The organism is Nitrospiraceae bacterium (assembly GCA_035623075.1).
Classification (GTDB): domain Bacteria; phylum Nitrospirota; class Nitrospiria; order Nitrospirales; family Nitrospiraceae; genus DASPUC01.
Window position 1 is genome coordinate 1 of record DASPUC010000057.1, and the last position, 113,505, is coordinate 113,505.

111 protein-coding genes, 1 tRNA gene and 1 pseudogene (1 of these 113 only partly in view) are annotated in these 113,505 nt (G+C 56.2%); 51 read left to right on the forward strand and 62 right to left on the reverse strand.

Annotated features, from left to right (window positions below):
• A partial coding sequence (locus VEI50_16470) for an integrase core domain-containing protein (GenBank protein HXX76726.1) occupies window positions 1-103 on the forward strand: 103 nt, incomplete at its 5' end.
• 204 nt (window positions 104-307) lie between these two features.
• Here the strand turns inward: VEI50_16470 and secG are convergent.
• The 4 genes from secG to gap form a co-directional block, all read right to left on the reverse strand.
• Window positions 308-667: a preprotein translocase subunit SecG gene (secG, locus tag VEI50_16475; protein ID HXX76727.1), complete on the reverse strand. Its 360-nt coding sequence runs from the start codon at window positions 665-667 to the stop codon at window positions 308-310.
• A gap of 15 nt (window positions 668-682) precedes the next feature.
• Window positions 683-1,453, reverse strand: a complete 771-nt coding sequence (gene tpiA / locus VEI50_16480; protein HXX76728.1) for a triose-phosphate isomerase — start codon at window positions 1,451-1,453, stop codon at window positions 683-685.
• Between the two features lie 43 nt (window positions 1,454-1,496).
• Window positions 1,497-2,696 (reverse strand): phosphoglycerate kinase, encoded by a 1,200-nt coding sequence (locus VEI50_16485; GenBank protein HXX76729.1) that lies wholly within the window; start codon window positions 2,694-2,696, stop codon window positions 1,497-1,499.
• Window positions 2,697-2,778: 82 nt separating this feature from the next.
• Window positions 2,779-3,792, reverse strand: coding sequence for a type I glyceraldehyde-3-phosphate dehydrogenase (gap, locus tag VEI50_16490; protein HXX76730.1), 1,014 nt, complete (start codon window positions 3,790-3,792; stop codon window positions 2,779-2,781).
• Between the two features lie 255 nt (window positions 3,793-4,047).
• On the opposite strand from gap, the gene VEI50_16495 reads away from it, so the two are divergent.
• The gene (locus VEI50_16495) at window positions 4,048-6,444 is read left to right on the forward strand and encodes an endonuclease MutS2 (protein ID HXX76731.1); all 2,397 of its coding nucleotides are present in this window, start codon (window positions 4,048-4,050) and stop codon (window positions 6,442-6,444) included.
• Window positions 6,445-6,525: 81 nt separating this feature from the next.
• Here the strand turns inward: VEI50_16495 and VEI50_16500 are convergent, their stop codons facing one another.
• From VEI50_16500 to VEI50_16510, 3 genes are all read right to left on the reverse strand, one after another.
• On the reverse strand, window positions 6,526-7,884 hold the full coding sequence (locus tag VEI50_16500; GenBank protein ID HXX76732.1) for a sigma-54 dependent transcriptional regulator: 1,359 nt from the start codon (window positions 7,882-7,884) through the stop codon (window positions 6,526-6,528).
• 121 nt (window positions 7,885-8,005) lie between these two features.
• The gene (gene queG, locus VEI50_16505) at window positions 8,006-8,992 is read right to left on the reverse strand and encodes a tRNA epoxyqueuosine(34) reductase QueG (GenBank protein HXX76733.1); all 987 of its coding nucleotides are present in this window, start codon (window positions 8,990-8,992) and stop codon (window positions 8,006-8,008) included.
• 10 nt (window positions 8,993-9,002) lie between these two features.
• Window positions 9,003-9,374, reverse strand: coding sequence for a hypothetical protein (locus VEI50_16510; GenBank protein HXX76734.1), 372 nt, complete (start codon window positions 9,372-9,374; stop codon window positions 9,003-9,005).
• A gap of 98 nt (window positions 9,375-9,472) precedes the next feature.
• Between VEI50_16510 and VEI50_16515 the strand changes: the two genes are divergently transcribed.
• Both VEI50_16515 and VEI50_16520 read left to right on the forward strand, forming a co-directional pair.
• On the forward strand, window positions 9,473-10,585 hold the full coding sequence (locus tag VEI50_16515; protein HXX76735.1) for a DGQHR domain-containing protein: 1,113 nt from the start codon (window positions 9,473-9,475) through the stop codon (window positions 10,583-10,585).
• Between the two features lie 16 nt (window positions 10,586-10,601).
• Window positions 10,602-11,174 carry an SRPBCC family protein gene (locus tag VEI50_16520; protein ID HXX76736.1) on the forward strand — a complete coding sequence of 191 codons (573 nt, stop codon included), beginning with the start codon at window positions 10,602-10,604 and terminating at the stop codon, window positions 11,172-11,174.
• Here the strand turns inward: VEI50_16520 and thiI are convergent.
• The 3 genes from thiI to coaE form a co-directional block, all read right to left on the reverse strand.
• Complete coding sequence (gene thiI / locus VEI50_16525) at window positions 11,158-12,327, reverse strand: tRNA uracil 4-sulfurtransferase ThiI (protein ID HXX76737.1); 1,170 nt, start codon at window positions 12,325-12,327, stop codon at window positions 11,158-11,160. The two genes, VEI50_16520 and thiI, sit on opposite strands and share 17 nt — an antisense overlap.
• An 80-nt stretch (window positions 12,328-12,407) precedes the next feature.
• Window positions 12,408-13,331, reverse strand: coding sequence for a thioredoxin-disulfide reductase (gene trxB / locus VEI50_16530; protein HXX76738.1), 924 nt, complete (start codon window positions 13,329-13,331; stop codon window positions 12,408-12,410).
• Between the two features lie 49 nt (window positions 13,332-13,380).
• Window positions 13,381-14,001, reverse strand: a complete 621-nt coding sequence (gene coaE, locus VEI50_16535) for a dephospho-CoA kinase (GenBank protein ID HXX76739.1) — start codon at window positions 13,999-14,001, stop codon at window positions 13,381-13,383.
• A gap of 66 nt (window positions 14,002-14,067) precedes the next feature.
• Here coaE and VEI50_16540 point away from each other — a divergent pair, with 66 nt between their 5' ends.
• The 4 genes from VEI50_16540 (at window position 14,068) to VEI50_16555 (ending at window position 16,540) form a co-directional block, all read left to right on the forward strand.
• Entirely contained in the window at window positions 14,068-15,093 is a 1,026-nt protein-coding gene (locus tag VEI50_16540; protein ID HXX76740.1) for a pectinesterase family protein, read from the forward strand.
• 153 nt (window positions 15,094-15,246) lie between these two features.
• On the forward strand, window positions 15,247-15,432 hold the full coding sequence (locus tag VEI50_16545; GenBank protein HXX76741.1) for a hypothetical protein: 186 nt from the start codon (window positions 15,247-15,249) through the stop codon (window positions 15,430-15,432).
• A 107-nt stretch (window positions 15,433-15,539) separates the two neighbouring features.
• The gene (locus VEI50_16550; GenBank protein HXX76742.1) at window positions 15,540-16,088 is read left to right on the forward strand and encodes a heme-binding protein; all 549 of its coding nucleotides are present in this window, start codon (window positions 15,540-15,542) and stop codon (window positions 16,086-16,088) included.
• A gap of 71 nt (window positions 16,089-16,159) precedes the next feature.
• Window positions 16,160-16,540 (forward strand): hypothetical protein, encoded by a 381-nt coding sequence (locus VEI50_16555; protein ID HXX76743.1) that lies wholly within the window; start codon window positions 16,160-16,162, stop codon window positions 16,538-16,540.
• Window positions 16,541-16,545: 5 nt separating this feature from the next.
• Here VEI50_16555 and VEI50_16560 read toward each other — a convergent pair whose 3' ends face one another.
• The gene (locus VEI50_16560; protein ID HXX76744.1) at window positions 16,546-16,920 is read right to left on the reverse strand and encodes a nuclear transport factor 2 family protein; all 375 of its coding nucleotides are present in this window, start codon (window positions 16,918-16,920) and stop codon (window positions 16,546-16,548) included.
• Between the two features lie 296 nt (window positions 16,921-17,216).
• Between VEI50_16560 and VEI50_16565 the strand changes: the two genes are divergently transcribed.
• Together VEI50_16565 and VEI50_16570 are read left to right on the forward strand one after the other, a co-directional pair.
• Window positions 17,217-17,408 carry a DUF3565 domain-containing protein gene (locus VEI50_16565; protein HXX76745.1) on the forward strand — a complete coding sequence of 64 codons (192 nt, stop codon included), beginning with the start codon at window positions 17,217-17,219 and terminating at the stop codon, window positions 17,406-17,408.
• Window positions 17,405-18,130 (forward strand): prepilin-type N-terminal cleavage/methylation domain-containing protein, encoded by a 726-nt coding sequence (locus tag VEI50_16570; GenBank protein HXX76746.1) that lies wholly within the window; start codon window positions 17,405-17,407, stop codon window positions 18,128-18,130. The genes VEI50_16565 and VEI50_16570 overlap by 4 nt, the downstream gene beginning before the upstream one ends.
• Here the strand turns inward: VEI50_16570 and VEI50_16575 are convergent.
• Both VEI50_16575 and VEI50_16580 read right to left on the reverse strand, forming a co-directional pair.
• Complete coding sequence (locus tag VEI50_16575; GenBank protein ID HXX76747.1) at window positions 18,106-19,212, reverse strand: dipeptide epimerase; 1,107 nt, start codon at window positions 19,210-19,212, stop codon at window positions 18,106-18,108. The two genes, VEI50_16570 and VEI50_16575, sit on opposite strands and share 25 nt — an antisense overlap.
• A gap of 45 nt (window positions 19,213-19,257) precedes the next feature.
• Window positions 19,258-19,902: a sulfite oxidase-like oxidoreductase gene (locus VEI50_16580; GenBank protein ID HXX76748.1), complete on the reverse strand. Its 645-nt coding sequence runs from the start codon at window positions 19,900-19,902 to the stop codon at window positions 19,258-19,260.
• A gap of 232 nt (window positions 19,903-20,134) precedes the next feature.
• Between VEI50_16580 and VEI50_16585 the strand changes: the two genes are divergently transcribed.
• The 4 genes from VEI50_16585 (at window position 20,135) to VEI50_16600 (ending at window position 24,042) form a co-directional block, all read left to right on the forward strand.
• The gene (locus VEI50_16585) at window positions 20,135-20,704 is read left to right on the forward strand and encodes an EF-hand domain-containing protein (GenBank protein ID HXX76749.1); all 570 of its coding nucleotides are present in this window, start codon (window positions 20,135-20,137) and stop codon (window positions 20,702-20,704) included.
• A 207-nt stretch (window positions 20,705-20,911) separates the two neighbouring features.
• Window positions 20,912-21,625 (forward strand): TVP38/TMEM64 family protein, encoded by a 714-nt coding sequence (locus VEI50_16590; protein HXX76750.1) that lies wholly within the window; start codon window positions 20,912-20,914, stop codon window positions 21,623-21,625.
• A gap of 48 nt (window positions 21,626-21,673) precedes the next feature.
• Entirely contained in the window at window positions 21,674-23,260 is a 1,587-nt protein-coding gene (locus VEI50_16595) for a mercuric reductase (protein HXX76751.1), read from the forward strand.
• The gene (locus VEI50_16600; protein HXX76752.1) at window positions 23,245-24,042 is read left to right on the forward strand and encodes a DUF3047 domain-containing protein; all 798 of its coding nucleotides are present in this window, start codon (window positions 23,245-23,247) and stop codon (window positions 24,040-24,042) included. The genes VEI50_16595 and VEI50_16600 overlap by 16 nt, the downstream gene beginning before the upstream one ends.
• Window positions 24,043-24,147: 105 nt before the next feature.
• Here the strand turns inward: VEI50_16600 and VEI50_16605 are convergent, their stop codons facing one another.
• A complete protein-coding gene (locus VEI50_16605; protein HXX76753.1) occupies window positions 24,148-24,537 on the reverse strand; it encodes a hypothetical protein in 390 nt (129 codons plus the stop codon).
• A gap of 302 nt (window positions 24,538-24,839) precedes the next feature.
• Here VEI50_16605 and VEI50_16610 point away from each other — a divergent pair, with 302 nt between their 5' ends.
• Both VEI50_16610 and VEI50_16615 read left to right on the forward strand, forming a co-directional pair.
• Window positions 24,840-25,448 (forward strand): hypothetical protein, encoded by a 609-nt coding sequence (locus VEI50_16610; GenBank protein HXX76754.1) that lies wholly within the window; start codon window positions 24,840-24,842, stop codon window positions 25,446-25,448.
• Window positions 25,449-25,477: 29 nt separating this feature from the next.
• Window positions 25,478-26,797 (forward strand): hypothetical protein, encoded by a 1,320-nt coding sequence (locus VEI50_16615; protein HXX76755.1) that lies wholly within the window; start codon window positions 25,478-25,480, stop codon window positions 26,795-26,797.
• On the opposite strand, the gene VEI50_16620 is transcribed toward VEI50_16615, so the two are convergent.
• The gene (locus tag VEI50_16620) at window positions 26,794-27,453 is read right to left on the reverse strand and encodes a DUF6573 family protein (protein ID HXX76756.1); all 660 of its coding nucleotides are present in this window, start codon (window positions 27,451-27,453) and stop codon (window positions 26,794-26,796) included. The genes VEI50_16615 and VEI50_16620 overlap by 4 nt on opposite strands.
• 63 nt (window positions 27,454-27,516) lie before the next feature.
• Entirely contained in the window at window positions 27,517-28,791 is a 1,275-nt protein-coding gene (locus VEI50_16625) for an MFS transporter (protein HXX76757.1), read from the reverse strand.
• Window positions 28,792-29,016: 225 nt separating this feature from the next.
• On the opposite strand from VEI50_16625, the gene VEI50_16630 reads away from it, so the two are divergent.
• Window positions 29,017-29,694: a DnaJ domain-containing protein gene (locus tag VEI50_16630; GenBank protein ID HXX76758.1), complete on the forward strand. Its 678-nt coding sequence runs from the start codon at window positions 29,017-29,019 to the stop codon at window positions 29,692-29,694.
• A gap of 44 nt (window positions 29,695-29,738) precedes the next feature.
• Here VEI50_16630 and VEI50_16635 read toward each other — a convergent pair whose 3' ends face one another.
• The 3 genes from VEI50_16635 to VEI50_16645 are packed head-to-tail and all read right to left on the reverse strand — an operon-like array spanning window position 29,739 to window position 32,743.
• Complete coding sequence (locus VEI50_16635) at window positions 29,739-30,947, reverse strand: amidohydrolase family protein (GenBank protein ID HXX76759.1); 1,209 nt, start codon at window positions 30,945-30,947, stop codon at window positions 29,739-29,741.
• Window positions 30,948-30,951: 4 nt separating this feature from the next.
• Entirely contained in the window at window positions 30,952-31,545 is a 594-nt protein-coding gene (locus tag VEI50_16640) for a DUF3365 domain-containing protein (GenBank protein ID HXX76760.1), read from the reverse strand.
• A gap of 19 nt (window positions 31,546-31,564) precedes the next feature.
• On the reverse strand, window positions 31,565-32,743 hold the full coding sequence (locus VEI50_16645) for an alanine--glyoxylate aminotransferase family protein (GenBank protein HXX76761.1): 1,179 nt from the start codon (window positions 32,741-32,743) through the stop codon (window positions 31,565-31,567).
• Window positions 32,744-32,888: 145 nt separating this feature from the next.
• On the opposite strand from VEI50_16645, the gene VEI50_16650 reads away from it, so the two are divergent.
• Window positions 32,889-34,391 carry a CPBP family intramembrane glutamic endopeptidase gene (locus tag VEI50_16650; protein ID HXX76762.1) on the forward strand — a complete coding sequence of 501 codons (1,503 nt, stop codon included), beginning with the start codon at window positions 32,889-32,891 and terminating at the stop codon, window positions 34,389-34,391.
• Between the two features lie 27 nt (window positions 34,392-34,418).
• Here the strand turns inward: VEI50_16650 and VEI50_16655 are convergent, their stop codons facing one another.
• A complete protein-coding gene (locus tag VEI50_16655; GenBank protein ID HXX76763.1) occupies window positions 34,419-35,225 on the reverse strand; it encodes a hypothetical protein in 807 nt (268 codons plus the stop codon).
• A 95-nt stretch (window positions 35,226-35,320) separates the two neighbouring features.
• Here VEI50_16655 and VEI50_16660 point away from each other — a divergent pair, with 95 nt between their 5' ends.
• Together VEI50_16660 and VEI50_16665 are read left to right on the forward strand one after the other, a co-directional pair.
• Window positions 35,321-36,964 (forward strand): putative Ig domain-containing protein, encoded by a 1,644-nt coding sequence (locus tag VEI50_16660; GenBank protein HXX76764.1) that lies wholly within the window; start codon window positions 35,321-35,323, stop codon window positions 36,962-36,964.
• A 44-nt stretch (window positions 36,965-37,008) separates the two neighbouring features.
• Complete coding sequence (locus tag VEI50_16665; protein ID HXX76765.1) at window positions 37,009-41,490, forward strand: DEAD/DEAH box helicase; 4,482 nt, start codon at window positions 37,009-37,011, stop codon at window positions 41,488-41,490.
• Window positions 41,491-41,567: 77 nt separating this feature from the next.
• Here VEI50_16665 and VEI50_16670 read toward each other — a convergent pair whose 3' ends face one another.
• Window positions 41,568-43,787 (reverse strand): DUF2330 domain-containing protein, encoded by a 2,220-nt coding sequence (locus VEI50_16670; protein HXX76766.1) that lies wholly within the window; start codon window positions 43,785-43,787, stop codon window positions 41,568-41,570.
• Window positions 43,788-44,123: 336 nt separating this feature from the next.
• Between VEI50_16670 and VEI50_16675 the strand changes: the two genes are divergently transcribed.
• The 3 genes from VEI50_16675 to VEI50_16685 all read left to right on the forward strand — a co-directional run bounded on the left by VEI50_16675 (window position 44,124) and on the right by VEI50_16685 (window position 45,732).
• Window positions 44,124-44,387 carry a hypothetical protein gene (locus VEI50_16675; protein HXX76767.1) on the forward strand — a complete coding sequence of 88 codons (264 nt, stop codon included), beginning with the start codon at window positions 44,124-44,126 and terminating at the stop codon, window positions 44,385-44,387.
• A 148-nt stretch (window positions 44,388-44,535) separates the two neighbouring features.
• Window positions 44,536-44,760, forward strand: a complete 225-nt coding sequence (locus VEI50_16680) for a hypothetical protein (protein HXX76768.1) — start codon at window positions 44,536-44,538, stop codon at window positions 44,758-44,760.
• A gap of 96 nt (window positions 44,761-44,856) precedes the next feature.
• The gene (locus tag VEI50_16685; GenBank protein HXX76769.1) at window positions 44,857-45,732 is read left to right on the forward strand and encodes a Kdo hydroxylase family protein; all 876 of its coding nucleotides are present in this window, start codon (window positions 44,857-44,859) and stop codon (window positions 45,730-45,732) included.
• A 3-nt stretch (window positions 45,733-45,735) separates the two neighbouring features.
• On the opposite strand, the gene VEI50_16690 is transcribed toward VEI50_16685, so the two are convergent.
• From VEI50_16690 to VEI50_16745, 12 genes and pseudogenes are all read right to left on the reverse strand, one after another.
• Complete coding sequence (locus tag VEI50_16690) at window positions 45,736-47,109, reverse strand: hypothetical protein (protein ID HXX76770.1); 1,374 nt, start codon at window positions 47,107-47,109, stop codon at window positions 45,736-45,738.
• A gap of 80 nt (window positions 47,110-47,189) precedes the next feature.
• Entirely contained in the window at window positions 47,190-47,687 is a 498-nt protein-coding gene (locus tag VEI50_16695; GenBank protein ID HXX76771.1) for a sigma-70 family RNA polymerase sigma factor, read from the reverse strand.
• Window positions 47,688-47,693: 6 nt separating this feature from the next.
• On the reverse strand, window positions 47,694-48,683 hold the full coding sequence (locus VEI50_16700; protein HXX76772.1) for an amidohydrolase family protein: 990 nt from the start codon (window positions 48,681-48,683) through the stop codon (window positions 47,694-47,696).
• Between the two features lie 84 nt (window positions 48,684-48,767).
• Complete coding sequence (locus tag VEI50_16705) at window positions 48,768-49,358, reverse strand: hypothetical protein (GenBank protein ID HXX76773.1); 591 nt, start codon at window positions 49,356-49,358, stop codon at window positions 48,768-48,770.
• Window positions 49,355-50,734, reverse strand: a complete 1,380-nt coding sequence (locus VEI50_16710; protein ID HXX76774.1) for a phosphatase PAP2/dual specificity phosphatase family protein — start codon at window positions 50,732-50,734, stop codon at window positions 49,355-49,357. Before VEI50_16710 ends, VEI50_16705 begins: the two co-directional genes overlap by 4 nt.
• Window positions 50,731-51,681: a class I SAM-dependent methyltransferase family protein gene (locus VEI50_16715; protein HXX76775.1), complete on the reverse strand. Its 951-nt coding sequence runs from the start codon at window positions 51,679-51,681 to the stop codon at window positions 50,731-50,733. Before VEI50_16715 ends, VEI50_16710 begins: the two co-directional genes overlap by 4 nt.
• 18 nt (window positions 51,682-51,699) lie before the next feature.
• Window positions 51,700-52,509 (reverse strand): annotated as a pseudogene (locus tag VEI50_16720) (alpha/beta hydrolase).
• Between the two features lie 61 nt (window positions 52,510-52,570).
• The gene (locus tag VEI50_16725; GenBank protein HXX76776.1) at window positions 52,571-53,203 is read right to left on the reverse strand and encodes a lysophospholipid acyltransferase family protein; all 633 of its coding nucleotides are present in this window, start codon (window positions 53,201-53,203) and stop codon (window positions 52,571-52,573) included.
• A gap of 9 nt (window positions 53,204-53,212) precedes the next feature.
• Window positions 53,213-54,151 carry a phosphatidate cytidylyltransferase gene (locus tag VEI50_16730; protein ID HXX76777.1) on the reverse strand — a complete coding sequence of 313 codons (939 nt, stop codon included), beginning with the start codon at window positions 54,149-54,151 and terminating at the stop codon, window positions 53,213-53,215.
• Complete coding sequence (locus VEI50_16735; protein ID HXX76778.1) at window positions 54,151-54,756, reverse strand: CDP-alcohol phosphatidyltransferase family protein; 606 nt, start codon at window positions 54,754-54,756, stop codon at window positions 54,151-54,153. Before VEI50_16735 ends, VEI50_16730 begins: the two co-directional genes overlap by 1 nt.
• Window positions 54,757-54,861: 105 nt before the next feature.
• Window positions 54,862-58,299, reverse strand: a complete 3,438-nt coding sequence (locus tag VEI50_16740; GenBank protein ID HXX76779.1) for an acyl-[ACP]--phospholipid O-acyltransferase — start codon at window positions 58,297-58,299, stop codon at window positions 54,862-54,864.
• Window positions 58,300-58,308: 9 nt separating this feature from the next.
• Entirely contained in the window at window positions 58,309-60,186 is a 1,878-nt protein-coding gene (locus VEI50_16745; GenBank protein ID HXX76780.1) for a hypothetical protein, read from the reverse strand.
• Window positions 60,187-60,234: 48 nt separating this feature from the next.
• Between VEI50_16745 and VEI50_16750 the strand changes: the two genes are divergently transcribed.
• From VEI50_16750 to VEI50_16765, 4 genes are all read left to right on the forward strand, one after another.
• Window positions 60,235-61,116: a 50S ribosomal protein L11 methyltransferase gene (locus VEI50_16750; GenBank protein HXX76781.1), complete on the forward strand. Its 882-nt coding sequence runs from the start codon at window positions 60,235-60,237 to the stop codon at window positions 61,114-61,116.
• A complete protein-coding gene (locus tag VEI50_16755) occupies window positions 61,113-61,607 on the forward strand; it encodes an MOSC domain-containing protein (GenBank protein ID HXX76782.1) in 495 nt (164 codons plus the stop codon). Before VEI50_16750 ends, VEI50_16755 begins: the two co-directional genes overlap by 4 nt.
• Window positions 61,608-61,700: 93 nt before the next feature.
• Entirely contained in the window at window positions 61,701-62,363 is a 663-nt protein-coding gene (locus VEI50_16760; GenBank protein HXX76783.1) for a class I SAM-dependent methyltransferase, read from the forward strand.
• A complete protein-coding gene (locus VEI50_16765) occupies window positions 62,363-63,184 on the forward strand; it encodes a formylglycine-generating enzyme family protein (GenBank protein ID HXX76784.1) in 822 nt (273 codons plus the stop codon). Before VEI50_16760 ends, VEI50_16765 begins: the two co-directional genes overlap by 1 nt.
• A gap of 299 nt (window positions 63,185-63,483) precedes the next feature.
• Here the strand turns inward: VEI50_16765 and VEI50_16770 are convergent, their stop codons facing one another.
• Entirely contained in the window at window positions 63,484-63,711 is a 228-nt protein-coding gene (locus tag VEI50_16770) for a hypothetical protein (GenBank protein HXX76785.1), read from the reverse strand.
• Between the two features lie 16 nt (window positions 63,712-63,727).
• Here VEI50_16770 and VEI50_16775 point away from each other — a divergent pair, with 16 nt between their 5' ends.
• Entirely contained in the window at window positions 63,728-63,868 is a 141-nt protein-coding gene (locus VEI50_16775; protein ID HXX76786.1) for a hypothetical protein, read from the forward strand.
• Window positions 63,869-63,910: 42 nt separating this feature from the next.
• Entirely contained in the window at window positions 63,911-64,135 is a 225-nt protein-coding gene (locus tag VEI50_16780) for a hypothetical protein (GenBank protein ID HXX76787.1), read from the forward strand.
• A 520-nt stretch (window positions 64,136-64,655) separates the two neighbouring features.
• Here the strand turns inward: VEI50_16780 and VEI50_16785 are convergent.
• The 15 genes from VEI50_16785 to VEI50_16855 form a co-directional block, all read right to left on the reverse strand.
• Window positions 64,656-65,105 carry a hypothetical protein gene (locus tag VEI50_16785; protein ID HXX76788.1) on the reverse strand — a complete coding sequence of 150 codons (450 nt, stop codon included), beginning with the start codon at window positions 65,103-65,105 and terminating at the stop codon, window positions 64,656-64,658.
• Window positions 65,106-65,135: 30 nt separating this feature from the next.
• Entirely contained in the window at window positions 65,136-65,900 is a 765-nt protein-coding gene (locus VEI50_16790) for an alpha/beta fold hydrolase (GenBank protein ID HXX76789.1), read from the reverse strand.
• Window positions 65,901-65,958: 58 nt separating this feature from the next.
• Complete coding sequence (locus VEI50_16795; GenBank protein HXX76790.1) at window positions 65,959-66,741, reverse strand: hypothetical protein; 783 nt, start codon at window positions 66,739-66,741, stop codon at window positions 65,959-65,961.
• Entirely contained in the window at window positions 66,738-67,976 is a 1,239-nt protein-coding gene (locus VEI50_16800; protein HXX76791.1) for a hypothetical protein, read from the reverse strand. Before VEI50_16800 ends, VEI50_16795 begins: the two co-directional genes overlap by 4 nt.
• Before the next feature lie 192 nt (window positions 67,977-68,168).
• Window positions 68,169-69,449: a cbb3-type cytochrome c oxidase subunit I gene (locus VEI50_16805; protein HXX76792.1), complete on the reverse strand. Its 1,281-nt coding sequence runs from the start codon at window positions 69,447-69,449 to the stop codon at window positions 68,169-68,171.
• A 10-nt stretch (window positions 69,450-69,459) separates the two neighbouring features.
• Window positions 69,460-70,260 (reverse strand): bifunctional hydroxymethylpyrimidine kinase/phosphomethylpyrimidine kinase, encoded by an 801-nt coding sequence (gene thiD / locus VEI50_16810; GenBank protein HXX76793.1) that lies wholly within the window; start codon window positions 70,258-70,260, stop codon window positions 69,460-69,462.
• A 241-nt stretch (window positions 70,261-70,501) separates the two neighbouring features.
• On the reverse strand, window positions 70,502-71,170 hold the full coding sequence (tenA, locus tag VEI50_16815; GenBank protein ID HXX76794.1) for a thiaminase II: 669 nt from the start codon (window positions 71,168-71,170) through the stop codon (window positions 70,502-70,504).
• Window positions 71,171-71,278: 108 nt separating this feature from the next.
• Window positions 71,279-72,682 (reverse strand): Si-specific NAD(P)(+) transhydrogenase, encoded by a 1,404-nt coding sequence (sthA, locus tag VEI50_16820; GenBank protein ID HXX76795.1) that lies wholly within the window; start codon window positions 72,680-72,682, stop codon window positions 71,279-71,281.
• 92 nt (window positions 72,683-72,774) lie between these two features.
• Window positions 72,775-73,428: a thiol peroxidase gene (tpx, locus tag VEI50_16825; protein ID HXX76796.1), complete on the reverse strand. Its 654-nt coding sequence runs from the start codon at window positions 73,426-73,428 to the stop codon at window positions 72,775-72,777.
• A gap of 72 nt (window positions 73,429-73,500) precedes the next feature.
• Window positions 73,501-74,394 (reverse strand): alpha/beta hydrolase, encoded by an 894-nt coding sequence (locus VEI50_16830; GenBank protein ID HXX76797.1) that lies wholly within the window; start codon window positions 74,392-74,394, stop codon window positions 73,501-73,503.
• A gap of 79 nt (window positions 74,395-74,473) precedes the next feature.
• Window positions 74,474-76,426 (reverse strand): sodium-extruding oxaloacetate decarboxylase subunit alpha, encoded by a 1,953-nt coding sequence (gene oadA / locus VEI50_16835; GenBank protein ID HXX76798.1) that lies wholly within the window; start codon window positions 76,424-76,426, stop codon window positions 74,474-74,476.
• A gap of 64 nt (window positions 76,427-76,490) precedes the next feature.
• Window positions 76,491-77,909, reverse strand: a complete 1,419-nt coding sequence (accC, locus tag VEI50_16840; GenBank protein HXX76799.1) for an acetyl-CoA carboxylase biotin carboxylase subunit — start codon at window positions 77,907-77,909, stop codon at window positions 76,491-76,493.
• Between the two features lie 185 nt (window positions 77,910-78,094).
• Window positions 78,095-78,553 (reverse strand): IPT/TIG domain-containing protein, encoded by a 459-nt coding sequence (locus VEI50_16845; protein HXX76800.1) that lies wholly within the window; start codon window positions 78,551-78,553, stop codon window positions 78,095-78,097.
• A 28-nt stretch (window positions 78,554-78,581) separates the two neighbouring features.
• Window positions 78,582-79,403, reverse strand: coding sequence for a substrate-binding domain-containing protein (locus tag VEI50_16850; protein ID HXX76801.1), 822 nt, complete (start codon window positions 79,401-79,403; stop codon window positions 78,582-78,584).
• Window positions 79,404-79,479: 76 nt separating this feature from the next.
• A complete protein-coding gene (locus tag VEI50_16855; GenBank protein ID HXX76802.1) occupies window positions 79,480-79,803 on the reverse strand; it encodes a zinc ribbon domain-containing protein in 324 nt (107 codons plus the stop codon).
• A 126-nt stretch (window positions 79,804-79,929) separates the two neighbouring features.
• Here VEI50_16855 and VEI50_16860 point away from each other — a divergent pair, with 126 nt between their 5' ends.
• The 3 genes from VEI50_16860 (at window position 79,930) to VEI50_16870 (ending at window position 81,859) form a co-directional block, all read left to right on the forward strand.
• Entirely contained in the window at window positions 79,930-80,106 is a 177-nt protein-coding gene (locus tag VEI50_16860) for a hypothetical protein (GenBank protein HXX76803.1), read from the forward strand.
• Window positions 80,107-80,491: 385 nt separating this feature from the next.
• Window positions 80,492-81,361, forward strand: a complete 870-nt coding sequence (locus VEI50_16865; GenBank protein ID HXX76804.1) for a DMT family transporter — start codon at window positions 80,492-80,494, stop codon at window positions 81,359-81,361.
• 30 nt (window positions 81,362-81,391) lie between these two features.
• On the forward strand, window positions 81,392-81,859 hold the full coding sequence (locus VEI50_16870; protein ID HXX76805.1) for a hypothetical protein: 468 nt from the start codon (window positions 81,392-81,394) through the stop codon (window positions 81,857-81,859).
• Window positions 81,860-81,874: 15 nt separating this feature from the next.
• Here the strand turns inward: VEI50_16870 and VEI50_16875 are convergent, their stop codons facing one another.
• The gene (locus VEI50_16875; GenBank protein HXX76806.1) at window positions 81,875-82,849 is read right to left on the reverse strand and encodes an acyl-CoA desaturase; all 975 of its coding nucleotides are present in this window, start codon (window positions 82,847-82,849) and stop codon (window positions 81,875-81,877) included.
• Between the two features lie 324 nt (window positions 82,850-83,173).
• On the opposite strand from VEI50_16875, the gene hemE reads away from it, so the two are divergent.
• The 4 genes from hemE to VEI50_16895 all read left to right on the forward strand — a co-directional run bounded on the left by hemE (window position 83,174) and on the right by VEI50_16895 (window position 87,141).
• Window positions 83,174-84,199: a uroporphyrinogen decarboxylase gene (gene hemE / locus VEI50_16880; GenBank protein ID HXX76807.1), complete on the forward strand. Its 1,026-nt coding sequence runs from the start codon at window positions 83,174-83,176 to the stop codon at window positions 84,197-84,199.
• A 92-nt stretch (window positions 84,200-84,291) separates the two neighbouring features.
• The gene (gene hemH / locus VEI50_16885; GenBank protein HXX76808.1) at window positions 84,292-85,236 is read left to right on the forward strand and encodes a ferrochelatase; all 945 of its coding nucleotides are present in this window, start codon (window positions 84,292-84,294) and stop codon (window positions 85,234-85,236) included.
• Between the two features lie 3 nt (window positions 85,237-85,239).
• Complete coding sequence (gene hemG / locus VEI50_16890; GenBank protein ID HXX76809.1) at window positions 85,240-86,706, forward strand: protoporphyrinogen oxidase; 1,467 nt, start codon at window positions 85,240-85,242, stop codon at window positions 86,704-86,706.
• 24 nt (window positions 86,707-86,730) lie between these two features.
• Entirely contained in the window at window positions 86,731-87,141 is a 411-nt protein-coding gene (locus VEI50_16895) for a hypothetical protein (GenBank protein ID HXX76810.1), read from the forward strand.
• Window positions 87,142-87,454: 313 nt separating this feature from the next.
• Here VEI50_16895 and VEI50_16900 read toward each other — a convergent pair whose 3' ends face one another.
• Together VEI50_16900 and mazG are read right to left on the reverse strand one after the other, a co-directional pair.
• Window positions 87,455-88,072 (reverse strand): hypothetical protein, encoded by a 618-nt coding sequence (locus VEI50_16900; protein ID HXX76811.1) that lies wholly within the window; start codon window positions 88,070-88,072, stop codon window positions 87,455-87,457.
• A 4-nt stretch (window positions 88,073-88,076) separates the two neighbouring features.
• Complete coding sequence (mazG, locus tag VEI50_16905) at window positions 88,077-89,024, reverse strand: nucleoside triphosphate pyrophosphohydrolase (protein ID HXX76812.1); 948 nt, start codon at window positions 89,022-89,024, stop codon at window positions 88,077-88,079.
• 102 nt (window positions 89,025-89,126) lie between these two features.
• Between mazG and VEI50_16910 the strand changes: the two genes are divergently transcribed.
• From VEI50_16910 to VEI50_16945, 8 genes are all read left to right on the forward strand, one after another.
• On the forward strand, window positions 89,127-89,531 hold the full coding sequence (locus tag VEI50_16910) for a DUF1844 domain-containing protein (GenBank protein ID HXX76813.1): 405 nt from the start codon (window positions 89,127-89,129) through the stop codon (window positions 89,529-89,531).
• A 142-nt stretch (window positions 89,532-89,673) separates the two neighbouring features.
• Window positions 89,674-91,971 carry an ATP-binding protein gene (locus VEI50_16915; GenBank protein ID HXX76814.1) on the forward strand — a complete coding sequence of 766 codons (2,298 nt, stop codon included), beginning with the start codon at window positions 89,674-89,676 and terminating at the stop codon, window positions 91,969-91,971.
• 32 nt (window positions 91,972-92,003) lie between these two features.
• Window positions 92,004-93,398, forward strand: a complete 1,395-nt coding sequence (locus VEI50_16920) for a sigma-54 dependent transcriptional regulator (GenBank protein ID HXX76815.1) — start codon at window positions 92,004-92,006, stop codon at window positions 93,396-93,398.
• Window positions 93,399-93,567: 169 nt separating this feature from the next.
• On the forward strand, window positions 93,568-94,605 hold the full coding sequence (purM, locus tag VEI50_16925) for a phosphoribosylformylglycinamidine cyclo-ligase (protein ID HXX76816.1): 1,038 nt from the start codon (window positions 93,568-93,570) through the stop codon (window positions 94,603-94,605).
• The gene (purN, locus tag VEI50_16930; GenBank protein ID HXX76817.1) at window positions 94,595-95,269 is read left to right on the forward strand and encodes a phosphoribosylglycinamide formyltransferase; all 675 of its coding nucleotides are present in this window, start codon (window positions 94,595-94,597) and stop codon (window positions 95,267-95,269) included. The genes purM and purN overlap by 11 nt, the downstream gene beginning before the upstream one ends.
• A gap of 14 nt (window positions 95,270-95,283) precedes the next feature.
• Window positions 95,284-95,547 carry a hypothetical protein gene (locus VEI50_16935; protein HXX76818.1) on the forward strand — a complete coding sequence of 88 codons (264 nt, stop codon included), beginning with the start codon at window positions 95,284-95,286 and terminating at the stop codon, window positions 95,545-95,547.
• A 233-nt stretch (window positions 95,548-95,780) separates the two neighbouring features.
• Window positions 95,781-95,856: transfer RNA gene (locus VEI50_16940), tRNA-Ala, on the forward strand.
• 258 nt (window positions 95,857-96,114) lie between these two features.
• The gene (locus VEI50_16945; protein HXX76819.1) at window positions 96,115-96,909 is read left to right on the forward strand and encodes a sulfite exporter TauE/SafE family protein; all 795 of its coding nucleotides are present in this window, start codon (window positions 96,115-96,117) and stop codon (window positions 96,907-96,909) included.
• 182 nt (window positions 96,910-97,091) lie between these two features.
• Here VEI50_16945 and VEI50_16950 read toward each other — a convergent pair whose 3' ends face one another.
• From VEI50_16950 to VEI50_16965, 4 genes are all read right to left on the reverse strand, one after another.
• Window positions 97,092-97,565: an ArsI/CadI family heavy metal resistance metalloenzyme gene (locus tag VEI50_16950; protein HXX76820.1), complete on the reverse strand. Its 474-nt coding sequence runs from the start codon at window positions 97,563-97,565 to the stop codon at window positions 97,092-97,094.
• 74 nt (window positions 97,566-97,639) lie between these two features.
• Window positions 97,640-98,059, reverse strand: a complete 420-nt coding sequence (locus tag VEI50_16955; GenBank protein ID HXX76821.1) for an arsenate reductase ArsC — start codon at window positions 98,057-98,059, stop codon at window positions 97,640-97,642.
• Complete coding sequence (gene arsB, locus VEI50_16960; protein ID HXX76822.1) at window positions 98,056-99,150, reverse strand: ACR3 family arsenite efflux transporter; 1,095 nt, start codon at window positions 99,148-99,150, stop codon at window positions 98,056-98,058. Before arsB ends, VEI50_16955 begins: the two co-directional genes overlap by 4 nt.
• Before the next feature lie 51 nt (window positions 99,151-99,201).
• On the reverse strand, window positions 99,202-99,525 hold the full coding sequence (locus VEI50_16965; GenBank protein ID HXX76823.1) for a metalloregulator ArsR/SmtB family transcription factor: 324 nt from the start codon (window positions 99,523-99,525) through the stop codon (window positions 99,202-99,204).
• A 946-nt stretch (window positions 99,526-100,471) separates the two neighbouring features.
• On the opposite strand from VEI50_16965, the gene VEI50_16970 reads away from it, so the two are divergent.
• From VEI50_16970 to VEI50_16990, 5 genes are all read left to right on the forward strand, one after another.
• On the forward strand, window positions 100,472-101,620 hold the full coding sequence (locus tag VEI50_16970) for an ABC transporter permease (GenBank protein HXX76824.1): 1,149 nt from the start codon (window positions 100,472-100,474) through the stop codon (window positions 101,618-101,620).
• The gene (locus VEI50_16975) at window positions 101,604-102,347 is read left to right on the forward strand and encodes an ABC transporter ATP-binding protein (protein HXX76825.1); all 744 of its coding nucleotides are present in this window, start codon (window positions 101,604-101,606) and stop codon (window positions 102,345-102,347) included. Before VEI50_16970 ends, VEI50_16975 begins: the two co-directional genes overlap by 17 nt.
• A gap of 23 nt (window positions 102,348-102,370) precedes the next feature.
• Window positions 102,371-103,384, forward strand: coding sequence for a biotin/lipoyl-binding protein (locus VEI50_16980; GenBank protein HXX76826.1), 1,014 nt, complete (start codon window positions 102,371-102,373; stop codon window positions 103,382-103,384).
• Window positions 103,371-104,942: an efflux transporter outer membrane subunit gene (locus VEI50_16985; GenBank protein ID HXX76827.1), complete on the forward strand. Its 1,572-nt coding sequence runs from the start codon at window positions 103,371-103,373 to the stop codon at window positions 104,940-104,942. The genes VEI50_16980 and VEI50_16985 overlap by 14 nt, the downstream gene beginning before the upstream one ends.
• 387 nt (window positions 104,943-105,329) lie before the next feature.
• Window positions 105,330-105,686 carry a cytochrome c gene (locus tag VEI50_16990; GenBank protein ID HXX76828.1) on the forward strand — a complete coding sequence of 119 codons (357 nt, stop codon included), beginning with the start codon at window positions 105,330-105,332 and terminating at the stop codon, window positions 105,684-105,686.
• 148 nt (window positions 105,687-105,834) lie between these two features.
• Here the strand turns inward: VEI50_16990 and VEI50_16995 are convergent, their stop codons facing one another.
• From VEI50_16995 to VEI50_17015, 5 genes are all read right to left on the reverse strand, one after another.
• Window positions 105,835-106,164: an Hpt domain-containing protein gene (locus VEI50_16995; GenBank protein HXX76829.1), complete on the reverse strand. Its 330-nt coding sequence runs from the start codon at window positions 106,162-106,164 to the stop codon at window positions 105,835-105,837.
• Window positions 106,161-109,589, reverse strand: a complete 3,429-nt coding sequence (locus VEI50_17000) for a PAS domain S-box protein (GenBank protein HXX76830.1) — start codon at window positions 109,587-109,589, stop codon at window positions 106,161-106,163. Before VEI50_17000 ends, VEI50_16995 begins: the two co-directional genes overlap by 4 nt.
• Before the next feature lie 76 nt (window positions 109,590-109,665).
• Entirely contained in the window at window positions 109,666-110,670 is a 1,005-nt protein-coding gene (locus VEI50_17005; GenBank protein HXX76831.1) for a diguanylate cyclase, read from the reverse strand.
• A gap of 49 nt (window positions 110,671-110,719) precedes the next feature.
• Entirely contained in the window at window positions 110,720-111,358 is a 639-nt protein-coding gene (locus VEI50_17010; GenBank protein HXX76832.1) for a response regulator, read from the reverse strand.
• A 114-nt stretch (window positions 111,359-111,472) separates the two neighbouring features.
• Complete coding sequence (locus VEI50_17015) at window positions 111,473-111,919, reverse strand: GatB/YqeY domain-containing protein (protein HXX76833.1); 447 nt, start codon at window positions 111,917-111,919, stop codon at window positions 111,473-111,475.
• Window positions 111,920-112,115: 196 nt separating this feature from the next.
• Here VEI50_17015 and VEI50_17020 point away from each other — a divergent pair, with 196 nt between their 5' ends.
• Together VEI50_17020 and VEI50_17025 are read left to right on the forward strand one after the other, a co-directional pair.
• Window positions 112,116-112,760, forward strand: coding sequence for a hypothetical protein (locus VEI50_17020; protein ID HXX76834.1), 645 nt, complete (start codon window positions 112,116-112,118; stop codon window positions 112,758-112,760).
• 35 nt (window positions 112,761-112,795) lie between these two features.
• Window positions 112,796-113,008 carry a hypothetical protein gene (locus VEI50_17025; protein ID HXX76835.1) on the forward strand — a complete coding sequence of 71 codons (213 nt, stop codon included), beginning with the start codon at window positions 112,796-112,798 and terminating at the stop codon, window positions 113,006-113,008.
• 92 nt (window positions 113,009-113,100) lie between these two features.
• Here VEI50_17025 and VEI50_17030 read toward each other — a convergent pair whose 3' ends face one another.
• A protein-coding gene (locus tag VEI50_17030; GenBank protein ID HXX76836.1) for an MFS transporter crosses the window boundary here: on the reverse strand, window positions 113,101-113,505 show its 3' portion. The gene runs 990 nt beyond the window's last position; 405 of the gene's 1,395 nt are visible here — the last part of the coding sequence; the start codon falls outside the window, past its right edge — the gene reads right to left on this strand; the stop codon is at window positions 113,101-113,103.

The window sequence follows — 113,505 nt, forward strand, 5'->3', positions numbered from 1 at the left end:
GCTCGTGGAGCGCTGGCGGCAGACCTACAACCGGATTCGGCCCCACAGCGCCCTGGGCTATCGTCCGCCGGCACCGGAAGCCATCGCGCCACGGTGCGCGTGAGTCACATTGCAAGTGGTACAACTACAGGGGGCAGGTCACTTCTCTCCTCACTTGATGCAGCCTCACCCTCAGCCGTCTGTGATGTGGGAAAATCCTGATGGGCCTCATCATGCTAGTTTCCCTTTGATCCAAGCCGAGGCACACAGTCCGGTAGCGGACATTCTCGAGAACCGCTCATTCGATTAACCGAGTCCTCTCAATCTGTTAGTGGCCGCCAGGAGAGTCGCTGGATGAATGCGAATCTCCAGCAGGCGCCGCAGGTGTGCCAACCGGGGCTGTTGGGGTGGGTTGCGAGGCTTCCTTTTTCTTTAAATCGATGACGGTGGAGGCAAAATTACGCTCTTTTGCGAGGATCGCGAGACTAAACGAAGTCAGCATGAATACGGATGCGACAATGACAGTAAATTTGCTGAGGAAATTAGCAGGGCCACGGCTACCGAATACTGTTTGACTCGATCCGCCAAATGCTGCGCCGATCTCCGCCCCTTTGCCTGATTGCAGCAAAATCGCTCCAATCATGAGGAAACATACAAACACGTGAACGATGACGAGCAACGTATACATACTCCATCCGATCGATTAAGAACGTTTCTTGTGCCCAGCCAGCGCGATTCTAGCAAACGAATCCGGATCGAGACAAGCCCCACCGACAAGCGCGCCGTCGATGTCGTCAGCCGCCAACAGCGAGTCGATGTTCTGTGGCGTCACACTTCCTCCGTAGAGAACTCTCATGGTTGAGGCCAATTCCTTCTTCCACCCTGTCGCGATGAAACTGCGAATCGATCGATGGACGGCTGCCGCTTGTTCGACAGTTGCCGCTCGCCCTGTGCCTATGGCCCAGATCGGCTCATAGGCAATCGCGATCCGTGACAGTTCTTGGTCAGATCGGTCTGCCAGAGCGCGCTTCAATTGAGTGGTCACGACCGATTCCGTCTGGCCAGTCTCCCGCTCAGTGAGAGACTCTCCGACACAGAGAATCGGCCGCAGTTCATGAATAAGTGCGGCCCTTATTTTCTTTTGAACCTCTTCGTCACGCTCTCCAAAGAGCGTGCGACGTTCCGAATGTCCCACGAGCACATAGCGGCATCCAAGATCGCGCAACATGGGGCCAGACACTTCACCGGTGAAGGGGCCGTGGCCCTCCCAATGGAGATTTTGAGCTGCGAGACCGATCTCAGGGGAAGAGCGTAGAGCGGTACGAACCGATTCCAAGGCTGTAAAGGGAGGCGCGAGAACCAGTTCGCAGTTCAAGGGCCTCGGCAGTCGATTGAGGAGTTGAGGGACGAACGCAGACGCCTCCGACGACGTCTTGTTCATCTTCCAGTTCCCGATGATAAGTGGTGTACGCACAGCGCTTCAGCGTATCGGCGTGGGCTGTGTGAGGCCAGTGGTGTTAGTCTTGGCGTTCCGGCAAGGCGGTCAACCCCGGGAGTGGCTTGCCTTCCAAGAGTTCCAGCGCCGCGCCGCCGCCGGTTGATATGAACGAGATGTTTTCCGATTCTCCGGCGCGATGGACAGCCATCGCCGTTTCACCGCCGCCGACGATCGTCAGGGCATAGGCATCCGCGATCGCGTGAGCGATGGAGAGCGTCCCGCGAGCGTAGGCGTCAGTCTCAAATACGCCCATGGGGCCGTTCCAGAGGATCGTCTTGGCGTTCTGCACCGCTTCGGTGAACAGCTTCACAGAGGCTGGGCCGATGTCGAGCGCATACCAGTCCTTGGGAATCTCCTGCACGGGGACGATCTTCGATTCCGCGCCAGGCTCGCGGCTGGCTGCCACGACGCAGTCTACCGGCAAATAGAACTTCACACCGCGGGAGAAGGCATGCTCCTCGATGCCTTTGGCAAAATCCAGCATGTCGTTTTCAACCAGTGAGTTGCCGATCTCAAGTCCTTTGGCTTTCAAAAAAGTAAACGCCATGCCCCCGCCGATAATGACTTTATCGACCCGCTTGCCCAGGTTCTCAATGACGCCGATCTTCCCGGACACTTTCGCACCGCCGAGGATGGCGACGAATGGGCGCACGGGGTTTTCGACGGCTCCTTCAAGATATTCAATTTCTTTCTTGAGGAGAAATCCCGCGACCGAGGTTTTGATGAATTTCGTAATCCCGACGGTCGAAGCATGGGCCCGGTGTGCAGCGCCAAAGGCATCGTTAATGTACACGTCGCCCAGAGCCGCCAGAGATTTCGAAAAGGCGTCGTCGTTTTTCTCTTCCCCCGGATGGAAGCGAAGGTTTTCGAGCAGCATCACATCGCCCGGCTTCATTTTGGCCACGAGCGTTTCGACAGCATGGCCGATACAGTCCGGGGCGAAGATAACCTCCTTGCCGAGCAATCGCCCCAAACGTTTTGCGATCGGGGCCAAACTATACTTCGGATCGAATTTGCCTTTGGGACGGCCGAGGTGAGAGCAGAGGATGACTTTTCCTCCGTCGTCGACGACATGATTAATGGTCGGCAGAGTTGAGCGAATTCGTGTGTCGTCCGTAATCTGGAGGGAATCGTCTAACGGAACGTTGAAATCGGCACGGATGATCACCCGCTGGTTTCGTAGCTGTACGTCGTTGATCGTGAGCTTATGAAGATTCATGCACGCACCCTGTGCCGGCCCTCTCGGATCAAAGAATCAACGTCGGAAATTACCGGGGTGAAACCGGAGTGCTTGGAACAACTCAGCACCCTTTTGATTTGGCGGCGATTACCTTGATCAAATCCCGCACTCGGCACGAATAGCCCCATTCATTGTCGTACCAGGCGGTTACTTTCACCAGCCGCTTGTCGATCACACTGGTGAGGGGAGCATCCACAGTGGCGGAATGGTCGTCGCCCTTCTGGTCGATCGAGACGATGGGAGCTTCGGAGTATTGGAGTATGCCTTTCATAGGGCCATTGGCTGCTTTGCGAAACGCTTCATTGACTGACGCGACATCGCAATCCTTTTCGGTTTCCACCGTCAGATCCACGAGCGAGACGTTCGGAGTTGGGACACGGATGGCGAGACCATCCATCTTTCCTTTGAGCTGAGGGATGACGAGGTGGAGGGCCTTTGCTGCTCCCGTGCTGGTGGGGATCATCGACATCCCGGCTGCTCGGGCGCGACGCAAGTCCTTATGGGGCAAATCGAGCAGTTGCTGATCGTTCGTGTACGAATGGATTGTCGTCATCACACCGTGCTTGATGCCGAAGGTCTCCATCAAGACTTTGGCCACGGGAGCCAGGCAGTTCGTCGTGCAGGATGCGTTCGAGACGATGTGATGAGATTTCGGATCGTAGGTATTCTCGTTGACGCCCAGGACGATCGTGACGTCCGGGTCTTTCGCCGGCGCGGATATGATGACGGACTTGGCGCCGGCAGACAGGTGTTTCCCCGCGCCCTCCCGGTCGGTGAATCGGCCGGTCGATTCAATCACAACGTCGACATTGAGGTCTTTCCAAGGCAGTTCCTTCGGGTCCTTGACGGCCAGGACTTTGATGGCTTTTCCATCGATAAGGATGTGATCGTCCTTGGCTTCGACCGTTCCTTTCAGCGTTCCGTGGACCGAGTCGTACTTCAACAAATAGGCCAGTGTTTTTGCGTCGGTGAGGTCATTGATCGCGACAAAGTGAAGGTCAGAGTCGCCTAAGGAGGCCCGCAAGACGTTTCGCCCGATGCGCCCGAAGCCATTGATCCCGATCCTGATAGCCATAAGGTTTTGTTCCTCAGAGTAGAAAGTGCAAGGTGATTTCGTGCACGAGACCGACCGCGATAGTATCGGTGGCTCCGTACCTTGTCAAGCTATACGGAAGGAGTAACTCCGCGTCGAACTTGGGGAGTTTTCGTCTGACATGTAGGGAGCATGGACGATGGTTGATCTCTACCCGATTGGCGTTTGCCTTGCGTCCATGGCGCGCGTTTCGCTAGAGTCCATGCTCACGTAACGTCTCAATCCGATGAGGGAGTTGTGAATCTATTTGAGAAGGCCACGCAGGTGTTGGAGTGGCCCAGACTCCTTGAAGCTCTAGCCTATCATGCACGGTCGACCCTCGGCATGGAACGTTGCCGTGTTCTTGGCCTCAGCGCCGACGTGGTTGGTGCGCAACGGCTCCAACGGGAAACTTCGGAGATGCGACGGCTTCAAGACGGCAGCGATCCGCTTCCCACCCTCTCGTTCTCGGATGTCCGGGAACTATTGGGGCGGGCGCAGAAGGGAGCCACACTTGAAGCTCATGAACTCCGGGATTGTGCGGTTGCGCTGAAATTGAGCGAGGCCGTGGACAGTGTGTTGAGACGGCACCGGCTGGAAGCTCCTATGCTGGCGGAGGTGGCGGCTCCGCTTCGGGCTGACGCGGAACGTATCAGATTAAGGAACTCGCTCGAGGCTGCGATTGACGCCGACGGATCGATCAAGGAATCAGCCACGCCGGACCTGAAACGACTGTCTCATCATGCTCAGGTTCTTAAACAGCAGATGCGACATCACCTTGAGCAGATTCTCCTTTCTCGTCGCTACGCGGAAGTCTTGCAAGAACAGTACTTCGCTCAGCGCGAAGGACGATACGTTGTGCCGATCAAGACGGATATGCGCGGACGCGTCCCGGGAATCGTCCATGACATATCGGCCAGCGGTGCGACGGTGTTTCTCGAACCGCGTGAGTTGGTTGAGCTGAACAACTCCATCAAAGTCGCCGATCTCGAAGTTGAGCGGGAAGTGCGGCGGATTCTCCGAGAGCTCACCGAATGTGTTGCTGAACAGGCCGGGGTCATTCGTGCTGCGCTCGATGCGTTGGCAGAACTCGACTGCATTACTGCTAAGGCTTCACTCGGCCGGCAGCTCAAGGCCCATCCCGTCGGTCTAAACGATGCAGGGCGGGTGCTGCTGAAAAAGGCCATGCATCCATTGCTGCTGCTTTCGAAGAACGACGTGGTGGCCAATGAGATTCTCATGAAAGAAACCGTACGCGTGCTGATCATTTCGGGACCGAATACCGGCGGGAAGACTGTGACGCTCAAGATCGTCGGGCTTTTCGCGCTGATGGTAAGGGCTGGCTTGCATCTGCCCTGTGACCCGGAGTCCGACATGGCGATATTCCCCGATATCTATGCCGACATCGGGGATGCCCAAGATCTAACCAGAGACTTGTCGAGTTTTTCGGCCCATATGACACAGATGATTCAACTTCTTGCCGAAACCAACCGAGCGCCGGCGATCGGGCAGGCATTGGTCTTACTGGATGAGCCGGTCACCTCCACGGATCCGGCTGAAGGGGCAGCGCTGGCAGAAGCCTTGCTGTGCCGATTGGCTGCGCTCAACATGAAAGTTGTGGCGACAACGCACTACGGCTCACTGAAAGCATTGGCTCAAACAACGGCCGGATTTGCGAATGCGGCGGTCGAATTCGATGTGACGACCTTGGCTCCGACGTATCGGCTGTTCATGGGTATCCCAGGCAGCTCGTCCGCACTGGAGATCGCTGCACGCCTGGGAATGGATCAGTTGCTCCTTGACGATGCCAGACTCCGCCTGAAGAAAGACGCCACCGCGCTGGAAGACTTGCTGGGCGATTTACACCGCAAGCAGCGGCGTCTGATGGACGATATTGAGCAAGTGGCTGAAGCGAAAGTTGAGGCCGAACGGGCGGTTCGCGAAGCGCGCGAGCGATTGGCACAGCTCGAAGTCACCGAGCGTGAAGAACGAAAGGGAATCAAGAAGAAACTGAGCGAGCAGTTCAACCGTGTGCGCACTGAAGTGCAAGCAACAGTCGATGCCCTGAAACGCGAGCAAAAGCTGATCAAGGCCAAAGAAACCAAGCAGCGGCTGATTGAATTGGAAGAGCAGACGAGCGCGGAGCTTGGTCCGACGGTTACACCGATTCCACTGGATCAGTTAACCGTTGGAGATCAAGTCGAAATCAGCGGGCTCGGTATGACCGGGACGCTGCTCGAAGTCCCGCAGGGCAAGAAGCGGGTTCGCCTCCGAGTAGGGGAGGGCGAACTCCTCGCGACCGTTTCGAGCCTCGTGGGAATTGGGCGAGGAAACGCGGTGTTGACCGAACGAGTTGCTGCGGCCAGACCTCCTCAGCCTGTCGAACAGGCAAATCCCGTTGGAGACCACCACGCTCTGGTGGATGTGAGGGGTCAGGCGGCGGATGAAGCCCTGGACCATGTCATTGCTGCGCTCGACCGTGCGACCCTGGCGGGTTCGCCGTCCCTCCGCATTATTCATGGGCACGGGACCGGCAAGCTAAAGGCCGCGCTCAGGCAATATTTGAAAGACTCACCCTACGTCGTCAAAAGCCGCCCTGGTGACCGTAGTGAGGGAGGGGATGGCGTTACCGTGGCGGATTTGAGGCGAGAATAAATCCGGTTCTTTATTGGTGATCCCACCTTGGATTCCGCTGCGTAGAGGATCCTCCCGTAGCAGGGTGAGCGGAAGCCTGCCTTATTGGATGTGGTATTTGGCCATTCGGTAACGGAGGGTGTTGCGGGTCATTTTGAGAAGCCGGCTTGCCTCGGAGACATTCCCACTCGATTTCCGTAATGCTTCCTCCAACATCTTCTTTTCCATCTCTTGAAATGACAGGCCGAACGCCAATAGCGAGGGTTTCTCGTTCGGCGTTTCCGTGCGAAGTGGTCGTTCACCCCGCACGGATAGTGGCAGATCCTCCGGTCGGATCGTCTCGTTGCGGCATGTGATCGTGAGCCATTCGACCACATTGTGCAGCTCTCGTACGTTCCCTGGCCAGTCGTGCAGTTGAAGCAGCTTTAGCGCGTCTGGCAACACAGCTCGGATCCGGATTCCACGTTCAAGTCGGGCTCGATCGAGGAAGGCTAGAAGAATCGGCTCAATGTCTTCCGGCCGTTCGCGCAGGGGCGGGATCCGAAGTTGGTACACGTTCAGTCGGTAGTAGAGGTCCAACCGGAATCGTCCCGACTTGATATGAGCCGGCAAGTCTTCATTCGTTGCGGCAATAACGCGGATGTTAACTTTGTAACTTTGCGTGTCACCAAGCGGATCGACGTGACGGTCTTCCAAGACGCGGAGCAATTTCGCCTGTGCAGCCGGACTCATCTCACCGACCTCATCCAGGAATAAAGTGCCGCCCTCGGCCAATTGGAATTTGCCGGGTTTCGCTTGCTTCGCATCGGTGAAGGCTCCGCGTTGATAGCCAAACAACTCGGATTCCAGTAGGTTTTCAGGAATTCCCGCACAATTGAGCGCCACGAGGGGCCCCTCAGCTCTCGGGCTGGCCGCGTGAATGGCCCGTGCGAAGAGTTCTTTGCCCGTTCCGCTCTCGCCCGTGATGAGCACGGTGGCATCGGTGCGCGCGACTTCGCTGGCGAGCTGCTTAATCAACTTCATCTGAGGCGAGACACTGATGACCTGCTCGAATCTGTCGAGACGATCAGAATGGGAGTGGATTGGCTGGCAGCGGCTTTCTTGCGTCTTGAGGATGGCAGTTCTTATGTCATCGACCATGACCGGCTGGACGAGATAGTTGTCGGCCCCCTCATGCAAAGCTTCAACTGCGGCCTTGGCCGTGCGGTCTTCTCCCAAGACTATGACGGGGACCGGTGGTCGGACCAGGCGAGTCTGGGTCAGAACCATATGTCTCATCTCTCTCCCGGTGCTGTCGTCATAGAAGACTGCGCGAATGTCTGGCTGATCCGTGACGACACGAATTGCGTCACGTGTTGACGTGACAGTCAAGGCCGTCGCATCAACAGAAGCCAGAGCTTGGTCGAAAAGGGAGCGTAAGGACGGGTTGGCTGATATGAGCAAAATGACCGGGGGGTGCATAGGACCACTCCTGCTTCCTACCTCTTCGCGGACAACCCACTAACAGTTGTTTAGCCTACTCTTCTTTGCGGTGAGAAGAAAGGGGGACCAGGCCAGCAAGTGGGGGGGGGTAGGGGGAACCCTAGGACTGGTGCTGGTGCGAAAGATTAGCCCGTGCAATAGCGACGTTACGTGCGAAGCCTTGCTGTTTGGCTCGTCGTATTGGGCTTTCACGAAATGTTTCCTCAAAGGCCTGCTCTTGCAGGTCTCCCAATTCGTCAAGCTGAGGGGCCAGGGTAACGCGGCTCGGGGTGAACGCCGGCTCTCTGGTTACCCCTCCCCTGAGATTAAACGGACAGACATCGAGACAATCGTCACACCCGAAGATACGGTTGCCCATCTTTGATGCCAAATCGTTGGGAATAGCCTCCTGGGGTCCACGGAACTCAATAGTGAGGTACGACACGCAGCGGTTTGCGTCAACCACATAGGGCTCAACGATTGCGCCGGTCGGGCAGGCTTGGATACACAGGGAGCAGCTTCCGCAGAGGTCGGACGCCGGCTCGTCCGGGTCGAGTTCTAAGGTGGTAAGGATTTCACCGAGGAGGAGCCAGGACCCAAACTGCGCCGAGACGAGGTTCGAGTGTTTGCCAATCCATCCCAGACCTGCCTGTTGAGCCCAGGCCTTCTCCATGATCGGGCCAGTGTCAACATAGGATCGTGTCACGGCGGTGGGGGCTAGGGTGGCAATGCGCGCCTCGAGCTGCATCAATTTTTTGCCGAGGGTCTGGTGGTAATCCTTACCCCAGGCATAGCGAGCGATGCGTCCGAACCCCGGCTGCTCATGGGCCCGATGGTTCGTCAGATAGTTCATTCCGACAGAAATGAGGGAACGGCAGCCGGGGAGCACACGTTGTGGGTCGGCGCGTCTTTCCGGATCTCGTTCCATCCAAGCCATCGTGCCGTGGAAGTTACGTGAGAGCCAATCTCGTAGTCTTGCCAAGAAGAGTGCTGGCAGGTCGTGGGTCTGTGTTGTCTGTCGGTCAGATTGTCTTGAAAGACGGCTGATGCCGACTGCATCGAACCCGAGTGATCGGGCTTCGGCTCTGATGGTCTCTGACAGAGACATGGGGGAGAGATTACCGCCCGGAACAATTAAATCGGACGTGGAACTGAGCCGAGCACTGAGGAGAGGTACAGCGGCCACAGACTCCGGTGATGCGGGTCTTCCAATCAGTGGCTTTCTCGTCGAATTTACAGCGGGTCGCCCCGCCTTTGGAAATGGTCGTCCACGGTTTGTTTGTACCAGGGATGTGTGCGACGAGACATCCTTGCGGAAATGGCACCTGACATGTTTGCCCAGACTCCCCTTTCGCCATACCAAAACTGCACGACAGTTCAGTCGTTGCGCCAGGATCGTCCATCGGCTGTGCGTTGACCTCCGGAGGAGCCACACCACATAGTGCCAAAAGAGCCAGCAAAGCCGTGAGCGTCATCCACTGTGCGGTCATCACGAAAGCGATGGTAGCATAGTCTCGCGTCTTGCGACCACCGGAGGGTCCGCGTAGAATCTGTCCGCCGGCATTCCACTCGAAACGACGGAGGTTCCATGCTCGCGACTCGTATTCGTCAGAAAGAAGGCACCTTCTACTTTATTGCGTACAAGGCGGTCGATTTGCTGGAGAAGGTTCGTTTTACGAGCCGCTATTATTTTGAAGGCGAAGAGATCGCGCAAGGCAAGATTTCCGAGCACGACGAAGTCGCGCAGTTCATTGCCGGCATCGAACGAAGCGAGAAGGGTTTTCAACGAGTCCTGAATCGACAGAAGATCAAACAGATCGTGAATTTCTATGAAACAGTCGTCGCGCAGCCGATGATTCCCGGAACAATCCTGTTGTTTACCGATGAAACGCTTCGTTTTCAAAAAGCCGGTGATTCCGAGTCTGTCGGACATCTGAGCGAGCCGAAGGGGAAGTATCTGGTGATCGACGGTCAGCACCGGTTGGCGGGACTGCATTTCTTTCGGGCGAAACACCAGGATCAAATCGAGAACGTCGAAGTGCCTTGTGTCTTGTTCGACGGACGCAGCGGCGATTTTGCGACGGAGATGTTCGTGATCATCAACAGCACCCATACGAGGATCAATCGCTCCCATCTCGTCGATCTGTACGAGAAGGTGTCTTGGGAGAGTCCGGAAAAGAAATTCGCCGCGAAAGTAGTGAATCTCTTGTATGCAGAAGCGGATTCGCCGTTGCAATATAAGATCAATCGACTCGGTGGCCGCAGCAAGCAGGAGAAATGGATTCTCCAATCGGAAGTCTTTAACGAGCTACTCAAAGTCGTCAACGCCCATAGGCGATGGATGGAGTCGCATTTGGGGATGAGGGCGGATCGTTGTTACGCGCTGGTGCGCGACTACCTGAAGGGTGTGAAAGACGTGATGGAAGAGGTGTGGGGAAACAATGAGCGGTACATGTTTACTCGCGACGTCACATTGAAAGCGTTGATCCGTGTGTTGGATGACCTAGTCATCGATCGCAAGTTGATGAGCGACTGGGATGAACAACGGTCACACCAGCCGTTCGCAGAACTTCTGAAACCCTGGGCGTCACTCGTCAAGGAATTTCGAGCCGAGGGCTTTTATGAACGGTTCCCCGCCAAGGGTCAGCTGGAACGCGTCCGACGAGTTCATCAGCGGTTACTCGATGCGATTGTGGGATAGACGAGTTGTTTGGCTCATGCCATGTGCGGTCGCCTGCCTTCTGTGGTCGCTCTCCCTCGCCCTGAGCACGACAACTCCGGTGTTCGCCGACAATCTTTCCGAATCTGACAGCTTAACCGTAAATGTCGAGTCCGGGGGCGGTATCCGAGCTGTGGCGCAGGTGTTCTTTCCCGCCAAGCCGGAGATTATCCAGGCTATTCTGACCGATTATGGCCATTGGCCTGAGCTTTTCGATGTTCGGATGAAAATTGCCAGCCTCGCGATTGAGCACGGGGTCGCCACGATGGATCTTCGAATCCAGCATGCCCTGTTGCCGGGAGAGCGCCGACTTGTCAGTGAGTCGAGGGCGTTGCCGGGCGGGGGACTGATGACCGACCTGAAGGCCGGCGATTTTAAACGGTACCACCGAGTGTGGAAGTTGGGCCCGGGGGGTGACGGGAGTCGAACGAAAGCCGAATTCGAGCTGGTCGTCGAGATCGACTTCCTCGTTCCAGATTGGCTGGTGGCGATGGCGATGCGGCGGGAGCTGGAGGCGCATTTCAGGATCGTGAAAGAAAGGGCCCTCGCGCGGGCTACCGAGGGTAGGTAAAATCGGACAACTCGGCCCTGTCGAGTCCTTGTTTGACGAGCGCGCCGATGTCAAACATCCGTTCGATCTTGCGGATGTCGTCGATGCGGGTTTTCGTACTGGGGTGCGGGGGGGTAAAGAGTGAACAACAATCCTGATCCGGCTCGATGGAAATCGAGAACGTACCGATCCGTTGGGCCTGGTCTGTGATTTCAGCCTTGTCCATGCCGATCAGGGGCCGCAAGATTGGCAGTTCCGCCGCCTCCTGAACGACCGAGAGGTTTTCCGGTGTTTGCGAGGCGACTTGGCCAAGGCTGTCGCCGGTCACTAATCCCCAGCACTGTTCTCGTTGCGCGAGCTCCTCGGCAATCCGGAGCATCAGGCGACGGTACAGCACCACGCGGAACGGCGCGGGCGCCTGAGCCACTATCTCGCGTTGAATTTCCCCGAAAGGAACCACGTAGAGTCGAGACTGGTACTGATGGGCTGTTAATGCCTGCACGAGGTCGTGGACCTTTTCTTCTGAAGCCCGGCCGACCAACGGGCGGCCTGAGAAATGGACGAACAATGCACGGCATCCGCGCTTCATCATCCGATAGGCGGCAACCGGTGAATCGATACCTCCCGAAATCAAACAGGCCACCTTACCGCTGACACCCACCGGCATCCCGCCAGGCCCAACCACTTTGTCGACCGAGTAGTAGACATCCTTCGAGAGCAGTTCGACATACACGGTGAGATCCGGGTTCGTCAAACTCACTTTTTTCCCAGTGATGGTGCACAGGTGCTTGCCGACAGCTCGCTCTACATCCATCGAGGTGAGAGGGAGCCGTTTATCGGCACGCTTGGCTGTGACGCGGAAGGTTGTGAAGCTTCGTTGCTGAAGGTCCTGACCGATCGCATTGTTTAGCTCGCCCAGGTCTGGGTGAGCCAAATCAAGCGGCATCATACAGGCCATTAAGAAGTTGGCGATCCCAAACACCCGAACGAGCCGGTCTTTGACGATGTCATCTGAAACGCCGTTAGGGAGGATGACGCGGATCCGACTCCGCAGATTTTCGACGCGTTTCACGCCGAGGCCCTTGAGGGCCCACCGGATATTCCGTACGAGACGCTGCTCGAAATGTTCGCGGTTGCGGCCCTTGAGAGCAAGCTCGTGATAATGGATGATCACGCAGCGCATTCTTAGCTTTCAGACATCAGCTTTCAGCACCAGCTGACACTTCCGGATGATGGCTGAGAGCTGGCAGCGCTTCAATGTTGGCCTTCTCCTTCCAGAAACCGTTCCGCGTCGATGGCTGCCATGCAACCAGAACCGGCGGCGGTTACAGCCTGGCGGTATTTCGAGTCCTGTACGTCACCGGCGGCGAACACTCCGGGAACGCTGGTTGCTGTTCCTGCATGTGTTTTGATGTACCCCTTTTCATCCATGTCGAGTTGCCCGGCGAACAATGTCGTGTTCGGCCAATGGCCGATCGCGACAAACACGCCGGCGCAGGCGAGATCAGCCGTCTTGCCCGTGACGAGGTTCTTGAGATGGACACCTGTGACCACATCGGTCCCGAGAATATCCTCCACGACCGAGTTCCAGATAAACGTAATTTTCTCGTTCTTCATGGCGCGGTCTTGCATGATTTTGGATGCGCGAAGCTTGTCGCGCCGGTGGACGACGGAGACTCTGGTGGCGAATTTGGTGAGAAAGATCGCTTCTTCCATCGCACTGTCGCCGCCCCCGACGACGATGAGTTCTTTGCCTCGAAAAAAGAATCCATCACATGTCGCACATGTCGAAACGCCGTGCCCAGTTAAGCGCGATTCATTTTTGAGCCCGATCTGAAGGGCTGACGCACCAGTCGCGATAATCAGTGTTTTGGCTTGAAGAGTCTGTTCGCCGTCGACGGTCACGATGAAGGGACGTGTTTGTATATCAACGGCGGTGATGTCGCCGGTCATATACTCGGTTCCGAATCGTTCGGCCTGAGCTCTCATCTCTTTCATCAGTTCAGGGCCCAGGATTCCCTTTGCGAAGCCGGGGTAGTTCTCCACTTCGGTGGTCGTTGTCAGTTGACCGCCCGATTGCCAGCCCTCAATCAGCAAAGGGGACAAGTTCGCTCGTGCGCTATAGACTGCTGCGGTGAGACCTGCTGGCCCGGAGCCGATGATGACGACTTGGCGCATGTCTGCAATCTAGCACAGGCTGAGAGGGGAATGTATAGGGAATGAACGGCTAGGCGAGAGTCTGAAGGGTTTTATAGAGCTGTCGGACGTTCCGTTGCAGCACGCTCCTCGAGAGGGCACCATCGAGCACAAAGTCAGCTTTCTGGACCTTTTTGGAAAGAGGCATCTGGCTTCGAATTCGTTGAAGTGCCAACGTGCGGGTCAAGCCGTTCCGTGCCTTCAGGCGGGCAACCTGCTTGTTGCGATCCGCGACGACGACAATGATCTTGTCGAATCGTCTGTCGATGCCAACTTCAAATAGGAGCGGAACATCATAGATAATGACCGCATCGGGGGCTTTTCTAGCGGCCTGCCTCGTCAGGTGTGCCTGAAGCCGGGCGACGCGGGGATGGATGATTCGTTCCAGCAGTCGAAGCTTGGTTCGATTTCTGAATACGATGTGGCCGAGTACATGACGGTTGATCGTCTGATCCGGATTCAGCACGTTCCCGCCGAATGTTTTGACGATCGCGCGCCACGCCGGCTTTCCGGGTCGGACTACTTCTCGTGCGAGCACATCCGCGTCGATCACGACTGCGCCGCATCGCTTGAACATGTTCGCGACCGTGGTTTTGCCGGTGGCGATCCCCCCCGTCAGTCCCACGAGAATCATGGCAACGGAGCATAACATGCGACTTCCTCTGTCACAACAAACCTGGATTGACTTCCGAAGGGGCACGCCTGTATGAGCTTTTGCATGAAACGGATGGTAGTCCTCGGTCTCATGGCGTTGTGCGGGTTCTGGGGGGCGGGAGGCGTACGTGCCGATGGAGGAGTGTCGCCTAGTCCACGGACGATCGTTGTGGCGCTCGATGGAAGCGGGGATTTCACATCAATCCAGGAAGCGGTTGATGTGGCCAAGAAGGGTGATATCGTCTTTATCAAGCCCGGCCAATATCCTCAGGACGTGACGATTCATAGTAAGGAAAAGGTCAAGCTTGTGGGCGCTGGACGGGACCAGGTCACGCTGTTGGGGCGTGAAGAAATTGTTGGCGCACTTCATGTTGGAAAGTGGCCCTATGGGGCGACGGATATCGAAATCAGCGAAATGACGATCAATGATCATGGCGGACATGCCGTCGGTCTCTTCAATGGACAGGGGATAATTCTTCGGCATCTCAAAGTGAACGGCATGCTCTTTAGCCAACAGGTGCAGAATGTGCGCATTGAAGACTGCACCATCGGGGGAAGCGAAACGACCGGCGTGCAGTTTGCTGATTCCCAGGCTGTATTGATCGGCAACTTCATCCATGACAACGATCACGGCGTCAATGTTGCTGGAAAATCTGAAGTCCGGCTGGAGCGCAATGTGATTACGCGCAGTCTGTTCGAAGCGGTGGTCGTCAACGATCGGGCTAAAGCCGTCTTAATAAGCAATACTCTCGTGAAAAATGGCGGCGGTGTCGCTTTTCTTGGAACCTCACAAAGCGAAGTGTCTGGAAATGTCGTCGGACTGAACAAGGTTGGGTTTCTCTTTTCGTCATCGAGCCACGCCACGACGTCGTTTAATGCGCTCTATAACAGCGATGGCGATTATGTTCGGAGTGGTTCCCCTCACCGGTTGGCGCCCGAGCTCAAAAGCACATCCGACATCACAGGCGATCCCGGGTTTGTCGATGCCGGCCACGACGATTTTCGTCTCCGTGCAGATACGCCGCTCATCAAGATCGGCGAATTTCCTTACCTCGGAGCGCTTGCCCCTGCTTCGAACTTACCTCAGTAGACGGCAGAATAGTTAAAATAATCAATGAGATACGGATCGTTACCAAGGAGGGTGAACTCCGTATGCTATGCTAACAGTAGGTACCGAACGCGATGACTCAGCGAGCCTGGCGAAGTGAAGTATGGAATCGAAAGCTAGGCATGAAAGGCACCCGTGGCGAGCTACCGACAAGACCGCGAGAAGCGATTCAGCAACGGCATTCCGTCGCTTGATGACGTGGAACCGGGCAAAATTGTCGGGGCTGTCCTGCCGATGTCTGAACAGGCCCAGACGCAAATGCGCGAAAGCATCGAAGTAATCGATTATCTTCTAAATCAAGAACGCGTCGTCTGGAGCTAGCCTCCGAATTCTCGTCCAATTCCTCTCCGCTACGTACCCTCCTCTTGACAGAGTGCTAGCACCTTCGTACGCTGCTGCCCATTAGTTTATTTTCTGGAGGTAAGACAATGGCGTGGTGGATTTCCTGCATGGACTGGCTGGGCAATTCCAGCCGGGCATTCATATTCGTTTCTGCAACGGTCTCTCTGCTGATCCCAGCGGAGGTCTTGGCCGATGAACTTCCCAAGGAATCCGTGCTCCCGCTCAATCTGGCGGGAAGAGCGGTTCAAGCGTCGCTAGATGCCTGCAAGAAGGATGGATATCGGGTGAGTGTGTCTGTTGTCGATCGGGCAGGTGTTCTTCGTGCCATGGCTCGTGCTGATGGAGCAGGTCCACATACAGTCGATAGTAGCCGGAAAAAAGCTTACACCGCGGCCAGCCTTCGTCGTCCGACCACAGAGTTGGCCGAACTCATGAATAAGATGCCGACGCTTCAAGCTCTGCGAGACATGAACAACGACATCCTGATGCTGGGAGGCGGATTGCCGATCGAAATCGGCGGCGATGTTGTCGGTGGGATTGGAGTCGGAGGAGCACCCGGTGCACACCTCGATGATGCCTGTGCGCAAGCAGGGCTCGATGCGATCAGTGCCGCGCCAAAAGTACCGGCCAAGTGAAACGGCCTCACGGAACGAAAGGTATTCTGTACCTTCTTCTCTCCCTGTTTGCCTGTAATAGTGATGTGCCCGTGTCGGCCTCAGTTGATCTACCGGCGGTCCAGATGCGTCTGACGATCACGCGAGTGGCGACTCACCCGTTTCTTTCCAGATACAACCTCCGACTGACAGTGAAAGGTCCCCGGAACTGTCTGGCCGAGGCCACACTCTTTCCGGACACGGGATACGTGAGCCGGCGGAACGTCTATATGACTCCTGCAGGCCTGGTCTATGTCGTGGGTCAGTTCGATGCTCGTGTGGTCGATGGTACGCGATGCGCGATTACGCTGGCCGAGTTTCGCCATCTTGAACGAGACGTCGTGTTTCTCGGCAGTTTCGATGAACAGGAACAAGGACGGTGGGCATTCCTGCCAGCGGCCCGCCGGCGGGAGTTACCATTTGAAAAGCTCTGAGTGCCTCAGTCGGCACCGAAGGGGTGATCAATCGCGAGGAGCCAGTCACCGGTCGGTTGTTGGCGTGCGACCTCCACACTCTGGCCAACCATTCTGACAGGGTTTCCGTCTGGGCCGGTTCCCGTGAGTGTCCACTGTCCCCTGAGCAATGCCACGCCGGTGCCGTGGATCACGAACACGGTTCGAACGTGCATCGTTCCTTTCAGCGCCAGGAATTGTGCGAGGGCATGGCGGATAGCGGTATGCCCTCGTGTGACTTGACCGGGCTGCGGGATCAGCGCGCCTTCCGGCTCATAGAGTGCGATGATCGCATCCACGTTTCCGTCGTTGAAGGCTGATGAAAAGAGATGATGGATATCTTCCGGCCTCTGTATACCCATCGGAGGCTCCTCTCGTTACATGATCGGTTGCACTGATGGTCCGCCGCAGCCCATGAGGTCCGTACGGACACCTGCCGAAACTGAGCACAGCAGAAGGCATGTGGCGACGAGCTTTCTTCTGCGCCCGATGGACGATACCATGCTCCTGGCCGATGGGAAGAGTCAATCAACGGTGTGTAATGGTTCGTCGCCACGATAAAAGACAATCTCAAAAGCACCTTGCAGTGCGAGATCTGATCTAACCCGGATGGTCACAAGCAGTCAGCAGTTGTCAGCCTGGATGATTTGAAACAGTCATGAAACAGGCGATTATCGGGTTTCACCAAGATGAGCAAGGCGATTGGGTAGCCGACCTGGCCTGTGGCCATGGGCAGCACGTGCGTCACCAGCCGCCTCTCACCAGCCGTCCATGGGTACTCACCGAAGCGGGCAGGAGAAGCCATCTTGGCCAACAACTCAACTGCTTGAAGTGTGAAGAGAATTCATGAGTACAGATGAAACAGAACAGAGAGAGTCGGCGTTCACGCTCGTGGGAATGATGATTGTCGTGGCGATCCTCGGAATGTTGGCCGCCGTCGCTATGCTTTCATACGCCCATTTCACCAAAAAGTCTCAGAGCGTTGGAGCAGAGATAGCAGTGGCTGAAGTGGCTCGTCCGGAGGAGGTATCCTTTTCTTGGACGGGCACGTATTCATCCGATCTTGATGCCATCGGATTCAAACCAAACCCGCCACGACAGTACGATCGATTCTCAGTCCAAGCAGGTTACGGTCCGGATAGGTCAATGTGTGAAGTCGCTGCTGATCATCTCTCAGGCGTTGGCACTGGTCAATCACCATCTCTTACCAACTATGCGAGCAATCAAGCGGATGGGAATAAGTCTGGTGGCGGTGGAGTTCATGCGGGACAAGGCAAGATATCCACCGTCATGTCGGTCGGAAATACCGGCAGCGGTCAATTAGTCGGTGGAGGAGTACAAGATGAACTCAGTGAACAAATGGGGCGAACTTTCGGTCAATCCTTTTCAGTTGGTCTGACCGTCGATTCTGGAAAACCAAACAGCCTGGGTACGGTGAACAAGTGGATCTATCAATCGTTGTGCGGGGGTTCGCCAGATGACGCCGAGCCCATATTCAGAGAGGGCTTGCAATCACGCTGGAGCTCAGTCGAGAAGGAAAGCCGATTTCATTCGCATATCATCATGCGGTGAGTTGGAGTGGAACTCATGCCGAGACCCGAAGCCTGCCACGGCACGAGTTGAGGTCCGCGGTACTGATAACCTCCTTCGACAGGATCTCTTGCCAACAGCAATGGCGTGTCCAGGTCGAGGATCTCAAAGCCTCCCAAACCCAGGACCAGGCTGAACGAGCATCCCATGGCTATCCTCGATTCAACCATTCCGCCGATCATGAGTTTAAGCCCTGCCTGTTTCGTGAACGACACGATCTCTTTGGCCTGCGCGACACCGGTCTTCATGGTCTTGATATTGATATAGTCGACGGCCTTTCGGGCGACTACCTCTTGAGCATCGATCAGCGAACGCACGGACTCATCCGCAGCGACGGGAATCCCTGTCTCACTCCGAATCGCGGCCATGCTATCGAGATCATCTCGTAGGACCGGCTGCTCAAGCAGGATCATCGTCCCTCCAAACTTCTTAATGCCATTCACAAAGCGGAGGCAGCCCTCGCGTGAAAAGCCTTGATTACCGTCACCGATGAAGGTGACGCCAGGGGATGTTTTGTGAACAGCTTCTAACCGTCGAATATCCTCCCCCACATCGTTCCCGACCTTCATTTTGAAAAGCCGAAAACCGTTCGCATACCACTTCTGAGCCAACCTCAGGGTTGTGTCGATGTCACAGATGGGAATGGTAATGTCAGTTTCGTATTCACGGACATCGGCACTTCCCCAGAGTTGCCACATTGGTATATTGGAGGCCCGACAATAGGCGTCGATACAGGCTGTTTCCAGCCCGCAACGTGCGGCGGGATGGGTCGGTGCCTGTTCAGATAGCACACGTCCGATGGCTTCATAGTCGAAGGCCGACCGGCCCAGAATGGTCTTGCTGAGCTGCTGGAGCACTGCAAGGCAACTCTCGCGATTTTCTCCACCTACCTCCGGGAATGGCGCCGCTTCACCATACCCTTGTGCGCCGCCCGAAAGCGTGATCCGAACGAAAACATTCTCTGCGATCAGGCGTGCACCGGTAGCCACAACAAACGGGTCCGTGATGGGGATGTCGACGGGCCAGTATTCCACTCTGGAGATTTCGAGTAAAGTGGGCGGCATTGCCGTATTGTGTGAAGGAGCGATAGATAAGAAAATAGTTCGTCCTTATGCGTAGCGATCATTGTTCCACGGCAGGGCCGTGTTGGAATAGCCACGGACTTCCCAGAATCCTTTCTCATCCTTGTCCGCAAACGTGATCTCCTTGACCCACTTCGCTCCTTTCCACGCGTAGCGTTTTGGGACAATCACACGCACCGGCCCGCCGTGCTCTTTCGTCAGTGGTTTGCCGTTCCATTGATGGGCGAGTAGCACGTCGCTGTCGTCGCAGGCTTCGAGCGGAAGATTCGTCGTATAGTCATCGTATGACTTGAAGAGTACAAACTTCGCCAGAGAGAGAGGCCCTACGACGGAGAGAATGTGTTTGAAACTGACGCCCTCCCATGCATTGTCGTATCGGCTCCAACTCGTGACGCAGTGAAAGTCTGAGATATCCGTGAATTGCGGTCGAGCGAGGAATTGGTCCCATGTCCATGTGAGAGGATGGGCCACGAATCCTCCGATGGTCAATTTCCATTCTGAAAGGGGAATGTCCGGCTTGAACCCAAGGTCCAGGACGGGCCACGTTTCTACCAGGTGTTGCCCCGGTGGTAGCCGGTCGTCGCCTTCAGAGAAGACTTCGCGTTCTTCGCCGCCACGTCGTGCCTTCGCCCACTGCTCTTTCGTCTTAATCAGGCGCTCGTTTTGATCCATCGATATAGTCTCCTGTAAGAGGAGAGTAGGGCAAACGGGGGCAACCTTACAAGCTAGACGAGAGACCATGGCATTTTGAGTCGGATCATAATGAACCAAGAAGAACCAGACATTCCCCTGTTGGTCGAGAAGATGCTCTTGATCGAATCAGTTTGTAAATCAATGTGTTACGATGCCTCCATTACCCCTCCCACCTGATACACTTACTGGAGATTCTTGAAGTGGAGAGGAAATGCGCGCACGTCGTGCTGGATTCATCCTGTTGAGCGTATGCCTGTCAGCGATTAGCTGTGAGATCCTGCTCGTGGATGCACCAGCAGGAACTCGGCAGCAGAACGATCAGGCTCCTACAGAATCATCGGGTCAACTGAAGAAACCCCTACCATCCGCAACTCTCAAAAAGCCGACGAAGCAAAAGATAGGGCAGGCTTCTCCCGGTACCAGGGCTCAAGAACACCTGTCTAACACGCTCCAGCATCCAGCAAAGGAAGACGCCACTGAGGGTCAGAAGAAGGCTCGGCCGTTGCATCGGAAGGGCAAAGGAAGCAAGAAAGCCAAGACTCAGGCAGTGATTACGTCACGCACAGACCTGACCTACCACGGTATTCTCCAAGATCCATCACGTTACGACCCGCGCCATAATCGTCACACGGCCGGCACGCCGGATCCTCAAACTCCTGAACTCACCCACGATCATTTCCAAGAATTGGACCGCAACGGCGACGGGAAGATCGACCCTGTTGAGAAGGCGTTCGGAAGGCTTGATATGGATCGCGATCTTTCTGCTCGTCATTGGCAGTAGGTTCTGAGCCGTCTCATTTACCTCTCGGCGCCCATTCCCCGCCTCCACTCCATGTCCTCGGTCGTAGAATAGAACCGCTCCACTCGGAGTACGCTTCAATCAGCCTCTTCATAGCCCCGTAAGGATCCCGGGGGAATAAATCGACTGATCAGATGGTAAGCCTCGTTGACAGTTGGGACAGGAGCCCCCATGATTAGGAGCCAAACGATGATAACAACATCACTGCAAACGTCCGGGGCAAGCAAGTTTCGCCATGGGAAGCTTGTTGTTGCCCTGGTCCTTATGGGGATCGCATTCGGTGCGGTCTTCTTCTTCGACCCACAGAACGTGTTTGTGATGGTCAAGGCGAACCGCGACCGGCTCCTTGAATTCACGGAAGCCAACTATGGCGCGGCAGCAGCACTCTTCATAGTCATGTACTGTGTAGGCGTTGGTTTCTCACTTCCTATAGGCGCTGTAATGACGGTGGTCGGCGGTTTTCTGTTTGGTGCTGTCTTCGCTACCGTCTTTGTGAACGTAGGAGCGACGACTGGCGCAACGCTGGCGTTCCTCGTCGCGCGGTATCTGCTGCGGGATGCGGTGGAACAAAAATTTGGGAAGTGGATCGGTCCTTTCCAGGAAGGGTTTTCGAAGAATGCCTTTAGCTACCTCATGACGTTGCGGCTGATCCCGTTGTTCCCCTTTTTCGTCGTTAACCTGGTCTCCGGTCTCACGCGGGTGAATGTCGGCACCTACATTGCCGCTACCGCACTCGGAATCATCCCCGGCTCGTTCGTCTATGCATACGCAGGGCGACAATTCGGGAGCATCAATTCACTGAACGAAATCGCTTCCCCCAACGTGATTATGGCCCTCGTGCTTTTGGGGCTGTTGGCGCTGGTACCGAGTTTTTATGGGCGGTTGAAAAGGAAACCGGCATGACAGGTTTGCTCGTGTCATCCGGTCTTTTGAATCAAAAAGGCGGGCGCTATGATCACTCAACCGACCGAGAGGATCGTTACGATGGGCCAGTCTGACTCTCCGCTGATTTTACCCGATGACGAATATAACAGGCAGTTAGTCGGGAACGTTCATCCGTCTAATTGGGTCAATCCAGAGCCATCCGGCCGCTACAATATCGTTGTGATTGGAGCGGGAACTGCGGGATTGGTTACTGCTGTGATTGCGGCGGGCGTCGGTGCAAAAGTTGCCTTAGTTGAGCGACATCTGATGGGTGGCGACTGTCTTAACGTTGGCTGCGTGCCGTCGAAAGGGATGATTCGAGCCGCACGGGCGTGGTCGGACCTCAAACACGCGGAGGAATTCGGTCTGCACATTCCTCCAGGAGTGAAATACGACTTTGGCCAGGTCATGGCTCGCATGAGGCGGCTGCGGGCCCGAATCAGCCACAACGATTCCACGCACCGGTATAAGTCGCTGGGGGTGGATGTCTTCATCGGGAATGCGCGGTTTGCGGGAGCGGATACCGTCGCAGTCGAAGGTCCAGCCGGCACCCGGACTCTGACCTTCGCCAAAGCTGCAATCTGCACTGGTGCGCGGTCATCTGATCCTCCTATACCGGGATTACGAGAAGTCCGCTATCTGACGAATGAAACAATTTTCTCGCTGACTGAATTGCCACCGCGCCTGGGTGTGATCGGTGCGGGACCGATCGGTTGTGAACTCGCGCAAGCGTTTGCCCGGTTCGGTAGCCAGGTCTATCTCATCGAAGCTCTGCACGGCATCATGCCGAACGAAGACCGCGACGCGGCTGAGACTGTGGAGCGTTCGATGAAACGGGATGGCGTCACCCTGCTTTGTTGCGGCAAAGAATTGAAGGCGTCCAAAAGGGAGGGCGGCAAACAATTGACGGTCGATTCGCACGGCCGACAGTATGATGTCACGGTTGATGAAATTGTAGTCGGCGTGGGACGCACGCCAAACCTAGAGGGTCTTGGACTGGAGATTGTCGGCGTTGAGTTCGACAAAAGCGGTGTTAAGGTGAATGACCGATTACAGACCACGAATCGACGAATCTTCGCTGCCGGCGACATCTGTTCACGGTACAAGTTTACGCATGCCGCGGATGCGATGGCACAGATCGTCATTCAGAACGCCTTATTTCCGCACCCCCTCGGGCTCGGGTACGGGAGTGCGGACTCATTGATAATGCCCTGGTGTACGTTTACGGACCCAGAGGTTGCGCACGTCGGCATGTATGAAGCGGACGCGAAGAAGGAAGGGATCGAAGTCGAAACCTATACGTTCAAACTGGACGAGGTTGATCGGGCTATTCTGGACGGCGAAGAGGAAGGCTTCGCGCGGGTTCATATTCGAAAGGGCACAGACAAGATCCTCGGTGCGACGATTGTGGCCGCTCATGCGGGCGATATGATCAACGAATTCTCCGTTTTGATGAGAGCCGGCTTGGGTGCCAAAACGATCGCAGGGACGATCCATCCCTATCCGACGCAAGCTGAAGTGAACAAGAAGGTCATCAACCTTTGGCGAAAAGCACACTTTACCCCTCGCATGAAGAGCGTTCTAATCAAGCTCTTTGCATGGATGCGGCGATAATCGATCCAATTTCAATGACCACAAGATGGGAGCTGAAACAGGTGGTGCTGCTAGCGGGACTGGTGGTGATCGGTCCCGCTCTGGTAGGGGCACAGAGCGGACCCTTACTCGAAGTGGCAAAATTCTCAGCGGGTCCGGAAGGCCCGGGACTGCCTGACGGCTGGAGGCCATTGACCTTTAAGAAGGTGTCGAAACTAACTTCCTATGAGCTGGTCAAGGATGGTCAAGGGGTGGTGGTAAAGGCCGTGAGCGAAGCCTCGGCGTCAGGGCTCATCAAAGAGGTCAGGATCGACCCGAGAGAATTCCCTATCGTGCAGTGGAGGTGGAAGGTGGAGAATCTCCTCAAAAACAGCGACGTGAGTCGTAAGGACGGCGACGACTATCCGGCCCGTCTCTATATCACCTTCGAATACGATCCCGAGAAGGTCGGTTTTGGGAAGAAACTCAAATTCAAAGCCGGCCGGGCGATCTTCGGGGATATCCCGATCGGGGCGCTGAACTACATTTGGGACTCCAAAGCGCCGGTCGGAACGATTGTTGACAACGTCTATACGGATTTCGCGAAGATGGTGGTTGTGGAAAGCGGGCCGCAGAAGGTCGGCGTGTGGGTCGATGAATCACGAAACCTTTACGACGATTACAAGAAAGCGTTTGGCGAAGATCCGCCGCTGATCAATGGCGTGGCAATCATGTCAGACACCGACAATACGAAGGAACGCGTCACGGCCTACTATGGCGACATTGTATTTCTCCGGCGATCGATAGGTTCGGCGACGAGGTAGGGGGGAAGGGTAGCTGCTGAAAATGAGAGGGCCGGCCTGTACGGGGCCGGCCCTCGAGAGGACACCAGCGCGCCCAAGGTGGGTGCGCGGATTCAGGGTAGGGGGTTACTGAATGGAATTCGCGAAGCCGCCTCGCGTGATTTCGGCGCGAACGGTGTCCCCGACCTTCTTCTTGTTAATCTGTTTTGTACCTTGGCCGACGTAGAGCTTGACCTGGTTCCCTTCATAATCTTCGACCAAGTAGGCGTCACCATTGATCTGCTTGACCGTGCCGCCAACAGTCTTCCAAGCAGGACCCGGTTTGCTGTCGTGTTGGCCGGCCTTAGGGGCTGCTTGAGTCTGCGCAGTTGCTCCCATTGAGGCAGCTGCGGCGGCAGCCGAGGAATAGGATCCCTGTTTCTTCGAACTCTTCGCAGCTGCCGGGGCGCCGACTAGCGCAACTACAGCGAGAGCCGTAATCATGATGGGAAGAATTTTCTTTTGAGCCTTCTTCATCTGAGTGCCTCCTTGCTGAATTCGTTGCGACCCGATAGGCCTCAGCAAGGCATGTGCCGAGGGACGTGTGCGGCAAGACAAAGGAATATCAAAGACTTAGCAGGTCGCCCATAATCAGTTTGCGGAATCCCTGGAAAAATGGAAAAAAAACGGCATGTAGTTGTCCAAATCTGCTCAGGATCAAAGAGTTTTTTGATTTGAAAGATGGAGAGTTGCCCCCGATCTCTGCCTCGTGTTCATATTGATCGGCAGCTGGTTAGAGAGACCGGCCGGATTTCATCCAGACTGGTGCAATCGCCGTGATGTTGGATCAAGTTGTTAAGACCGAAGTGATGAGTCTGTCTCCTCTCCTGTGGGTAGGGGGATGGTTGGTTATCGGATGGGGAAGCGCGATCGCACAATTATTGCCTCCTGCTTCTGACGATGTGAAGTTGCGTGTTGTCCAGCAGGAGTTGGACGAAGATGCGGCTGGTCGGATGCCGAAAGCACACGGAGAAGCGTTAGCCAAGCAGTTGAAGGTCGATCCATCGCTCGTCGAGAGTCTGCGGGCTTCTAAGCAGGGGTGGGGTGAGATTGCCATTCGTTTGGCTATGGCACAGGAGCTAACGAAGGCTGACTCGAAAAACTATCCAACGGTAGTTGAAGCCACACGGAGAGTCAGTGATCTGCGAGCACAGAAAATGGGATGGGGCGTGGTCGGGAAGCAGCTCGGACTAGAACTCGGACCCGTAGTCAGTGAGGTACAACGGGCACGCCAGGAAATGCGAGCTGAAGCCAAGAGAGCGGCGACAGAGGGTGTAGTCACGCCAGGACAAGCTCTCGATCGGTCGCAGACGGAGAGGACATCACAATCAGATCGCACCGACAAAACTCAGCGGCCGAGAGGAACTGAAAAATCCCAGCGTCCATAAGAGACCCTCCCTCCTCATGTCGTGATTGGATGATGGCCAGACCATTTCAGTCAACGAGTGTCTTGCACCGCCTGCCGGCTCGCTTGGCCTCTGTGCTCCGCACGATCGGACGGTTGGGCGATACGCAGGGGGCAAAAGTCTATCTTGTCGGCGGTGTCGTTCGCGACTTACTGCTGCATCAGCCCATTTTCGATCTTGATCTTGCAGTCGAAGGGGATGGTATCGCGTTGGCTCGAGGAATCTCGGGCCGGTTTCATACGAGCCTGACAGTCTTCGAAAGATTTGCCACTGCGCGCTTGAAGTTCCCCAGCGGCCTCCGGGTCGATATTGCAACAACGAGAAAGGAATCCTATGCCCTGCCGGCGGAATTGCCCCGAGTAGCACCGGCAAGTCTGGCCGAGGATTTATATCGCCGGGACTTTACGATTAATGCCATGGCGATCCAGTTGAATGCAGGTCAGGTTGGACGGCTAATCGATTGCTACGGGGGCCGGAAAGATCTGCGAGCCCGAACCATCCGGGTATTGCACCCGAAGAGCTTTGAAGACGATCCCACGCGCATCTTTCGGGCGATCCGATTCGAGCAACGATTCGAAGGCACCCTAGAGGCCAATACTCAACGACTGATGCGGACTGCGGCGACAACCGATCTCATAGATCGCCTGTCCGGCCCTCGGTTGTGTAACGAGTGGTTCCTCCTGTTCGGCGAACGAGACCCTTCGCGTGTCATGAATCGGTTGAGTCAGCTGAAGCTGTTTCGGTTTCTTCACCCTCAGCTACGATATCACGTTCGTGCCAGGCGGATGATTCTTGCTCTGCCCAGAGTACTCTCCTGGTGGACGAAACGGTTTCCAACCAGTTGTCTCGATCGACCAGTCGTTTCCTTGATGACGTTGCTTGAGGGGGTAAGCGAATCCATTCTCGAAGAAGTCATCGCGCGACTCATGTTATCGAAAGAGCAGGCGAAGAAGGTTCGAATGAGTGGAAAGAAGCCCGCTCGTATCTTCCGAGTCCTAGGAGGGTCACACAGCTTACGGCCGTCTGAGGTATATCGTCTGTTGACCGAAGTCTCCGATGAAGCACTTGTCTTGCTGCTGGTTAAGGCAGCGTCGGGACAAGGAGTCTTGCGTAATAGTCGAACACAGCGACGGGTGCTCCGTTTCATGACGCAGCTCCGTGGCAGCCAGACAACGCTGCGGGGAAACGATCTCGTGCAAATGGGAATGGAGCCAGGACCGCAGATGAAGGAGGTGCTTACTCGGTTGCTCGATGCACGACTGGATGGCATCGTCAGGACGAAGGCTCAGGAGCGAGCCTTCGTCCAGGCTTGCTCCATGCGCGCCTCTTAGTTCATCGGCATAATTGTGAGGGCGACTTCGTTCGGCAGGAGCAACGTGACAGTAGCCTGGTGCTCCTTGTTAGGCTGAATCAGCGCGAACAGCGGAATCGGCTGTGGAACCGTGCCGGGAGGAACGGGCAATAGAGCTGGGAAATCGATCAACGGGGACACGGTAACCGAATTGGACAGTCTTAGCCGAAATGCCATCAACACGTCCCGCAAGCGACCTGCCGCCTCCTCTTCGTTCAAAGTCTGATGAACGGTAATGCCCCCCTCCCACAGTGGCTTGGTGATCATCATGGGAAAGGTAATCCCAAGTTTTTGCGCCGTCGGGCTGACATCAATCAAGACACCCGCATCGATGGCCTGCTTGATGTCCGTGATCACCGCAGGTGAGTCAGACCGGTCGGTCTGTCGTATTCCGTCTTGAACCGTCGCAGGATCGGCTGGATGTTGAGCGGTCGACGTCGGCTCAGTTGGAATAGAGGCTGCCGTCTCGTGTGTCACGGAGCCAACCGGAGGAGCCGGCAAGGCCTTCAGGATTCCGTCGTAGACGAGTCGAGCACCCGCAGACCAGGTAGCATGAAAAGGCCGGCCTGAAAATGCCGCCTCAGCTGCCTTCTTCTCGTCGTGAGATAATGGCTTGGGCGTTGGATGATCCGTCATAGGAAGTCAGATAAGCCGGACATGCAGGAAGTCAAGGTCAAGGGATCTTGCGAGTAACGGTGACTAATCCGGCAGGGGTTTCCCCCTTGTTTCAGGGGCGAACAGTAAGACGATCAGACCCATAATGTAGATCATAGCGACGGTGCTGGCCGCACGACCGAACGAGCCGAGTGTTGTCACAAGCCAGCCTGTGAGAAAGGGTGAGGTTGAAGCAAGGACGCGTCCGGCGTTAAAGCAGAAGCCGGAACCGGTCGCGCGCAGCCGCGTTGGGTAGAGCTCGGGTAGGTAGATGGGGAAGCCACTGAAAATACCGTTATTGAAGAATCCGAGAACTGGCAGCAACATCAACACACCGATGTAGCTTGTCGGTAGTAGATATGTCATCGGCAGCATCACGAGGCTGCCAAGGCACATGAAGCCGAAAACCACGCGGCGTCCAAACCGATCAGCCAACGGGCCGAAACCCAAGTATCCAAAGAGGGCTCCGCCGTTCAACGCCATGATGGCATAGCTGACGTACGCTGATAATGCCGTGCCGTCATATCCCTTCAACTCCGGCAACTCGCGAATCAGTGTCGGCGCCCAATTCGTGGACCCCCACAGACCGAAGACAGCGACGAATGCCAACAGGGAACCGACGACGGTCGATCGTCTGAGTGAGGGAGCAAAGATTTCTGTCAAACGTTCGAGGTCGGTTTCCCTGTCCTGTTTGTGGACTGTTACCCAGCGATCCGGTTCTTTGACGTGCCAACGGACGAGCAGCGACACGAAGGCCGGCAAGATTCCGATGACGAACAGTACACGCCAACCGTAACCCTTCAGCAGCAGATTGAACGAAGCAGCCAGAAAAAAACCAGCCGCCCAGGCTGATTGCAGAATTCCCGCTGCCTTGGCCCGTTTCTCCTCGGGCCATGTCTCCGCCACCAGCGCGGCGCCGGCTGCCCATTCGCCGCCGATGCCCAATGCCGTCAGGAAGCGATAAATCGCGAGATGCCACCATTCTTGCGAGAGCGCCGCCAATCCCGTAAAGACCGCATAGATCAGGATCGTCGCGATCAATGTTTTCGTGCGGCCGACGTGATCCGCGATGACGCCGAAGAAAATCCCGCCCAAGGCCCAGCCGATTAAAAATACGGAGAATATAATGCCACCGTACCACCCGATCATTTCAGACGTGACGGGCTGACCGGAAGGTTCGAGCAGGTCATGCAGAGCCGGATGAAGCACGATGGCATAGATCGTCGCGTCCATCGCGTCGAAGACCCACCCAAGCCAGGCAATGAGGAGAACAAGCCATTGATAGGGTGTCACGCCATCGCGCCAGGATCTGATTGTCACCGCACAGGCCTTTCTCGGTTGGAGGCCAGAGGTACGAAACAAGCGGACGAATCCATTCGCCCGTCTGTTGCCTCAAGCCGTGAAACCCATTTGAGTCGCGCAAGGCTAAGTGGGTTCGTTCACGGAGTCAATCCTTCGACCGCCCACGCCCTTCCGGCCGAGACCTGCTCAGGATTGACGATAAGTTGGTCAGACCGCCGAACTAGGCGCCATCAAAGCGTCAAGGTGAAGCGCGGCGAAGACGCATGGTATAGTTTCGCGGCCATGCTGCGGATGGATTGCTACCGAGTGCTGGGTGTCGCGCGAGAGGCGTCTGATGACGATATCAAGAAGGCCTACCGGAAGCTGGTCTTTCAGCACCATCCCGACCGCAATCCCAGTAGCAAGGACGCCGAAGCCAAGATCCGGGAGATCAATGCGGCCTATGAGGTGCTGGGAGACTTCGAGCAACGGCGCACCTACGACCGGCTTCAATGGGGTGATGAGCCGCGTGAGGTCGGGCCCAGCCCGACCGAGATTCTCGAGGAGATGGAGACTCAACTGTTCGACGAAGGGCGAAAGGAACTCTTTGCCCTCGTCATCAAGCAGGTCCACCGCATCAAAGCGGAGTTGGCGATCATTCGCGATCGTACCGTCGCATTTCAAGGGTACGACACGTTCAATAAATTCATCGTCGACGAGCGGGCGGCGGAGATCATGGAAGAGTTCGTGACGCCTGAGATGGACGCCCGGAAGAAAAAACTGGTCGACGTTGCCGCTGAGATGTTGATTACGCGAGGAGTTGTGAAACGAGGAGATGAAGGATCGCTCCGGTCGCTACGCAGGCAGTTGGAAGATATCTTCCGCCGCGGCCGACAAATCGGGTTCACTGCCGCGCTGGAGCTGTTCTATGAACGACGTTAGGCGTGACGCGTAAGAGGTGAAAAGACCGACCGATCGCGGGCGCATCACGTCCTCGAAAGCGGGCCTGCCACGAACTTGCCCGCCTGCATGACGCCGGCGATTCTGTTGCGGTCGCGTAAGAGTTCGATGCGTCGTAACGGATCGCCGTCGAACACGACGAGATCAGCCGTCTTCCCTTTCGTAATCGTGCCCACGTGGTCCTGAATCCCAATCAATCGTGCCGCGGCTGAGGTCGACGCCATGATTGCCTCCATCGGGCTCATGCCGAAGGCGACCATCCGATCCAGTTCTTGTGCATTCTCCCCATGGTAATTAAACGGTGTGCCGGCATCCGTGCCCATCGCAATCAGGATGCCACTGCGGTGGGCCTTCTTGAAGCTCGCGGCATGGCGCTGTGTCATCGCCTTGGCTTTCTCGAGGGCGTTTTCTGGTATGCCACAGCCGGGTCGGCAAGCTGCGGTGGTCGCGAGAGCGGAAAGCGTCGGGACCATAAACACACCGTGTTGTTTCATCAGGACCGCCGCGTCCTCGTCCATAAGCGTGGCATGCTCGATCGAATGTGCTCCGGCATTGATTGCGTTTTTCATTCCCGAGGCTCCATGTGCATGGGCTGCCACTTTTCGCCCTGCCCGCTGAGCCTCTTCCACAGCTGCCCGCAACTCCTCTGGGGTCATCTGCGCCTGGTCCGGTAACGTGCCGGCCGTCAATACGCCGCCTGAGGCAATGACTTTGATGACCTCTGCTCCCGCGGCTATCTGCGCACGTACCACCGTACGGACCTGATCGGTCCCCGCCACCTCCTGCCCGATAAAGCGGGCATGGCCGCCGACCATGCAAATCGCGAGGCCCGCCCCCACAATGCGAGGACCTGGCACGAGCCCGGTGTCGACAGCGTGTTTTAACGCAAAAATGGAGTGATCGCGTGCTCCAACGTCACGCACGGTGGTGAAACCCGCTTCCAAGGTCTGTCGTGCCGCGCAGCTCGATTTGAGCAAAGTGAGGGCAGGTGCCTCTCGGGTGATCGTCTCGACCACGTCCGCTTCGCCTCCAAGACAGAGATGGACATGGCAGTCGATGAGCCCCGGCAACAGGGTGAAGCCGCGTCCGTCGACGCGTGTGGCCCCACGCGGTACGGCCACGTCCTTGATCGTGCCGACGGTGGCAATCGTGGTGTCTCGAATGATCACGGTGGCATGCTCGATCACCGCACCGGCCCCGTCGATCAGGCGCGTGTTGTGGATCGCGATGGTCACGACACTACTCGCCGACGGGGAAGGTAATCACGATGCCGCCCATGACGTCGTTCAGTTTGAAATCGCGACGAGGACTGTTGGGATGATTGTTGTGGCATTCAACGCATGCGGCGGACACAGCCCGATCGGCATAGATGGCCTGAAAATACCGCGTGCCGCTCTTGGTGATGAATCCGTAGTACGGATGGTCAGGATTTTGTTGTACCGCCATAAGGCCCTGTCGCTCGAGATCGCTGTTGGGGCCATTCCAGACATAAACCGGGGTCAGACTGGCGAGCCGGAACGAGAAGTTCAGATCCTTGAGCGCGACAAGACGGCCTGTTTCCATCAGGAACTGTGCCGGCAGCGGCACGCCCCGTTCGTCCCTCCAATGCTCATGGGCTTCGATCCCGTCGCGCTGAAGCTTGCTAACGACGTTCTCGGTATAGTTGTTCCGGTTGGCCTCAAGCACGGCATGGATGAAGGCCGCCACCTTCTGCGCTGAAACCATATCGCTCTTCATGGAGTCGGCCAACGTGAGCTTGAAAATCCAAAAGGCAACCACGGCAATAAATGCGAAGGTTGCCGCGCCCAACACCACTGTCAACGGACGATTCATGATTCTGTCCTTCTCCGGACTAATGTGCCCGGCTATAGGCCCGCGCCGCTGCTTGCAATGCAACACCTGGAGTCGAGAGGCCACCGGACCGGAATAAAATATCTTCGAGTGCGTTCAGTAAGGTCAACACATTGGCTTCAGTGCAGGATTCTCCCATGAGGCCGATGCGCCAGACTTTTCCCTTCAACGGCCCCAAACCGCCCCCTATTTCGATGCCAAAGGTCTGCAGCAGCTGTGTCCGGACTGCCGCCTCGTCAATGTGACCGGGAAGCTTGACGCAGGTCAGCATCGGCAACCGATGTTCAGCAGGCGGCAGCGGAGTGAGGCCCAATTCTATCAGACCGGCGACCAATGCTTCGCTATTGAGCCGGTGGCGTGTGAAGCGAGCGGGCAATCCTTCTTCTTCGACCAGCCGCAACGCTTCCCGTAAGGCATAGAGCATCGAAACAGGGGCTGTGTGATGGTAGATACGTGCGCCCTCAGCCCAATAGTCCGCCACCAGTGCCATGTCCAAGTACCAACTCTGACAAGGCGTGCGACGTCCTTTGATGGCGGCCATGGCTCGGTCGCTCACCGTCAAGGGGGCCAGTCCGGGGGGGCAACTGAGACACTTCTGGGTACCGCTGTAGCAGACGTCGATGCCCCATCGATCGACCTCCACCGGCACGCCGCCGAGCGAAGTCACCGCATCGACAATCAGCAGAGCGCCATGGTCGCGACAGAGGCGAGAGATCGGTTCGATGGGTTGCCACGCTCCGGTTGAGGTTTCGGCATGGACGACAGCTACAGCCTTCACCGGCCCTGCGCGGCGCAAGGCCTGCTCGATCATCGCCGGTTCGATAATATCTCCCCAAGGGGCTTCCACGCGAATAGCTTTTCCGCCGCACCGTTCGACAACCGTCGCGAGCCTGGTGCCGAAGGCTCCGTTGACGCCGACGATCACGGAGTCGCCTGGCTCGACCAGATTGACCACGGAAGCTTCCATCCCGGCGGAACCGGTTCCTGAAACGGCGATCGTAAAGCGGTTCGTAGTCTGAAAGACGGTGCGGAGCAACGTCTGGATATCGTTCATCACTGTGAGGAATGCCGGCTCGAGGTGGCCCAATAGCGGGGTGGCTAACGCCCGTAAGACTCGGGGATGAACCAGGCTAGGACCTGGACCAAGCAGGATCCGTTTTGGAGGCAGAAACTCATGCATGTTCACGGGCTCCGCTCAGGATTTTGGCGCAGTATAGCGAAATCCGGTCGTCTTCAGCCATGAGATTCTTGAAGCTCGTCCTCACAGGGCAAGCATTTCGAGGGGTTTCGGGGCTAAAAACCGCCATGTTATAGTTCATGCACGTATGGAAACTGAAGCGGCGGCCTCCACCATCTCCTTGCCAACCTCTTCGTGGTGGTTTGAGAACAATCCTCCACCGGCAGTCGGCGAATATTCCAACCGATTTTCTCCGATCGTGAGTGTGCTGACCGCACTGGTTCTTGTGGTCGCCTTGAGTTCCGTGGTCTGGTTGTCGGCATCCATTCCAAAACTTGAACGAGTGGAAGCTCCGGAGCGGGCGCTCGCCCTCATGGTGAGCCGAATCATGGATGTGCAGGAAGGCTTGAAACGGGCGCCAGCGTGGCAACAAACCCTGTTCAGCTGGATTTCAGGCGACAACGAAGTGGAACGGGCACAGGCTATCGCCTGGTTCCAGGAACTCGCAGACCTGTCAGACGAGGCGCTGGTACCTCTGCAATTGGCGGTGTTGCAAGCCGAGTCTGGACACACATCTCAGGCGCTTCTCTTGGCCCATGAGTGGCGTCAGGCGGGTGAACCCCTCTCGCGATTGGCTGCGCTTGTGATCGGGGCCTATGGGGAGGGGCCGCTCCCCGGCGGTGAAACATTTGAGACCTTGCAGGCCGAGTTGGCCGACTCAGTGCCGGCCGGCTGGTTTTACGACAGGCTGGCAGAGCGCCTCGCCCAACGAGCCAACGATCAGCCGCTGTTGTACACGATTCGCGAGGCCTATGCCGCCCGTGTCGATCGACAGTTTGCACGTGCGCGAGTGATCACCGCCGTCGAGTTCGCGGCGATGATCGTGGGGACAGTCGTTCTCATCATCTTCTGGGTCACGAGAGCACGTGTGCCGAATGTGGTGAGGCTTCACGAGCCAGGCGTCCCCCCTCCGTGGCCGGGCGGAATCGGGGCCGCCGTTCTCCTGCGTGGTGGAGCAATCGGGGCGATGCTCACCGTGTTGTTTCTGCTTTACATGCCGCAAGAAAACGCCTCGTTGCGAGCCTTGGCGATTCCATTGACGAACTTGCCGCTGCTGCTGCTGGCCTACCAATACCTCTTCAGGCCGGCTCGGATGACGTTCGATCAGGGATTCGGATTGGAGATCGGATGGGCCCGCAGCGGGCGACTGATCACGGCGGTACTCGCCGTGATAGCTGCTGGGTTGTGGGGCGAATGGGTCATGGATCGGATGGCGGAACCGCTGCATCTGACAAACCACTGGACGGAATGGTTTGACGCTGATTTAGTCTGGGGCCCATCCTCGTTGACCGCCATCAGCCTGGTGGAATATGTTGCCTTCGCCCCGGTTTTTGAAGAACTCGCATTTCGCGGGCTGCTCTTCGCCATTCTCCGAAGAAAGTTCCGCTTTCTTCCAGCCGCTCTCATGAGTGCGAGCGTCTTCGCCATTGCTCACGGCTACGGACTGGTCGGATTCATTAGTGTGCTGTGGAGCGGCCTCCTGTGGGCCTGGATCTATGAAAAAACCGGGAGTCTGCTTCCTGCCATCCTCGCGCATGCCATGAACAATCTACTGGTGTGTCTGAGCGTCATGGCTCTCCTGCGCTGGTAGCAAGTTTCCCCGTCCGCACGAGAAGCCTCAACGCCTCATGCCTTCCAACTTTTCTAATTCGGCCTGAAGATCTGGGTGCCGAATAACGGCGCCCAACCTTTCCCGGAGCGCGATCGTCGTGATGCGCTTGCCCATTTGGCTGTCGTTTCCGCCCTTGTGAGCCGTCACGCCCCAGTGTGTCTGTGCCATTCGACAGATGTCCGCCCATGTGCGCGGCGTTCCATCGCTGACGTTGTAAACCTCACCGGATTCGCCTCTTGCCAATGCAGCCAGGCAAATCGCCGCCAGATCTTCCACGTGAATGAGGTTCACATACCTCCGGGAGGGGCCGACGCGTCCGCTTCTGATCCAGTCCAGCGGATTGCGTCCCGGCCCGTAGATACCGGCGACTCGAAGCACGATCGCTCCGTGTTCTTTGCGGAGATATTCTTCTCCCTTCACCCGCGGTTTCCGCAGATCGATCGCGGCTGATTCGTCGATCCAAGGCGGCGGATATTCATGTGAGTCACCGATGTCGTAGGCCGATGTGCTGCCTAAGACGAGAAGACGACGGGGTGGTGCGCCGAGCGTCTTTGCAAAGACCTGAACCAGTTCAAGTGGCGTGGCAGGGAAACACCAAATGAGATCGGCGCCTGGGGGAGTGTTCGTCCATGTGTCAGGCTGCGCAAGGTCGAACCTGAGTCGTTGCGATGGAGCGAGATGCGTCAGCTGTCGATCGGGATCGCGGCTAGTACACAGGACAGCTCTGCCTTGGTTGGAGGCTACGGCTGCAAGACAGCGGCCGGTGTAGCCCGATCCCAGCACAGTGAGCGGTAATCTCAACTGAGGCAGCATAGCGATAATTTTTCTTCCAGACAGGCATTTTTTCATATTTGCGAGAGATCACACAATTCTTGCCTTCGAGGAGAGACCATAAGAGAATGCGCGATATGAAGCCCATCGCGTCCTTTTTGGTGATCGCCGTTCTCACGGTGGCGCTTTCCGGCTGTTCCAGCTCGGGCGGGGGCGGAGGCGGAAATGGGTCGAGCCTCGCTATCACCACGACCTCAGCCAATTTCGCTGTGGCGGGCAATCCCTATGCGTCAACACTCGTTGCGATGGGGGGAACACCGCCGTATACCTGGGCAGTCGTGAGTGGATTGCCTGCTTGGGCCTCGCTCAACACTGCCACGGGGGTTCTGACCGGAACTCCGGCAACCTTAGATGTCGGCAACTTCAATCCGACCTTTCGCGTGACCGATACAGCCGGAGCAATGAGGCAGGGAACAGTTCTCCTGGCCGTGCACAATCGAACCGATATAGTGTCCGTCGACAACAGTACGCCTCCAGTACCTGGGACGGCGGCCAGCAATAAGCCGGCTATCAGCAACGACGGTCGCTTCGTCGCCTTTGTCTCAATGGCCAGTAACCTTGTCCCGGGTGTCGGCGGCTCGCAGATTTATCTCCATGACTGGCAGACGAACCAAACAAGCTTGGTGTCGAAAAACAATGCTGGAAATCCAGCGGATCCTGCAGCGACAACGACTTCGCCGAGCATAAGCAGTGATGGCCGCTTTGTGGCCTATGTCTCAAATGCGACGAATCTTGTGACTGGGACATCGGGTCAACAGATCTATTTATACGATACCCAAACCAGTCAAACGTTTCCCAATGGTCAAACGACACTAATCTCAAAGGACAATAGCCCCATACCACTTGCGGGAAATGGGGCCAGCAGTGCGCCGTCCATCAGTCGGGATGGTTGCTTCGTAGCATTCGCCTCCCTATCGACCAATTTCGGCATCCCAGGCGGCAATCAGCAGATCTATGTTCGTGGTCCTCTGCCAGGCCCAGGGACTTGCGTGGGTGTGGAACAAATCAGTCTAGTCTCACAGGACAACAGCGCCTTACCTGGAATTGGCGCCAGCAGCAGCCCCTCCATTAGTTCAAACGGTTTCATTGTGGCGTTCATATCGAATGCAACGTTGTTGACCGGTGTCACCGGTCAACAAATTTATCTGCGCAATGTTCAAACCGGTGTGACGAGCCTGGTGTCACAAGACAACACCGGCAATCCGGCCAGCGCTGGATCGAGCAATACAGCTCCGTCCGTCAGTGGCGACGGACGCTTTGTAGCGTTTGTATCGAATGCGACGAATTTTGGGGCGTCTGGTCAGCAGATCTATCTCCATGATAGCCAGGCCAGTGTTCCCTTCCCGAATGGCCAAACTATTTTATTATCGAAAGACAACACCAATCCAGTTCCGATACCTGGCAACTTTCCGAGCGATTCCCCGTCCATTAGTATTGACGGATGCGTCGTAGCCTTTACTTCCCAATCGACAAATTTAGGAGCACCTGCCAATCAGATATTCATTCGAGGTCCCCTTGCCATTGGCGGATGTGCCGGAATCGAACAGACCTCTTTGGTATCGAAAGATAACGCAAACAATCCCGCGAATAGTGTTGCCGGGGGTACCATTGATCCATCTGCCAATGGGAACGGCCAGTTCATTGCCTTCTCATCCACGGCGACCAATCTTGTTTCTCCTGCACCAGGGAACCGACAGATTTACGTCCGCGCCATGCCGTAACACCGGTAGAGCTTCCTATCGCAGCGTGGTACGATCACGCTGCGATGCCGCTCACCCGCTTTCATCCCCTTATTGCCGACTGGTTCCAATCGTCTATCGGAGTTCCGACGGACGTGCAGCAAGCTGCTTGGCCTGCCATCCAGTCAGGTCAAGACGCGCTGATCGCCGCGCCGACCGGATCGGGGAAAACCTTCGCGGCGTTCCTCTCCTGTATCGACCACCTGTTCAAGCAAGCTCTCGATCGGGCCCTCGATGACCACACGCAGGGGCTCTACGTTTCACCGCTCAAGGCCCTCAGCAACGACGTTCAGAAAAACCTACAACAGCCGTTAAACGACATCGGGCAAGCCGCCTTGCAGGTTGGTTTACTGATGCCAGAACTGCGCGTGCTGGTGCGTACCGGTGATACGCCGATGGTGGAGCGCCAGCAGATGTTGAAACGTCCCCCGCACATTCTCGTGACGACGCCGGAATCACTCTTCATCCTGCTCACGGCCGAGAAGAGCCGCCGAATGCTCCAGACGGTCAAGACAGTCATCGTGGACGAAATTCACGCTGTCGCTCCCAACAAGCGAGGTGCTCACCTAGCTCTGTCGCTCGAGCGCCTGGAGGCGTTGACTTTGGTCAAGCCGCAACGGATTGGCCTGTCTGCGACCCAGCAGCCGATCGAAACCGTCGCGCAATTCCTCGTGGGTGATCGGCCCATGCCGACCATCATCGACGTAGGCCACAGGCGCGACATGGATCTAGCCGTCGAAGTGCCGAAAGATGAACTCAGCGCAGTTGCGACGAATGCCATTTGGGCCGAGGTCTACGATCGATTGGCCGACCTGGTCAGGCAGCATCGTTCGACGCTCGTGTTTGTGAATACCAGACGGCTGGCGGAACGGGTCTCACACCATCTCGAAGAGCGATTGCAGGACCTTGGTCCTGATGCTGTAGCAGCCCACCACGGCAGTTTGTCTCGCCAGATCAGATTATCGGCGGAAGAGCGGTTGAAAACAGGCAAGACGCGAGTCGTCGTGGCAACTGCGTCGTTGGAGTTGGGCATCGACATTGGAACAGTTGATTTGGTCTGCCAACTCGGCTCGCCTCGTGCGATTGCCACTGGTCTCCAACGAGTCGGACGCGCCGGTCACTGGATCAAGGCGATTCCCAAAGGCCGATTGTTTGCGCTCACGAGAGACGAACTGCTCGAATGCGCCGCCCTGGTACGAGCAATCCGCCGCAACATCCTCGATCGCATCAGCGTGCCACTAGCGCCGCTCGATGTGTTGGCGCAACAAGTGGTGGCGGCCAGCGCATCCGAGACCTGGCAGGTCGACGACCTCTTCGCGCTCTGCCGGCGGGCCCATCCTTATCGTGAGCTGGCTCGCAGAGAGTTTGAGGAAGTGCTGCGCATGTTGGCCGACGGAATCGCCACGCATCGAGGCCGTGGACAGGCGCACCTGTACTACGACCGCATCAATCACCGGATTAAAGGGCGTCGAGGGGCACGACTGGCGGCGATTACCTCCGGTGGGGCAATTCCCGACACGGCGAACTATGCGGTCATAGCCGAGCCGGACGGTACGGTGGTGGGATCGGTGGACGAAGACTTTGCTGTGGAGAGTCTCGCTGGCGACATCATGTTGCTCGGGAATACGTCCTGGCGAATCAAGGGGATCGAGGCAGGGAAAGTCCGGGTCGAAGACGCGCAGGGAGCACCGCCCAACATTCCCTTTTGGCGCGGCGAAGCGCCGTCGCGCACGATCGAGTTATCAACCGAACTGTCGCTGCTTCGGCAGGAGATTGCGCAACGGGCTAGTGGCGCGGGGCATGTGGCGAGCGGTGGCCAAGATCTTTCGAACGCGCCTCTCGCCTCTCGCCTCTCGCCTCTTGCCTGGCTTCGCCAAGAATGTGCGCTCGATCAACGAGGCGCAGAACAGGCGGTGTGCTACGTCCTGGCCGGCCAGGCGGTACTCGGGACGGTGCCGACCCAGGAGACCATTGTCGCTGAACGATTCTTCGACGAAAGCGGCGGCATGCAGCTCGTGATCCATGCGCCCTTCGGCGGTCGGATCAACCGGGCTTGGGGCCTGGCGCTCAGAAAACGGTTCTGTGTGACATTCGATTTCGAACTGCAGGCGGCCGCGACGGACAACGGCATCGTGATTTCTTTGGGGGAGCGACATAGTTTCCGGTTAGAGTCAGTCTTTGGCTATCTCCACAGTCACTCAGTTCGTGAGGTTTTGGTCCAAGCGCTGTTGCAAGCGCCGATGTTCATGACTCGCTGGCGGTGGAATGCGAGCCGGGCGTTGGTGTTGCTTAGGTTTGCCGGGGGGAAGAAAGTCCCGCCTCAGATTCAGCGGATGAAAGCCGAGGATCTTCTGGCAGCCGTGTTCCCCGATGCCATAGCCTGTCAGGACAATATAGTCGGCGAACGAACGAGACAAATTCCCGACCATCCGCTCGTCAACGAGACAGTGCGGGACTGTTTGACCGAGGCAATGGATGTCGAAGGGCTCACGCATCTGCTCAAACGGATCGAGGCTGGTGCGATCCGTTGCGTGGCCGTGGATACGCCAGCACCCTCACCCTTCTCCCATGAAATTCTGAACGCGAATCCCTACGCCTTTCTCGACGATGCACCGCTGGAGGAACGCCGGGCCCGGGCAGTGGAGATGCGGAGAACACTCCCGGCAACCTTGGCCGATGAGGTCGGTGCGCTCGACCCTGCTGCGATCGAAGAAGTGGCGCGTGAATCTTGGCCGGTAGTCCGCGATGCCGATGAATGCCACGATGCCTTACTCACATTGCTGTGGGTGCCTGAATCGATGGCCACTGGTTGGGGGCCGTTTCTCTGCACGCTTGTTGAGTCCTGCCGTGCTGAGATCGTTACTGCCAGTGGTGAGAGGCAAGGGGCTAGAGAAATATCCTCCCCCTCGCCTCACGGCTCACGCCTCACGCCTAACTTTGTGAGGGGATGGGTTGCGACGGAAAATCGGGATCGGGTTGAAAAGTTGTTAGCGGGAAGCGGGGATGAGACGACGCTCGATGCCATCGTTCTCGGTTGGATGGAAAGCATCGGCCCCACGACTGCGACAGAATTGGCTGCTCGGCTGCGTTTTCCGACGGAGTCAGTGGATCAATCATTCATACGCCTCGAAGCCTCGGGTCAGGTCCTGCGCGGCCGATTCCGGGCCGCACAGGTACGAGGCGAGAGGCGAGTGGCGAGTAGTACGGAAGAAATCTCGACCCTCTCGCCCCTTGCCCCTGGCCCCTTGCCTGCTTCGGAAGAGTGGTGCCATCGTCGCTTGTTGGCACGCATCCATCGGCTGACGATCGGGAAACTGCGAAAAGAAGTAGAGCCGGTGACTGCAGCCGAGTTCATGCGATTTCTGCTGCAATGGCAGCGTGTCGCGCCAGGATCGCGTCAACATGCAGAAGCGGGGCTTTTGGAAGTGGTGAAGCTGCTTGCGGGATTCGAAGCCGCAGCATCCGCCTGGGAACCGCAGCTGTTGCGCGTTCGTCTCGCGAAATATGAGCCGGAGCTCCTGGACCGACTCTGCTTGAGTGGAGCGGTCAGTTGGGGCCGGTTATCTCCTCATCCACGCCTAACTCAAAGTGCTGAACTTGATCGGGCACGCCGGATCGTTCCAACCAGTCTGGCTCCGATCAGCCTGTTCCCACGCGAGGAGAGTGAGTGGTTGATGGAGGCGTTCCATGCTGACGCTGCATCGGCTGGGCCTGAACCGTTTGCTCACTTGACCGCCGTAGCACAGGACCTGCGACGTGCCTTGCAGGAACGAGGTGCAAGCTTCTTCGCCGATCTGGTGCGGATGACCAACCATCTTCCGACAGAAGTGGAAGATGGGCTCTGGGAACTTGTAGCCGCCGGCTTAGTCACAGCCGACGGGTTCGACAATCTCCGTGCCCTCATGGACCCTCGCCGCCGCCGGGCGGAAGGACGTGAACGGTCCCGTCGGCCTCGGCATGCAGCCGGTCGGTGGTCTCTCTTACGACAGGCAAGTGGTACGAGGCTAGAGGCTAGAGGTGAATCAAACAGTAACCCCTCGCCTCTTGCCCCGCGCCTCTCGCCAAACTCGTCATCGGAACGAGTCGCTCACCAACTGCTCCGCCGCTACGGCGTCGTGTTCCGAGATCTCCTCGCGCGTGAGTCAGTGGTCCAATCGTGGCGCGATCTGCTGGTGGCCTATCGACGAATGGAGCTGAAAGGAGAAATCCGCGGCGGACGCTTTGTCTCGGGGTTCGTCGGTGAGCAGTTCGCCTTACCCGAAGCCGTCGAAGCACTTCGTGCGATCAGGAAGGGTCACGGGTCGGCTGGCGCGATAGAAATGAAACTCTCCGCCTGCGATCCGCTGAATCTTGTCGGTGTGATTCTGCCAGGCCCCCGGGTTGCAGCCGTTCCAACCAACTTCATTGTCTTCCGCGACGGCCTTCCTGTTCGGACCGTGACGGCCAGAGGAGGAGGTGAGGATCGAGGTCAGGTCGCGCAACTCTCTCACGGCACTCCTGCTGGATAACAGCCTTCTCGTGCCAGTTGAAAGGTATGAAATGGCGCGGGAAGCCTCGTATTGCTCCCCGCGCCGGCTGACAGGATTCAATTATTCCATAACCGCTGATACCACTTCGTGTCGTCGCTCGTCGGCAACGCAGCGATGTTCATCGCCTTCCGGATGTCACCAATGTTCCAACCGGTCAGCGTCGCCAGTGTCTGCGCCTCCCGCTCATAACGCTCGCGCAGTTGTTGCCGATAGGTCGCAGCGGCGGGACACTCATCCGTTCCGGTCCAGGCATGGCGCAGAATGTAGCGGGCTTGGAAGTTGGAGCGATCCGACGTTTCCTGGAAGATCAGATCTTCGGGAAAATGTATTGCGTCATAGCGAACATGCAGCCTGGTGAGGAAGACGTTCTGAGCCTGCCCCCTCAACATCTTCCCGCCATTGTCCTGCCAAAACACGCCAAGGCCACGCAGCTCCTCAGCAGAGAGCGGGTTGGCGGCGCAGGGGTCGCACCAGTTCATGTCCCAGGCATATTCCAGGAACACGCCGCGTTCATTCTCGCGTTTCACTTGCTGCGTAAACAGGTCACGATAAAAGTCGCCGAACTTGTCTTTCACGTACAAGGGAATCTCCTGCGCTTCCGGCAGGCGCACAGTCCGATAGTTCGTCGTTTCCACGCGCCCTTGCTTTGTCAGGAAGTACACGAAGAGTTCCTGCGTACCATCCGCATTCACTGTGCCGAGACGGATCGGTAGCACGAACTTCGGCGACTCGAAGGCGATCTGGAGCGGCCGGAGGTGGGTAAAGCCGAGCTTCGCTTGCTCTGTGAGATTGACCTTTGCCACAAAGAACTTCAGGCCTTGTTTGAGATAACTGTGCAACACGGAGGAGGCGCCGGTCGGAATGCGGTAGCCGTTTTCCGTCAGCCAGGTTTCGAGCCCGGCGCTCTCTTTGGCCGAGAGGATCAGGATGTCGTACTCCCCAACAGTGTACTGTGCCTCGACGGTCACACCCAAGGCCCTGTCCCGTTCCAGCTTTCCGGCGGCAGCCTGAGGCATACTCTTCAGCGCGTCCATCTTGCGCTCCATCAGGCCATAGCGGAGGCAGGGATTCTCATCGAAGTATTCAACCAATCGGGGCGCGGAATAATCGGCGAGATGTTTCAAGACAGCCGTGTCGCCGACATGAATTTGGTCTTTCTCCAGCACCGTCGGCACCGGCACCACCAATGCGAATTCCTTCACGTCGCCTTTGAAGTCATTGGCCATCGTGATAACGGTCTTGTCGTCATGACGGGCGATAGCGACCTCCGACGCTTTGTTGAAGAGTTTCGTGTCGGCCTTGCCGACATAGAAGCCGCAGAAAGCAGAAGCGGATCCACTCCAAAAGAACAGACCGATGAAAAACGTCAGCGCAAGGACGAGCGGGCGTGTCATAACAACCTCCTTTGGTAATGAAGGAACAGGGACGATGAGTGGTGTTGAGGGATGGCCGACCGAAGGACGGGACCAATCGTATTGGGAACCGGGAAACATGCGATCGATCAGCGGGACCAGCGGCGAGCACACGATCAACCCCCAGAGCGGCCCGTTGGGACGCCACAACACGAACTGCACGAAGAGAGCAGCCACCGCGACCAGAAAGGTGAAGAAAATGCGGCCAGCCCGAGCATTCGGCGTGGTCTTCGGGTCCGAGATCATGAAGAAGGAAAAGATGAGCAGCGTGACGCTTTCGATTTGATGCAACGGGATGGTCAAGGGATCGCCGAGCCACAGCGCCCGTGTGACCAGCAGGCCAAGATAGAAGGCAAGGAATGACAGCGTGACGTCCGCCCGAGCCGCCCGAGTGACGACGAGGCTACCCATGCAGGCAATGAGAAAACCGAGCCAGGCGACCTGTCCCCATTGTCCCGGCGAGATCCAGCCAAGGCCGCTCACGATGACGACGACGAGCGCGAGGTTCGTCGGGTTGAAGATGTGTTTCTTGTTCCAGCGGATGACGAATTTGCTACCGATCGCGATGAGCGCAGCCAGGGCGACGACGAAAAGAACGTTAGTCCGGAGGAAGATACAGAGACCCACGGCTGAAACGAACGCGCTGAGAGGGTCGAACGACGGCAGCTTATAGAGGCGTGTGCCGGCATATTGTGTGAGTAGCGTCACGCCAAATGTGATAGCGATCTGTGCAAGCGAAACATCGAAGTGCAGCCAGAGCAGCCCGTAAGTCAGGAGCGTACCTAGGCTGGCGATCTGGTAGAGGCGGGGGTCGCGCCAACTGGCGGTCTTGCCCGATCGACTTTTCTCGTTGTCCTGTCCCATGAAGTCCTCCCTTCACAGGAGGATATGGGGCGAGGTTCTATTTCCTTTCACGAGACATCAAGGAAAGTCGGAAGCCTTGTCGTACGCGGAATTAGAGGACGGCACCCATGTTGGTTCCTTGCTCGCTGAGCGCGCACGCAGGGTCAATTAGATAGCCAAATTACGGGCGGTGCTCGCTCAATGCGCGCAGTCGAACCACTCATGGGTGCCGCCCAGGAGAAGCCCTCGGGAGCGTTGACAATTGGTTGGACACGAGCAAGAATCACGCGTTAATTCGGAGTCTTTCGGTACGTACTATGCTGGTCAGTATCATAAACAGTTAGATACCTCACGCTCATGAATCGCGTCGCCGTTCTTTTCCATCTGAGAGAAGCCAAGGAAGAACTTGATCGCACGATTGCGGAGATTGCCAACGACTCGACATATGACTTCGAAGTGTTCCAGATTGCCATGAGTCACCTTTACCACCACCTCAACACTGCGTGGAATGGAAGAGACGCTTCTGCCGAGCAACACAGAGAATGTGCTCAGAGCGATTTTGATGCTTGGCGGAAATTCCCACGAAATGCAGACCGTTTACTCGATGACGATGATACCTAACACCCCTATAGAGCTAACAGCCAGCCCACTTCTCCGTTGCCGAACGACTGAGTAATTCATTGGTGCGCCGTATCGGTGGGCGTCACGCACAGGTGTGGGGGTAGAAAACGCTGTCTGGTACCGTTTCATGTCTGATTGATCACTGGCGATGAAGGAGTATCGCAAGAATCGGCTCGTGCAGATCGGCTTCTGGCTGCTGGTGATCGGTTCAGGGCCGCTTTGGGGTATCATTCTGCTTGCCGAAATTGGCCTCTGGCCTGATCCCAACCCGAATCCCATCGGTCCGGGCTTGTTGTTCTTCTTTACATTCTGGCCGGCGGTGATCTGTCTTGCCATCGGCGTCTCTCAAGTCCGGCGTAAGCAGCGGGGTTGAGAAGAGAACCTTCGGCGGACCGAGGAAGTTTCGTCTGCATTCAGGTACAATGCCAGCGAGTATGCTTACACGTCGCCGTAGGCTGGAGGAACCGTTATGACCCCCATCGTCACCATTCCTTTACAAGAGTGGAATGAACAATGTCCTGTCTCGGTCCAAGAAAACGCACTGTGCGCGCTCGAAGAAGGGAGTGTCTTGTTCTTTCCACAACTCCGCTTCGTCATGGAAGAGACGGAACGGTATCTGCTGTCCCCGGCAACTGCGGCAAAAAGCAAGAATGTCAGCTGGGACGTAGCCACCGGAACGTTGAGCGGGAGCAGCCTTGATGAGACGGCAACGAGAACCTTACGGGCCATGATGCAACGCTTCGCCAGTTCCAGCAAGAATTTGGTCCTGAACCTGTTTCCCCGCTATGCATCAAGCATCAGTCAGGCTCGAACCAGCTTCCGTCCCGTCGAAATCCTTGGACGGACGAGGTCCTGGCGAAAAGACGATACGCGGTTGCATGTCGATAGCTTTCCGTCGTCACCCGTCCAGGACAAGAGGATCCTTCGCATCTTCTGTAACATCAATCCAGACGGACGAGGTCGTTTTTGGAGGCTTGGCGAATCGTTTCCTTCCGTCCCGGGTCGGTATGTTTCGTCTCTATCCGCCCCTCTGTGGGGTAGTAGCCAGCTACTTCGTTTGTTGCGGATTACAAAAAGCCGACGAACCGCGTATGACCATTTCATGTTGCAGTTACACGACCGTATGAAAACAGACTTGGATTACCAGTCCGGGGCAAAGCAGATCTCGTATGATTTCCCGCCGGGCAGCACCTGGATGGCATTCACCGATCAAGTCTCGCACGCGGCTATGAGCGGGCAGCATCTTTTTGAGCAGACTTTTTACGTGCTGGTTGTTTCTATGAAGGACCCGTCGAGGTCGCCATTGCGAGTACTTGAGCGGCTGACAGGTCAAACGCTGACGTGAAGGTTACCGCCCGAAGAGAATGTCGGTTGTGATCTGAGCGTCGAGGGAAGGGTCAGTAGTGACGACGTAGGTAGCCTGTTCCTGCACACCGGTTGGTCCGCCGGGTGTGATGGATTCAACGAGTTGATTCGAAGAAAATCTGCCTGCTGAATCTGCTTCCTCGGTTCGAGCCTCCTGCACTGATTTCCGAGATAACCGAATCGTGAGTGTGGTGGTTTCGCCTTGCGTGAGCGCAGGAAGGGGAATCTCATGTCGTGTGCCGGCTGTGATTCGCAAGGAAGACTCGCCGCCGCTGTGCGGATAGAAGACTTGAGCGGGGGCACTGCCGACGGTCTTGAGGATCTGAAGATAGGCGTCCTGGTTGGGTTCGACAGTGAGACGCGTTGACTCCGTCCCTTTCGACGCAATTGCCGTATCGACCTCTCGATCTTGTCCATCGGTTCCACGGACGACGAAACTGTAACGTAATCCAAGCGGCATGAATTGTGCGATCTTGCCCACGGCCGCGAACCGGTCTCGCTTCCGTTCCGGTCGATTGGCTTGGGGCGCTGACTCTGAAAAGGCTTTCAGGTTTTGATTCTTTTCAGAAGTGCCAGCCCTCTGATCCAAACGTGCCGCTTGACCAGCGTAGAAGAGTGCGCGGGCGCTGGTTGTCGAGGCACCAGCTGCAGGAGGGGCGATGCCTGCTGGGGCTTCCATTTTCGCCGGTTCCGGAGATTCGGCTGCTGGCGCAGAACTCTGCCTGGACAGCTTCTGGTCGGCCGAGGCTGGCACTTCCTCTGTTGCCTTGCCTGGCGATACCGTCGGGGCTTCAGATGAGTTGGGCGCTTCCTGTTGTTTGGACCGTTGTGTGACCTGGTACCGCGCCAGGCCTGAAGCCTGCCGTTCTTGGAGCGGAGGTAGCGTGGCCGCACGCTCTCTCTTGGCAGTGTGTTCAGGCTGTGCATCTTTCTTCGCCTTGAGCTCGATCTTGTCATCGGCCGGTTGCGACGGTGGAGCAATGGGCTTCTCCTTTTCGGTCACAACCGAGTTCGCTGATTGCTTAAGGCTGTCCTGATAGATCTTGGTACCAAGGACGACGGCGAAGACAGCAGCGACAAGGCCTCCTGCGAAGGCAAGGCCGGCCGGTCGCTTGAACCAATCGAACCAAGAGAATGCCTCGCCTGCGGCCGAAGGGATGGGTTGCTTCAACGATTGCAACAGTTTGCGGCGCACGGTTGGATCGGCCAGCAATTCCTTCAGGGTCTGTTCGTCGGCCAGGGCGTTGAACAATTGTTGGTCTTGCAAGGCAGCGGAATAGAGCAGCTGACGTTCCTCAGCCGTCAGCGTATCTGCCGCGAAGCCGCCCAACAGTTTTTCCAGTTTGTGTTCAGACATTCTCTTTGTCGCTCGTCGTTCGTGAAACGTATCTCGTGAAGCGCTGACTACTCAGCAGTCAGCACTCAGATCTTCCCATCTCACTCCCATGAGCCACCCATCAGACTGAGCAGCTGCCTTCTGCATCGCAGATCCCAGGTATATATCGTATTCACGGAGCTCTGGCCCATCAGCTTCTGAATCTCCGGGAAACTTCTGCCTTCCAGCTTCCATTTGAACAGTTCACGACAGCGTTCGCCGAGCTGACTCATCGTCTGAAGCAACCGCTCGACCGTCTGCTTACGTTCCAGTTGCCGGGCCGGATCGTCGCCGGGATCGGCCAATGGGATCGCCTCAACTGATTCCTGATTATACTCGCCTCGGCGGAGTGACTTGCGGTGAGCGTCCAGCATTTTGAACCGGAGGACCTGGAAAGCGAGAGGAACCAGATCGGTCAGTTCGACCACATGGGAGTATTTCTCATGCAGAACCGCGAGCACCTCTTGCGTGACATCTTCCGCGTGGTCCCTTGATACTCGTGATGTCGCGAACGCCAGAATCCTTTCGCGCAAGCTGGCGAGAATCTGGTCACGATCCATTTTCACCTATCCTCGCTGTGTCCTGGATTGCGCGACAATGTCGCCAAGCGACCGGAAGCCGAGCCCCAAGCCTCGGCAGACTGCCACTTGACGGTCAAACCGGTTCTTTGTACGAGCCATGTCACGAAGCGTGCCGAGCGGCACACGCCCCCAGGCGGGCAGATGAAACACTGAGAGAGGATAATCCGTGCCGAAGAGAAGCCGGTCGTGCACTTCCGGATGCCGGCGGAGATGAAGCAGCGTTTTGAAACGGTTCGGCAGCGTGAGCGCTGAGATGTCGGCATAGAAATGCGGATAGCGTTTTGCGAAATCATGAAACGTCGGGAGAAATTTCTCGTACAGCATCAACCCGTAGCTGCAAGCATGGGCTGCGATGACCGTTACACCCTCGTCCAGAGCCAATTGCAACCGATCCGGATCACCCATGGATTGGTCCTTGCCGATCAGGCTGAATTCATAACCGACATGACTGAGGAACGGGAGCTTCCGTTCGACCAACGTGCGATAGAACGGTTTGTATCGTGGATCAGCCGGATTGAACTGTTGGGCATTCGGCAGGACTTTCACGAGAACCGCTCCGGCATCGGCACAGCGATGGACCTCGTCGATCGCATCGTGTCGCTGCGGATTGATCGAGACGCCAGCCAGGAATTCCTTCGGGTAGGTCTTGGCAGTGTTGAGGACGTAATCGTTGCTGATGAGAAAGTCCGTGTGCGTCTGATCGAGCTGGCCCTTCTGATCGTATACTCCATCCATGCCGAGCAGAACGGCTTTCTGAATGTGGCGAGATGCGCGCAGTTCGATGAGGAGATCATCGAGATATTTCTGATTGGCCTCCCGGGGGCGATCCGGGGCCAGCTCGTGTTTCCACAAAAGAAATCGAAACAACAGGCTCTGCAGCATCTTTGGCGAGATGTAACAACCGTTATCTCCATCCGGCAGGGCGGCGAGATGCACGTGGCAGTCGATCAAGATTTTCTGAGCCACGTTTTCCATTCCCCATCTTTCCGCACAAGTGAGTGAATGTGCAGGTTGCTGCTACTGGATACTGGATGTATTAACGGATTCCCCGTCTTCAGACTAACTCGGGAGTATTAAACAGACCAAGTACAACCAATAGGTGACCAGTTGGCATATGGCGTAAGTCGCCTGCTTGTAATAAAGCCGAGCCGTCCGTCGATACGGATCGAGGTAATTGTTCGTCTTGGCAGTCTGTTCAGACCGTTGCATCAGCACTGAGGGGGTGGCGTCTTTGATAGCATGAATAGCTTCGGCAAGGATCTCTTCCGGCACACTATTTTCCCAGCTTCCAGGTTCTCCTCGGTCTGCCTCTGCCTTCCATTGCAATGACTGCGCGTGCAGATTACGAAAGATATGTAAGTCGATCCCAACACGAAGTGCAAGGTATTGTTGCAGGATCGCAAAGAGGAAAGAAGCGGACATGAATCCTATTGTCGGCAACCAAAAGGAGGGCGGATGTGGAGAGTTAGGATTCATCGGTTTGAAGATGACTGTCGCGACAGCAGTCACGGCCGTTAAGGCTAAGGTGCCGGTGCTGAGGCGATTAATGTGGATTCCGCTTTCAAATAGCGCCAAGAACGAACCTCTTGCTATCTCCCCACAGGTGTATTCTCGAGTCCGTTGGACCGAGGGAATAGAGGCTGGACTCATGACGCCATCCGCCTTATATCCGGTGAAGGGCTGACGATGTGTCGATACTGTTCAAGCGCCATCCGTTGTTGGCTCGATAAAACGATCTGGGGACGCGCTCGGCGAATTATGTGTTCGGCGGCGGGAATGCTATGCGCATGTCCCTCGGCCAAAAGGTAGGCGGCGATCACCGCCGCGCTGCGGGAGTAGCCAAGAGCACAGTGTACTAATACAGGGCCTTTGCGAATCTGCTCGCGGATGAAGGTGACTGCGTGATCCAAATCATTTGCAGAGACTGGCGTCAAGTCCATAATCTGAATATTGCAGTATGGTAGCTTCAGAAAAGGCGTTGCTTCATCAAATTCCGCGGTCAGATCGACAACTGCGCTCACACTTGCCCTGACGGCGAGCTTGGCCTCGGAATCAGTCAACTTCCTTCCGATCCAAAGCCCGGGAATCACCTGATCGTAGGGACTAGTGTTTTTGGTATAGAGCCGATACGACAGGTACGAGCCCAGAAGAAATGGCGCGAGCGCAAGGCGACTGCAGAGGCTGAGATGTCCCTCGAATTTCAGGAAAACTGCGGTGCCAGTCGCAGTATAAGCGACAGCAATCAGTCCGAGAGCAGCTGCGGGCCAGAGGAGAAAATGAAGAGGTTGCCAGTAGAGCCAAGCGAGTCCGAATAGCGCGGCGAACCCGCTCGCATAGTACAGTATCAGATCGTGCCTGAAGACGGAGGGAGTCGTCACGATTGTCGTGAGACGGCTTCTCATGAAGGTTCCCCTAGCCTGATCCGGAAACATATAGTACGTAAACATGGCAACTGTGACGCCGGTGTAGAGATCAATGATGTGATGTTGGAATGTCAGAACTGTTGAGACTCCGATGAGTGCGCACCAAATATGTATAAGTCGCCTGAGCCAGCCTCTTGTATGTTTTGCATAGACCATCCATTGGATGATTAACAAGCTGATATGGAGCGAAGGGGCTTGGTTGAACGGTTGATCGAATGACGTCAGAAATTTGAATATAGAGCCGAGGAGACCGTCTACTGGAGGGCGAGGAAAGGCGAAGCGCAAGGGAAACAGGAGAAACCCGGCAGTCGATATGCATATGGCGAGGGTAAATCGGAACGCTAGCGTGCGTAGTTCCTCGCGTGTCCGGCACAGGAATAATGCTCCCGCCAACATCATGTCGGTGGACATGTATGGGATGATCATCAAGGGAACAAACGGAATGTACTGTTCCCACTCAAAGTAGTAGCTGCCCACCTCCGGGCGGAGCGATGTGAACCAATTTGATGTGCCATACATCAGGAAAAAGAACGGTCCGAGAAACAGCAGCCAGAGAAAGGCTGTGTGAAGCGGACGCGTTTCCGTCGAACTGTTCTCCGTCATGTGCCAGAACACTTCCGTGCCAGTGAGACGGTAAAAATCCCGAAATCGTCGATTTCCATGGATAGCTTCTCGAATCCCGCCGCTCGGACCAGATCATCCATTTCTTCCTGTGTGCGCCGTCGCATAACCCATGGCTGCTTGTCTCGGTTGACCAGCACCCGCGCGATCATTTCGACCTGGGGGTGCCATGGTTGGTTCGTGTAGATCAAGTAACCGCCCGGTTCAATAACGCTGGACAGGCCCTTAAGCGATTTCATGATCAAATTGTTGTCAGAAAATAATTTATACAAACCGGACACGATGGCGATATGGGGGCGTGGCGACAACGTCGCCAAGGAGTGCTGGTCAAACGCGTCTCCTTCCTCATATCGGACGGTACAAATGCCCAGTTGTTCAGCCAGTTGACGTCCGACGGCGAGACCATTGGCCGATCGATCTCGCAGCAAGGCAGTGAAGTGGATGTCAGCATGTGCCCGTATTGTATCGAGCAAGTAGCGGCCGGGCCCCGAAGCAATGTCCACAATGTGGATCGCTTTGCCGGATTGAGCCAACTTCTGGATCGCTACATGCAGAGTGTGCTCAAGATGTACCTTGCGCTGGCGAATTCCTCTCCATCCGATGCTATCCAAATAAAGGCGATCGAAGAGGCGGCCGAGAGGAGTCAGTCCATGGGCTTGATTCTGGTAGACATAGTTCAGAGACTCTCCAGAGTCAAAACCTGTCTGCCACCCGATGCGGACTCCTTCGCTCAGCCGGCCTATTGTCTGCATGACAAGCTTCTGAACGACAAAATTCCAATGGCGCGGCGAGAGGATAGACAAAGGCTTGGAGAGCTCCTCATATTCTGTCCGCGTGTAAGAACTGCGGTGAGCGGCAACCAGTGGTTCACGGTGACGACGTGTTTCAAAAGCTTTCTCGAGGAATTCTCGAGTTTTCGAGAATGGGATGTGGCGGTCCGTTTCATGGAAGACATCATGGTAGAAGCCAGGGAGAGGACAAATTTCCTTCACCGCTGAAGAAAGGCGACCGAAGAATTGTCTTTGCACGCCTTGCTCAACGACCCAATCGGAACCGGCGACGAATACCAGCGTAGGAGTACGAATGGCTCCGGCATCAGCCACGATCCGTGTCGACGCGTCTCGGAGGCCAAGGAGAATATTTACGGCGATGCCCCGCTCGATAAGAGGATCCTCGGCGTATCGACGGGCCTGCTCCTCGTCGTGCGTCAAAAGCCTGGCTTTAACATAGCTTTTAACGAAGCACTTCCCGCGCACCCACTGCAAAAGACGAGGCGCGGGGATGGCAAAAGGTATGTACAGCTTGACTCGGAAGGCGGGGACCGCCAGGACCATGGCTCGGATAGGTGGGGCATAATCATGGACCCATGCAGCGACTATCACACTCCCCACGCTTTGGGCTACAACACCGATGTTTTCGATAGGAACTCGATAGGATTCGCTAATGTGTCCTACAAAACTATCGGCATCTTTAACGAGGCAGGAAAAGTCCGGCGCGTAACCTCGTTCGCCTGGTGAACGGCCGTGACCTCGGGCGTCCTATGCAAAGATTGCAGTGTTGGCCAGAGCAAGATGTTCCGCTAATTCTTGAAAACGGCCGGAGTGTTCGTGGCCGCGGTGAAAGAGGACCACTGCCTGTTTGGGCGGGGTACCAGGTAGCCAAGCACGATAGAACAACTTCGTCCCATCCCACGTGGTCATCCAATGGTCAGTGGGTTCGAACGTATGAGGCGTCTGCTCTGCCAGGTTGGACTTCATTCTCGATACCTCCTTTGGTGCGTGTTAAGTCTCATGCTCAGCGGCTCGCGTGAGGTCAGTTCTACTCCCACGCAGGGATATGGCCTTCGTTCGCTAGGGCTTTGATCGACTGTTCGAGCTCCGACATGAAGCCTTGGCGATCACCAGTCCATCGTAGCGGTGGCGCGACGAAAACGTCGCAAAAGAATGGAACGAGAACAGCCTCTCCTTTAGGTAGTACCTTTCCGAGGCCATGAAGGAAGATCGGCGTAATCGGAATATCTGGATGGCGTTTAGCCAGGTGGGCAACGCCGGTCTTGAATGAGCCCATTTGTTCAGGTGTTCCTCGCGACCCTTCAGGAAAAAGGATCAAGATTTCCCCGTTTCGAAGGGCATCGGAAGAGGAGGTCAATGGGTCCACATGCTTGTCTGTACTTTGCCGCTCTAATGGGATGATGTGCATGATCTTCACGGCAAACCAAGCAAGCAGCGGATCGCTGAAAAAGTAATCTCTTGCTGCGACCGGGCGGATTGAGCCCAGCATACCCCATGGCAAAAGAGTCATGAGGACAAGCGTATCCAGGTGGCTGTTGTGGTTGGAGACAATGATAGCCGGTCCTTCTTGCGGGAGCCGTTCACGGTGGCGCACGTTCAAACCGAGCACGATAAGTACCAATGGGCGAACGAATAAGAGAAAAAAGAGTTGTTGAAGCACAAAGACTCCTCAGTAATGCAGGTAGTAGACATAATGAAAGAATAACGGCGCGGTGTACGTTAAGCTGTCGATTCGGTCAAGAATCCCGCCGTGTCCGGGGAGAAGGCTTCCGCTATCCTTCACGCCAAGATCTCGTTTGAGAGCTGAGATTGTCACGTCGCCGATGAAACCGCTGCAACCGATGAGCAGTCCGGCAAGTGCTGACTCCACGAGACTCAGTGGCGTCAGGTACGAGGCCAGGAGCGAGGCCAGGGAGACAGTAGTCGCCAGGCCGCCGATGAATCCTTCCCACGTCTTGTTTGGGCTGACCTTGGGAATGATTTTATGGCGTCCCGTGAGCTTCCCCCACACGTACTGAGCCACATCATTAAACTGCGTGAGAAAGACGAGGAAGAGAACGAGCCCTGCGCCACCGGCCGTCGGGTTTCGATCCTCGGGAAGAACCAGGAGAAACGCGGCATGACTCACGCTGAACACCGTCGTCATGAGCCCCCAATGTACGGTGCCGGCGGCGCGCAGAAACTCCTTTGTTTCACCGATGATCACCATACGCATCGGCAGCAGTAAGAACAGATATACCGGAATGAAGATAATAAACATGCCATACCAATCCATATGCACCCATAGATACTGAATTGGGATGGCGGCATAGGCCCAGAACAGCACGCGGCGGTCCGCTCGACGTGTCGGAATCAGCGAGAGATATTCTTTCAGTGCGAGGAAACTCACAAAGGCAAAAAAGATGATGGATGTGCTGCGGCTCAGGAGGATTGCTGCCGCAAAGATTCCGATCATGACCCACCAGGAATAAACCCGCTGCGTCAACTCAAGATAGGCGTTTTCAGGATGGAGTCGTTTCAGAATGACAGTGATCGTTGAAGCGACTATCAGGATGCCGATGATGCCACTGAGCGCCCACATGACCGGAGGTTGAAGGTGTGCGAACATCAAGACACCTCCCCGAGAGCCTGACGAGCGCGATTGACGATCGTGACAATAGAAAGCAGCGCTCCCAGGCCCAACAGAACTGTGCACCAGAAGCCAGGTTCGACACCAAGACCCAGCAGCAGCGCGATGAGCCCGAACAGAAAGGCCCGGTCGCTTTTCCCAATCGGACCGGCATAATTACGCGAGGCACCGATCTGGACAGCAACCACGCCGGTCATTTCCACGATGATGCCCAGCACGACAACGCCTACGACCAGCCAGGGATCGAGGCCTGTACCCAGGGCCAAGGGAAGATAGAGGACCGCATCAGAAATCACGTCGCCCAACTCGTTGAGGATGGCACCAAGGCGGCTCTTCATACCGTGCTCACGCGCCAGCATCCCGTCGATCGCGTTCAACGCCATTCTGACAAACAATGTGAGTGGAACAAGCAGGAGTAGCGTATGGCGATGCGGAGACCAGACAATGATTCCCCCCACGAGACAGGACAGCGCTAGCGCGGCCAGAGTGACTTGGTTCGCCGTGACGTGCCCCGCGGCGAGTCCGCGGGTCAACGGACGCAGAACATTCTGGAAAGCTGGTTTGAGCTGGTAGATGCTCGGCATGGGTATATGAGCATTCCTATATTTGTGAATGAACCTAACATGTTGCGCCATGATTCCAAGCCAAAAGTACATTTTGTCGAACGGTCGCTAGGCGGTCAGGAGCGGTCAGTGATTTGCGAGACGTTCCATCGCAATCTGCTTGAGCTTGCGCAAATCCATCTTGCCGGTGCCGAGTATCGGCAAGGCGTCTACTCTAAGGAAGTTTCCACGGGGAGGGATGAAGAGGTTGGGAAGTCCGTTTAGGGCGAGTTTGCCGAGGATATCTGGAATGCGTGCTTCGTCGAGGGTGTGGAGGACGGCAAGTTGTTCCCCTTTTCGTTCGTCTGGAACACCGGTGACGGCAAAGGCCTGCATGTCGGCCCCGGCGGCTTGCTGCAGGGCTTCCTCGACGGTGCCGTGGGGAACCATTTCGCCGCCGATTTTGGAAAAGCGAGATAGCCGATCGGTGATGCTGAGAAAGCCGTCGTCGTCCAGCATGGCAATGTCGCCGGTGATGTACCAGCCATCGTGCATGGCCTTGGCTGTGAGATCCTCGCGCCCCAGGTAGCCGTTCATGACATTGGGACCTCGGACGAGCAACATACCGGGCGAGCCGGGCGGCAACGGGGTGAAGCTGTCCGGATCGACGATCTGGACCGAGACGCCGGGGAGCGGCTGTCCCACGGTGCCGCGCCGCGACGCCGGTTGATAGTATCCGGCTGCGCGATAGTCCGGGCAGTTGACGGCAATCACGGGAGCGCATTCGGTCACCCCGTAGCCCTCAACCGGCTCGATTCCAAACTGGTCTTGAAACCCCTGAGCGACTCTCGCCGGAAGCTTCTCCGCACCTGTGATGACGATGCGAAGCGAACTAAATTGTTCCGGTGTACATCGGCGCTGATAGAGTTGGAGAAAGGTCGGTGTGGTCACAAGAAAAGTGACCTGATAACGGCGCACCAGTTCGCCGATTGCGGCGACGTCGAGCGGCGACGGATGGAAAACGATGCCGACCCGGTGACTGCACACGAGCCAAAAGACCAGATAGCCGAAAGAATGAAAGAATGGAAGGATGCCGAGGACACGATCCGTGCAAAACAGATGAAGCACCTGCGATGCAGCCCGCTGATTCGAGTCGACGCTGAAGTGAGACAGCATGACACCCTTCGGTTCCCCGGTGCTGCCGCTGCTAAAGATGATCGTCGCGAGATCATCCATTGTCAGTGGGGTCGTTTGGCCACAGGCCCATTCGATGATTCGTGCCGGAGCACAGAGTGCCAATAGGGCGGCGACAAACTTCTGTCCCGCACCGATGGTCTTGCCCAGATCTTCAAGCCAAATAATCGCTGGTCCATCCGGCAGTTCCAGCTTGGCCTTTTCCACAAACGTCCGGCTCGTCACGATGGTGCGGAGGCTGGCGAGCCGCACGGCCGCCTCGAGACCGGATTTCCCGACCGTGTAGTTCAGATTGACGCTGGTTCTCCCGCAGAGTGGAGCGGCCACGTTTACCAATGCTCCTGCAACGGTGGGAGGGAGGAGGAGGCCGACGTGACGTTGGTCCAGCCAATAGGGCCGAAGAGCTCTTGCGAGGGCGATGGACCCGATGAGGGCTTGCAGTGAAGACACCTGTGGGCGAGTGTGGTCCGCCATGGCGAATCGAAATGGCTGCCGTCGCATTGAACGGATGAACTGCCGGTGCAGGGGCCTGCAGTCTCGTTTTCGTAGAGCCCATGCTGCCTCGCCGAGCGCACGAATCGCCTGTCGCAGTTCGGCCGCTGAAGTTTCCGGCGGAAGGGGTGCGCCGAAGGACACGGTCACGGGATAGGGAATCTGCTCAGGCCACTTCCAGAGAAATCGGCCTCGCTCGAAGCTAAAGAGGCTTCCCCAGAGACGATCCAAATGAACGGGGATGACCGGCGCCGACTTGCCTTTCATGATGCGCTCGAACCCGCGCCGGAATGGCAATAAAGTTCCCGTTCGGGTGATCTGCCCTTCCGGGAAGATGCAAACGACCTCACCTTTGTCAATCGCGGTTCCGGCGTCACGGAGTGCGCGCAAGATCACGCGCAGTCCCTCATGCGAGGATATCGAGATCACTCGGAGCATCTTCATGAAGGGTTTGAGCAGGGGATGCTCGGCATATTGGGCGTCGACCACGAATCGCACCGGGCGATCCAGGCTTGCGATCAACAGAAAACCATCGATGAATGAGACGTGATTCGGCACCAGCAGCGCGCCACCGGACTTCGGAATATGTTCCTCTCCCACGATCCGCAAGCGATAGACCGAGTTCGTTGCGAGCACCAAGAGCACTCGCAGGAGGGCATCCGGCAGCAGTCGAAGGGCCCAGGCGGTCCCGGCCAGAGTGACGAGTGCCGTCGTGGCAAAAATACCGGTGGTCGACAGGCCCGCACTTGCCAGGGCGCCGGCGCTTAAGGAGCCAAAGAGAATTCCGGTAAAGACGCAGATGTTTTCAAAGGCGATGACGGAGCCTCGCCGCTCGACCGGTGCCCGCCACTGGATAAGCGCGTTCAGCGGGACGAAGATCAGGGCACTCGCCATGCCCAACACGACCATGAGGATCAGGGTCCCGGTCAACTGGGGTGACCCCAAACCGAGGGAAAGCAACATGGCTGCCACGCCGATGGCGCCCAACGGGATCAGGCCGTACTCGACTCGCGATTGTGAGAGCCAGCCGACGAGTCGTGCGCCGATGCCGATCCCGATCGACAGCAGCATGAGCGGCAAACCTGATTGCCAGTCGGAGACATTCAACACGGCCTTGGCATAGACAAGGATGTTTTGCGCGAAGAGGCTGGCGATGGTCCAGAAGAAGACCGCGCCTATGACGGCCAGGCGCAGCAGGCGATCCGCGGCGAGCGCTGACCATGCTCCATGCAACGTATCGAGAAGGCCGCCTTCGGTTCGTGCCGGGGGAACATGCGGAATTGTCCAGGCGGCGGTGAAGCCCACGAACGAAAGAATGACGAGCGTCAACGGAGCGAGCCACAATGAGGAACCCGTGACGGAGAGCAAGACGCCTGGCGCGGCGGTCCCCGTCAGGATTGCGAGAAAAGTCCACATCTCCAAGCGACCATTGCCTTCAGCCAATCGTTCATGTGTGAGTAGCTCGGCGAGAATCCCATACTTAGCGGGACTGAAGAGTGCGCTGTGGACACCCATACCCCCAAGGACAATCAACGGCAAGACACCGCCGGCTGGATTGATCCAGAGCGCGATGGTAGCCGCGATCATCAAGAGAACTTCTACCGACTTCATCATGATGATGACGGTGCGTTTGCTGACGCGATCGGCCAGCACGCCGGCCACGATGGAAACCAATGCGAGAGGAAGTGTAAAGACGACGAAGGCCAAGGTTGTGTGGGTCTGTGAGGCCGTCTCGAAGTCAGAACCGGGAGCCATGGTGGCAGCCAATTGTCTGATGCCCAGCAAAGCCACCATCAACTTCCACGCGTTGTCGTTAAACGCGCCGCAAAACTGGGCGATCAACAGGCCACGAAGAGGATGCGAGTTGGAGCGAGCTTGGGGATCAGTTGAAGCTGTCATGCGTAGGTCTTAGTGTGCCTCATTTGGGGATGTCGAGGGAATAGGCAGACCTTCCAGTGCCATAATCCGGAGCGCATTCGTCGTCGGGCAAGGGCCGGGGCGTAGCTTGTAATCGAACTCGAGCGCGCCGGCGACGACCGTTTCCCTGAAGTGGCTGTTGGTCAGGTGCGGTACCGTCTTGTCCAGGTCGGTGAGTTCGAGGTCGTGGGTCGTGACGAGACCTAGCCCGTTCCCTGTCGCAAGAGACTGGATAAACGCGCGGCTCCCGATCAAGCGCTCGCGGTTGTTCGTCCCTTTGAAAATTTCATCGATGAGGAACAGGAGTGGAGGCGCCGCGCCGTTGTGTGTTGCGTCGAGAATCGACTTGAGCCGTTTGACCTCCGCATAGAAGAACGAGAGTCCTGCCTCCAGCGAATCGTCCACCCGGATGCAACAGGCTACGCGACTCCAGGTCCACTCAAAGCGGCTCGCACACACGGGTCCGCCGGCCTGGGCCAGGCAGAGGTTAATTCCCAGCGTTCTGAGGAACGTGCTCTTCCCAGACATGTTCGAGCCGGTGATGAGCTGCATATGGCCGATGCCACGGAGCGCAAACTCATTCGTCACCCTTCGCCCAGCAGGAATGAGAGGATGGCCGAGGGCCTCTGCGGTCATTGTTGCTTCTGCTCCATTTCCGGCCGATGCAATTGCTTGCGGAGTCGGCCAGGCATAGGTCGGATGGAGGTCGGCAAAGGTAGCAAGTGCTGCAGCTGCCTCGACTTCGGCCAGTCGATCCAGCCAAGTCGGAAGGAGTGAGCTGACTCGTTTTTGAATCTGTTGCAATTGTTTCATCCACCACAGATCCCAAGGACAGAGTGCGTTGACCAGCAGGTGCACAAGAGGATGAGCTTTGACACTGACCGCGTGGAGGGTTCGCGCCGCACGCCGAACAAGCTTCGGTGGATTCGCTGTGTCGGAGAGTAAAGGCATCCAGACACTTGCGAGTGCCGAGCCGTGACGATGCGCATACCGTTCCACATACGCCAGCACAGTACCGAATTTCTCAAGTTCGTGGTGTAACCCGACCGCGTGCTCCAACAGTTCCTCTCCTTGATCGGTCTGCAGATAGATGAGGGCATAAATGGCAAAGGACCAGAGCGAGTACCCCGGGAGCCATCCAAGCAAGGCACTGAGACCAAGAGTGATGGTGGTGGCGGCCAGAAGAGTTTGGACCGCCAAGATCGCAGTCAGGTGAGGGATTCCTATATGGTGCTGGAGCACGGCTTCGAGACGGCGTCCGTTGATTTCCTCTTCACCGACAAGCCGGGCCTCGAGCACCAGTCGATCTCGGAGTAAGGACTGGGCCGTGAGCTCTCGAATCAATCGGCGCCGAGGAGTCCACTGGTCGAGCGAGGGTGGCTGGTTCAGCAACCAGCTTTCAAGTCTGGCCTGTCCATTGGATGAGACCGTGGTGTCGATCAAATGCAGCAACGAGTGGTTTCCGACCAGATCCAAATCCTTGGCATATAGGTGGTGTGCTGGCGCAACCGAGGTTCGTGCCGGGATGTCGTCCCAGTTCAAAAGCAGACGCGCGCGGTGCTGAAGCTTGATCTGTTTCCACAGGCGGAGCCGATGAATCCGCTGTTCGAGCCTGTTATGATACGACGCGACGATCACAAAGAGACCGACAAACGCGATGAACGATCCATTGCCGGTTCGATACCAATCCATCTTGTACAGAGTGATGGTACAGAGCAGTCCTGCGACGAAGAGGATGAAACGCCAGCGTGTGAAAATAGCGCTCGCCGCAGTACCGCGGGTTAGCAGACGGTCGATTCGTCCAATCCCGCGAGTCAGTGAGCGCTCTCTCGTCGATGGGATGTTGTCGGATTGCTCGTGGGCGGGCATGGCACGAACCTTACTGGAAGGCCGACGAGCCGTCAACCGAGGTAGACCATGACCGGGCAGGAATGGGTGGACGTCAGGATTCGCACCTCGATCGACGCTGCCGAGTTGCTGGCAATGTTGGATGATCCGTCCGTGCAGGGGAGTTGGGAAGACAATGACACAGTGCATGTCTACTGGCCCAGACACAGCTGGGGGAGCGAGGTCTTCGGTCGGTTGCGACAGGTCTTGTTCGCACTCGATCCGGACAGTCGATCCGAGCAGGCCGTACAGGTCGAGCCGTTACAGACTCAAGACTGGAACCGTCGGTGGACGGAGCTGGTCAAGCCGATTCGAGTGGGGCGTCGTCTGATTATCCGGCCGAGTTGGGAGTCGGTGCAGTTGCAACCAGATGACATCGAGATTGGGCTCGATCCGAAACAGGCGTTTGGAACGGGGCACCATGCGACGACCTCTCTGTTACTAGAGTGGCTGGAAGAGATTATTGACGGCGGGGAATCGGTGCTCGATGTGGGGACTGGGAGCGGGATCCTCGCCATGGCTGCATTGCGGTTCGGTGCTGCGAAGGCCGTGGGCATCGATTCTGATCCTGTGGCCATTGAATGTGCTCGAGGCTATGCACAAGACAATCATTTTGGTACGGAGCTTCGGTTAGAGACGGGAGATCTCAGCAAGCAGACAACCATTCTCGTTCCGCCACCGGACATCGTCCTGGCCAATTTGGATCAGGCGACCCTCACGCTGTGCCGGGATCATCTTGCATCCTATGTTGAGCACGGGGCGCGGTTGCTTGTCTCCGGCGTCCTTGTCGATCACCAGCGGGAGCTTGTGCAAACTTTTTCAAGCGCGGGAATGTATCGCACTGAGACACGGGAACGAGAAGGATGGGTAGTGTTGGAGTTCCAGGCTGCTCAAAGTTGTGAGGGGATATGACTGAGACAGGTCGGCCACCCTATCCGCACGTGCATCAGATTAGTGTGTCCGATGGCGGTGTCCCGAAGATGCCGATTCTGGAAGCGAGGATTACGACAGCCGGCGTGGAAGGCGACCGTCAGCGAAATCACAAGGTGCATGGCGGGGCAGATCGAGCCGTCTGTTTATACTCCTTGGAGGTGATCGAGCGGCTGCAGGATGAGGGCCATTCAATCGAGCCCGGCTCGGCAGGAGAAAATCTGACGCTTGCAGGAATGGAATGGGACAACATGATACCGGGTCTCGTGCTGACCATCGGTCCTCATGTCAGACTCGAGATCAAGAGCTATACGGCTCCGTGCGACCTCAACGCCCGCTGGTTTCTCGAGGGCGATTTCTCTCGCATCTCGCACAAGAAGAATCCGGGATGGAGCCGAGTCTATGCCAAAGTGTTGGAAGGAGGAATTGTGCGACCGGGGGATGTGGTGACGATTCGAGAAAAGAGCAAATAGCGTATAGCGTAAGGCACAAGCGATGCGAGGAGCCTACTGCCATCCTGCTCGTGCCATACGCTATAGGCCATACGCTCTTACGAGGTTTGCAATATGATGGATCGTGTTCTTGAACCCGAATTGATGGATGATCCAGAGCAGGCGAAGGCCTATGGAGCGGCGGATTTCTCGCAAGAGAACCAGGGATTCGTGGATCGCTTCCGCGAGTACTTCCCCGATTTTTCGGAGGGCCATGTGCTTGATTTGGGCTGTGGTCCCGGCGATATTCCTATTCGATTCGCCCGTACCTTGCCGACCTGTCGTGTTACAGCCATCGATGCTTCGGCGCCGATGGTGCAATTGGCTGAGCAGGCCGTGCAACGAGCTGGTTTATCCGAACGTATCATCGTGCGGTGCGAGCGGTTTCAAGACACCGCCGGTGCGAATCAAGCAGATGCCGCGATTTCTAACAGTCTCTTGCACCATCTGTCGAATCCCTTGCAGTTCTGGAATAAGTTACGCCGATTGGTCAAGCCGGGCTCCCCGGTGCTCGTGATGGATTTGCTGAGACCTGACTCCCCGGAAGAAGCACAGGCGATCGTGGATCGCTATGCAGCCGGAGAATCTGAGATCCTTCGCCGGGATTTTTACAACTCTCTCCTCGCGGCATTCACGGAGGACGAAGTCACGACGCAATTGGCGCGCATGAACCTGACACGCCTGTTGATTGATCTGCCGGATGACCGTCATTGGGTCGTGGGAGGCGTTATTTATTAATGTCGGTGAGAAGTTGTCTGTCCTTGCTGGTTACGGCGGTGTCCCTTCTCACTGTATTCGCATGGGTGACGTTCGGCCACGCCCAGCTCGATCGACTTAGAAAATCAAAGACACTCGAACCGACGTCAGTTCGTGAGACACCGATGGTCGAAATTTCCGAGGGAGTTTTCTCCATGGGATTTGACGGGACGCAGGCGTTGGAAGATGAGCGACCGCTGCATCGCGTGTGGCTCGGCGCGTTCGCAATGGATCTCTATGAGGTATCGACCGCCCAGTACGCTCTCTTTCTCTCAGCTACGAATCGGTCAGAACCGTGGCAATGGCACACCGTAGATTTGGCCCAGCATGGCGACCGGCCGGTGATCGGTGTCGATTGGGGAGATGCTGACGCCTATTGCCGTTGGAGAGGAAAGCGGCTCCCGACCGAAGCCCAATGGGAGAAGGCGGCGAGAGGGACAGATGGGCGGCTCCATCCATGGGGCAATCAGGCGCCGACGAGCACGCTCGCAAATTTTGCCCTGGGTGCGCGATTCAGCTACAACCAAGTCCTCATGCCGGTGCGTTCCTTCGAACAAGGGAAGAGTCCGTATGGTCTCTATCAGATGGCCGGGAATGTGTGGGAATGGACGCAAGATTGGTATGCCGCGAACTATTACGAGACGTCGCCGGAACGGAATCCGCAAGGACCGGAGCAGGGTCAGTTCAAAGTTTTGCGCGGAGGCTCATGGTCTGACCTGCCGAAGTACCTCCTCACATATGGGCGATTCAAACTTCCTCCCGAGACGCGCAATAGCTATACGGGTTTCCGCTGCGCGAAATAGCTAAAGAAAAGCGCTGACAGCTGAGAGTAGAAAACTCCACGAGCGACAATACCACGCCTCTATCCCCGTCATTCCTCACCGAGTGAGTTTTCCGGCTGTTCAAACCGCCTTCCAACAAGGCAGCAGGGAGTCCGGCGACTGAAGCGTGCCCTTCGCAGCCGCCCACCCCGAGCTGTCATGACAGCTCGGGGTGGGTACGTTGCAAGGAGAGGTGGACGACCGAGAACGAAGCCTGGGTCAGGGTGCGTCTCGGCGCACCCAGGGTGGGTGGGTGAGAGCGAAGGCGGTTTCAGCAGCTGTTAGTAGATGCTCTTGCTGACTTCATTGGACAGCGGACTTTCGTTGCCATAGGTGTCGTACGCCGAGAGGGCGAAGAAGTAGGTCTGACCGGCAGGCAGATTGAGAATTGTATAGGAGGTGACGGTCCCGATCGTGAAGGGCGAGCCAGGAAACGTGTACAGACCGGACTGGGTGCCGACATACACCTTATATCCGGCTAGATCCGAGTCACTATTCGCGTTCCACAAGAGTGTGGCGCTACCGATGGCCGATGAAGGTGGTGGAGGGGTGGATGACGAAGGTGGAGGTGGCGGTGCCGGCGCCGGCGCCGGTGGAGATGAAGGAGGGGGGCTTGTGACAGTCGGGGCCGGAGGTTGTAGCAAACTTGTGATCGCCGGGTTCTGAAGCAGATTCGCTGCAGATCGGGATCCGGTTATCACAGGAGCTGTGGCAGTTCCTGATGATGCGTTGACCACGGAGCTTGAACTCATGGTGGACGAATTCGCGAGTGATGAAGACGAAAGTCGAGTTGCAGCTGTTGGGGGAGTCGCTGTGGCGGACATGACCCCTGGGAGCGTCGACGACGGTTTCACAACAGGTCCTTCGCCAAGTCCTGAAGTGGCGTTTGAAGTGGTAGTCGAGGCGGCCGTACTTTGGACTCCGGCCTTTTGATTTGCAGTTAGCGGTTGTGTCGCTGACGAAGAAGGAACGGGTGTCACGGCTGCGACGCCTGGACGTTTCGTTAGTTTATGGTGAGGAGAAGGCGTGGGTGGTGTGGAAGGCGAAGGGTTCTGTGGGCGTGCAACTGAATTCTGGACCGGGGGAGGTTGCGCATCGCTTCCGGACACAATCACACCCTGAGTCGAGGAGAGTGGCGGTACCGTCCCGGTGGTCGGACGATGGAGCAAACTATGGCGGTGTCCGTTATCCTGGTCAGCGGCGTATAGCGTGGGTGTCAATACGACAGCAAGCAGTCCTACCGACAAACATATCGTCCAGAGGATTTGCTGGAAGTAGCGCAATGACCGCTGGGTTTCCATCGGACGGGACCCGTATACCGGCCAACATCCTAACGCTCGGCATCGCCATGCCGACCAAGTATATCAGCACTGCGCATATTGTCTGAGGGATAACCTTAATACGCCAGAAGAACTTCACTTTGTGATGTGAGCTGGTGGGAAGAAGCAACAGACTAATGCGCAAGGAGGGAGAGTACGATCAAGCCCGTCAAGATGCAAAGGCAAGCGAAATAGAGGATGGTGCTCTTGTCTCCCAACCAAGCGGTCTGCCACTCTTCGGGATATAACGCTTGATGTTCCACAAACAAGCCGTTCTCATAGAAGCCCAGCGCGCGTTCAAGTTGAATGAGAATCTGCTTCGCCAAACGATGTCGATATCGTTGTTGCGCAATGAGAGAGCAGAAGAGGCCTGACCAGATCAATGCCGCGAAGCCGATCAGCCAGGTTTCAGAAGTCGTGAGCTGCGTTTTGTAGGGGCCGAGCAAGATCGCGAACAGCATCGTAAGGATTCCGGTAGCGCCCCAAGCCGTCAGCTTCATCATCTGCTCGCGTCGACGGTACACTTCCTCCTTGTACAACGGGTACAGGACGGTCAACGTATGCTGAGTGCTTTCTGCCTGCATGGACTCCAGATCAGAGCGTTTCCGCCCTATTCAGTTCACGTGTCTGACGAGCCACTCGACGATCGAGGTCGTCATGGTTCGAAAGTCCTCCCCTCCCGTGAATTGATGGTCTGCTCCCGGCAACAGATCCAAACGCTTGGGGACAGGTAGCACATCCAAGAGCCGCTGGCTCTGGTGAAGTGGAACGAACTCATCCTGGTCGCCTTGCACGATGAGGGTCGGGGCCGTAATTCGTTCAGCCGGCCCATAGGCGATCTGACGGAGGCAATCCTCATAGAAACCGTATCGCAGTCTGATTCGCTCGGGACCACCCATAATGTTCGGAATCAAGTCGGTGGCCTGCCAGCGTGCCATTTCGTCTCGGCCGAATTCTAAGCGGAGTTCTTCCGCGAAATCCACCACGGGGCATTTCAAGGCCAAACAAAGCAGGTCCTTGCGTTGAGACGCGGTGAGGATCGACACGAGTCCTCCAAAGCTCGAGCCGACCAGGCCGATCCGTGGGAACCCTTTCGCAATCACGTGATCGACCGCAGTCATGGCTTGTTCGATCGCGAGTGTCGTGGTGAGAGCTTCGAACAATCCCTCGCTCTCTCCTTGTCCGAAAAAATCGAAACGAAATGTTGCGAGCCCATGATCGTTGAGCAATCTGGTCAACGTCTTGTTCGTCGTACTGTTCTTTGTAGACAGAAAGCCGTGACAGAGGACAACCGCACGGTGTGTCGGAACGTCCGGAGTCGAAAAGATCGCAGCTACCTTATGGCCGCGCGGGTCAAGAAACGTCAGGTTCTCTTCCATGCGGCGGCATTGTAGCAGAGTCCTGAGGCGGGAGAGTATTCAACGAACTCGAAGGGGATTAGACCTTACTTGAGCGAACACGATAGTCCACGTTATCTCGCAGCCACTTCCAGAACCGATCTTGCTCGGCCAAATCGAGGTTCGGCTGCATCTTCTCTTTCCAATTTTTCATCACTTCGCCATCAACCGTCCACAAACGCACACGCTCGCGCGGAACATGCGCGCGCCATTGCTCGCCGACTTTCGGACTCACGTATGCCAGACGAAGCGTGACATTCCGGGACAGGTACTCGAGCGGCTTGAGGTTGATTTTCTCATACAGCGCCTGTGAACCGGCCGAGGTGCCGCTTACCGTGGCGTCCGGCACACCATCCGTGATGACGACGACATTGATCGGCGCCAGTACCAGATTACGCTCCTTGGTGATTCGAGCCACCTCTTGGAAGAAGGGATTGAAGTCCGTCACCCGATCGGTCGGTGGAAACCATTTGCGAAGCTCCGCTTCGATCTGTGAAACGTCTTTGTTCTCGAGATCATGGATGGGATGGAACGTCTTGGGTTCTCGAAGGTCCTTGCCGCCCACACTGGCGACGAACATGGCTTGCGGTTTATCCAGGCCACCCAGTTCGTTAAGATGCCCGTAGATGTAGTGGGCAAGGAACGACAGTGCATTGTCATAGTAACCTGAATTCTTGAACGAGCCGCTCGCATCTACGCCGATAAAGAGCGTCGTGTGAGGCCGACGGACCTCGGCTGATTCCTGCGTGCAACCGGCGATCGTGCCCAGAAGAAGGAGGCCCGCGAACGCGCAAGCAATGGGGGCTACCGCTCGACGGGTCATGACGTCACCTTCTTCGGTTGCCACCGGACGGTGGGCAGGAGTTCTCTGGTCTCGACGACATCCTTCAGGCTTTTGAAGGGAATGCCGAAGACAGGTTTGCCCGTGACGAGAATCATCGCGAAGTTCAGCAAAGCGGCAGCGACATGGAGAATCGGGAGCATTAAGTACTCCATGAGTTCACTGGCTTTGTCGTGCAGCCAGCCGACCTCTCGCTTGAAATCATCAAGCGGTGCCCGCCACCAAACCGGTGGCTCCGCCGGAATGGCGCCCACGTCTCCCTGCGCCATTGCCTGATGCATGGGCTGCCGAGAGATGAAAGACAGGAGCGGCGGCGTGCCGTATTGGCCGAATAAGAACCAGGTCATGCCGCGGACACCGACCCAGCCGAAGGTCGCCAGCGAGAGGGTAAAGCCGATCCCAAGGCGAAACTGTTCGCCGGTCTGCTGGGCAATCCAGGGCGTGATGGCGTCCACCAGTTCCCGATAAAGAAACATGACTTCGAAAATCATCACGAACAGTTCGACGAGCAGCATTTGCACCAGAAATTTGTATTCATGGTTCTTGACTGCATCGGCGAGCACTTGGATACAAGCGAAGCTGCCCATGATGAGCAGGAAGAGAAAGAAGTAGAGGATTGTCCCGGTCATGACTGAGGCGTCCGAACCGGTGATGCCAGCCAAGACTTCCGTCACTGTCGGCATCAACGTGTACGTGAAGATCGTGGCCTCCAAGAGACACCAGAAGATCAGCAAGAGGAACGCGATCCAGGGCACGCCAGGCTGAAAATAGCTCTGGGTCATCTGGCCGGTCATCTTGAAGGGGAGGACCACAAGCTGCTTCATGGCCTCCGCGGCCAGGTTGAGCGCGAGTCGTCCCAGCGTGAAGAGCCAGCCGACGACGACCATGAGGAATCGTGCGAGGCCGACCCAATACATCCAGATGGCAAAGGCAGTGTCCCACCAGGCCAGCAACAACATTCTCATGAGCTCGATCCGGCCGGAGCGAAACGGCAGCGTGTAGAGCGTGAGATGTGTGCACCACACGGCTCCAATCCACAGCAAGACAGGAAACAAGAGCAACAGATAATAGATACCGGCCAACCAGCCTGTTGCGGAAGAAAGCACAAAATCCATCAGGCTGCGCTGCATCTCCGGAATCCAGGAAAGCGGAATCGTGAGGAAGTGGAAGAGGCTCTGCCAGGGATCCGGAACCATCTGTGACAACTGGTCGTTCATGGGTGCCCTCCTGTATCAGCCTTTGGGGCTGGCCATCTATCTCTATAGAGCAAGAAGTAGGCTGGGAAAGTGATTCGCCGATCTCACTGAAAGACCGTCACTTACGGACGGATCATGAGGTCAGGATTGTTCACAAGGTGCAGGATCGAGGGTACGGAGATGAACGAAACATGATCACGTGACCCAGGGTCGTTATTCCGGCGGATGCAGGCCGGCGACCCAGGCGAGTTTGGCGGAGAAGAGCGCAAGACTGCAGAGCAGCAGGCTTGTGGTCACCCACGTTGCGATTTGGAGGGAGGGAGCATTGAGGGGTGTCACCCATGTGAGTAAGGCCACAACCGACAGCCCTATTGACCCGAAGCTGAGACCGACTAATTGGATGCTCCGCCACCGATCGATAATCGCCGTCAGTTGTTCGAGGTATGGGCCGCGCTTCTTGTTGCTCTCTACTCGACTGACGGCAAGGGTGATGGGCACCAAATGGGACAAGGCACCGAAAATCGTTTGGAGGATGAATCCTATCAGTGCCATATGTGTGTAAGCGACGAGATGGAGCGAACCATAGGGCATAAAGGGAGGATCGGACAGGCTATTCGCACCGACCAGGATACCAAGGAGAATCGTGAGCAGCAGGAAAAACGTGCCGAGCAAGAGATGATCCGAAGCGGCGTTACCGGTATGTCCGGATGCCAGCCAGGTTCTGAACATATTCACGGCATAGAGCACGGCTCCTGAAAAGAGAATGACTCCGGCAGCGATCTCAATCCGGACAGAAGAATTCAGAAATCCTCCGACTAGCACAGCAACTCCAATAGGCAGGATGATGAAGACCGCCCGTGCGAGTCGTGGACTGTACAATGGCGCATTCAACACCGTAGGCAGAAGATTGTGCATCGTGCCGATGATGGCGAGGGAGATAAAACCCAGGATGTTCAAGTGGATGTGGGCAAGTCGGACATGGCCGTAGAATTCCTGGGTCAGTCGGAAGGCCATTATCTCACCAGCGGTCAGTCCTGTAATTAAAGCCAGAAGCGCGACTGCATAGAACCACAGATTCAACGGAGGACTGTTCAAACTCTTGCGTGCTTGCGACCAGGCATTATGGGCGATCCAGAGAAATGAGGCCACGACAAGAAACCCGGCGATGCCAACGGCCGTGTGATTGCGAAGATAGAACCCCGTGATCATGCCGATGGCGCCGAGATTGATCACCAAGAATAAAATCGGATGGGAGTCCCGCTGCTTCTGGCCGGTCATAAGGAGCGGGGGAATGAAGGCCAGGAAGCCTCCGAGAATCATCTGCGCGACCCCCCCCACTAAGGCTCCATGGACATGGACGAGCCGGAGCCATTGAGGGAGCGGTGTTCCGTGCACCAGACCGACGAGAATCGCAACTCCCACGATCGACGAGACGACCAACCAGCCGAAACCGGTCAACAGAAACGTCAATGGACGGAAGGTGAGATGAGCCATCGGGATCTCCTCATGGGTTGAGAAAATAGAAGTGGTTGGTCGGCCCTTGCCCGTGACCGATTGCGAGGCCGTGCCGGATCGTCTCGGTCAAATAGGTTTTCGCGGTCTGCACCGCATCGTGGACAGACTTGCCTCGCGCGAGGTGGGCGGCGATGGCCGAGGCAAACGTGCAACCAGTGCCGTGGGTGTGAGGTGTATCGATAAACGTGCCCGTGAAGACATCGAAGAATCGTCCGTCGTACAGGAGGTCCGTCGCCCGTTCCGCCAGTAAATGCCCACCTTTGATTAACACATGTCTGCAGCCGAACCCATGAATGACTTTTGCGGCTCGGCGCGCGTCGGCGAGCGTCTTGATCTCGATGCCGGACAACTGTTGGGCCTCATGGACGTTTGGCGTGACGAGCAAGGCCAAGGGGAAGAGTCGCTCTTTGACAGCCTCGATCGCATCAGGCTTGAGCAGAGGATGGCCGCTCTTCGAGATCATCACGGGATCGACGACCAGATTCGTGACATTCTGGGGTTTCAACATCTTGGCGACGATCTCGACAATCGCGGTCGAAGACAACATGCCGGTCTTCACCGCGGCCACTTCGAAATCGTCGAACACGGCGTCGATCTGCGCGGCAATGATCGATATTGGCAGATCAAAAACCTCAGTAACTTCTTCCGTGTTCTGAGCGGTGATTGCCGTGATGACCGACATGGCGAACACACCGTTCGCCGACATGGCTTTGATATCCGCCTGTATGCCGGCACCACCTCCAGAATCCGACCCGGCAATGGTCAAGACTTGTTTCAATGTCTCATTCATAGTTTCTGAATGTCCACTCTAAGACGGGAAAATCGGCTGAATATATATACTTTGCTGTGGAAGTCTGTCTAGGTAAGTTTCCCGTTTCTCTCCCACTCTGCGGACGGCTGTAGTATGGGCTGGGGGTGGGATTGCCTCAACGTGCGCGCGTCGAACGAGCACCGCCCTTAGTTTTTATGATCATTCTTGCGTGCCGCGTTCCGCGAGCACAAGAGGCGATCCCACCCCTAGGCGAACATTTCTACACCGGCCACTTTTCCTCGTTCCATGCCATCTCCCAAAACATCCACTCATACCGTGAACTGATCACAAACGCCTCTTCCATTCGCCTCTTTTCTTCCTTGCCAGCTGTGCTTGCCCACTGGTCTACCTTTTTCCTCATCCATCGCTGGACTTCGGCGAACTCCGGTGACGCGTAGAGCATCAACCAGTCGCGGTACGGGTGTTTCTTGGGCGGCGGGCCTTTCCTGAGCAGATGCTGACCGACGACGCAGTAAATCCAGGCGCAAGGAAGGGCGACGGCTGTGATCTCAGCAGCAGACCCTGATTGGACGACCGCTAGCATGTGCCTGGTGTAGGCGTAATTCGTCGGCGACATGGGGACGGTCGTCATTTGCTTCGCGGTCATCTTCCAGCGCGATCCGTACCCTTCGTGAAGACTGCGCTCGACCACGATCGTCTCTTCAGCCAGCTTCGTCAGGCGGAGAGCCGATTCTGAATCTGGCGCTTTTAGTGCTCCGGCAGAAAACACTCGGGCGAGATCGCCGAGAAATTTCGCGTCCTGCAGGATGTAGTACTTGAATTTTCGCTCCGGCAACGTGCCCCTGCCCAACGCGACGACGAACGGATGGGTGAGTTGGGCGTCCCAGATCGGCTTGACCAGATTTCGCAGATGATTGCTGAACGACATCAATGACTCCTTCTGTGAGTACCGTCTTTCGTGAAGCGTATCTCATCTTTCGCAAGAATCGATTGGGATGCTTGCGTTTCACGTTTCACGAATCACGCTTCACGAGTTTCAATCGGCTGGTGGCCAGGGCCTCGGTAGGCGATTGATGCCGTCGAGCGCGGCAACCTTGTAACACTCGGCCAATGTGGGGTAGTTGAAAACGGTATCGATGAAATAGTCGATCTTGCCACGGTAGGCCATGACAGCCTGGCCGATGTGAATCAATTCTGTCGCCCCTTCACCGATCGCATGGATGCCGAGAACTTCTCGGGTCTGGCGATGAAAGAGGAGCTTCAGTATGCCACGGTCATCTCCAATGAGCTGGCCCCTGGCGATCTCCCGGTACCTCGCGATGCCCACTCCAAAGGGCACGTCGGCCTTGATGAGGTCCTCTTCCGTACGTCCGACCATGGACATCTCGGGAATCGAATAGATGCCGTAAGGCAACAGCGCGGTGTCAGTGCGATCCGGATGACCAAACGCATGGCAGGACGCATGACGCCCCTGTTGCATGGAGGTTGAGGCCAAGGCGGGAAATCCGATGACGTCCCCCGCGGCATAGATGTGCGGGACCGAGGTTTGAAAATGTTCGTTCACGGTCAAGCGGCCACGGTCGTCGGGGGTGATCCCGACGGTCGTCAGATTAAGGTCCGCGGTGGCTCCTACTCGTCCGATGGCGTACATCAAGGTCTCGGCCGTGACCGCTCTGGCCTGCTTCAGCGTTACGTGGATCTGTCCCTCTGATTCTTTTCGAATGGCGACGACTTCTTCGTCGTGATAGAGCGTGACGCCGATGTCTTTCATTTGCTGCTGGAGAGCGGTGATGATCTCTGCGTCCATGAACTCGAGAAGGCGCGGCCGTTTGTCGATGAGAATCACTGAGACACCCATCGTGGCGAGGATTGACGCATATTCGGTCCCGATCACACCGCCACCGACGATGACCATTGATGTCGGGACTCGCTTCAGTGTCAGAATGCCGTCGGTGTCGATGATGGAGGCGCCGTCAAAGGGGACATGGGAGGGTCTCGCCGGCTCTGTGCCAACGGCGATGACAATAAAGTCAGCGGTATGTTCGACTGAACCAGTCGTTTGTTGAATGCGTAGTCGGTGAGGATCGACGAAGCTGGCCGTCCCATACAGCATGTCGACGTAGTTACGGGTCATTTGGTTTTGCACGATTTGAATTTCGTTTGCGATAACGTGCTGGCAGCGAAAGGCCAAATCGACGATCGTGATGGTTTGCTTAAGGCGGTAATCTGCTCCGTAGAAATTCCGCTGGCGGAATCCTGAGAGGTAGAGGATGGCTTCGCGAAGGGACTTGCTTGGGATCGTCCCGGTGTTGATGCAGACACCGCCGACGACTTCTTTCCGCTCGATGATGCCGACTTTTTTCCCGAGCTTGGCGGCCTGTACAGCGGCCTTTTGGCCTGCTGGCCCCGTTCCGATTACGAGAAGATCGTAATGTGCCATTGAACGCCCCGTGTGGAAAGGCTAAGGTTCAGGGTGAGGGTGAGGTTGAGGCGTAGAATACACCTGAACCTTAACCTCGACCTTGCATCAGGTCAACTGGCCGTGATCAATGACCTGGCAAAGGTAAATGCCTCATCCATGTTTGGCAGTTGTCCTAGTTCAGGAGTAATCTGAAGATAGCGTATTTTATTCTGGGCATCGACGACCATGACCGCGCGCGCCAGAACGTGGGGCCCCTTCAGAAAGAGCCCATGGGCTTTCCCAAAATCCCCCCCACGGTAGTCTGAGAGAAACGTCACATTGTCGATGTTCGCCTCCTGGGCGAACCGTTTTTGAGCAAACGGGGTGTCAATGCTGATCGTGATGAGTTCAACCATCTTGTCGAGGCCCTTGTTCTTTTCGCTCAGGTAGTGCGTTTGCTGTTCGCAGACTTTGGTGTCCAACGACGGAACGACACTAATGATGCGAACCTTCCCTTTGCCCTTCGTCTCGGCTACGTTGATCAACGAGAGATCGGTTTGGGTGACCTTCACATCCCGGAGTGAGTCGCCGATTGTCACCTCTGTGCCCGAGAGGGCGGACGGACTGCCTTTGAACAACACAGTGTGGCCGTCTCCTGCGATGGCAGTCCCGCTTGCAACAGGAAGATTCTTGTAGAGGAAAACAGACTCTCCCGTGCTTCCACAGCCAACGTTCAACAGGAGAATAAGCAGGGCCACTGCCAGCGTCCACCGATTATCGGCCATGGTGCCCTCCTTCGTATCTTCTCTCGACGGCCGTTCCATTCTACGACAGAAATAATGAATCGGAACGATTTCTTAGGATTGAAGAAATCCGAGCAATTTTGCATTCACCAGGTCAGGCTGCTCCCATTGCGGAATGTGTCCGGCTCGGGGTATCCGAACGAACCGTGACCCAGCTATCGTCTGGTGGAGTGCCTCCCCCGCCTTGATCGGAAACACACGATCTTCTTCGCCCCACACGATCAGCGTGCGTTGCGTCACCTTGCCAATCCGTGGGGCGAACTGTTCTTCCCATATCGGAAGGTTCTTGCCGGTCGTCAGGAGGGAGCGAAATTGTCCCGGCCGTTGACGATTACGATTCGACCGATCCAGCACGGCAGGTGTAATCAAGGCAGGGTTGTAAATGAATTCCTGCAGAATGGATTCGGTCATGGTCCATCCGAAGAGCCAATTGCCGAACGAGACGACCCATGCGGGCGTACTCGTCTCCAACGCACGGCGCACCGTGGGACTGGCGAGATGATCCATCACGCGGGCGGGAAGGCCGTCAATCAGCACGAGATTCGAGACACGGGTGGGATGGTCGAGGGCCATCCCGATGGCGAGCCCCGCTCCCATCGAGTTGCCGACCACGTCGGCTTGAGTGATCTGCAACGCATCCATGAATCCAATCAGGAAGGCCAGAAGCTCGTCGGGCCGGTAGTCGATCTCGGGTTTATCAGACAGTCCTGCTCCGACCAGATCGGGGGTGATGACTCGGAACTTCGTCGAGAGGGGCGTTTGCTGGTGTTCCCACTGCCACATCGATCCACCGAACCCATGAATCAACAGCACCGGCTGACCCTGGCCGACGTCGAGGTAGGCTATTCGTTGCCCGTTGACCGTAACGGTTTTGATCGGAATTCGCTCGAGTGCCTCGAACCATGGGGGAATTGACGATGTCGATGCACAGCTGCCCAAGGTGAACATGATCGACCATCCTAGAATGAGCAGGAAACAGATGTGACCTGGATGAGGGGTCGAGCGTCCATGGTCAGGGGTGACCAGGTTATTCGAGCTGGATGAGCGTCTCATCCGTTTTGACGTTATCACCTTCGGCGACGAGGATCGCGGTCACTTTCCCGTCGATCGGAGCCGGAATACGACTTTCCATCTTCATCGCTTCAATGATCAGCAAGGGATCGCCGGCCTTCACAACGGCATCCTTGTGAACGAGTACCTGTACAACTCGTCCCGGCATGGGGGGGGCCACATCGCCCGGCTTGGTCGGTTTCGGCCGTTTCGGTTTTGAACCGGTTCCCGTGTCGGGTGCTTCCGGTACGCCGGTGAGCACTTCCTGGATCGTTTCGAGGGACACTTCTTCCAACTTGTCGTTGACACGAATGTAGTACGGTTTACGACCGTCGGTCTTTCGGCCGGACCCCGACACTTTCACGTGATAGGTTTCTCCGTGCACGTTCACGTTGAACTCGACCGGCGCGAGATGCAGCTCATGAGCAACGGCGGGGCCTTTTGGCGAGGACATTTCCAGCGGCTCCGGCGTCAGCTCGCCTTTTTCTCGGGCGTCAAAGAAATCCCGGGCGATCGCCGGAAAAAGTGCGAATGACAGCTGGTCCTCAACGGTCGTAGCGGACGGTGGCAGATCTTTCCTGATCGCTTCTAGCTCTGGTTCGAGCCGATCGGCTGGTCGAGTTCGAATGGGGTCTTCGTTTCCGATCGCCCGAGCCATGACGTCGGCATCGACTGGGCCCGGTGCGCGCCCGTAGAAACCGAGGAAATAGTTTTTGGTTTCGGTCGTGATGACCTTGTATCGTTCGCCCGTGAGGACATTGAGGGTCGCCTGCGTGCCAACGATCTGGCTGGTAGGGGTCACGAGCGGCGGATAGCCCAGTTCTTTCCTCACGCGCGGGACTTCGTCAAGGACTTCCTTCATGCGCTCAAGGGCGTTCTGCTCGGTCAATTGTGCGGCCAGATTGGACAGCATGCCTCCGGGGATCTGAGAAGTCAGAATTTCTGCATCCACGCCGGTAAAATCGCTCTCGAACTGTCGATACTTTCTGCGGACGGTCCGGAAGTGTTCGGTGATCGGTTGAAAGGTGGCCAGATCCAAGCCGGTGTCATACGGTGTCTCGCGCAGAGAGGCAATCATCGTTTCAGTCGGAGGGTGCGAGGTTCCACCTGCCAACGGAGAGATGGCGGTGTCGAGCATATCGAGCCCCCCCAGGATCGCCATGAGAGATGCCATCGAGGCCATGCCGGACGTGTAATGGGTATGGAGATGGATCGGGACCTTGACGGCCGCTTTGAGCCGGCGCACCAGCTGATAAGCATCGAGCGGGGCCAGGAGGCCTGCCATATCCTTAATGCACAGCGTGTCGGTTCCGAGGTCTTCCATCTGACGTGCGAGGTCGACATACCGGTCGACGCTGTGGACGGGGCTCACGGTGTAGCAGATGGCCGCTTCCACATGCTTCCCGCAGGCCTTCACTTCACGAATAGCTCGGTCCAGGTTGCGAATGTCGTTGAGCGCGTCGAAAATTCTAAACACGTCGATGCCGTTGGCCGCCGACCGTTCGATAAAGCGCTCAAGCACGTCGTCGGCATAGTGACGGTAGCCGACCAGGTTCTGCCCTCGGAGCAACATCTGTAGTTTGGTATTGGGCATGGCGGCTCGGAGTGCACGCAGGCGCTCCCAGGGATCTTCCTTGAGAAAGCGCAGGCAGGTATCGAACGTCGCACCGCCCCAGACTTCCAACGACCAGTATCCGACGGCATCGAGCTTTTGGGCGATAGGCAACATGTCTTCCGTTCGCATGCGCGTGGCCAAGAGGGATTGATGGCCGTCGCGAAGGGCGACGTCAGTGATAAGAATCGGCTTGCCAGGGGCCGGTTGGATCGTGAGGCTCTCCCTTCGAGGCGTTCGTCCTTTGGACGTGCGAATCGCGTGGCTCGCATGCTGCTTTCTTCTTCCCGCTGTTTTTTTCGTGTGCGATCGTCGCATCGGCATCGGTCTCGTTGAGTCTTTTCTTCGAGGTTTGGGGTTCGCGTGTGACCGTTAGGTCCGGCTAGAGTCCTTCATAGGCCGCAATCGCCGCTGATATGGCCAGTACCAAATCCTCCGGCTGTTCGAACTCGTCGTAGTTGAAGAGTTCAGGATGGGTTTCGAGGTAGGACGTGTCGAAGCGGCCTGCCAGAAAGTCCGGATCCTGCATGATGGTCTTCATGAACGGAATCGTCGTTTTCACCCCTCGCAGCACATATTCTTCCAATGATCGCCTCATGCGGCTGACGGTTTCTTCCCAGGTACGGCCCCGCACGGTGAGCTTGGCCAGAAGAGCATCATAGTAAGGGGGGATAATGTAGTCTTTGTACACGGCTCCGTCGATCCGTACGCCGATGCCGCCGGGTGAGAGGTACGCGGTGACAGTCCCAGTGCAAGGGCGGAAATTATTCTTTGGATCCTCGGCGTTGATGCGGCATTGGATGGCGTGCCCTTGAAGCGTGACATCTTCTTGTCGGATATCGAGCGGCTTCCCCGCGGCAATGGCAATCTGATTGCGCACGATATCGATCGCAGTGATCTGCTCCGTGACGGTATGTTCGACCTGGATCCGCGGGTTCATCTCAATGAAGTAGTAGCGGCCTTCCTGGTCAAGGAGGAACTCCACCGTCCCCGCGTTGTCGTAGTGCACCCCGCGCGCGATCGCTGTCGCTGCTTCTCCCATCTCGGTGCGGAGTCGGGCTGTCAAGATGAGCGAAGGAGCAATCTCGATCAGCTTCTGATGACGCCGTTGGATCGAGCAATCGCGCTCACCCAGGTGGATAATGTTGCCGTGTCGATCGGCCAGAATCTGGAACTCGATGTGATGGGGGCGCTCGATATACTTCTCTATGAACACGCTACCGTCGCCGAACGCGGCCTGTGCTTCTCGTCCCGCGACCTCGATTTTCTCGCGAAGTTCGGTGTCTGACCTGACGACTCGAAGACCGCGCCCTCCGCCTCCGGCGCTGGCTTTAATCATCACGGGGTAGCCGGCCTGTTTGGCGAAGGCAAGCGCATCCTTGACGTGAGTCACACCCTGTTCCGTGCCCGGCACAATCGGCACGCCCACCTGCTTCGCCAATTCACGCGCCTTGACCTTGTTGCCCATCAATTCGATGGCGTGAGGGGACGGACCGATAAACGTGATGCCGGACGTCTGGCAGAGCTGAGCGAACTGCGCGTTTTCCGAAAGGAAACCATATCCTGGGTGAATCGCATCGGCGCCGATGCGTTGGGCAAGATCGACGATCTGTTGGGTGTCCAAAAACCCTTTGACCGGCCCAGGACCGACCGCATAGGCCTCGTCGGCCTTCTTGACGTAAATGCCGGTTGAGTCGGCTTCGGAATAGATGGCTGCGGTCGCGATGTTGAGCTCGCGGCAGGCGCGGATGATCCGCATCGCGATTTCGCCGCGGTTGGCGACCAAAATCTTCTTGAACATACGCGGTCTTACCTCAGAATCCATTCGGCGTTCCACGAGAATGTAGACCGGTGGAAAAGCGGGCGTACGCTAGCATAGGACCCAGACAGTTGTCGAGAGAACACAAGGAGTTGAGCGGACACAGACGGGGTGAGGTGAGACGAGAGGCTCGGAATGCGAGAGTGCCGCCGAGCCTCTGGGGGATCTTACTTGGACTTGATCAAAAGAGGTTTCGACTGAGCACTTCCGCCGCCAGCGACGATAATGATAAAAGACATGCCGGCCTTCGCTTCAGGAACCGTGGCTTCGATCGACGTGTCGCTGACATACTTAAAGTCCACCGGGGTTTTTGACGCGGCACTGAAAGTTACGGTGTGGAAACATTCCTTCGTGCCGAAATTTTCGCCCGTTATGACCACCTTGTCACCAGGTTTGGCCTCGTCCGGCTCCACTTTGGCAATTCGCGGTCGCTTGGTACGGTCGCAGGTCGGGTCTCGCTGGACTTTTTCAGCGTCAAATCCCTTAATGGATTCGGTATCGAATAGAGAGAAACCGGTTCCTTCCACCACCGCTCCTTCCTGATCGGCTGCGAATGTGGGCGGGGGGAAAAGGAGCCAGCCGGCGAGTCCGATGACCATGAGGACCGATGATCGCCATGTACACATATGAACCTCCTTGAGTAAGAACGAATAATCATTTCTCACTAACAGGGACATAAGTCTCGGCAATGATTTTTTGGCCGGCCGATGAAAGCGCGAATTGTTTGAACGCCTCAGCCACCAGATGAGGGTCTTTCTGGGACAGCAACAACACCGGTCGTCTCAGGGGATAGCGGCCGTCCTTCACAGTTGGAATCTCCGGCTCTACTTTATCAATCGGAAGCAACCGCACTGCAACGCCTCCCGACACCACCGACAAACCCTGGCTCATTGATAGATAAGAGACAGCGGACAGCGGAGGAAGCGTGCCGACGACAGTCTTAATCACCTTGTCGTCTCGACCAATCACTTTGGCTGAATCCGTGATTTTTCCCGTGATACCAAGCTGCGATTCGAAGGCCTCGCGGATATTCTGATTGCGGGGACGATCGATTACCAGGATTTTCGTCTCCGGACCTCCCAGCTCAGACCACATTCTGACCTTGCCAGAAAAAATATCGGCTACTTCCTGCTTTGTGACTTCTTTGGTGAAATTCGAGAGGTGAACCATCACTCCGATCCCATCCCATGCAATCAGGGTCGAGACTAATCGGGAATCATCGGCCCCAGTCACAGCAAACTGCGCCTGGCCGGACTTGACCATTTCGACAGGTTTGGAATTCTCATCCCAGAGCACGTCGACATAAGCTCGCGGATTCGCTTTCTCGAACGCACGAGCCAGCGGTTCAATAGTCGTCAATTCCGGCCCATTGCCCGCGATCACGAGATTACCGGAAACTTCGGCAAAGGCGAGGGGGAGGACGGGTCCATACAGGGCGAGACTGAAACCAAAGAGGAAGACAAACCACAGAGCCATGCGCGTACCTCGCTTGTCGATTCGGATGTCAGCGCGATGGGGAGACGGAAAATTCAACGGACAGCCTGCGGCGTATTCAGGATTTTGACGGATCTATCTTGTTGATTGGAGGGGAGCCTGAGGCCACGGCGTCCATCGGGGGAGGGGGCGTGCGCTTTCCAAACACCGGCGGGAGCTTAGAAAACTTCGCCTTACGCTCGTTGAGCATATCGTACGCTTTCATTTCTGAAAACCCCGGCTTATGAGTGCCCACCACCTTGGAGGCGAACGCGGAGAGCAATCTCGTTGCCTGTTGAGCCTGACAAAATGGGCAGACGGTGTCTTCTTGCCGGGCATGGACCGATTGAGTAGCATCGAACTGTTTCTCGCATTGCCCGCAACGGTACTCGTAGATTGGCATCGTCGCTCTCCTTATGATCGTAGCCGACCCGCGCCGTAAGGCGCCCTTGACCATCCGCCGAATTTTCGCTTATTGTAGCACACTTCCCTGGTTCGGAAACTAGGGGTGTGAAGGAGGGAGATGTCGATGTCGTTGTTGATTCGGAAGTATAAGGGGCATAATGGGCTGATGCAGGAGGAACGGATCGACGATCCGGATCGGATCAAGCGGTACTTGCGGCTCTTCGAAAAAGACGATGTGAAGAAACTCGAAACCGGCGTGAAGGTTTTCATCGAAAAAGATGAATGGCAGCTCCTGCCTTAATCGGTGACCGTGTAGGAAAGGGACTTTAGCCAAGATAGCAAATCAACCGACGTCCCTTATCCCACACACCTCACTGCCAGCTAGTCCCCATGGTCTATTGGATTCATATCGCGCGAGGAATTGATCGCGTGACCTTGCACAAGGACCGATGTTCGGAGGTGCCTTCGACTCATTTGTCGAGCGATTTCTGGGAAGGGGGCTGGTTTGATTATCCTGACAAGGAACGCGCCCTTTTAGCCATGGAACAGGCGGGAACGAACGAGCAACGACGCTGTCCTCTCTGTAAACCCTAACGACGTGCAGCGCCGTGCTGAGAACTGAGTGCTGAGTTCCACAGAGCGAAGCCGTTTTCTAGATCCTCAGCACTCAGCACTTCCTAACTCCTATGCCTCGCTTAGCGCTCCTTCTGACAACTCTCATCTGGGGTGCGACCTTTCCCGCCACCAAAGTCGTGCTGGAGCAAATTCCCCCTCTATCCTTTCTCTTTCTTCGGTTTTGCTTGGGGGCTTTCTTGGTCGTGACCGGGATGGTTCTGTTAGGGTTTCCATTCCGTCGTGAGCGATCGGTTCTTCGGGCCAGCGCCATTGCCACGGTGTGGCTGTTTCTCGGCTATCTGCTTCAGACCGTTGGACTGTGGTATACGACCGCATCGAACTCCGCATTTATTACCGCCCTTTATGTAGTCTTCGTGCCACTCATACTGCGCCGGTTCGGTCGGCGTGTCTGGATCGCGACGACGATCGCGATGGGAGGGCTCTGGCTTTTGATCAAGCCGACGATCGCGATCAATGCTGGTGATCTCCTTACGCTCGGCTGTGCGGTAGCGTTCGCGGGGCACATCGCCTGTCTCGAACGTTTTACTCGTGAAGTGGATGCGCCCTCCTTGTTTACCTGGCAGATGGTAGCGATGGCAGGCATCTTATTTCCTGCGATGGTACTCGAAAGGGCACCGGCTGAGTCATTTGCTCCGACGACGGCGCTCTTGGTGGGCTTAGGAATTACGGGAGGCCTAGCGACGGGGGCATTCGCGGTGCAAATGTGGGCACAGCGGTTGATTCCAGCGCAACAGGTCGCGTTGGTCTTTGCGTCCGAACCAGTCTATGCGGCGTGGCTCTCCTGGTATTTTCTCGGCGAATCAATGGACCTCAAAGGGTGGATTGGAAGTGGATTGATTGTAGCCGCCGTTGTCATCGGCGCGCTTGCGGTCGAGCCGCGTGGAGCAGCGAAGTCGGTTGAGTCCCTGCAGACGGCATAGCTCGTCAACCAACAGTTCGCGGAGGAGAACGTGTCACAAAAATTCGGGAACAGCCGCTGGGTCCGAGAAGGCTTTCTCGATAATCGCGTGGCAGGAACCGTTGTGGGGCGGATTCACTTCGCGGTGATCGGTTCGGTCGAGATGTATTTGCGGGGGAATTTCAAATCGGATATCGCGGGCCAGGTTATTCGGTTTCGGAACCGTCGCTTCGAGGATGACGATGTAGCCGGGCAAGTGATCGGTGATATGGAAAATCCTCAGATTGGAACGGTCAACCTCATCTCCTTCGATCCGCATCCCAATCTCGAGCCCCATCCCTACATCGAGTGGTTTTCGACCCGCCAGAATCATTATCGGATTGAATTGGAACCACCCGATGCCTGGGTAGTGTCGGATTCTGAAGCAGCAGATATTGATCCCGAGAGCCGGCGTATTCGCGAGACGTTGGCACCGAGAGACTCAGCCCGTCCCTCTCCTGAGGAAGCTGATTGGGTCTAGATTTATAAAGCGGGCCTAGACGGCGATGGCTTCCTGCTTGCTCTTCCCGTCGCGGACATATTCTGGAACATCGCGGATATCCCAGACGAGACCGAGCCACTCCATGACCTTCAAGCCGTAGTAGGTGATGTCGATTTCCCACCAATAAAAGCCCTGGCTGGTTGAGGCCGGATAGTAGTGATGGTTGTTGTGCCAACCTTCTCCGAGCGTAATCAACGCGAGGAAAAAATTGTTTCGGCTGTCGTCGCCCGTGTCGTATCGCTGCGACCCATACACATGAGACAGCGAGTTGATTGTGCAGGTCCCATGAATCAACACGACGGTCGAGATAAAGAACCCCCAAATCAGCATTTGCGGGCCATTGGTACCCAAGCTTGGCGCGTAGGCTTCCAGGAGTCTGCCCAGACCGAACATCGCAAACCCCGTGGCAGTGGGGACCAGGATGTCGAATCGATCGAGAAACCGCAGCTCAGGATACTTGGCAAAGTCCGCTATCGCTTTCAAGCGCGGCGCGAAATGTGTTTGCGAGGTAAACCATCCGATATGCGACCAGAGAAAGCCCCCTTGGCGAGGCGAGTGGACATCGTCCGGTAAATCCGATGCGATATGGTGATGGCGGTGGTGACTGGCCCACCAGAGCGGTCCGCGCTGGGCGCAAGATCCGCCTAAAATGGCAAAGGCGAGTTGGCAGGCCCGCGAAGTTTTAAAGGTACGATGGGAAAAATATCGGTGATACCAGCCTGTAATGGCAAACATCCGAACGAGATAGAACGCGATTGCGACGGCGATCGCAGTCCAGCTCCATCCCACCCAAATCACACCGAGACACATCAAATGGACTGCGATAATGGGAATACAGCGGAGCCAGTCCATACGAGGAGGCCCGTCGACCTTCATATGCTCAAGTCCCGCCCAGGAATCGACCCATCGAAGAATAGTGAACCAGAGATGCTGGGCTTTGCTGGGATGTAGGACACGCACGTCGGACATTCGAGTACCTCCACGGTCAGGGATTGCAGGCGGGCAGTGTATGAGCACGCCGAATCCCGATTAGCTTCTGTAATGTCGCGGCGCTAAATGGTGATCAAGAAGGCAGGCCGCACTCAATGGGAAGACATTATATACGTATCTGCCTCCAAAGTGGCAAGAAGATTTTTGCCCGCCTAGACCATGCATCAGAGCGATTGTAGCGGAGCGGTTCGGGTTGTCCACCTTTTGTTGCCGATGACGCATTCAGGGCTTCTACGGAGGGCGGATCGGCTACTCGCCTCTTGTTTGACACCCTCTATCCAGGCCCCCTAGAATACCTCTCCGATGAATGACCGCTTTTTAAGAGCCTGCCGTCGCGAGCCGGTGGACTGTACCCCTGTGTGGTTCATGCGCCAGGCCGGCCGCTACATGGCCGAGTATCGCTCGCTTCGAGCCAAACACTCGATTCTCGAGCTGTGCAAGACGCCGGAACTGGCGGCGCAAGTCACGCTTCAACCGATCGATCGATTCCCTCTTGATGCAGCCATCATCTTTGCGGACATTCTGCTTCCGCTCGAAGCGATGGGGCTGAGTCTCGAATTTGCCGACGGCGAAGGCCCCGTTATTCATAATCCGATCACCGATCGCGGATCCGTTGAGAGGCTCAAGGTGATTGATGGCGACGAACTGGCATACGTTGCAGAGGCGGTGAGTCTGACCCGCCAAGCCTTGAACGGGCGAGTGCCGCTGATCGGGTTCGGGGGGGCTCCGTTCACGTTAGCCAGTTATGCGATCGAAGGGGGTGGGTCACGGAACTATGTGCTCACGAAGCAGCTGATGTATCGAGAGCCGGATGTTTGGCACAAGCTCATGGACAAGTTGGCTCGTGTCGTGACGGGCTATTTGCGCCGACAGATCAGAGCTGGGGCCCAGGCAATCCAACTCTTCGACAGCTGGGTCGGCTGTCTCGCGCCCGGTGATTATGAAGAGTATGTCCTTCCTCACGTGCACGTCATTTTTGAAGGGTTGAAACGGGAAGGTGTCCCGTTGATCTATTTCGGCACGGGGACGTCGGCCATCCTCCGACAAATGCGCCGGGCTGGCGGTGATGTAATTGGGGTCGACTGGCGGATTCATCTCGATGAAGCTTGGGCTACGGTCGGGCATGACGTGGCTGTGCAAGGGAATCTCGACCCGTTGGTTATGTTTGCACCGTTGCATGAAATCGAACGCCGAGTGGAGGACATCCTGCGTCGGGCTGCAGGACGGCCCGGCCATATCTTTAATCTGGGGCACGGGATTCTGCCGAACACGCCGGTCGAGCATGTGGCTGCTGCGGTCGACATGGTGCATAAGCTCAGTGCGAGATAGCCGGAACGCGAGGGGCGTGAGGCGAGAGGACGGAATCGATGAGCCGCGTCTTTCGGTTGAGTTTTTCCCTTTGCCCCTCGCCTAATGATGTTATGCCCGGATCACGTAGGCCGATTGCTATTCTGTTGATGGCTATGGGAGGACCCGATTCTCTGGAGAACGTTGAACCGTTCTTGCGCGACGTGCGTGGGGGCCGACCGACGCCGCCTGAACTTGTGGGGGAAATTCGTGAGCGATATCGAGTAACGGGTGGAAGATCACCGGCCTTCGGGATCACGAAAGAGGTGGCGAGAAAGCTGGAAGAGCGTTTGAACGAACGAGGCGGTGAACGGTACCGGGTGTATGTTGGGTTGCGGCATTGGCATCCCTTTATTCACGAGACCTATGCTGAACTGCTCGGCGATGACCCTGAACAGGTCATCGGTCTTTGCATGGCGCCCCAACAGTCGTCTTTGAGCACCGGTGCCTATCGGAAGAAAGTGGACGAAGCGCGGGCCTCCCTGCAGAGTACGTGTCCAGTGAGTTACGTTGCCAGTTGGCATCAGCATCCCAAGCTGATCGCCGCAATCGTCGAACATATCCGCGAGGGCTTGCTGAAATTCCCTGCCGACGTGCGAATGAACGTACCGGTTCTCTTTACTGCGCACAGTCTTCCCGAACGGATCGTTGCGATGAAGGATCCCTATCCGGATGAAGTACGGGGAACCGTTGAAGCAGTGAAAAGTCAATTGGGTGATACTCCCACGAGGTTTGCCTATCAGAGTCAAGGGCGGTCGGGAGAGAGATGGTTGGGGCCGACGGTCGAGTCAGCCGTAGACGAGCTGGCTCGAGAAGGGTATCGATACGTGTTGGTGGCCCCCATCGGGTTTCTCTGTGACCATGTGGAAACGCTGTACGACATCGATATTGAGTTGAAGCAGTATGCCGCCAGTCGCGGAATGCATCTCGAGCGTATGGCCATGCTGAATGCCTCTTCGGGGATTGTTGACGCACTGGTATCGGTGTTGGCTGCACACCAATCCTCTCTTGTCCAGTAACTTGTGAGCACTCCTCGGACAGTGGCGATTATCGGTGGTGGAATTTCAGGCCTTGCCACGGCCTTTGCCCTCCAAGAACAAGCTGCAGCTGCCGGCCTGCTCCTCCGTTGTACGGTGCTTGAGGCGGGGGGCACCTGGGGGGGAAAGATTGTGACGCACCGTGTCGGCGATCTGGTCGCTGAAGCCGGGCCTGACTCGTTTCTCTCCCAGAAACCTGCCGGACTTGAGCTCTGCGGCAAGCTGGGGCTGACCGAACAGCTTATCAACACGAATGAGACGGGGAAAAAGGCGTTCGTCTATTCACGTGGACGGCTGCGCGAGTTGCCGGAAGGGCTGGTGGTGATGACGCCCAGCCAGATGAGGCCGTTTGTTCGGAGCGGGCTGCTCAGTTGGGCTGGATTGGCGCGTATGAGCCTGGATGTGCTGCTGCCCGCCAAACGGCCACGAGAAGGAGAAGACGAATCGCTGGCGTCATTCTTCCGGAGGCGGTTTGGTCGGGAGGCTTTCGAGCGGCTGATCGAACCGTTGATGGCCGGAATTTATGCGGGCGATGCGCGAGAGATGAGTGTGGCCGCCACGTTTCCTCGGTTTCCTGAATTGGAACTACAGTACGGCAGCGTGATTCGGGGCATGATGGCAGCGCAGCGGGCTCGATGGGAAAAGGGGTCGCCCGGAAACAAGCGTACGATGTTTGTCAGCCTTAAGAACGGGCTCACGGATCTCGTAACATCGCTAGTCGAGCGTCTGGTACAGCAGGGTGTCGTACTTCGAACCGGCACATCGGTCGAAGCCCTCCGAGTCCGGTCTCATCAGCTGAACCGTTGGATGTATGATCTGATTCTGAAGGATGGGTCGTCCCTCTCAACCGAAAGTCTTGTCCTCGCGACGCCGGCTTATGTATCGGCCGACCTCATTCGGCCGCTTACGCCGATGGCAGGAGGGTTGCTGGATCTCATTCCCTACGCCTCCACGGCGACAATCAGCATGGCGTTTCCTCGATTGTCTGTGGCAGGAATAATCGATGGGTTTGGGTTTGTCGTGCCACGGGTTGAAGGGCGCGATCTACTTGCGGCCACCTGGACGTCATTGAAATGGCCTCACCGTGCACCTCCCGAACAGGTATTGATCCGATGCTATGTCGGAGGAGTCGGCCGTGAAGCGCTTCTTGAATTAGAAGACCATACCCTCATCGCCCGGGTTCGGTCTGAGCTAGCTGCTCTCTGTGGTCTGACGGCAGAGCCACATTTCGTGGAAGTGAATCGCTGGATGAAAGCAATGCCCCAATATACCATCGGCCATCTCGATCGCCTCAAGCAGATCGAGGCAGCTCTAAGTCGATACGGCGGGCTGGCTCTTACGGGTGCGGCCTATCGAGGGGTAGGTATCCCGGACTGTATCCGAGATGGAACCCTTGCCGCCCATCGTGTTATGCGTTATTTGTCTGGGGATCCAGAGCCTCGAGTCGCGTAAGAAATTCAAGGCTTCAGTGAGGACATGATGGATAATCGTCTCAAGATTTCAGGGGTTAGCGGACCGTTTCGAGAACCGAAAGAAGCCGTGTTTTCGTATGACTATGCAGTCTTGCGGGCTACGTGGCCGATGCCCCACGCGATTCGGGTGAAGGTGGCGATTGCGGAGGAACTCGAGGTGCTGAAGAGCAAGATCGTCGGGACGTTGTCTGGCTCACCCGGTCAACAACTGTTGGTGACACAAATATTGTCGCGGAAGATCGCCGATGAAAAACTCCGCATCATGGACGAGGAAGGCAACCTGTCGGACCGACGCGACGTGATGATTCCGCCATTCGTCGGTGAATTCGGGCATTTCTTCTCTCGGCTCGAGCGCTGGGCGACAGAGCAACAACCGGCGCTTCGAGCGGAGATTGCAGAACGGGTGAAGCTATAAGCTATCGCTCCACGTACGGGTTGAGCCTGTTTGGTTCAACGGTCACATCGATTCGAATTTTACGAAGAGTGATTGCACTTTCTCCAATCACAGATTCTGTGGACAAGCCTGTGGAAAACGTCTGCCCTTTCGACTGATCGCTAGCAATGATCACGGGCTCAGCAACCTGCACAAGATTTAGGCATTGGGTGAAGGCGCCTACATTCCACTAGATGTTGTGGCGTGGGAATTTCCCTAAGGACGGGCACGTGAATCGTTTTTGTCTTGGGGACAGAAACAGCCAGAATTTTCAGGAAATGCGCGGGATCGATCGCTAAAAGACTTTTCGATAGTGGTTGGAATGCACGCCTGATTCATCAGCCAGTCCGAGTGATGCCGAGTCAGGGCTCCCGGTATTATTCAGATCAATTCGATAGTGTCCACGAATCTCTTCCATCGCAACCTCGAAAGGAATCGCTTGTGGGTACAGATTTCCCGGGGCATGTGCTCCTCGCGCGAGCGTACGGATCGCTTCCCGCTGTGCGTATTTCGGGTCCGACACGATATAAATGTCCGCAACCGCGTGATTACCGAGCTTGTGTCCAGGCGTTGTCGCGGGAAGCACATCCGCCAACGTTCCTTCTAGCCGTTCCTTGCGCAATCGTTTCAAGAGTCCGACGACTTGGCTGTCGGTGGCTTGCGGAGGAACGATGAGACTGATGGCATTCATCTCTGGTACGGTGGCCTCGACTTTAAAAATGACCGGGGCTGCTTCAGGGTCTTCAACCAGCGGAACGTTGGGTCCTTCGGTTCCCGTAGCCTGTTTGTTTTTCGAACTCGGCACGATGAGGGCGATGAACAACCAGAGTCCGAGCAGAACTCCGAATACAACGACGAGCGGATGGATCCCGGCGCGCTTCCCTTCCTCGTAAGGCCCTTGATTATCGCTCATCGGTTCAGTCTTCCGTGCTGGTTGATGGCTGCGTCTGTGTCGACAGTCCCGGCTGATTGGCGCGACCGCTTTTGGCTTCTTCCCAGAGGCGGTCCATGTCAGCGAAGGACAACTCGTTGATGGTCCGCCCGGCGGCCTTCGCCTGACTTTCGATGTAATGGAATCGGTCCGAGAAGCGGTTTGTCGCCAGGCGAAGCGTATCCTCCGGATTCACCTTGAGAAACCGAGCCAGATTGACGAGCGAGAAAAGCACATCGCCGAATTCAGCCGTAATCTGATCCTGCCGAGATGATGTCGTGGAGGTGTCATTCGCACCTGGCTCGAACGCAGGCGCTCGCACCGCCATACGGAGTTCGCGAATTTCCTCTTCGATCTTGCTCAAGACTTGGTCGAATCCGGCCGCATCGTGGGTCCAGTCGAATCCGACACGCGCCGCCCGTGCTTGGACTTGAAAGGCTCGGAGCAGGGCCGGCAACGTCTTCGGGATATCGTCGAGGATGGAGGCTGACCGCCCAGACGCTTGACGCTCGGCCCGTTTGATATCTTCCCAGCGATGCACGACCTGTTCTGCAGTGGTTGGCTGTTGGTCGGGAGAGCCGTTTCCGAAGACATGGGGATGGCGACGAATCAGCTTGTCCGAGAGTTGTTCGATGACATCGTCGATCGTGAAGCGCTTCGCTTCGGCGGCGATTTGACTGTGGAAGATTACTTGGAGCAGCACATCGCCCAATTCTTCCACGAGTTTCGCCCGGTCTTGGTGGTCGATCGTGTCCAGGACCTCATAGGCTTCTTCGAGCAGGTAGGGTTTGAGTGACTCATGGGTCTGCTTCCGATCCCAGGGACACCCATTGGGAGCCCGTAATGTGGCCATCAAGCGAACAAGTTTGCTGAACGATTCTGACATCGTCGTCGCAATGTGAAGCTTGGCTCGGATATCAACCGAGGTGCCCATTATACCCCGTTCCAGATCGGCTTCAACGGCGCTCGCTGGCTTGCGCCCCCCTAGGCCCTATGGTAGGGTACCTCGCCTGCGTTTTGTGCGGAGAATCGACTCGTGGCAACTGAAAAAGACGAAGGATTTGTCATTCGGGATCGACGGGGAGCCAGTGGGACTGGTCGTCCCTCGGCCGCCTCGTCCGGAGTGTCACCTGCCCAGGATCATGGCTCATCCTCATCAACTTCTCCATCGAGTTCTTCAGAGAGTTCCGGTGTTCCGGTCACCTTTTCGTCCTTTGTGATTTCCCTCGGCAGCTCGTCGTTGATGTTAATGGGAGAACAATTAGATCCGCAGCAATCTCCCCTGCCAGTCAATTTGCCGCAAGCGAAAGAAATCATCGACTTGCTCTCCGTCTTGGAAGAGAAGACAAAGGGCAATCTGACATCGGAAGAACAAGCAGTACTGCGTGACATGCTCTACGCACTTCGGATGAAGTACGTCAGTTTGACCTCAAAGTCGTAAGCGGATTCATTCTGACGCGGTGTCGACTACCCTCTAGTTCAATCTCGTTCCGCAAGATATTTTGAGACGCTCTCGTAATTCCGATATAGTGAATAGCTGAAGGAGAGCTCAACCATCCTGCACGGAGAGATGGAATCCCGGCATGATTGAAAATAAACCCTCAGTTATTCCACGTGAGCGCAACGTCACGGCAGGCAACTCGACCCGGACTGTCTCTTCTGAACTAGACCGGCGCTGGCTGCACTTGCGGCCGGTCTGGATCGTGTTGATTCTGCTGGTGCCTTGCCTTGCGCTGACTTTCTACTATTCCCAGACGGTAGTTCCCGGCGGAGAGGACACGGGGGATTCCTTCCTGCCTACTGCCAGTTATGCGTTTGTTCTTCTCTTGATCAACCTCGACCTGATTGGATTCGTCGTTCTCCTTTTACTTCTGTCACGGAACCTGGTGAAGGCGTACTTCGAGCGACGACATCGGCTCTTGGGTTCGGGATTCCGAAACAAGCTCGTCACGGCATTTATTGGATTCTCTCTGATCCCCACGGTTCTCCTCGCCGTGGTCGCCAGTGGGCTGGTGAACAAGGCGGTCGACGTCTGGTTCAGCGACCAAATCGACCGGGTCATGCGCGATTCCTACGAGGTGGCCCGTATGCAACATGCCGGCCACATCACGTTGGCCGTCAACAGTGCCAGAGCTATCGGTCACGAAATCTTCCGTGAAGACATGTTGATTCCAGAGCAACGGGATTTACTCGTGGCAGCCATGGCCCGCAAGCGCATGGAATTCGGCGTTGCCGGCATCGAGGTCTATTCCTCGAAGCTGGAGACCCTCACGAAGGCGGTGGATCCCGACGTTCCCTCCATCGTGTTGGACCTTCCGGTCGGGCAGTTGGTGTTGCAAGCCATCAATGGCAAACAAGAGGTAAACACGGTTCAAGAGGCGCAAACCGGCCGTCTGGTTCGGGCGGCCATGCCGATTGCCGCCAGCGGGCGAGGCGGAGAGATCGGGGGCGTCGTGGTCGTCAATTCCTACGTCCCTGAGTCGCTTCTGGCGAAGATGGAGGGCATCGGCCGCCAATACGACGAGTATAAGCAACTGAAAGCTATGAAGAATCCGATCAAGGCGGGTGCCTATCTCTTTGTGGCCGTCATCACCGTGCTCATTCTGTTCGGAGCCACATGGTTTGGGTTTTATGTGGCGCGTAGCATCACGGTACCGATTCAGCGATTGGCCGAGGCGACCGAGACGATCGCCCAAGGGGACCTGTCCGTGCGGATCGACGCGAAAGCCACGGATGAAATCGGTACGTTGATCCAGTCGTTCAACCGGATGACCGAGGACCTGCAGGGGAGCAAGTCGAAGATCGAAGAGGCGAACGTTTCATTACGTCAGAGCAACATCGAACTCGACCGCCGCCGAGCTTATATCGAAACGGTCGTGGACACGATCGCTGCCGGGTTACTGTCCATCGACAAGAACGGAGTGATCACGACCTTTAATCCCTCGGGCGAGCGCATCCTCGGACTCTGGGCAGATCGATTCCACGGGCGGCCCGCCAACGAAGTCTTCAAGGAATTCGGGCTGGATCTGTTTCAAACGGTTTATGATCGAATGTTGGCTGATCAACGGGATAACTTAACGTTGGAGGGGCCGGTCGAGGTGGAAGGGAAATTGCTCACCATCGGTCTCCATGGCTCACGCATGAAGGATGACGCCAATCGGGATCTCGGTATTGTGCTCGTTTTTGAAGATTTGACCGAATTGATCAAGGCGCAGAAGGTGGCAGCTTGGCAGGAGGTGGCACGGCGGGTGGCGCATGAGATCAAGAATCCGCTAACCCCAATCCAACTTTCCGCACAACGATTGCGGAAGAAGTTTTTTGAAAAGTCGCCGGATTTTGACAAGGTGTTCGACGAGTCAACGAACGTCATCGTGAATGAGGTTACGAGCCTGAAGCACATGGTGGATGAGTTCTCGAAGTTTGCCCGTCTCCCCGCGCCCCAGATGGCCCATCAATCTCTCCACGATGTGATCAACGAGGTCGTCGCTCTCTATCGTAGCGCGCATAGGGATATCGACTTGATCGTGGAGCTAGATGAGGATCTCCCGTCGTTGAATTTTGACCGGGAACAGCTGAAGCGGGTGTTGGTAAATCTGTTGGACAATGCGATCCAAGCGATGAATCACAAGGGTCGTGTCTGGCTGACGACCAAATACGATACGAAACGTCGACGTGCCGTGGTCAGCGTGGCCGATGAAGGGCCGGGCATCGCTCCGGAAGACCAGGACAAACTTTTCGTGCCATACTTCACGCGGAAGAAAAGCGGCACAGGACTCGGACTGGCGATTGTGCGCCGAATCATCACGGATCATGAAGGACAAATCCAAGCCGGTCACAATCAGCCGCACGGTGCGGTGTTCACGTTTGAATTGCCGGTGTAATTGAAGGCGAGGAGAAAGGATCAGGAACGCGTATGTCGGCATCGATTCTCGTAGTGGATGATGAGGAGTCGATTCTTTTCTCATTGAGCAACATCTTGGAGGACGAGGGATACCACGTCGCCGTAGGGAAGAGCGGAGCGGACGCCTTGCGGGCCTACACCACGGACCCTCCCGACCTAATGCTTCTCGATATCTGGATGCCAGAAATGGACGGCTTGGAAACGTTGCGCCGTGTCCGCGAACTGGTTCCGACCGCGCAGGTCATGATGATGTCCGGTCATGGATCGATCGAGACGGCGGTGAAGGCTATCAAGCTCGGTGCCTACGACTACATTGAGAAGCCTCTGTCTCTGGAGAACGTAACGCTTCGGGTAAAGCATGCGTTGGATCAGTATCGCCTGGAGCAGGAAAACCAGTCGTTGCGGACGAGGGTGCAGAGGAAATTCGAATTGGTCGGTCAGTCGCCGGCGATGCAACAGCTGAGACAGTTGATCGAAACCGCCGGGCCGACCAACAGCCGCGTCTTGATCGGAGGAGAGAACGGTACGGGCAAGGAACTCGTCGCACGGGCGATCCATGAACACAGTGCACGAGCAGAAAAGCCGTTCGTGGCGGTCAATTGTGCGGCCATCCCGGAGACGCTGATCGAAAGTGAACTATTCGGCCACGAAAAAGGGTCCTTCAGCGGCGCCACATCCATGAAACGAGGGCAGTTCGAACAAGCCGACGGCGGGACCCTGTTCTTGGATGAAATCGGCGATATGAGCTTGAACACGCAGGCCAAAGTCCTGCGAGCGCTGCAGGAACAGCAGTTTACTCGGGTGGGCGGAACCAAGCTGATGAAGGTGGATGTACGGGTTCTGGCGGCGTCCAACAAGGACCTGATGAAAGAAATCGAGAAGGGGACGTTTCGCGACGATCTGTTCTATCGACTGAACGTCGTGCCGATCGTCGTACCCCCGCTTCGTGAACGTCGAGAGGATATTCCTCTCCTCGTCCGTCATTTCATGAAAGTGCACTCGGAGGAACAGGGGTTGCGCTCTAGAGACGTCTCACCCGAAGCGATGGCGCTGTTCCAGCAATACGATTGGCCCGGAAATATCCGAGAACTCGGAAACCTCGTCGAGCGTCTGATGATCATGGTACCGGGTAATGTCATCGATGCAACGCAGGCGAGTCTCGCGCTACAGGTTCGTCCTGCCGCCACGCCATCTCAGCAGCCCGTGGCGACAACCAGCCCGATCCTGTCACACGCGTACGATTCTCTTCGCGACGCGCGCAACGCCTTTGAGAAGGAATATATCGGCCGCAAGCTGCGCGAACACCACTGGAATATTTCACGCACCGCCGAAGACTTGAAGATCGAGCGGAGCCACCTCCATCGGAAGATTAAGTTGCTGGATGTGGAGATGCGTCCGGAAGTCTGAGCTGCTTTCGCTTGAACGCCAGAGCCGTAAGGTTCGAGAACGAACGGATGTAGTTCGGCGGTTTTTGATTTGCCCTTCGTAAAAGAGATTTGACATTAAGCTCTTTAAAGTTTGTACCCGCAACATCTGTTGACCATGGTCATAGCCCCCCACTAAGATACGCGACTCTATGACCACCTACCGTGATGCGGGAGTCGATATTGACGCAGGCGATGAATTCGTCGACCGTATCAAACCGCTGGTCCGTTCGACGTTTCGCCCCGAAGTCCTGACAGAGCTCGGTGGATTCGGCGGGCTCTTTCGACTCCAAGCCAAAAAATACGAGGATCCCGTCTTGGTCTCTGGAACAGACGGCGTCGGCACGAAATTGAAGGTCGCGTTCGCGATGGATTGCCATGAGACGGTCGGGATCGACCTCGTGGCGATGTGTGTCAATGACATCGCGGTCAGCGGAGCCGAGCCGCTGTTCTTTCTCGATTATTTTGCGACCGGCAAGTTGACAGCTCCCAAAGCCGAAGCAGTCTTGAAGGGAATTGCCGAAGGTTGTCGTCAGGCCGGGTGCGCCTTGATCGGTGGAGAAACGGCCGAGATGCCGTCGATGTATGCGGACGGGGAGTATGATCTGGCAGGGTTCGCGGTGGGAGTCGTCGACCGGTCCAAGATCATTGATGGCCGTACGATCGCTCCCGGTGACGTCTTGATCGGGCTCGCCTCGACCGGTCTCCATAGCAATGGCTATTCGCTGGCGCGCCGCGTTCTATTCGAGCAGGCAAACCTCACGGTGACCAGTCGGGTGCCTGAGCTGGATCGACCGCTCGGAGACGTTTTGCTGACTCCCACCCGCATCTATGCCAAGCAAATCCTGACCTTGATTCAAGAACACTCCATCAAAGGCATTGCCCATATTACCGGTGGCGGGATTACGGAGAATCTCCCGCGAGTGTTGCCGCCCGGCGTGCGCGCTCAAGTCCGGCGCAGCGCGTGGGACGCGCCGCCCATTTTCGGCGTGATCGCCGAATTGGGCGCTGTCGCACGAGATGAGATGTATCGTGTATTTAATATGGGGATTGGGTTGATCCTGGTGGTGCCGCCCGATGCAGCCGATGCCGTCATGCATCACGCCACTGCGTCGGGAGACAAGGGATTTCGCATCGGAAGTATCGTGTCGGCGAACGATGGAGGACCGCTGGTGGAGTATGTCGAGTAAACGAGCAACTCCGCTCCGTGTGGCAGTACTTGCATCGGGTCGCGGATCAAACCTTCAGGCGGTCATTGATGCGATCGAAGCCAAACAGGTCAATACACGCATCGTGGCTGTGATCACCAATAAGCAGGATGCTCAGGCGCTGGAACGGGCGAGGAAACATGGCCTTAATGGCCTCTTCGTGGATCCAAAACCATTTGTCGGACGGCCTGATAGTCGTGAGGCCTACGATCTGAAGCTCCTTGAAATCCTACGCCAGCATGACACCGAACTGGTGTTGCTGGCCGGATACATGAAAATCGTGACAGCGGTTCTGGTCAAGGCCTATGCGAATCGGATGATGAACATCCATCCGTCACTCCTGCCGTCGTTTCCAGGGCTCGATGTACAGAAAAAAACGATCGATTGGGGCTGCAAGCTCGCTGGCTGCACGGTGCATTTTGTGACTGAAGGAGTTGATGAGGGACCGATCATTCTGCAGGCGGCGGTCCCAGTTCTTGATCACGATACGCCGGAGACGCTCGCAACGAGGATTCTCGAGCAAGAGCACAAGATCTATCCGCGGGCGGTCCAGCTCTTCGCCGAAGGACGTCTTCACGTTGATGGTCGGAGGGTATTGATCGACGACGCGAAGCCAGACGGACAAGCCATTATCAGCCCGGCATGATGCAGATCTAAATTATGGCATCCGACCTTGAAATCGTTGAAGAGCAAGTCCGCATGAACCGCCTGCGGGCAACAGTGGATATGGCAGCTTTCTGCCTTCGTGGTGTGTCCCTGAGCCGTGAAGAAGCGACGGACGTAATCGAGCACACCCGCAGGGAAGTCTTGAAACTCTGCCCGGGGAAGGAGGATGTCTTCGATCTTGTCCTGCGGCCACGGTTCATACGGATTCTGGATGCGCGCGCGATGACGGAGTGGGGCGTGTTGGATGCCGAAAATTAGCGCACAGGAGTGGAGCCTAAGAGGGCACTTGTGTATAATGTAGCAGATTTGAGACGGCTCCGAGCGTCAGTCGTTCCTCCCCGTCTCCTGTGCGGACTGAATGCCTGTGGCGATGTTGCCCAGCAAGACCCGCAGTTAAACTGAATCGGCGCTCGGAGCTTCTTGTCTTGATTTGGCTGTTCCGGTCTTTCCGACCATTGGCCATAAGCCGGGCGCCTATATCTCCACCAGGTGGGGGGCTAGCTCAGTTGGGAGAGCACGACGTTCGCAACGTCGGGGTCGCGGGTTCAACTCCCGTGCCCTCCACCATTTTTTGAGCACTCTAAACCTCTGCATCCCTCGCGCTTAGCGCGAACGCCTCACCGCTATCATAATCCTCTCTCGGCACGACGACACGCTTGTCGATTTCTCAGCGACTTTGACTTATCCTGGGACCGATTCATAGACAATAGGGTCTGATCTCTCTCATTCAGGGTCTTCTATATGAATGCCAGCCGGCAGCGTTATCAGACCCGTTGGGTTTCGAGCCTCCTGGACGCTCAGGTGCGCTTCGAGGAGTGATTGCTAATGGGCTGGCACTCCCTCCTCGCTATAGCGGCTGGCGTACCAATCGGTTTCCAGCTCGGGATGACTGGAACTGGGGGAGCCCTTCTTGCGGTCCCGCTGCTGGTGTATGTCGTCGGTGTGTCCGTCCAACAGGCCGCCGCGATGTCGCTCGTGGTTGTTGCCGTATCGTCCCTGTTTGGTGCCTGGGAGCACGCTCGGGCTCGCCAAGTGAAAATCAACGTCACGCTGGCTTTCACGTGGACGGGAATGCTCGGGGCGTGGGGAGGAGCCTATGGGCACCACTTCATCCCGGAAGAAATCCTTCTCATAGCCTTCGGGTTCCTGCTGTTGCTTGCACGGTGGTCGATCATACGGCAAGCCGAGATCCTTTCAGGTACGGAGGCACAGAGTACCTGTGCCGAGGATTTTCCAAGGAGATGCTTGCTGAAGGCCTCAGGAATCGGACTGGTCGTGGGTATGCTGAATGGATTTTTCGGGGTCGATGGGGGATTCATGATTGTCGCAGCCTTAGTATTGACGTTGGGGTTCCTTCCCCGATTGGCTATTGGGACCTCACTTTCCATCATCGCCCCGATTGCGCTCGCAGGAATTCTGGGCCATTTGGAGTTCGGGATTCTCGATCTGCAACTAACGGGGTTGGTGCTCTTGGGCAGTGTAGTCGGTCTGTTACTCGGGGTTAGGCTTGGCCAGTTCGCATCTCCGAGGATCACGAGCCGAGTGGCGGCATCCATCACCGCCAGTATCGCGCTCGCACTCATCCTGCTCAATACAGCAAAGCTGGCAGGACTCTATTGACCTATCGACCGACGCGATCGTAAGAGACAGCACACCCATTCGGATGGCACAAACAGTTCATTTTGAGCCGCAGAGGTGGTCAGAGGCATCCTCACGATTTTCAAGGCCTCTGAACATTCATTTATACCGAGGTTTTTGCACCAGACGCTTGGGGCAAGAGAGATCGTTTCACAATTTGGTCATCAGCCGCAACAACCGGCGGTTTTTTCAGAAGGGACGCAGCAATCAGCCTTTCCCATCGGTTCGGGAGTGCAACACATATTTGGGGTCTCATCCGGATGACCGGAAAAGAGCTGGGCATCTTCCATTGTCCGGTATGCTTCCCATGGAATGCCGGCAGGATCTTGTATCCAGGATTTGTCGGAACGGGCGTAACAGCACACGGTTTCACCCTCCTCGACAACGGTCATATCAGCAGCCTTCAAGCGTTCGCGCAATTCGTTCAATTCTCGCTCGTCTTCGACCTGGATGCCGAGGTGATCCATGCCAGACTTTTTTGTTCGCGTCGAGATTGCGAAGTTCACGCAGGGATCTTCGAGCAACCATTTCGCGTAATCAGGCTTTCTCTTCACCGGCTCTGCCCCGAACAGGGCACTATAAAACCGGATGGATTCATCGAGTTGTTCAACTCCAACATGGATGTGAAAGCGTTTCATAAGCTCTCCTCCTAGGCCTGGCAATCATCTGCAATGGATAATTAGGCAAAAAGGAAATTGGCGTCACTCAAAGTCTATGGGCCTCCGTCTGCGACAAAGCGGCGAATCCGGTCGGCAATCTCATCGCGGATTTTCCGAAAAACGACTAGCTGCTGTTCGTAAGTGCCCTTGGCCTTGGCTGGATCCTCGAAGCTCCACTGCAGCATGGTGGATGCACGGGGAAAGATTGGACAAGCTTCTTGTGCACGATCGCACACGGTGATCACGTAGTCGAATTGTTGGTCGAGATACGGGTCGACCCGCGCGGACACATGGTGGGAGATATCGACACCAACCTCCTGCATGACCGTCACGGCGTAGGGATTGAGCCCGACAGGGTGAGTCCCAGCACTCACCACATCAAATTGATCTCCAGCGAGGTGCCGAAGCCATCCTTCGGCCATCTGGCTCCGGCAGGAATTCCCGGTACATAGAAAGAGAACCTTCTTTTTCATCGCTCCGAACTCACTGGAAACCACCCTTTAGTCTTGTTGCATGCCGCACATACCGATAGCATCACAGGAACCTCGACCAAGACCCCTACAACCGTCGCTAATGCCGCGCCGGACTCGGGGCCAAAGAGCGCAATGGCGGTCGCGACAGCCAATTCAAAGAAATTGCTGGCCCCGATGAGGGCTCCAGGTGCGGCCACCGAGTGGGGGACATCCCACCACTTCATCAATCCATAGGCGAGGGAGGAGTTGAAATAGACCTGCACAAGCAGTGGCACGGCAATCAAGAGAACATGAACCAATTTCCCCGTAATATTGTCAGCTTGAAACGCAAAGATGAGGACCGGCGTCGCGAGGAGGGCCAGGATGGTCACCGGGTAGAACCGAGGAAGAAGAACATCGTTAAACCAGGTAACCCCATGTGTGCGGATCGACCAGCTCCGGATCAGCGCCCCGACTGTCATAGGAATCACGATGAAGAGCACCACGGAGTACAACAACACCATAAACGGCACGGTCAGAGAGGAGGCGCTCGCGATCAGGAAGCCCACGATGGGTGCAAAGAGAACGAGCATAATCAGGTCATTTACGGACACTTGAACGAGGGTATAAGCTGGGTCACCATCGGTGAGGTAGCTCCACACGAAGACCATCGCGGTGCAAGGAGCAGCAGCGAGGATGATACTTCCCGCGATGTATTGGTCGGCGTCCGCGGGGGAAATCCATGCTGCAAACAGATGCCGGAAGAATACCCAAGCGAGGAAGGCCATAGAAAACGGTTTCACGACCCAATTGACGAACAGCGTGATAAACAGCCCCCTCGGTTTCCGTCCGACGTCCCACACGGACGCGAAGTCGACCTTCATCATCATCGGAATGATCATGAGCCAAATCAGCATGGCGATAGGGATATTGATATGACTATCTGCTCCGAACTCCAGACCCCTGAGGGACTGCGCAAGGCTTGGAGCCCATTTCCCTAACACCACTCCTGCCACCATGCAGAGCCCGACCCAGATGGTCAGATACCGCTCAAAGAGGTTGAGCCGTTTCGCCGCAGGTCTTGCCGGTGCGGCTATCAGCACAGCTTCCATTGCTCGCATCCTCATAAATCAAGAGTTGTTGATGAAACGGGCACAAAAAAATTACCGACATCGTCCGGAAGAATGGTGTGAGGGTCGCGATTCCTGTAACATTTTCACGAATGATTCCAACTCTTTGATGCCCTCGTGGTTCAACGCATAATACGTCCACCGACCATCAGGACGGTCCTGGATCAGCCCTGCGTCTTTCAGCACTCGTAGATGAAAAGATAGCCGCGATTGACTTGTATGAAACATCTCGGTCAAGTCACAGACGCACCGCTCCCCATCCTTCAGTTGTTCTAAGATCTGGAGACGGGTTGGCTCTGATAGTGCATGGAACAGTCGAGAGGCTTCTTCAATCTGTGTGGCCATCATACAGCTCATGATGAGAGCATAAATCAACAGTTATTGATACGTCAAGAGCCGCTGTGCTAATCATTTTGTGCTCGACACGACCTGGGTTCAACTCATTCGAGCCTCTCCAGCAGCAGTTCGCAATTGAGCTAGACCTTGGCTGGATTGAGCCTGAGTGAGCCTGAGGAGGCTGGAGTAGGCGCGTGGAAACGGTCCTACGCCGCGGTCGGAGATTCAGGCTGCCAGAGCAATCCCTTGATATTCAAAGCCGAGGAAAGGTGCCTACGACGGTTGGATCGCATGCCCTCCACCAAAGTGTTTAAAAAGTAACCGCACGACTCCTTGTAATCCCTGGGCATTGGTCTCGTTCTTCGCAACAGCCTTTTCTCGCCCGTCTAAAAATCAGCCCGAGTTGGAGCACCGGGATATCCTTCGGCGTTACCGACTCTGAGGTTCTCATGAACAGTGCACTCGAGCACAAGGAGTTGATGGTCTGCTCACGCACTTAAAGAGCTGCGCTGCTCACGGGGAGTTCCCGGTCTTTCAGGGGCTCGCGGAAAAGCACCTACGTTAATCAGACTCCTACAATACCTTCACAATACAGTTGAACTTTCTGGCCAATGGGTAGCCTCCAGGGATAGGGCAGCAAACAATGCCGCAAACCAACACGGCTTCCCAACCGACTTGAGGTGGCGGCCTCGGGAACTCTTTGTTGAGAAATCAGCGGTGAGCAATACTCCTGACGCCTTCCTGTTTCTCTATTCTTTGTTCTCCAATTCAACTACTGTAGCAAGGTGCCACAGCTTCCTTGTCGATACTGATGCTTATTTCGCCATCTCAAAGGTTCCTTGCTCATGCAGATGAGTACGGTGATCACAAGTGCGCGGAATCGAGCCGATCATTCGCGATTATACGGGGGCACAGTGATCGCATCATTTTTAAACGCTTCGGCCTCTATTTCCGGAGCTGGTGTGCAATGCGACACGTTTCATTAAAAATGCTGATGGGGGATCGAGCAAAATATGTGAGTATTATTTTCGGTCTCACCTTCGCCTCGCTCTTAATCACCCAACAAGCGGGTATCTTCCTCGGGATTATGGCCCGAACATTCAGTACGATGAGTGATCTGGAGGTTGCCGATATCTGGGTTATGGATCCGATGGTGCAATATCTCGACGATATTTATGGAATGCAGGACACCCAGCTCTACCGCGTGCGAGGTGTGGATGGTGTTGAATGGGCCGTGCCCTTCTACAAGGGGCAACTGCGGGCCAGACTCAAGGACGGGCGCTTCCAAACCCTGATTGTGATGGGAATCGACGACGCCACCCTCATCGGGGGGCCTCCTCGTATGATGGAAGGGCAGGTCGCGGATTTGCGCCGAACAGATGCCATCATTGTCGACTCGATCGGGGCTTCCACCAGGCTTACCCAACAAGAAGGAAATGGCGAGCGGCCACTTCGTGTTGGGGACATCGTCGAAATCAACGACAACCGCGCCCAGGTGGTCGGGTTCTGCCAGGTCACGCGTCCCTTTAGCACGATGCCAATCGTCTATATGACCTACACCCGCGCACTACAGTACGCGCCGCAAGAACGAAAGATGTTGCCCTTCATTCTCGTGAAAGCGAAGGAGGGCGTCGATCACCGGGAGTTGGCGGAGCGCATCCACGCCATCACAGGTTTGGGGGCTCATACCAAGACGGACTTCAAGCGATTGACCGTCACGTACTACCTCAAGAACACCGCGATCCCCTTCAATTTTGGAACATCGGCAACACTGGGGTTCTTAGTCGGTACCGCCGTGGCTGGGCAGACCTTCTACAATTTCACGCTCGACAATCTCAAATATTTCGCCACATTTAAGGCGATGGGCGCGACGAACCGGGTCCTCCTCCGCATGATTCTGCTCCAAGCGTTTTTCGTGGGGGGTACAGGCTTCGGCCTGGGCGCCGGCATCGCGTCACTCATCGGCTTTTTGCTTCGGAAGGGAGAGTTCGCCTTTTGGCTCCCCTGGCAGTTACTGCTGGCGAGCGCCGCGGCGGTCTCTCTGATTTGTCTGGGTGCCGCAGCTATTAGTATCCGGAAGGTCATCCGTCTTGAACCAGGTGTCGTCTTTAAATAAGACCTCGGAGCGCACCGAGCCCCTTGCCGTATCTTGTCGTGGCCTCACCAAGGTCTATGGTAGGGGAGATGCTGCCGTAAATGCTTTGCGCGGTATTGATTTGGATGTATCGAGTGGAGAACTTTTGATGTTGGTCGGTCCCTCAGGCTGTGGGAAAACCACTTTGATTTCCATCATGGCTGGCGTCCTGGATCAGACCTCAGGGGAGTGTCTTCTTTTTGAACACGACCTCATCCGGATGGAGCCAAACGCCAAGGCGACATATCGAGGGAATAGCGTAGGGTTTGTTTTTCAGAGCTACAACCTCGTCCCAATGCTGACGGCCGCCGAAAATGTCGCGATCCCCCTTCTGCTGACCGGTCGGACCTGGGTGGAGGCTCTGCATCAGGCCGAGGACATGTTGCGCCGGGTGCGCATGCAGGACCGCCTCCATTTTTATCCTTCCGAACTATCCGGTGGCCAGCTCCAGCGGGTAGCCATTGCGCGGGCCCTTGTGCACAGCCCGCAGTTGATCGTCTGTGATGAGCCGACTAGCGCTTTGGATAATGTGACTGGACAAGAAGTCTTAGGGGTCATCAGGAGCCTGGGAGTGGCCAAAGATCGGGCCGTGGTTGTGGTTACACACGACACCCGGATTTTCCATTTCGCGGACCGGATTGCAATCATGAACGATGGTCGCATTGAGCGGATTACCACCTCACCGGAGGAGCTGTTGTCTGCACCGTAAGTCGAATCGTGTGAAATAAGAGTATGCTGCGTCACTTCATCAAATATGTTTTGCAGGGGTTGGGGGTAATCGGACTTGCCTTTACTATCTGGATGGTGATGGTGACCAGTCGAGCCGTACCGGTCGCCCCGCCGGTGGTCACACCCGCGAAGCCTCCTTATGTCTCCTATATCGCAGCCGCCGGGATTATCGAGACCCGCACGCTCGACATTCAGATCGGGACCCAAGTAGCGGGGCTCGTTACAGAGATCTATGTGGCTGTGGGCAGCCGCGTAAAGCGGGGTGATCCACTCTTCAAATTGGATGATCGCTTTCTGACTGCCCAATTAGGCGTGCAACGGGCCACGTTGAAAACCGCGCTGGCTCGTGTGCGGGAAGCCGAGGCCTCGTTGGCCGATCTGCGCAATCGGTTGGCCTTGGCAGAAGCCGTGAAAGACGAACGCGCGATCAGCAAGGAAGATCTCACGACCCGCCGCTATGCGGTGCAAACAGCCATGGCGCACCTGACTTCGGCGCAAGCGGATGCCAAGTTGGCAGAATCGCAGGTGAAGCAGACAGAGACCAATATCGATCTGCTGATCGTACGGGCACCCGTCGATGGCGAGGTGTTACAGGTCAACACACGAGTGGGAGAATATGCCCAGGCGGGCCCGTTGGTCACGCCCTTGATGTTGTTTGGGAACATCGATCGGCTCCATGTGCGCGTCGATATCGACGAAAATGATGCCTGGCGCTTTCACCAGCAGGCCCGCGCCATGGCGTTCGTGCGAGGTAATCCATTGCTCAACACGCCGCTCACCTATGAATGGACCGAGCCATTTGTCATTCCGAAGAAATCGCTGACAGGAGGGACAACCGAGCGGGTGGATACCAGGGTGATGCAGGTCGTCTATAGCTTTGACCGAGCAGAGTTGCCGGTCTATGTCGGTCAGCAGATGGATATTTTTATTGAGGCTCCCCCAGTGACGCCCGGGCTCATGGCGCCATCCCATCAGCCCCCAGAGCCGGCAGATACCCACGGCCATGAGCTCAAGTAGCCCTTGTGATCAGTCAAACCGTTCGGCGCGGCTCTATCTGCGCATCCGATCTCGACGGCGTACTCATATCGGCTTGTGTTGGCCGCGGTGCCTTGCGGCTTTGGCTTCGATCATCCTCTTAATAGCTGGGCAGGGATGTTTGATGGGGGAGAATTATCAGCGTCCGGCGACGCCCTCCGTACAGGCGTGGGATGTCATGTTTGACGGAGAGACGAACACGACGATCCGGCTAGATCCGACTAAAGAACCGGCCGTGGACTGGTGGCGATTGTTTGGGAATGACGAGCTTGATCAACTCATAGACCAAGCACTCCAGCACAACCACGATGTCCGACGAGCCGCGTTCCGGGTCATGGAGGCCCGGGCTGTCATGGTCAGCAGCCGGGCCGGCCTTTTTCCTCAGGTCAATGCGTTCGGCAGCGTAGCGGACATTCAAATCTCAAAAAATACTTTGGCTGGGCTGGGCCTTGCCAGCACCACGAGCCCTGGGACGACACCCCAAACCTTTGCTGCTCCCGGCAAGCAGTATACCCTTTACAACACTGGAATGGACCTCAGGTGGGAGCTGGACCTCTGGGGCCGTATCCGCCGCGGCTTGGAAGCGGCAACGGCGGATGCCGAGGCGCTCGAGCACGATCAGCGCGGCGTCATCCTGACAATGTTGGGTGATATCGGCGCAGCTTATTTTGAGCTTCGCGAACTCGATGAGCTCATCGAGTTGAGTGAGCGAACCTTACGAACCCGGCGCGACTCATTCGCCATCATCACCAGCCGCTACCGGGCGGGGCTTGCGACGGAATTGGACGTCAAACGGACCGAGGAATTGGTGGAATCTGTGGCGGCGCAGATTCCAGAATACCGACGGCTTCGCGCGGCTGCAGGACACCATATTGCGTCATTGGTGGGTAGTGAGCCAGGGACAGTCGTATTGCCGCCTAAGCCATTGCGCACCGTCGTGACTCAGCCAAGCATTCCAGTGGGGTTACCCTCCCAAATCCTTGAGCGTCGTCCGGACATCTTGGAGGCAGAACGAAACCTGGCATCGGCCAATGCTCACATCGGGGAAGCACGCGCCTATTTTTTTCCCGCCCTCGCTATCACAGGTACGGGCGGTGTCCAGTCGGTGCACCTCGATAATTGGCTCACGAATAACAGTCACACCTATAATATCGGCCCGTCCGTCACGCTGCCGATCTTTTTGGGGGGGACCAATATTGCCCGTCTGGAGAATGCGCAAGCCCGGTATCAGGAATTACTCGAACAGTATCAACAGACTATCCTGAATGCGTTTCGGGAGGTGGCCGATCTGCTTGTCGCCGTTCGGACCCGAGCCGAGCAGCGGGAGCATCAGCAGAAACAAGTCGACGCTGCACGTGAGGCGCGGCGTCTGGCTGAGCAGCGGTATCTTGGCGGTATTGCGGATTATCTCGATGTCCTCGAGGCCGAACGGGAAATCCTGAGTGCCGAAACCACGCTCGTTCAAACTGAATATGCCCGACTCAACGACCTCGTCATGTTATTTAAGGCTCTCGGAGGCGGATGGAAGCCCGGTGGTTAAGCATTATCGTTCACTCTTCGGTGATGCGGCGAACCGGGCTTACGAGTGATACGGCACCGCACCGACACGTTGCATACCATCGGGTCGATCGAGCATACACATGGCTAAGTACCTCCTTGATTGCGAGGGTTATTCATAACTGTGTGTCTGAATTAATTTAAAATGTGCGGAATGGGAGAGTTCTTAACTGCGAACCCTCTGAGGGCTGAGAGAGAACAGGAGGGTTCATCTGCAAGAAAAAGGTGGCCACCCTTCTTGAAAAGGGAGAACGTCCGAGTTGAGTTGATTTTGACGCTAGGTTAGCGTAGGAAATCCAGCCACCTCATCAGGTAGTAGAGGAGTACTTTTAAACGCTTCGTTTGGATTCGAAGAAAAGGAACTAAGCTGATGCTGATAAAGGGCGCGCGAGTTACCGTTCTATGTTTCCTATCCTGTCTCTTTGTGGCTGGATGGGCAACCCAGTTCACTTCGGCAGCCACGGGAGATGTCGCAAAAGGGAAGATAGTCTATGATACGAATTGCTTGCCCTGCCATGGGGAACGAGGAAAAGGAGATGGCCCCGTCGGTGCAGCACTCCGGCCACCACCGACTTCTTTGGTTAGTGCGAAGACGCGGGCCAAATCTGATGGTGACCTACTGGCGATAATTCGGGATGGTCGGGTGGTGATGCCAGGTTGGAAAAACCGACTCAAAGACCAAGATATTCAGCATGTGTTGGCCTACATACGGAGCCTGAGTGAGTAACTCCGTGGGTAGGGGGTTAAAATTATCTTCGCTACCCCGTTTACTCCTGCCGGCGACTCTTTATCGTCATTGCCGAATCTGAGTTGCCGGACGATCGCCTTCAGCGTCTAATTTTCGCCGAATCGTTCCTGCAATTGTCTCCTGTCTGCTATTTCCGGTAGACGACATCGAGGCGGGTCAGGAAGTCGTTGAGTTCTAAAGTTTGGCGCTCAATGGTGGGTCGGTCTTGCTGCGCTGCGGCCAGTTCCAATGCTTCCCCGATCGCGCTGATTGTGTCGAAGCCGTACCCTCCGCCGTCACCTTTCATCCGGTGGCCAAGGACACAGATGGTTTTTAAGTCGTTCTGTTGCAGAGCTATCTGAAGAGATTGTACATCACGTCGACGGTTCTCAAGAAACCCTGGAACGATCTCAGCGAGGGCAGGGTCGACATATACCGTCACTTTCGCTTGAGCGTCTGTCCCATACTCGTTGATCATGCGGCCAAGTTTCCTCTGTAAGCCTGGAGAACCTCCAGGAGCGTCGCACGCTTAATGGGTTTTGTCATATGGGCGTCGCAGCCGGCATCGAGGATCTTGATGCCTTCTTCCTTCAATGCCAGCGCCGTAAGCGCGATGATTTGTATTCGATGGAGATCGTGTTCGTGCTCCCAAGCACGAATAGCCTTGGTGGTGTCATAGCCGTTCATGACCGGCATCTGCATATCCATTAAAATCAGATCATATTGCCGCGTTTTAAACTTTTCGAGGGCGATTGCGCCGTTGTCAGCAACGTCGAGGTGATGCGGGGTCGGTTTCAAATAGGAGCGGATCAGCACTTGATTGTCAGGCGAATCTTCCACCAACAGAATCCGCAATTTGTTCATTGAGGAGTCAGGAGAGGAGCGCACTGGTTCGGGGAGTCCTGCTGGCTGGATGCCTTTTCCTCGTGCAAGGACGATGCTGATGGTCTGCAAAAGATCGGAGCGTCTGATGGGTTTGATGAGGTAGCCGCCCAATCTCAAATCATAGGTGCGTGCGATATCATCGGCCCAGTGCTCGGAGGTAAGCATCACGATGGTCAGTCCCTCAGCTAATTTGGCCTCCCGAATCTTCTCTACGACTTGGAAGCCGTCCATATCGGGCATTCGACAATCGAGGAATACCAGTTCATACCGTCGACCGGGGTCGGATGCGTGATGTAGTGCGGCGAGAGCTGCATCTCCATCGGCCACGTCGGTGACCTGTGCTCCCCAGGCGGTCAAGGTTTCTCGGAGGATCAGGCGGTTTGTTGCATGGTCGTCGACCACGAGCGTTCTGAGCCCCGCCAGGTTGATCGGCAGAGGGAGGTTGGCGAGCGGATCCTGAGGTTGAACGCCCAACTGAACGCTGCAGTAAAACGTACTGCCCTGTCCCTCCGTGCTTTCGACCCACATCCGCCCATTCATCCGCTCTGAGAGCTGTTTTGAAATCGTCAGCCCGAGACCGGTTCCTCCATACTTTCGTGTGATGGAGGCGTGGGCTTGAGCAAAACTTTCAAAGATAGTGGCGAGTTGTTCTGAAGGAATGCCGATGCCTGTGTCGGTGACGGAGAATCGGATGGCACCGGGGATGACTCGATCAGGATCATTCTGGATGCGAAGGGTAACGGATCCTTTCTCGGTGAATTTGATCGCATTACTGATCAGGTTGATCAAAATCTGTTGTAAGCGGTTGGGATCTCCGATGAGTGCGCATGGGACGTCCGCCGACAAGTGGTACGCCAACTCCAGCCCCTTCTCGTTGGCCCGCATGGCGAGGATCTCAATCGCCTTCTCAATCAGGTCGCCCAGGTCGAAGGTGATTGATTCCAACTCCAGATGACCGGCCTCGACCTTGGAGAAATCCAGAATGTCGTTGATGAGGTTGAGGAGATTGCTGCCGGCCCGACGGAAAATACGCAGATATTTCCGCTGGTCCGGCGTGAGTTCGGTCTCCCACAAGAGATCGGCCATCCCGATGATGGCGTTCATCGGTGTACGGATCTCATGGCTGACACTCGCGAGGAATTCGCTCTTCGCTCGATTTGCTGTTTCGGCCTTCTCCTTGGCCTGACGCACCGCTCGTTCCGCCTGGCCTCGTTCCATGGCCTCCATCGCGAGCGTTGTCATCGTGGCGAAAGACAAGGCGATGGTTAATTCATCGGCAGTCCAAGTCCGCGACATACCCAGGTATTCGTGGCGTAAGACGCCCACCACTTTCCCCTTATGCCTGATCGGTGCATCGAGCATGGCGCCGATCCCAAACGAGGTAAGATACGAGGAGGAAAACTCTCTGGTGCGAGGATCACAGTGAGCATCATGGGCCGCGATCGTATATTCTTCGTGTTCCAGCGCGTGAAAATACGATGGGAATTGGTTGGCCTGAAGCACGGATCCAGCACTATGTCTCCGGCTGGTAGCCTCATACAGATCTATCAATTGGATGGCTGAGCGGTCTTCCTGAAACATCCAAATGCTGGCTCGTTCGACCGCCAACACACGGCTTGCCACTTCTGTAATCGCCTGAAACGCCTGCTGAAGGTCTCCGGAGATGATCGCCTCGCTCTGGGCCAATTCGAGCAGCCCAGTCTGATGCTCTTGGAGGAGGCTTAAACGCCGCTTCTCCTGTCTGGTAACCTGCTTGCGGTCCGTAATGTCTCGACAGGTCCAGATGATCTCGGATTTGGTCTCGCCGTTGCTGGAAAATTGCTGCAACGCAACTTCGACGTCAAACAGCTCCCCGGTCTTTTTCCTGCCGACCAACTCGCCACGCCAGTATCCGTCAACTTGTAAGAAGGGAAAATGGTACTGCTCAATCGCGGCCTGTTGTTCCGGACCGTACAGTACCTTCCAGGACTTTCCAATCAGTTCTTCGACTTCAAAGCCGAACAAGGCGGCATGGGCCGGATTCATATAAATATACAAGCCATCGGCATTCAAGAGCGCAAGCCCCTCCATGCCACGTTCCACCGCTCGTTGGAGTTGAACTAATGCCTCATGTTGCTGTTTCTGCTCGGTGATGTCTTCGGAGATCCCGAGTAGGTAGAGGGGATGTCCCCACTCATCCATGATGGGAATCTTTTTCGTGTGAAGAATTCGCTGGCCACGATGTTTTGTCTCGATGGGCTCTTCCGGAATATCAACGAGACGTCCATCCGAAAGAACCTCCCGGTCCTTACTCGTAAAGAAATCGGCTTCCGCCTTCGGGAAAAAATCATAATCGTTCTTTCCGAGCAATTCATCGCGCGAGTACCCCAGCAGATCTTCACCGGCACGGTTGAATCGAACAAATCGCAGATCGTTGACGTCCTTGACGAAGATCATGTTTGGAATGTTTTCGAGGATTGATTGGACGAACCCCTCGGCCTCTCGCGCCTCTCTCTCGGCCTGCTTGCGCTCAGTAATATCCTGTCCGATCGCCAGGAGTCCCCGTACCTCGTTGTTGCGGACGATCAGACGGTTGACGCTCCACAGGAGGGTGCGTCGAGTGCCGCTTCGTGCGATGACTTCGCTCTCGTACGATTGAGTCGGTTGCCCTTCAATGGCCTTACGAATGTCGGCGGCTACCGACGTGCGCATGTCTTCGGGTACGAAGGTGGTGAGGTAATCTTTCCCCACGGCCTCTTCTCGGGACCAGCCATAAATTCGCTCGGCCGAACCACTCCACTCGAAGATCCGATACTGCGACGTCAGCCCGATAATTGCGCTCGGGCTAGTTTCCAGCAAACAGCGATAACATTCATCGAGCCCAAGCAGCGGTTGCTCGAGCGAAAGCGGATTGAGATGGTTCGTTACCGGAACCCGAGGTTGTCCAGCCCCTTTTTTTGTCTCCAAGATGTTTACTCGTTGCCGCGACCGACTCTTGCCAGAAGTTGGCCGGGCGCGTTTGTATGTTCGTTTAGTCATAGGCTCATGCGGTAGGGAGTAGGATTGTCAACGAAGGCGTCGGTGCGTGTACGGGCTCTGCGGCAAGGCCGGATCATTACGGATCGTGGTCGTGTGGGACTAGGGTGAGAAAACCGGCCTGTTTGGCTCGGTTACGACCTTCTTGCTTGGCCTGATAGAGAGCTTGGTCGGCTGCCTTAATCAGATCGGTGGGTGAAGCGGACCGGCTGGGGACCGTGCTGGCGTAACCTACGCTGATCGTGATGAGGTCGCCGTCGGTATGCGCGATTTTCAACGATTCAATGTGCCGGCGAAGGTTCTCCGCCACTTGTGCCGCCCCTTCTGTGGTGGTGCCCGGCAACACGACGACAAACTCATCGCCACCGTACCGGGCTACGAGATCGCCCGGCCGATTCACAGTTCCTGAAATGGCTGTTGCTACCTGACGAAGACAATCATCACCCGCTGTGTGACCTTTCGAATCGTTGTAGGCCTTGAACCGATCGATATCCAGCATGATCAAGGAGAGTGGGGTGGAATCGCGAACGGATCGCCGCCATTCCTGGTCCAGAAAATCATCGAACTGCCGGCGGTTGGTGATACCAGTCAATCCGTCGAGGCAGGAGAGCCGCAGGAGCATTTGATTTGCCTCTTGGAGTTGACGCATGACGTCGAGAAGTTCCTGCTCGCGCGCTCTTCGCCGATCGATTTCGTGCACTAATCGGAGAACGGACCGGACTCGTGTCAAAAGTTCAATCTTATTGATGGGTTTGCCGATATAGTCGAGTGCTCCGGCCGCAAATGCGAGTTGGAGATCAACCGGGTCGGTCTTGACGGTCACCATCATGATTGGAGTATCGCGAAATCGTTCCACCGCCTTGATTTGACGGCAGGCTTCGATCCCGTTCATCTCCGGCATGATGATGTCCATGAGAATGAGATCGATCCGGCTGGTGCCATGCGTGCCGCCTTCCATGCCCAGTAGCCGAAAGGCGGATGTGGCCGAGTCTGCGACCAGAATGTTGTCGTAACCAGCGGCTGAGAGGATCGATTGCACCAGCAAGCGATCGTCTGCCGAGTCGTCGACGATTAGAATGCCCATCGCGTCAGAATCCTGCCCCGTAGGTGGTGTGTGTGAGAAAGACTAGCAGCTAGTCATGGTAAACACCAGGATAAAGCTTTTTAATACACGGCTGACAGAGCCCATGACTGAACTCTGCCTCGGAATGCTCGCCGAGGTATTCTTCCAATTGTTGCCAGAACCCGCTGTCATTCCTGATTTTTTTGCATGATGCGCAAATAGGGATGAGGCCGCGGAGCACTTTCACTTCCTTGAGAGCCTTCTGAAGCGCCTCGTTGCTCCGACGCAGCTCCAGTTCGCGCGCTTTCCGGCAATCCATCTCCTGTTTGAGGGTCAACGCCGACGAGACGCGGGCTAAGAGTTCAAGGTTGTTAACGGGTTTGGTAATGTAATCAACGGCTCCAGCAGCAAACGCGGCCTGCAAATTCGAGAGGTCGTTTTTCGCCGTGACCATAATGATGGGAATGTCTCGCAGATGATCGCGACGTTTAATCTCCCGGCAAGCCTCCACACCATCCTGTTCCGGCATCAGCACATCCATGAGAATGAGGTCGACCGTCGGTGAAGACACCTGTTCTTCGAGCTTCAAGGTGACGAACGCGGATTTTGCTGAATCTGCGGTCAGAACATCCGAGTGGCCGGCCTTCCCGAGAATCGAACGAAGAAGCGCTTGTTGATCTGGAGAGTCGTCGACGATGAGAATGCTCATGCGTGTGTCCAACCCACAAACACAACGAATGATTACGTAGATGCCGTCATAGGCACGTGATGTCAGTATAGCAGGGAAAATAGCCTAGGGAAGGGAAACCAGAAGTTCGCAAATCTATTGCAGCTTGGATCGGACGAGATCGCTGACTTGCTTGCCGTCAACGGTTTGACCAGCGAGACGCGCCATGACGACTTTCATCACCGTTCCCATGTCCTTGACGGAAGTTGCTCCGACGTCGCGGATGACGGCTTCAACCACTCCGACAAGCTGATCGGGAGAAAGAGCTTGCGGAAGATAGGCTTCGATGATGGCAATCTCACGGCGCTCTTTCGCGGCCAACTCCGCTCGGTTACCTTTTTCAAACTGCTCGACCGACTCTTTGCGTTGCTTAATCATGGTCGTCATCACCCGGCTCATTTCCGCGTCGTCGAGATCCTTCTTGAGTTCGACTTCCTTATTGAGCACAGCAGCTTTGATCATACGAATGACATCCATGCGCAGTTGGTCGCGTGATTTCATAGCTTGTTTCAGATCATCAGCTAAACGATCGCGGAGGGACATGCTCGCCTCTCAGAAAGGACAGTGCCCGGCTTTTGCGGAGAATACCGCGTCATCAGACCTCAGTCAATGAGGCTGGGTGATGGGCGTTTTGGGATCAGTGTGGGGCAGTGGTTTTCACCCCATCGGAGGAGTATGATTCAGACAAAGACCAGATGCAGGCTAGAATGAATCGGAGCGAATGTTGGGAGTGCTGGCCATGGTACGGCGAGGCTCCGCAATTAACATGGGGAGAGTCGCACTAGTGGCTCTCATGTTCGCGGGATGCTCCAGTGCTCCGCCTCCGACATTGGCAGTTAGCGGATTGGATATAGCTCCTTCCCCCCTAGCCATTCCCTCTGATGTACAGCGTCTGGCTGTGTTGTATCCTCGGGTGAGCAATTCCGAATGGTCCAGCGCCTACAGCCGATTGGAAGGGGCAGCGTTTCAACTCAAAGCGTATCGTCCAACACTTAGAATCATTGATCGTTCCAACATGCCGACCGTCTTCACGGAGCAACGATTTCAGTCCGGTGGTCTGGTATCCGATGAGAGTGCCGTTCGAATCGGCCAGATGTTGGGAGTGGACAGTGTGCTGCTCTATCGAATCGATGGGCCAACGTTGCGGGAGCGGCTCTGGGCCCGCCAATACCACGATTTGCCGCCGATTACCGTAACAACCAAAATCATCCGCGTCGAAAGCGCGGAAGTCGTGTATCATGATGTCGTCACGGCTCAGGTAGAAGACGCTGATGGATCAGAATGGTCTCATTCCGACAATCTCGACTATCAGCGATGGAGTCGTGAAGCATTAGATCGCGGGATCACGCAGACCGTCGTTGACCTACAACGTGCATTTCATTAATTGATGGCAGACTGACTCGAAAGGAGTGAAAGGTGATGGACCATCGACGGAGTGGTGCAAAGGAAGTCATGATAGCAACGGCGCTCAGTCTCATCGGATGCCTAGGGATAACGGCTTGTGCCAGTGACCCGCCAAAAGCTCCACCGGCTCCCACGCCGGATCAGGTGCGGAGTCATGCGGACAAAACCTTCGACAAACTCAAGCAGGATGAGCAGGAACGAGCCTCCCAGGCCAATACGCCTCGTTAATTTCGCGGAATACAGAACAGTCACCATCGGGCTTCGAGAGAGCGACCGCCATCGCTGTGATGAAGAAGTCTTCGAATATTCCGACTATCCTCTCAACGATCAATTTTCCATACACCAAATTGAGCGATGGTTCGTAGAAGCGGCAATTCCCACATGAGCCGATGGTGGGGGACCTGCTCCGTAATCCTGACCTCGTGAAAAGTTCCGATCAAGGTCGCAGATACGAGCAAGCGGAGGCAGCCGGAGAGGAAAAACACGAACGGCAAGTTCGAAGGGGGGGCAGCTGTCAACCAGCCGATATGGATCTCTCCTGGGAGAGTGTGAATGAGCCAGCTTCCCGTCAGGGCTCCGAGTGACCACCCCAGAGCATTGATCGTGTTGGAGAGAGCGACCGCTTTGGCGCGATCTTCTGGCCGAACCGCGTCGAACACATAGTTCTGCAGTCCCAACGAAAGTCCGGCCCACATTATGCCGCCGAGGAAGTTCAGTGCAACGAG

What these genes read in the sequence shown, in the direction of transcription:
- secG (HXX76727.1), bottom strand. Translation starts at nt 667, where the DNA reads ATGTATACGTTGCTCGTCATCGTTCACGTGTTTGTATGTTTCCTCATG.
- VEI50_16485 (HXX76729.1), bottom strand. Translation starts at nt 2,696, where the DNA reads ATGAATCTTCATAAGCTCACGATCAACGACGTACAGCTACGAAACCAG.
- gap (HXX76730.1), bottom strand. Translation starts at nt 3,792, where the DNA reads ATGGCTATCAGGATCGGGATCAATGGCTTCGGGCGCATCGGGCGAAAC.
- VEI50_16500 (HXX76732.1), bottom strand. Translation starts at nt 7,884, where the DNA reads ATGCACCCCCCGGTCATTTTGCTCATATCAGCCAACCCGTCCTTACGC.
- queG (HXX76733.1), bottom strand. Translation starts at nt 8,992, where the DNA reads ATGTCTCTGTCAGAGACCATCAGAGCCGAAGCCCGATCACTCGGGTTC.
- VEI50_16510 (HXX76734.1), bottom strand. Translation starts at nt 9,374, where the DNA reads ATGACCGCACAGTGGATGACGCTCACGGCTTTGCTGGCTCTTTTGGCA.
- VEI50_16515 (HXX76735.1), top strand. Translation starts at nt 9,473, where the DNA reads ATGCTCGCGACTCGTATTCGTCAGAAAGAAGGCACCTTCTACTTTATT.
- VEI50_16520 (HXX76736.1), top strand. Translation starts at nt 10,602, where the DNA reads ATGCCATGTGCGGTCGCCTGCCTTCTGTGGTCGCTCTCCCTCGCCCTG.
- trxB (HXX76738.1), bottom strand. Translation starts at nt 13,331, where the DNA reads ATGCGCCAAGTCGTCATCATCGGCTCCGGGCCAGCAGGTCTCACCGCA.
- coaE (HXX76739.1), bottom strand. Translation starts at nt 14,001, where the DNA reads ATGTTATGCTCCGTTGCCATGATTCTCGTGGGACTGACGGGGGGGATC.
- VEI50_16540 (HXX76740.1), top strand. Translation starts at nt 14,068, where the DNA reads ATGAAACGGATGGTAGTCCTCGGTCTCATGGCGTTGTGCGGGTTCTGG.
- VEI50_16550 (HXX76742.1), top strand. Translation starts at nt 15,540, where the DNA reads ATGGCGTGGTGGATTTCCTGCATGGACTGGCTGGGCAATTCCAGCCGG.
- VEI50_16560 (HXX76744.1), bottom strand. Translation starts at nt 16,920, where the DNA reads ATGGGTATACAGAGGCCGGAAGATATCCATCATCTCTTTTCATCAGCC.
- VEI50_16565 (HXX76745.1), top strand. Translation starts at nt 17,217, where the DNA reads ATGAAACAGGCGATTATCGGGTTTCACCAAGATGAGCAAGGCGATTGG.
- VEI50_16570 (HXX76746.1), top strand. Translation starts at nt 17,405, where the DNA reads ATGAGTACAGATGAAACAGAACAGAGAGAGTCGGCGTTCACGCTCGTG.
- VEI50_16575 (HXX76747.1), bottom strand. Translation starts at nt 19,212, where the DNA reads ATGCCGCCCACTTTACTCGAAATCTCCAGAGTGGAATACTGGCCCGTC.
- VEI50_16580 (HXX76748.1), bottom strand. Translation starts at nt 19,902, where the DNA reads ATGGATCAAAACGAGCGCCTGATTAAGACGAAAGAGCAGTGGGCGAAG.
- VEI50_16585 (HXX76749.1), top strand. Translation starts at nt 20,135, where the DNA reads ATGCGCGCACGTCGTGCTGGATTCATCCTGTTGAGCGTATGCCTGTCA.
- VEI50_16590 (HXX76750.1), top strand. Translation starts at nt 20,912, where the DNA reads ATGATAACAACATCACTGCAAACGTCCGGGGCAAGCAAGTTTCGCCAT.
- VEI50_16595 (HXX76751.1), top strand. Translation starts at nt 21,674, where the DNA reads ATGATCACTCAACCGACCGAGAGGATCGTTACGATGGGCCAGTCTGAC.
- VEI50_16600 (HXX76752.1), top strand. Translation starts at nt 23,245, where the DNA reads ATGGATGCGGCGATAATCGATCCAATTTCAATGACCACAAGATGGGAG.
- VEI50_16605 (HXX76753.1), bottom strand. Translation starts at nt 24,537, where the DNA reads ATGAAGAAGGCTCAAAAGAAAATTCTTCCCATCATGATTACGGCTCTC.
- VEI50_16610 (HXX76754.1), top strand. Translation starts at nt 24,840, where the DNA reads ATGTTGGATCAAGTTGTTAAGACCGAAGTGATGAGTCTGTCTCCTCTC.
- VEI50_16615 (HXX76755.1), top strand. Translation starts at nt 25,478, where the DNA reads ATGATGGCCAGACCATTTCAGTCAACGAGTGTCTTGCACCGCCTGCCG.
- VEI50_16620 (HXX76756.1), bottom strand. Translation starts at nt 27,453, where the DNA reads ATGACGGATCATCCAACGCCCAAGCCATTATCTCACGACGAGAAGAAG.
- VEI50_16640 (HXX76760.1), bottom strand. Translation starts at nt 31,545, where the DNA reads ATGAATCGTCCGTTGACAGTGGTGTTGGGCGCGGCAACCTTCGCATTT.
- VEI50_16645 (HXX76761.1), bottom strand. Translation starts at nt 32,743, where the DNA reads ATGCATGAGTTTCTGCCTCCAAAACGGATCCTGCTTGGTCCAGGTCCT.
- VEI50_16650 (HXX76762.1), top strand. Translation starts at nt 32,889, where the DNA reads ATGGAAACTGAAGCGGCGGCCTCCACCATCTCCTTGCCAACCTCTTCG.
- VEI50_16655 (HXX76763.1), bottom strand. Translation starts at nt 35,225, where the DNA reads ATGCTGCCTCAGTTGAGATTACCGCTCACTGTGCTGGGATCGGGCTAC.
- VEI50_16660 (HXX76764.1), top strand. Translation starts at nt 35,321, where the DNA reads ATGAAGCCCATCGCGTCCTTTTTGGTGATCGCCGTTCTCACGGTGGCG.
- VEI50_16665 (HXX76765.1), top strand. Translation starts at nt 37,009, where the DNA reads ATGCCGCTCACCCGCTTTCATCCCCTTATTGCCGACTGGTTCCAATCG.
- VEI50_16670 (HXX76766.1), bottom strand. Translation starts at nt 43,787, where the DNA reads ATGGGACAGGACAACGAGAAAAGTCGATCGGGCAAGACCGCCAGTTGG.
- VEI50_16675 (HXX76767.1), top strand. Translation starts at nt 44,124, where the DNA reads ATGAATCGCGTCGCCGTTCTTTTCCATCTGAGAGAAGCCAAGGAAGAA.
- VEI50_16680 (HXX76768.1), top strand. Translation starts at nt 44,536, where the DNA reads ATGAAGGAGTATCGCAAGAATCGGCTCGTGCAGATCGGCTTCTGGCTG.
- VEI50_16685 (HXX76769.1), top strand. Translation starts at nt 44,857, where the DNA reads ATGACCCCCATCGTCACCATTCCTTTACAAGAGTGGAATGAACAATGT.
- VEI50_16690 (HXX76770.1), bottom strand. Translation starts at nt 47,109, where the DNA reads ATGTCTGAACACAAACTGGAAAAACTGTTGGGCGGCTTCGCGGCAGAT.
- VEI50_16695 (HXX76771.1), bottom strand. Translation starts at nt 47,687, where the DNA reads ATGGATCGTGACCAGATTCTCGCCAGCTTGCGCGAAAGGATTCTGGCG.
- VEI50_16700 (HXX76772.1), bottom strand. Translation starts at nt 48,683, where the DNA reads ATGGAAAACGTGGCTCAGAAAATCTTGATCGACTGCCACGTGCATCTC.
- VEI50_16705 (HXX76773.1), bottom strand. Translation starts at nt 49,358, where the DNA reads ATGAGTCCAGCCTCTATTCCCTCGGTCCAACGGACTCGAGAATACACC.
- VEI50_16710 (HXX76774.1), bottom strand. Translation starts at nt 50,734, where the DNA reads ATGACGGAGAACAGTTCGACGGAAACGCGTCCGCTTCACACAGCCTTT.
- VEI50_16730 (HXX76777.1), bottom strand. Translation starts at nt 54,151, where the DNA reads ATGTTCGCACACCTTCAACCTCCGGTCATGTGGGCGCTCAGTGGCATC.
- VEI50_16735 (HXX76778.1), bottom strand. Translation starts at nt 54,756, where the DNA reads ATGCCGAGCATCTACCAGCTCAAACCAGCTTTCCAGAATGTTCTGCGT.
- VEI50_16740 (HXX76779.1), bottom strand. Translation starts at nt 58,299, where the DNA reads ATGACAGCTTCAACTGATCCCCAAGCTCGCTCCAACTCGCATCCTCTT.
- VEI50_16745 (HXX76780.1), bottom strand. Translation starts at nt 60,186, where the DNA reads ATGCCCGCCCACGAGCAATCCGACAACATCCCATCGACGAGAGAGCGC.
- VEI50_16750 (HXX76781.1), top strand. Translation starts at nt 60,235, where the DNA reads ATGACCGGGCAGGAATGGGTGGACGTCAGGATTCGCACCTCGATCGAC.
- VEI50_16755 (HXX76782.1), top strand. Translation starts at nt 61,113, where the DNA reads ATGACTGAGACAGGTCGGCCACCCTATCCGCACGTGCATCAGATTAGT.
- VEI50_16760 (HXX76783.1), top strand. Translation starts at nt 61,701, where the DNA reads ATGATGGATCGTGTTCTTGAACCCGAATTGATGGATGATCCAGAGCAG.
- VEI50_16765 (HXX76784.1), top strand. Translation starts at nt 62,363, where the DNA reads ATGTCGGTGAGAAGTTGTCTGTCCTTGCTGGTTACGGCGGTGTCCCTT.
- VEI50_16775 (HXX76786.1), top strand. Translation starts at nt 63,728, where the DNA reads ATGGCCGATGAAGGTGGTGGAGGGGTGGATGACGAAGGTGGAGGTGGC.
- VEI50_16785 (HXX76788.1), bottom strand. Translation starts at nt 65,105, where the DNA reads ATGCAGGCAGAAAGCACTCAGCATACGTTGACCGTCCTGTACCCGTTG.
- VEI50_16790 (HXX76789.1), bottom strand. Translation starts at nt 65,900, where the DNA reads ATGGAAGAGAACCTGACGTTTCTTGACCCGCGCGGCCATAAGGTAGCT.
- VEI50_16795 (HXX76790.1), bottom strand. Translation starts at nt 66,741, where the DNA reads ATGACCCGTCGAGCGGTAGCCCCCATTGCTTGCGCGTTCGCGGGCCTC.
- VEI50_16800 (HXX76791.1), bottom strand. Translation starts at nt 67,976, where the DNA reads ATGAACGACCAGTTGTCACAGATGGTTCCGGATCCCTGGCAGAGCCTC.
- VEI50_16805 (HXX76792.1), bottom strand. Translation starts at nt 69,449, where the DNA reads ATGGCTCATCTCACCTTCCGTCCATTGACGTTTCTGTTGACCGGTTTC.
- thiD (HXX76793.1), bottom strand. Translation starts at nt 70,260, where the DNA reads ATGAATGAGACATTGAAACAAGTCTTGACCATTGCCGGGTCGGATTCT.
- tenA (HXX76794.1), bottom strand. Translation starts at nt 71,170, where the DNA reads ATGTCGTTCAGCAATCATCTGCGAAATCTGGTCAAGCCGATCTGGGAC.
- sthA (HXX76795.1), bottom strand. Translation starts at nt 72,682, where the DNA reads ATGGCACATTACGATCTTCTCGTAATCGGAACGGGGCCAGCAGGCCAA.
- tpx (HXX76796.1), bottom strand. Translation starts at nt 73,428, where the DNA reads ATGGCCGATAATCGGTGGACGCTGGCAGTGGCCCTGCTTATTCTCCTG.
- VEI50_16830 (HXX76797.1), bottom strand. Translation starts at nt 74,394, where the DNA reads ATGTTCACCTTGGGCAGCTGTGCATCGACATCGTCAATTCCCCCATGG.
- oadA (HXX76798.1), bottom strand. Translation starts at nt 76,426, where the DNA reads ATGCGACGATCGCACACGAAAAAAACAGCGGGAAGAAGAAAGCAGCAT.
- accC (HXX76799.1), bottom strand. Translation starts at nt 77,909, where the DNA reads ATGTTCAAGAAGATTTTGGTCGCCAACCGCGGCGAAATCGCGATGCGG.
- VEI50_16845 (HXX76800.1), bottom strand. Translation starts at nt 78,553, where the DNA reads ATGTGTACATGGCGATCATCGGTCCTCATGGTCATCGGACTCGCCGGC.
- VEI50_16850 (HXX76801.1), bottom strand. Translation starts at nt 79,403, where the DNA reads ATGGCTCTGTGGTTTGTCTTCCTCTTTGGTTTCAGTCTCGCCCTGTAT.
- VEI50_16855 (HXX76802.1), bottom strand. Translation starts at nt 79,803, where the DNA reads ATGCCAATCTACGAGTACCGTTGCGGGCAATGCGAGAAACAGTTCGAT.
- VEI50_16860 (HXX76803.1), top strand. Translation starts at nt 79,930, where the DNA reads ATGTCGTTGTTGATTCGGAAGTATAAGGGGCATAATGGGCTGATGCAG.
- VEI50_16865 (HXX76804.1), top strand. Translation starts at nt 80,492, where the DNA reads ATGCCTCGCTTAGCGCTCCTTCTGACAACTCTCATCTGGGGTGCGACC.
- VEI50_16875 (HXX76806.1), bottom strand. Translation starts at nt 82,849, where the DNA reads ATGTCCGACGTGCGTGTCCTACATCCCAGCAAAGCCCAGCATCTCTGG.
- hemE (HXX76807.1), top strand. Translation starts at nt 83,174, where the DNA reads ATGAATGACCGCTTTTTAAGAGCCTGCCGTCGCGAGCCGGTGGACTGT.
- hemH (HXX76808.1), top strand. Translation starts at nt 84,292, where the DNA reads ATGCCCGGATCACGTAGGCCGATTGCTATTCTGTTGATGGCTATGGGA.
- VEI50_16895 (HXX76810.1), top strand. Translation starts at nt 86,731, where the DNA reads ATGATGGATAATCGTCTCAAGATTTCAGGGGTTAGCGGACCGTTTCGA.
- VEI50_16900 (HXX76811.1), bottom strand. Translation starts at nt 88,072, where the DNA reads ATGAGCGATAATCAAGGGCCTTACGAGGAAGGGAAGCGCGCCGGGATC.
- mazG (HXX76812.1), bottom strand. Translation starts at nt 89,024, where the DNA reads ATGGGCACCTCGGTTGATATCCGAGCCAAGCTTCACATTGCGACGACG.
- VEI50_16915 (HXX76814.1), top strand. Translation starts at nt 89,674, where the DNA reads ATGATTGAAAATAAACCCTCAGTTATTCCACGTGAGCGCAACGTCACG.
- VEI50_16920 (HXX76815.1), top strand. Translation starts at nt 92,004, where the DNA reads ATGTCGGCATCGATTCTCGTAGTGGATGATGAGGAGTCGATTCTTTTC.
- purM (HXX76816.1), top strand. Translation starts at nt 93,568, where the DNA reads ATGACCACCTACCGTGATGCGGGAGTCGATATTGACGCAGGCGATGAA.
- purN (HXX76817.1), top strand. Translation starts at nt 94,595, where the DNA reads ATGTCGAGTAAACGAGCAACTCCGCTCCGTGTGGCAGTACTTGCATCG.
- VEI50_16935 (HXX76818.1), top strand. Translation starts at nt 95,284, where the DNA reads ATGGCATCCGACCTTGAAATCGTTGAAGAGCAAGTCCGCATGAACCGC.
- VEI50_16945 (HXX76819.1), top strand. Translation starts at nt 96,115, where the DNA reads ATGGGCTGGCACTCCCTCCTCGCTATAGCGGCTGGCGTACCAATCGGT.
- VEI50_16950 (HXX76820.1), bottom strand. Translation starts at nt 97,565, where the DNA reads ATGAAACGCTTTCACATCCATGTTGGAGTTGAACAACTCGATGAATCC.
- VEI50_16955 (HXX76821.1), bottom strand. Translation starts at nt 98,059, where the DNA reads ATGAAAAAGAAGGTTCTCTTTCTATGTACCGGGAATTCCTGCCGGAGC.
- arsB (HXX76822.1), bottom strand. Translation starts at nt 99,150, where the DNA reads ATGGAAGCTGTGCTGATAGCCGCACCGGCAAGACCTGCGGCGAAACGG.
- VEI50_16965 (HXX76823.1), bottom strand. Translation starts at nt 99,525, where the DNA reads ATGAGCTGTATGATGGCCACACAGATTGAAGAAGCCTCTCGACTGTTC.
- VEI50_16970 (HXX76824.1), top strand. Translation starts at nt 100,472, where the DNA reads ATGCGACACGTTTCATTAAAAATGCTGATGGGGGATCGAGCAAAATAT.
- VEI50_16980 (HXX76826.1), top strand. Translation starts at nt 102,371, where the DNA reads ATGCTGCGTCACTTCATCAAATATGTTTTGCAGGGGTTGGGGGTAATC.
- VEI50_16985 (HXX76827.1), top strand. Translation starts at nt 103,371, where the DNA reads ATGAGCTCAAGTAGCCCTTGTGATCAGTCAAACCGTTCGGCGCGGCTC.
- VEI50_16990 (HXX76828.1), top strand. Translation starts at nt 105,330, where the DNA reads ATGCTGATAAAGGGCGCGCGAGTTACCGTTCTATGTTTCCTATCCTGT.
- VEI50_16995 (HXX76829.1), bottom strand. Translation starts at nt 106,164, where the DNA reads ATGATCAACGAGTATGGGACAGACGCTCAAGCGAAAGTGACGGTATAT.
- VEI50_17000 (HXX76830.1), bottom strand. Translation starts at nt 109,589, where the DNA reads ATGACTAAACGAACATACAAACGCGCCCGGCCAACTTCTGGCAAGAGT.
- VEI50_17005 (HXX76831.1), bottom strand. Translation starts at nt 110,670, where the DNA reads ATGGGCATTCTAATCGTCGACGACTCGGCAGACGATCGCTTGCTGGTG.
- VEI50_17010 (HXX76832.1), bottom strand. Translation starts at nt 111,358, where the DNA reads ATGAGCATTCTCATCGTCGACGACTCTCCAGATCAACAAGCGCTTCTT.
- VEI50_17015 (HXX76833.1), bottom strand. Translation starts at nt 111,919, where the DNA reads ATGTCCCTCCGCGATCGTTTAGCTGATGATCTGAAACAAGCTATGAAA.
- VEI50_17020 (HXX76834.1), top strand. Translation starts at nt 112,116, where the DNA reads ATGGTACGGCGAGGCTCCGCAATTAACATGGGGAGAGTCGCACTAGTG.
- VEI50_17025 (HXX76835.1), top strand. Translation starts at nt 112,796, where the DNA reads ATGGACCATCGACGGAGTGGTGCAAAGGAAGTCATGATAGCAACGGCG.